This window comes from Streptomyces sp. NBC_01260 (assembly GCF_036226405.1).
Taxonomy (GTDB): Bacteria; Actinomycetota; Actinomycetes; order Streptomycetales; family Streptomycetaceae; genus Streptomyces; species Streptomyces laculatispora.
The window spans coordinates 2,296,080-2,411,422 of the sequence record NZ_CP108464.1; the positions used below are offsets into that span (position 1 = coordinate 2,296,080).

Sequence of the window (115,343 nt, forward strand, 5' to 3'; positions counted from 1 at the left end):
GCCCGACTCCGCGCCCGGACGAAGGCTCCGAAGTCCACCGGGCGCGCCCCACCGGACGTCCGCCGGAGCGGGCGCGCGCCCGGTCTCACGCCACGACCTCGGTACGCTCCAGGGCGCGGGTGGCGGCGGGCAGCGCGCCGACGAACCGGCTGAACTCCCTGGTGGTGGTGGAGGCGTCGTCGAAGACGGCGTCGAACCCGGCGGAGATCAGCTCGCCGATCGCCGCGTCGCTCTGCTGCCCGGCGACGCCGAGTTTGCCGCCGATGACCACCGGGGTCGAGGTCAGTTCACCGCACGCGCGCAGCGCGTCGATGACGCGCAGGCCGTCCTGGTGGCCGTGCCCGTTGACACTGCTGATCACCACCAGGTCGGGCGCGGTCTCCCGGCAGGCGTCGACGAGGACCTGGTCAGGGACGCACGGTCCCAGGTTGATCACCTGGTAGCCCAGCTCCTCGATGAGCAGCTGGAGGAAGACGAGGTTCCAGGTGTGCGAGTCGGAGGCCACGGTCGTGACGACCACGGTGCCGCGCCGGTCACCCGCCGCGCTCACGGCGCTCGTGGCGCCGTGCGTGAGACCGGCGCTCATGCGGTCCCTCCCGCACCGGTGTCGGCGGACGGTCCGTCCACGGCCAGGTAGGAGCGGCTGTGCTCGATCCGGGAGACGGAGAGCACCGTGTCACCCCGCACGACCACCTCGGTGGGGGCCGGGCGGCCCAGGAACATCAGCAGGCTGGCGGTCGGCCCGTACGCCCCGGCGTTGGGGATCGTCACCAGGTCGCCGGGGGCGAGCGCGGGCAGGCCGATCTCGCGGCCGAGGATGTCGCCGGGCGTGCACAGCGGTCCCACCAGGCTGGCGGATTCGACGCACTCCCCGGATTCGGTCCCGACGGCGACGGGCAGCAGCCGGCCCAGACCGGACATGCCGCCGAAGGTGTTGATGCCCGCGTCGAGGATGACGAACTTGCGGCCTCGGCTGACCTTGACGTTGCTGACCGAGGCGACCAGCGTGCCGCTCGCGCCGACGAGGTAGCGGCCCGACTCGCAGGCGATCTCGGGGCCCTCGGTCCGCCACCGCGGGAAGTGGGTGTCCAGCGCGGCCGCGAGTTCGCCGCGCAGCTTGGGGTAGCTGCCCCGGCTGCCGGGCACGGCGTACGGCACGGTGAAGCCGCCGCCGATGTCGAGGAAGCGCAGGGGGAGGTCCAGTTCGTGCTGGAGGCGGGCGGCCAGTTCGATGGTGTGCAGGAACTCGCCGACGAGGCTCTCCTCGTCCTTGGCGTTGCTCAGCGGGAAGAAGTGCATCCCGGTGATGCGGACGCCCGCGACCGTGCGCAGGTCGGGAACGACGTCGGCCAGGGTCTCGCTGTCGAAGCCGAACTGCGAGGGGGTGCCGGTCATCCGGATGCTGCTGGTGGCGCTGGCGGTCGCGCTGTTGACGCGCAGCAGGCAGTCGGCGGTCACTCCGTTCGCCAGGGCTGCGGCGGCCACGTGGCGGACGTCGGAGACCGAGTCGGTGGAGAAGACGCGGACACCCAGGCGGATCGCCTCGTCCAGCTCGCCCGCGGTCTTGCCGGGGCCGGTGTAGAGGCAGTCCTCGCCGCGGAATCCGGCGGCGAGGGCGGACTCCAGCTCGCCGGTGGAGCTGATCTCGGGCCGGCAGTGGCGGCCCTCGCCCTCGCGCAGGGCCCGGACCAGACCCGGGTGGGGGTTGGCCTTGAGGGCGTAGAAGAGGGTGAACTCCTGCGGCAGCGCGTCGGACAGCTGCTGCCGGGCCGCCTCGATCTCGTCGAGGTCGTACACGTACAGCGGTGTGCCGAAGCGTTCGGCCAGTGCCTGGTAGCGGCTCATCGCACCTCCCCGTCGATCATCTCGGTCAGCACCTGACGGGCGTTCTTCCCGTGCAGGCTCAGCGGCAGTTCGTCCAGGACCCGGCACAGGGCGGGCACCTTGGCCGGTTCCAGCCGCTCGGCCAGCTCCTTGAGCACGGTGTGCGGGGGCAGTTCGGTCTCGGCGAAGAGGACCAGGTCCCGGGTGTCGGTGGGAGGCAGCGCCGTCGCGGTGCGCACCCCGGGGATGTCCATGGCGGCGGCCTCGATCTCCACCGTGCTCATCCGGATGCCCTTGCGCTTGAACATGTCGTCGCGGCGGCCCTCGAAGTAGAGGTAGCCGTCCTCGTCGAGCCGGCCGTAGTCGCCGGTGTGGAGCCGCAGCGCCCCGGTGTCGGGGTCGCGGCGGAAGGTGCGCGCCGAGAGTTCGGGGCGGCGCCAGTAGCCGGGCATGACGTGCGGTCCCACGGCGACGATCTCGCCGGTCTCGCCGGCCGGGAGGGACCGGCCCTCGGCGTCGAGGATCAGGACGGTGGTGCCGGGCAGGGGCAGGCCGACCGACTGGGGGCGCTCGTTCTCCTGGTCCGGCGGCATGATGGAGACGCGCTTGCACTCGGTCTGCCCGAACTGGCGGACCACCTGTACGCCGGGGAACGCCTCGCGCAGGGCGGTGACCGCGTGGGCGGGCAGCGCGGCGCCGGTGTTGGTGAACATCCGCACCGGGGGCGGGTCCTGGGTGTCGCGCCGGGCGAGGGTGCCGATCATCGTGGCCAGCGAGGGAACGATGGGCACCACGGTCGCGCCGGTCTCCCGCATCCGGCGCAGCAGTACGAGGTCGGACTCGCCGCCGTCCAGGACCAGTTGGGAGCGTCCCAGGCAGGCGAGCAGCACCTTGTACAGGCCGTAGTCCCAGGAGATCGGGAAACGGCAGAAGACGACGTCGTCCGGCCGGTAGCCCAGCACTTCCTGGATGGCGCGGGAGGCGAAGGTGACCTGCGCGTGGGGGCACACGACCGCCTTGGGCGCGGCGGTGGAGCCGGAGGTGTAGACGAGGAACGCGGTGTCGTCGGCGCTGATGCCGAGGGGCGGGGGCGCCGGGCGCCCGGCAGCCTCCTCGACGTGGGGCCAGACCGTCGCGAGGTCGTGCACGGGGAGGCCGGCGGCCCGGCCGAGGACCTCGGTGGTGGGGCCGTCGCCGATGATCAGGGAGGGTTCGGCGTCCTCGATGACGGAGCGGAGGTGGTACTCCTTCATCGCGGGGTTGAGCGGCACCAGGATCACACCGAGGCGCGAGGCCCCGTAGACCATGGCCACCAGCTCCCGGCGGCTGGGCAGCTGGACGAGCAGCCGGTCGCCGCGGGCCGCGCCCCGTGCGGTGAGCCAGTCGGCGAAGCCGTGGCTGAGTTCGGCCATCCGCCGATACGTCACCTCGCCGGCGGAGTCGTGCAGACACCGCCCGTCGGGGGTGTCGGCGGTCGCGTCGTCGAGCAGGGAATGGACCGTCCCGCCGTTCCCGTGCGCCGTCGGCGCGTAAGTGGTGTTCGGATTCTCCACGGTTCCAACGTCGCTTTCGGGTGTGGGTGGCGAGCGGGCCGACGTCGTCGCGCGACGGGGGCCGGGCTCTTCGGGGGTGGGGAGGCCCGGCGCGGCCGGGGCACGAACCTGATGAGAGGGGTGGGTTACGTGCCCCGGCGTCCGGGGGGGGGCAGGGCCCGTCCTCAGTCGGCGATGCTCAGCGCCGCGACCGGGCAGACGTTGACGGACTCCAGGACTTCCTCGCGGAGCCTGTCGTCGGGCGTCTCGATCAGCAGGACGACTTTGCCGTCCTCTTCGTCCTGGTCGAAGACCGCGGGCGAGGTGATCACACAGGAACCGGCAGCGACACAGCGCTCTTTGTCGACGATCACACGCATGGGAATCTCCTTTACCAGGTCACCGGCAGCTCGTGGACGCCGTCGATGAGGGCGTTGGCCTTGAAGGGCAGTTCGTCCAGGGCCGCGTCGAGACGCAGTCCGGGGATGCGCCGCAGCAGGGTCGTGAAGACGACCTCCAGCTGCATGCGGACGAGCATCTGGCCCGCGCACTGGTGGCGTCCGAAGCCGAACGCGACGTTGTGGCGTGCCTCACGGCGGGTCAGGTCCAGGGTGTTGGGGTCCTTGAAGACCGCCGGGTCGTGGTTGGAGGCGGAGAGCGAGCAGATGACGCCCTCGCCCTTGCGGATCAGCTGGCCGCCGATCTCGGCGTCCTCCAGCGCGACCCGGACGGTGCCGTGGTCGGAGATGCTGGAGTAGCGCGACAGCTCGTCGATGGCCTGGCCCGAGAGCTCGGGGTGCTCGCGGAGCCAGTCGGCCTGCTCGGGGTGCTGGAGGAGGACGAGGGCGCCGATGGAGATCCCGTTGACGGTGCTCTCGTGACCGGCCGCGATCATGGCCCTGACCAGGGCGCTGATGTCGGACGGTTCCAGCTCGTTCTTCTCCCCGTTGCGCTGGAGGAGGCTGCTGATCAGGTCGTCGCCGGGGTTCTTCTGCCGCTCGGCGATGAGCTCGTAGAGCAGCACCTCGACCTCGGCGTTGGCCGAGGCGTGCTCCTCGGCGCTGCCCTGGGTGACGAGGAGGGTGACCCAGCGGTGGAACAGGTCGCGCGACTCGTGCGGAACACCGGTCAGCTCGCACATGCCGATGGACGGCACGGGCATCGACAGCATGGAGACCAGGTCCACCGGGCCGCCCCGCTCCAGCATCGCGTCGATGCACTCGTCGACGATCTCCTGGGTGCGCGGCCGCATCGCCTCGACGCGCTTCACACTGAGCTCCGGCATCAGCATCATGCGGTGCGCGGTGTGCTCCGGCGGGTCCATGTGCAGCAGGGCGGGCTTGACCTTGCCGAGCAGTTCCATGGGGAAGGCGAACTGGAGCGGGTAGCCGGGGTCGGCCATGTTGGCGCTGAACCGGGGGTCGACCAGCATCTGCCGGACGTCCTCGTACCGGGTGAGGAGCCATGCCTCACGGCCGTTGAACCTGAGCTTGACCCGGGAGACCGGCTCGGTCTCCCGCAGGACCGCGTACTCCGGTGCGGGGTCCAGGGGGCAGCCGGTGCGCTCCAGGGGGAAGGCACGGGGCTGGGCGTGCGGGCATGCGTCGACGAGATCGGACATGGTTCCTTCTCCAGAGGTCTCTGCGCTCGGTGGGTACGGGGCGGCGATGGCCGGCTCAGCCACGGGCCTTCTCGAGGGAGGCGCGCACGGCGGCGGCGGTGCGGGCGATGTTCTCGCTGAGCGGCAGGGCGCGCAGGTCGGCGGAGAGGACCTCCACCGACGGGGTGAGGTCGACGCCCTTGGCGTCCAGCGTGTGCAGCAGCCCGGTGATGTCGTAGTCGCCCTCGCCCGGCAGCAGACGGCCGCTGAGGACTTCGTTCATGACGTCGGGGGACGGGGTGCTCGGGGCATCGGCGAACTCCACGGCCGCGATCTGCGCGCCCGTGAGCTGGTCGATCGAGCCGACGCCCGTCGGGTCGCGGAAGAGGTGCCACATGTCGACGAGCAGGCCGGCGTTGGGCCGGTCGGCGGCGACGATGATGTCGGAGGCGACCTGGTAGGTGAAGCCGGGCATCACGGCCATGGCTTCGAGGGAGATGTTCAGTCCGCGCGCGGCGGCCCGGTCGCACATCGCGCCGAAGCGCTCGGTGAGGACCTCGGTGGGGGGCATCTCCACACCGGGCGGGTAGACGGCACAGGACTTGACGGAGGGAATGCCGGCCAGCTCGGCCAGCTCGAAGAGGCGGGTCTCCGTCTCCAGGGCGGGCCCGCTCTCCTCCGGTCCGGCGCTCCAGCCGAAGTGGACCTCCAGCTCGTGCAGCCGGACCCCGTACTCGGAGAGCAGTCCGCGCAGCTTGTCCGCCGAGTGGTCGGACAGGAACGTCTCCAGCTCCTCGACGCTCATGCCCATCGAGACGCAGTTGTTCTCGGCCAGCGCCGCCAGCCGCTCCTCCAGCGTGTACCGCACCGGCTCCTGCCAGACCGACCCGGTCAGCTGCAGATAGGCGAATCCCAGGTCGGTCCTGGTCAGAAGGGTCATGGTGTACCTCTCGCTCGGAAGTCCGCGGCCGGTCCTGGTTCCGGTGGCAGGGACGCGGCGCCGGCCTGGGCGCGTCCCACCGGAGGTGCGTTGGGTCCGGGGCGGTCGGGCCGCGCTCAGGCGGCGAGGCTCCGGCGGACGGGCCGGAGCGCCGTCCTGGGGTCCACGGCGACGACGTCGAAGTTCCTGGTGGTGACGGGAACCCTGCCGAAGAGGCTGTCCGGGCCGGCGACGTAGAGCCTGCCGACGCCGTGGCGGCGCAGGGCGTCGACGACGACGGGCCAGCGGACCGGGCGGACGAAGCCGTCCAGCAGCATGGTGCGGACCTGGTCGCCGGTGGTCAGCAGGGTGCCGTCCTGGTCGGCGACGACCGGAATCCGCGGATCGTGGAAGGTCAGCGGGGCGAACAGTTCCTTCTCGGCCCGCTCGCGCAGCGGGGCGAAGACGCTCGCGTGCATGGGCGGACGCATCGTGTACAGCGGCAGACCGCCGACCGAACGCAGCCGCTTGCCCAGCCAGTCGAGGACGGGCGCGCGCAGCGACACCATGTGGAAGTCCTCGTCGACCTGGCAGGAGATCTCGTACCACTCGCCGCGCTCGTCGAGTTCGGCGAGCACCCGGTCCAGTTCCGGGCGCGGGACGCGGGTGAAGGAGTGGGTGACGACATCCTGGTGGTTCTCGGCGAACCAGGACTCCAGGAGCCTGGCCCAGCCGGCGGTCAGCCGGACCGCGTCGGCGAAGTCCAGGACGCCGGTGTGGGCCGCCGCGGTCTTGCCGCCGAAGCTGGGTCCGACGCAGAGCTCGGGTTCCGGGTCGAACCGGTCGTGCGCCCACGCGGCGAGGGCCAGGCAGTTGACGAGGAACGCGACCTGCGCGTATTCGCTGTAGTCGCCCTCGGCCTCGCGGTAGCGGTCGACGAGCGAGTAGCCGAGCGCGTCGTCGGCATCGGCGACCAGCCGGCGGGCCACCGGGTTGATCAGCATGAACTTGGCCGAGTCCTGGAAGCGCGTGGGGCTCATGCCGGGGAAGACCAGCGCAGCACCGGCGCGGAAGTCGTCTCTCATGGTGTTCCTGCCCTTCAGCACGTCGTCCCGGAGCGATCAGCCCGTCGGGCGCTTCGATTCCGAACCGGTCGGGACCCAGGCTGAGGTCTGCCCGCCGCCGCCAAAACCCCTAAGGTTGCGGGTCCCAATTCCGTTGACGCGCCGCGCTCGCACAGGCGCGGCGCCGTGCGGACCGGGCGGCGTAAAGGGACTTCGCTTCCACCCGGCGCTCCCCCGTAGAGCCCCTAAGGGTCGGGGGCCCGGCCGCGGGTGGGACGAGGCCTCGCGGACAGCCCTTAAGGGGGGTGCCGGACAACTTAGGGGAGGGCACGCGGCCGCGCCGGGTCTTCAATGAGGGACGGTTATCCGGATTCCGGCGCCGGTGGAGGAACCCGCCGCGCACCGTCGAGCCATGGATGGGTGGGACCATGACAGTGATTCAGGACGCCCCGTCGAACAGCGTGGGCGACAACTCCGCGGCGCCCCGGCCGGATCTGCGCTCGCTGGTGGACCAGGCGGCCGGGCTGAAGAGCGCGGCGCACGAGGGAATGGGTCCGCGCTCCACCGAACAGCAGCACGCCCGGGGCAAGCTGACGGCTCCGGAGCGACTGGAACTGCTCTTCGACGCGGGCACGTTCCAGGAGGTGGAGCCGCTGCGGCGGCACCGGTCCACGGGGTTCGGCCTGGAGCACCGGCGGCCGAGCGGGGACGGGGTGATCACCGGGTGGGGCCAGGTGCACGGCCGTACGGTGTTCGCGTACGCGCATGACTTCAGGGTCTTCGGCGGCTCGCTGGGCGAGGCGCACGCGCAGAAGATCCACAAGGTGATGGATCTGGCGCTCTCCACCGGCGCACCGCTGGTGGGGCTGAGCGACGGTGCCGGGGCACGCATCCAGGAGGGTGTGACGGCGCTCGCCGGGTACGGCGGGATCTTCCGCCGCAATGTGCGGGCGTCCGGGGTGATTCCCCAGATCAGTGTGATTCTCGGGCCGTGCGCGGGCGGTGCCACCTACTCGCCGGCGCTCACCGATTTCGTCTTCATGGTGCGGGACATCTCGCAGATGTACATCACCGGGCCCGACGTGGTCCAGGCCGTGACCAACGAGCGGGTGACGCACGAGCAGCTCGGTGGGGCCGAGGTGCACGCGACGGTCTCCGGCGCGGCCGGCTTCGTGTACGACGACGAGGCGGAGTGTCTGGAGGAGGTCAGGCACCTGCTCTCCCTGCTGCCCGCGAACAACCGCGAACTACCGCCCGAGGCACCGACCGACGACCCGGCGGACCGGCGGTGCGAGAGCCTGCTGAGCCTGGTGCCGCACCACGCCAACCAGTCGTACGACATGCGCGCGGTGATCCGGGAGATCGTCGACGACGAGGACTTCTTCGAGGTCCACGCGCAGTGGGCCACCAACATCATCTGCGCGCTGGCCCGGCTGGACGGCCACACGGTCGGCATCGTGGCGAACCAGCCCGCCTCGCAGGCCGGGGTGCTGGACATCCACGCCTCGGAGAAGGCGGCGCGGTTCGTCCAGACCTGCGACGCGTTCAGCATCCCCCTGGTCACGCTGGTCGACGTGCCGGGCTTCCTGCCCGGCACCGACCAGGAGCACCGGGGCATCATCCGGCACGGGGCGAAGCTGCTCTACGCCTACTGCGACGCGACCGTGCCCCGCGTCCAGGTCATCCTGCGCAAGGCGTACGGCGGTGCGTACATCGTGATGGACTCGCGGTCCATCGGCGCCGACCTGTCCTTCGCGTGGCCGACCAACGAGATCGCCGTGATGGGCGCGGAGGGCGCGGCGAACATCGTCTTCCGCCGGGAGATCGCTGCCGCGGCTGATCCCGCGGCGGCCCGTGAGCAGCGGATCAAGGAGTACCAGCAGGAGCTGATGCACCCCTACTACGCGGCGGAGCGGGGCCTGGTCGACGATGTGATCGATCCGGCCGAGACCCGTGCGGTGCTGGCGAGTTCCCTCGCGATGCTGCGGACCAAGGACGCACCGGTCCCGGCCCGGAAGCACGGCAACCCCCCGACCTGAGACCTGTGAGGAGTGACCCGTATGACCGCTCTCCGCCACGCCCCGACAGCCCGGCCCACCGGCCCGGACCGCACCGGACCTGCGCTGCGTTTCCTCGGCGGCGCACCGTCCACCGAGGAGATCGCCGCGGTGACCGCCGCGCTGCTGAGCCTGCGCCGCGCCCCGGCGACCGGTCCGGACGCCCCTCCCGACGCCGCACCCCGGTGGAGCGCACCGCTGCACTACCGGCCGCCCGGCAGCTGGGCGGCACGATGAGAAAGGACGTGGAGCACTGATGACGGACGACTCCCGGGAGACCGGACCCTGGATCCGGCGTTTCCATCCGGCACCCGAGGCGCGCGCCCGCCTGGTCTGCTTCCCGCACGCGGGCGGATCGGCCACCTACTACTTCCCGGTGTCGCGTGCGCTGTCCCCGGCGGTCGACGTGCTCGCGATCCAGTACCCGGGGCGCCAGGACCGCAGGAACGAGCCCTGCGTCGAGGACATCGAGGAGCTGGCCGGCCTCGTCGTCGAGGAGCTGCGCCCCTGGGGGGACGTGCCCCTGACCCTGTTCGGTCACAGCATGGGGGCCACGCTCGCGTTCGAGGTGGCCCGCAGGCTGGAGGCCGCGGGGACACCGCCGGACACGCTCTTCGCCTCCGGCCGCCGGGCGCCCTCCCGGGTGCGCGAGGAGACCGTGCACCTGGCGGACGACGACCGTCTCATCGCCGACATCAGCCAGCTGAGCGGGACCGATTCCGCGGTGCTGGCCGATCCCGAGATCCTGCGGATGATCCTCCCGGCGGTCCGCAGCGACTACAAGGCCGCGGAGACCTACCGCTACCGGCCGGGACCGCCGCTCGGCCTGGACGTCGTGGCGCTCGCCGGTGACGACGATCCGCAGGTGACCGTCGACGAGGCGGCGTCGTGGCGCGAGCACACCACGGCGTCGTTCGAGCTGAAGGTGTTCCCCGGTGGGCACTTCTTCCTGGACTCCCACGTGGCTCCGGTCCTCGATCTGATCCGCGCGCGCATGAGGGGGCCGGCGGTGGGATCGTGAGCCGCCGGGGGCGACGGGCTGCCCGGCCCGCGCGCCCGGTCGCCCGCGTGTGAGTGCCGTACGGGGACGCCCGGACCGGCGTCCGCCTCGGGAAACCCCCTGCCGCATGCCCCGGAGCCACCTCCGGGGCATGTGTGTTTCATGCCCCGTCCAATGCAATCCGGACAGAGTTGCGCTTCCCTCACCAGAATCTAGACGACCGTACTAGACTAACGTCTATCGCGGCATCGGGCAGTCTGCCCTCAAGAGCCGATGTGCGAGGCAGTCCCGGTCGGCGCCCGTGAGCGCACCGGCCTGACAGACATCCCATCCCGCCCCGCGTACACGGTCACGCCTCCTTCCCATGGTTGGCCGTCACCGACCGGCTATCGACTACGGAGGCCAGAGTGCCGGTACGACCAGAGCACGGCGTCACCTCACGCGTCACCGAGGACGGGTGCCTCGAATTCCTCACCGCTACGGACGGCGCCAGTTACCGGTGCAGCCCCGTCGCCGCGGCCATGTGGATCGCGCTGCGCCAGCACAACGGCCAACTCGGCCCGGCGGCCGAGATGCTGGCCGAGCTGTGGTGCACGGACCCGGAGAACACCCGTACCGACATGGACATCTGGGTGAGCGAGCTGCGCGACGCCGGCCTGGTCCGCGACGAGCCCTGAGGGGCGGAGGCGCGGCGCCCGCCCTTCTTCCGGGCGCCCGATCGCCCCCTCGAACCCCTCTCGCGTCCCGTTCGAGCAGCCTCGGCCACGCCTCTTTCAGGCGACCGGGCCCGAGCCGGCGGCGGCACCCTGGTGCAGCACCAGAATGGCCCGCATCGCCTCGGCCAGATCACGCCCGGAGGGCGCGGTCTCCGGCGAGAACAGCCACAGCGACATCACCCCGTTGAGCAGCGCGGCGTAGAACCGGCCGAGGGTGTCCGCCATCTGCTCGTCGACCTCGCTCTCGTCCACGCCGTGAAAGAGCGCCACCAGCGCCGACCAGCCGAACGGCTGTGCCCTGGAGAGCCCTTCGCGCATCTGGGGCAGGTTCTCCGCGTGCACGGCGACCTCCACGCTCAGCGCCCACAGGGGTTTGCGCTCCGGGAAGATCTCGACGATGCGGTTCCAGACCATCTCGAATCGCTCGATCGTCGAGGAGGCGGATTCGAGGTCGGCCCCGATCGCGGTGCCCGGCCCGAACTCGTCCGCCCACTCCTGCATCGCCTGGACATACGCCTGCACCAGCAGGGCGTCCTTGGACCCGTAGTGGTAGCCGATGGACGCCAGAGCGGTTCCGGATGCCGCCACGATGTCGCGCGCACTCGTACGGGCGAACCCCTTCTCCAGCAGACAGCGCTTCGCACCTTCCAGAAGATCTTCACGGTGACCCACAGCACCACCCTTGCCTCGAAGTCGTCGGGGCATCTTAGACCGACCGAACTCCCCCAGAACCGACAAGCGTTGGACCGTGACCGCCGAACGCTCCACCGCCTCCCGAGCGTGCAGCTTGTGGCCACTAGAGGATGCGTCGAGCGTGCGCCACACTCTTAGGCGTGTGGCGTACGCACACGCGTTCCATATACGCCACACGCGTTCCAATGAGGCATTTTCCCAATGCCGGGACAAGTCAATCTGCTGCGTGGCGTTCGGGGGACAGAGTGGAATTTGCCGAAAGAGAGCCGGAAGTCCAGGCGTTGCGCACCGCACTCGATGAGTGCCGGAACGGCGCGGCACGCATCGTCCTCATCGAGGGAGCCGCCGGATGCGGCAAGAGTGAGCTCATCGACACCCTCGCCGACTGGACCGAAACCGGCGACGAGCTGACGCTGCGGGCGTTCTGCTCACCGACCGAACGGGAGCTGCCGCTCGGCCTGATGCGACAGCTGACCGAGGACGCACCGGCCGGCGCGCTCCCCGAGGTCTCCACCGCACCGGACGGCCAGCCGCAGGTCAGCGCGATGCGGAAGTTCCAGACAGCGCTGGAGCGGCTGAGCGCCACCACCGTGCTGATCATCACCGTCGATGACGTGCACCACGCGGACAGCGCGTCCCTGCGGTATCTCCAGCACATCGTCCGGCACTGCCGCTCCACCAGGATGCTGCTGGCGCTCACGACCCCCCTCCACCAGGACGGCCAGGACGCCGCCTTCGGTACGGAGCTGCTGCGCAGCCGCAACGTGCGACGCATCCGGCTGCGGCGGCTGAGCCCCGAGGGATGCCGACGCGTCGCGGCCGGCTCCCACGGCACCACCCCGCGCGAGGCGCTCTCCGGCGAGCTGCACGCGATCAGCGGGGGCAACCCGCTGCTGCTGCGCGCGCTCCTGGAGGAGTACCGCTCCGCCCCGACCGGCACCGACGCCTTCCGCCCCGAGCAGGGCGGGCTGTTCGGGCAGGCCGTCCTGACCTGTCTGCGGCACAGCGGGCCGCACATGCTGGACCTCGGCGCGGCGCTCGCCGTGCTGGGCGACGCCTACACACCGGAACGGGCCGGCAGGCTCCTGGGCGTCCCGGCCTTCGCCGCCGCGCAGTCGGTCGCCTCGCTGTCCGCCTCCGGGATTCTCAACGGCCACCGCTTCCCGCACCCGCACACCGAGACGGCGATCCTGGATCAGGTGCCGGCCGGTGTGCTGGCCGGCCTGCAGCTGCGTACCGCCGAACTCCTGCACCTGGAGGGCGAATCCGTCACCCGGGTCGCCGGGCACCTGCTCGCCGCCACCCGGCTGGGCGGATCGCTCACCGCCGTACCCTGGGCCGTTGACGTGCTGCGGGAGGCCACCGAGGACCTGCTGGCCCGCGGCGACTCCGTCCGTGCCACGAAGGCGCTCGAACTCGCCCACGAACTGAGCCGCGACGAACAGCAGCGGGCCGACATCAAGACCCGGCTCGCGGCCGTCACCTGGCGGGTCAACCCGGGCCGGGCGGAGAAGCACCTGTCCGCCCCGCTCGCCGTGCTCCGGTCCGGCCGGCTGGCCGCCGAGCGCCTGGCACCGCTGGCCGAACTCCTCACCTCCCAGGGCCGGATCGCCGAGGCGGCCGAGGTGATGTCCATGATCCTCAGCGATACCGCGGCGAGCGGCGCCGGGGACCACGCGGGGACCGGATACGGACCCCGCCCGGCCGAGACGGCGGGCACTTCCGGTGTCCGGGCCGAGACTCCGCGAGAACCCGGCGGGGGAAGACCCGCGGCCGATGCCGAGAACAGTGCCGAGACCACGGCCGCCGAACGCTTCCTGCGCACGACCGTCCTCACCGACGAGACGCTGGAACCGGTCATGCGCGCCCTGCGGTCCCTCTCCTACTTCGGTCAGCCCGAACGGGCCGCCGCCTGCTGCCGCGAGCTGATCGCCGAGGCCGAGCGGCAGAAGGCCCCCGCCTGGCAGGCCCTGTTCTCCTCGGCGCTCGCGGCGGTACTGCTGCGCCTGAGCGATCTGCACGCCGCCGAGGAGTACGCGCGCCGGGCGCTGGACTGCCTGCCCGAGCAGAGCAGCAGCGCGTTCATCGGCAGCCCGACGGCCACCCTGATCCGGGCCCGCACCCTCATGGGGGACCACGCGGCGGTCGCCCGGCAGCTCCACCAGCCCGTCGCGGACACGCTGTTCAAGAGCACCCACGGTCTCGCCTACTTGCGCGCCCGCGGCCTCTATCTGATGGCGACGCATCAACTCCACGCCGCACTGGGCGACTTCCTGGAAGCGGGGCGGCTCGCCAAGAGCTGGGGCGTGGACCGGCCGGCCATCCTGCCCTGGCGCACGGACGCGGCCGACGCGCTGTTCCGGCTCGGTGAGACGCAGCGGGCCAAGGCGCTCGTGGAGCAGCAGTTCGCCGACCCGGACGCGCGCAGGCCGTGGGTACGCGGTATCAGCCTGCGTCTACGCGCGGTGACCTCGGATCCTCGCCAGCAACTCGCCCTGCTGAACCAGTCGGTCGACGAGCTGAGCCGCTCCGGCGACCGGGTGGAGCTGGCCCGTTCACTCGCCGCGCTGGGCCGTTCGCTGCGGGCGGTCTCCGAGCCCGCACGGGCGGACGCGGTGATCCGCAGGGCCTGGAACCTGGCCCGGGAGTGCGGTGCTGAGTCGCTGCGCGAGGAGATCTGCCCGGAACTCGGCCCGGAGGACGGGATGCACCGGCGTGGCGCCCCGGAGGAGTACCGTTCCGATGCCGACACGAAGCTGAGCGACTCCGAGCGCCGGGTGGCCACCCTCGCGGCGAGCGGCTACACCAACCGCGAGATCTCCCTGAAGCTGCACATCACCGTCAGCACCGTCGAGCAGCACCTCACCCGCGTCTACCGCAAGCTCAACATCACGCGCCGGCAGGACCTGCCGGTGGACCTGCACCTCGCGGTCTCCACGGCCGAAGCCGTCTGATCGGGGCTTCCGGGCCCGGTGTGGACCGCGACCCGGCACGGACTGGAAGGACTGGCCTCGGTGACCCAAGGAAGGCTGCTCGCACTCAGCGACCAGCACGTCGCCCATGAGGAGAACCGGCGCATCACGGAGTCGCTCCGGCCGGATTCCGACGACGACTGGCTGCTCGTCGCCGGGGATGTCGGCGAAAAGTTCGAGGACATCGCCTGGGCGCTGAAACTCCTCGCGGAGCGCTTCGCCCAGGTCGTCTGGGCCCCTGGCAACCACGAGTTGTGGACCCACCCCGCCGACCCCGTCACGCTGCGCGGCGCCGCCCGCTACGAGGCCCTGGTCGAGCTGTGCCGAGGCCTGGGCGTACTGACCCCCGAGGACCCGTACCCGGTCTGGCACGGCGGGGAGGCACCCGTCACGATCGCCCCCCTGTTCGTCCTGTACGACTACTCCTTCCTCGCCCCCGGGACCCGCACCAAGGAGGAATCCCTGCGCGTGGCCCACGAATCGGGGGTGGTGTGCACCGACGAGTTCCTGCTTCACCCCGATCCGTACCCGTCGCGGGACGCCTGGTGCCGGGCCCGGGTCGCCCTCACGCAGGAGCGGCTCGCGGCCGTCGACCCCGGGCACGGCACGGTCCTGGTCAACCACTATCCGCTGGTTCGGGACCCGACGCGGGTCCTGCGCCACCCCGAGTTCGCCCAGTGGTGCGGCACCGAGCTGACCGCCGACTGGCACCGGCGCTTCCGCGCGGTCGCCGCCGTCTACGGCCACCTCCACATCCCCCGGGTCACCTGGTACGACGGGGTCCGCTTCGAGGAGGTGTCGATCGGATACCCGAGGGAGTGGCGTTCCCGGCCGGCCCGCTCCCCGCTGCGCCAGATCCTGCCTCGGCCCACATCGGAGCACGCGGCATGATCGAGGCCATACTTCCCCCGGAGGTGGCCGCCGTGGGCGTGTTCGGCGATCTGTCGCCCCGGGAGGACTGCGGGCTCTTCCCGGCGGAGACGGCAGTGATCGCCCGGTCGGTGGCGCGCCGCCGCGCCGAGTTCACCACCGTACGGCTGTGCGCGCGGCGCGCGATGGACGAACTCGGTCTGCCGCCGGCGCCCCTGCTGCCCGGGAAGCGGGGCGCGGTCAGCTGGCCGGACGGCGTGACCGGCAGCATGACCCACTGCGCCGGCTACCGCGCGGCGGCGGTCGCCCGCACCGGGGCCGTCGCGTCACTGGGCATCGACGCGGAACCGAATCGGCCACTGCCCGACGGCGTGCTGGAGGTCGTCTCCCTGCCGGGCGAGCGAGCCGGGCTCGCCGCACTCGCCCGGCGACGCCCGGAGGTGTGCGGGGACCGGCTGCTGTTCAGCGCCAAGGAGTCGGTGTTCAAGACCTGGTATCCGCTGACCCGGCGCGAACTCGACTTCACGGAGGCGGAACTCGACTTCGACCCGGCGGGCACCTTCTCGGCGCGGCTGCTGGTGCCGGGCCCCGAGGTGGCCGGGCGACGTCACGACACGTTCTGCGGGCGCTGGTCGGTGGGGCGCGGCTTCGTCGTGACCGCGATCGCCCTGTCCGCGTGAAGTGAACGGCCGGTCCGCGCACTGCCGCGTTCCGTCCGCACTTCCGCGGCGCGCGGCTGGCCGCACGGTGGAAACAGGGAAAACCTTCAACTAACCGCTTCCCTGCATACGGCAAACCCAAACGGTGTCACGACCCGAACGCAAGTAAAGGGACGGTAAATGAAATGCATTAATTGAGTAAATAATGTTCGATGCGCAACCCCCTCGGTTACGCTCATGATCGACCCAGCCCGCCCCGATTGCCCTTACAGGCAATTCGACATGAGGGGAATTTTTCCTGACTCGGCACCGCCGAGGCAACTCCCCGAACACTGCTGTTTCAATTCCCAACAAGCTTTCCGAAATTTTCCGCACCGCCCCTCTCCACCGCACAGCCTTACCCTCGGATCACTCGTGAGCGAATTCACGCTCCATTTCTCTTCACGAAATCCAGATACCCTAGAGTCGAAGCCCACCGACCTGCGGGCACAAGGGGGGAGCAGCGAATGCCGGCAGCCAGAGGCTCCCACTCGCTTGGGGAATTCACACCACAGGACCGCGGCGCATCGACGCATCGGTTCAGCGGGGACGAGACCCGGTTCGAGCGCGAGGCCGTCGCCGAGGGTCTGAGCCTGAGTCCCGAGCAGTCGATCGGCGCGGAGCGGGTGCTGCGGCTCCTGGGCCTGATCCGGTCGGCTGCCGCCGCGGGCGAACTCATCGCCCCGGTGGACGCGGAGGAGGCGGGGGCGTTGCTGGCACGGGCGCTCGGAGCTCAGCTGCGCGAACGTGAGCTGCGCGAACGTCACACGGACGGCGAAACCGGTGACCTCGCGGAGAACGGGCCGGACCGGGCGGGTCCGCCCTCCGCCGCTCCTCCCCCGGCGTGCGATCCCGCCGACGCCGCGGCCTTTCACACGCTGATCAACGAGATGAGCACCCACTGCCGGGAGGAACTCCTCCTCGTCCTGCCCAGTGGCGCCCGCCCCTGCCAGGCCTTTCCGACCGCCCGGACCATCGCCCTGGATCTGCTCGCCCGCGGGGTGCGGGCCCGGCTGATCTACCAGCACGCCATCCGCGGCGACCTGGTCACCCGGGCCCTGGTGCGGGAGCTCACCCAGCACGGGGCCGAGGTCAGGACCAGCGCGGAACTGATCGATCCGCTCGTCGCCTTCGACCGCGAAGCGCTCGTTCTCCCCCACTCCACGGACTCCTCCCGGGGGGCCGGCGTGACATCGGCGGCCGCGGTGCGGGACCCGGCCGTGGTCGCGTTCGCCTGCGCCGCTTTCGAGAACCTGTGGAACACCGCGAGCCCACTCATTCCCGACGCGAAGAACACCACGCACACAATCGATGACCTCAAGAAGTCAATAGTGCGTCTTCTCGCAATGGGCCACAAGGACGAAATGGTGGCCCGCCGGCTCGGCATATCGGTCCGGACGTGCCGTCGCCATATCGCTGAAATCATGGATGAACAGGGAGCTCTCAGCCGCTTTCAGGCCGGTGTTCATCTGACCCGGGCAGGCCTGGTCGACGATCCCTTTCCACCGCCGGGAGAGCCGTGACAGAAAAAGAGCCCGACCTGTCGGACAATCCCCGGGCCGCGGAAGGGCCCCCGCACTCGGCATACGTGCCCGGAACATCACCCGCATAACGAACCGGACCGTTACGCACGTACCGAATACGTGCCGAAATACCGCCCCGTGCCGCTCCGCTCCGCCTGTGACAACGGCGGCCCCCGGGACCACAGTGTGGTCCCGGGGGCCGCCGTCAGTCACGGATCAGGGCTACTTGGTCCACTCCGACCAGTCCATGTTCCAGCCGTTGAGGCCGTTGTCCGGCTGGATCGTCTTGTCGTGGGAGTTCTTCACGACCACGACGTCGCCGATGAGCGAGTTGTTGAAGAACCAGGCCGCCGGGGTGCCCGGGTCGCCGCCGCCGCGGGCGTCCATCATGCCGACGCAGCCGTGGCTGGTGTTGCTGGAGCCGAAGACGCCCGAACCGCCCCAGTAGTTGCCGTGGATGAAGGTGCCCGACGTGGACAGGCGCATCGCGTGCGGCACGTCCTTGATGTCGTACTCACCACCGAAGCCGACGGTGTCACCGTTCATCCGGGTCACCCGGAGCTTCTCGCTGATGACCATCCGGCCGTTGTACGTGGTGGTGGCCGGGGCGCCCGCGGAGATCGCGATGTCCTTGACCTGCTTGCCGTCGCGGACGACCTTCATCCGGTGCGAGCTCGCGTCCACGGTGCTGATCTGCCGGCGGCCGATGGTGAACGACACCGTCTTGACCTGCTTGCCGTAGACCCCCGGGCGTCCCTCGACGCCGTCGAGGTTGAGCTTCACGGTCACCTTGGTGCCCGCGGCCCAGTAGTCCTGCGGCCGGAAGTCCAGGCGGTCGTTGCCGAACCAGTGGCCCTCGACCTCGACGGCCGGCTCGGCCGTCACCTTGATGGCCTTCTCGACGGACTCCGGGTCGGTGATGCCGCGGGTGAAGTGGATCGAGACGGGCATGCCGACGCCGACCGTGGCACCGTCCTCCGGGGTGTACTGCCCGATGAAGGTGTTCTGCGGGACCAGCGTGGTGAAGGCGGTGTCCTTCGCCGACTCACGGCCCTTCTCGTCCTTGGCCACGGCGTGGACCTTGTACTTGGTCGCCGAGGCCAGATGCTGGTCCGGCTCCCAGCTGGCGCCGTCCGCCGCGATCTTGCCCTCGACCTCGGCACCCTTGGCGTCGGAGACCTTGACCGTGGAGAGCTTCCCCTGTTCGGCCGAGATCTTCAGCGCCCCGCTGGTGGCGACGGAGTCGGCACCGTCCTTCGGGGCGACCTTCACCACCGCCTGCGAGGCACTGGTGTCGCCGGTCTTCGCACCGCCCGCCCCGCCCTTGCTCCCGCCCTCGGTGTCTTCCCCGCCGCATGCCGTCACCAGCAGCAACAGCGCGCCCAGCACCAGAGCCAGCAGTCCGGTGGCTCCACGTCCACGCCGCCCGCTGTTCGCCCCGGCCAATGTCCCCGATATCGGCTGCCCGTTCAATGTGGTCGTCTCCCCTCGCACGGCCTGGCCCCGCCAAGGCCCTGGGAGCTCACAGGCTCCCGCCCCCGCGCGCTGCATATGCGCGCTCAGCGAAAGATAATCACACCGACTGCGGGCAGATCTCCCCCGGAATGTCACCGTTCCGTCCCAACTCGTTCAGGACTTCGCCTGGTCGCGGGCGGTACCGGCGCCGGGGGGCTGTACCGGCAGGGGGCAAACGCGGCGGACGGCGCGGCCGCACCGGCCGCGCCGTCCGTACGGCTGCGGGAGTGACGGCTCCGGGAGACCCCGGGTGTCCATGCGGGGGCCGAGGCGTGTCAGCGCACGGCGGAACCCGCCTTCCACTGGGTCCAGTTCAGATTCCAGCCGCCCAGCCCGTTGTCCGGGGCGACCATCTTGTCCTTGGAGTTGACGACCTCGACGACATCCCCGACGAGCGTCCGGTCGAAGAACCAGCCGGCCGGGGTGGACCCGCTGCCGCCCTGCTCGTCGCGGAGCCCGATGCAGCCGTGGCTGACGTTGGTCGAGCCGAAGACGTCGTCGTCGGACCAGTAGTTGCCGTGCAGGAAGGTGCCGGACTCGGTGAGCCGGATGGCGTGCGGGACGTCCTTGATGTCGTACTCGCCACCGAAGCCGACGGTCCGCCCGTCCATCCGGGTCACCTCGTGCATCTCGCTGACCACCATCTTGCCGTTGTACGTGGTCGTCGTCGGCGAACCCGCCGTGATCGGGACCGTGGAGACGAGCCGCCCGTCTCGGCGCACCTCCATGGTGTGCGCGGCCGAGTCCACCAGGGACGTCTGCTCCCGGCCCACCGTGAACCTGATGGTCTTGTGCTGGGTGCCGTACACCTGCGGCGCCCCCTCCACATCGCGCAGCCCCACCTCGACGGTGACCTTCGTGCCGGGCTCCCAGTAGGCGGCCGGGCGGAAGTCCAGCCGGTCCGCGCCGAACCAGTGCCCGGCCACCTCGACCGGCGGATCACTGGTCACCCGGATGGCCCGCTGCACCGCCGCGCGGTGGGTGATCGGACGGTTGAACTCGAAGGAGACGATCATGCCGGTGCCGACCGTGGACCGGTTCTCCGGCTTGAAGTGGCCGTTGAAGCGGTGTTCGGGTACCACCGTGGTGAAGGTGGTGTGGCGGGCCGAGCGGTGCCCCGCGCCGTCCAGGGCCACCGCGTCGACGCTGTACTTGGCGGCGAGCCCGAGCCGGCCCGCCGCTCCCTGCGGAGTCCAGGAGAGGCCGTCCTTCGCGATCAGGCCCCTCACCTCCTGCCTCTGCGCGTCCTCGATCCGGGTCACCTTGACGCTCTCCAGCCGCCCGTCCGGGACCTTCACCTCGACCTTGCTGTCCGGTCCTACGTCCTCGGCCCTGTCCTGCGGGGTGATCCGGATCGCCTCCTGCGGCGACCGGGCCTTCCCGCCGATGACCGGGCCCCCGCCCGAGCAGCCGGTCAGAACAGCCAGTACGGCCAGTACGGCGAGCAGTCCCGACCGTGTCAGCACGGTGACCGGGCTCGCGTCTGCCTTCTTCGCTACGTGGTTCACGTCCCCCCCAACGACCGGGGCCCGTCGGGGGAAACGTGAGTGCGGGTCCACTCGTGGGCAGAACAGAGGGGACGACCACACTCGGGGAGCCGCGGCCGGGACGCCGCGTGCTCCCTTTCGGTGCCGGTCCCCCACGAGCCGCGGGAGGCGAGCAGGTGTCGAGCGCAGCCGAGCAGGAGGCAGTGCCGAAGACGTTTCCGGGACCGGCCGGACAACCGGTGGAACGGCCGGCCACCGCGCCGGCCGGCCCCGTACAGATGCCCGCCGTCGGGCACGGGCGGCGGCCGCCCACCGTGTGGCCCGGTACGCCGATGCCGCTCGGAGCCCGCTTCCGGGTGGGGCCCGACGGGATGGCGGGCACCAATTTCGCGCTCTGGGCAGGCGGTGCGGAGGCCGTGGAGCTCTGTCTCTTCGAGGAGGACGGCACCGAGACCCGGCTGCCGCTGACCGAGCTGACCCACGAGATCTGGCACGGCTTCGTGCCCGGCGTACGGGCCGGGCAGCGCTACGGCTACCGGGTGCACGGCCGCTGGGACCCGTGGACGGGCGCCCGCTGGAACGCGGCGAAGCTGCTCCTCGATCCGTACGCACGTGCGGTGGACGGTTCCTTCACCCTTCCGGCCGAGGTGTACGGCCATGTGAGGGACTGGCCCCAGCAGCAGGTCGCCGACACCGTGCGCGACGAACGGGACTCCGCCCCGTACGTCCCCAAGGGGGTGGTCGTCCACGATGACGACGACTGGGCCGAGGACCGGCGGCCCAAGACCCCCTGGGCCGACACCGTCATCTACGAACTGCACGTCCGCGGCTTCACCAAGCTCCACCCGGGCATCCCCGAGGAGCTGCGGGGCACCTACGCCGGACTCGCGCACCCCGCGGCCATCGGCCATCTGAAGCGCCTCGGGGTGACGGCCGTGGAGCTGCTGCCGGTGCATCAGTTCGCCCACGAGGACCATCTGCTCCGGCGCGGGCTGCACAACTACTGGGGCTACAACTCGATCGGCTACTTCGCCCCGCACGCCGGCTACTGCGCGAGCGGCACCGCGGGCCAACAGGTCGGCGAGTTCAAGCGGATGGTCCGCGCCCTGCACGACGCCGGGATCGAGGTGATCCTCGACGTGGTCTACAACCACACGGCGGAGGCGGGCGAGCTCGGCCCGATGCTGTCGCTGCGCGGCATCGACAACCGCGGCTACTACCGGCTCCAGTCCGACGCCCGCAGATACGCGGACTACACCGGGTGCGGCAACACCCTGCACGTGGTGCAGCCGAACGTCCTGCGGCTGATCACCGACTCCCTGCGGTACTGGGTCACCGAGATGGGCGTCGACGGCTTCCGCTTCGACCTGGCGGCGGCGCTCGCCCGCTCGATGCACGACGTCGACATGCTCTCCCCGTTCCTCGCGGTGATCGCCCAGGACCCGGTGCTGCGCCGGGTGAAACTGATCGCGGAGCCCTGGGACGTCGGCAACGGCGGCTACCAGGTCGGTGCCTTCCCGCCGCTGTGGACCGAGTGGAACGACCGCTACCGGGACGCCGTACGGGACTTCTGGCGCGGCGCGCTGCCCGACGTACGCGATCTCGGCTACCGGCTGACCGGATCGAGCGATCTGTACGCGTGGGGCGGCCGCCGCCCGTACGCCTCGGTCAACTTCGTCACCGCGCACGACGGCTTCACCCTGCGCGACCTGGTGAGCTACGAGCAGAAGCACAACGAGGCCAACGGCGAGGGCAACCGCGACGGCACCTCGGACAACCGGTCCTGGAACTGCGGCGCCGAGGGCGAGAGTGACGACGCCCAGGTCAACGCGCTGCGCCGCCGTCAGCTGCGCAACCTGCTCACCACCCTGCTGCTGTCGACCGGGGTGCCGATGCTGGTCGCGGGCGACGAGATGGGCCGCACCCAGGGCGGCAACAACAACGCGTACTGCCAGGACAACGAGGTCGGCTGGCTGGACTGGTCGCTGCTGGAGCAGCCGCAGTGGCGGGAGCTGACCGAGCTGACGGCCCGGGTGCTGACGCTGCGCCACACCCATCCGGTGCTGCGCCGACGGGCGTTCTTCTCCGGCCGGGCGCAGGCCCCGGACGGGCTGCGGGACCTGGCGTGGTTCACCCGGCAGGGGGCCGAGATGACGGAGGAGGACTGGTACGCACCCGCCGCGACGATCGGGCTCTATCTCTCCGGACGCGATATCCCGGGCCGGGACGCCCGGGGCGAGCCGGTGACCGACGACAGCTTCCTGGCCGTGCTGCACGCCGGTGACCGCCCGGCGGACTTCCGGCTGCCGGGGCCGCCGTGGGCACAGTCGTACGAGCTGGTCCTGGACACCGCACGGGAGGACCAGTCCACCGCGCCGGGCACGGTCCACCGGGGCGACACCGGCCTCACCGTGCCCGCGAGATCGGTGCTGCTGCTGCGGGTACGGGAGTGAGCCGCCCGGTCCGAGTTCGTCCGGCAGCCGCTCAGCCCAGGATGCCGCGGTCGTACGCCACGGCGACGGCGGCCGCGCGGTCCTTGGCGCCCAGCTTGACGAAGACATGGGTGAGATGGGTCTTCACCGTGGCCTCACTGATGAACAGCACGGCGGCGATCTCCCGGTTCGACGTCCCCTTGGCGACGAGTTCGAGCACTTCGCGCTCCCGCGCGGAGAGCGTCTCGCTGCCGGACGGGACGGGTGCGCGCACCCGCGAGATGAGCCGGGAGGCGATGGCGGGCGACAGGACGGTACGGCCGTCGGCGGCGGCGCGCACCGCGGTGAACAGTTCCTCGCGCGGCGCGTCCTTGAGCAGGTACCCGGTCGCACCGGCCTCGATCGCGGGCAGGGTGTCGGAGTCGGTGTCGTACGTGGTGAGGACCAGGACCCTGGAGCGGGCGCCGAGCCGGGTCAGTTCCGTGATCGCCGCCACCCCGCCGCCGCCGGGCATCCGGAGGTCCATCAGAACGACGTCGGGATCGAGCCGGACGGCCATCTCGACACCCTCGACACCGTCCGCCGCCTCGCCGAGCACCCGGAACTCCGCCGCCGAATCGAACATGCCCCGCAGCCCGTTCCGTACGACGGGGTGGTCGTCGACGACGATGAGCGTGATGACGCGTGCGGGTTCCTCAGCCATAGCGGCCCACCGTACTGTGCCCGCGGCGGTGCCGTCTCAGTCGTCGCGGACCAGCGGGACCCGGGCGCAGACCGCGGTGCCGAGGCCGGGTCCGGTCTCCACCTCGACCGTGCCCGCGATGCGTTCGGCGCGCGCCCGCATACCGCCGAGCCCGAATCCGCCGGCGCCCCGGTACGACGGCAGCGCGGCCGGGTCGAAGCCGCGGCCGTCGTCCCGCACGTCGAGGGTGATCTCGTCGCCCATGTAGGACAGCGTGACGCCGGCCCGGGAGGCGGCGGCATGGCGGCCGGCGTTGGCGAGTGCCTCCTCGGCGATCCGGAGCAGGGTGGCGCCGACCTCGTCGTGCAGCGGCTCGGCCGTGCCGGTGACGGTGAACCCGGCTCGGACGCCGGTCCGTTGCGACCAGATGGCGACCGTCTTCTTGAGGGCGCCCGGAAGGTCGTCGTGCTCCAGCGCGGCCGGCAGCAGGTTGTGCACCGAGCGGCGTGCCTCGCCCAGGCTGTGCCGGGCGAGGTCGGTGGCCCGCACGAGGTGTTCCCCGGCCAGCTCCGGATCGGTGACGGCGGCGGCGGTGACGGCCTGGAGCTGGGCGATGATGCCGGTCAGCCCCTGGGCGATGGTGTCGTGGATCTCGGCGGCCATCCGCCGCCGCTCGTCGGCCACCCCGGCCTCGCGGGCCTGGAGCAGGAGTTGGGCGTGCAGTCCGGCGTTCTCCGCCATGGCCTGTTCGAGGCGCGCGTTGGCGGTCTCCAGCTCGGTGATGGTGTCGGACTGGGTACGGGCCTGCTCGGCCTCCCGGTTGCCGATCTGCGCGAAGACCATGGTGAGGGTCCCGTGCAGGGCGAAGAGGATGACGAAGGCGATCCAGTTCATGAGGCTGACGGGCGGCAGGCCACTGCCGGACTGCGAGCCCGCCATGATGACGGCGGTGGCCAGCAGCCCGGCCCGGGTGGCCCGTTGGGGAAGCAGCCGGGCGGCGTCGAAGTAGCCGAGCGTCGCGAAGATGGCGAAGAAGGGGTTGCACCAGGTCAGCCCGAAGGCGAGGAGCGTGCGGACGACGAAGTAGAACTGCGGCGTCCGGCCGGACGCGGTCCGTACCCGTCCCCACCAGAGCTGGAGCACGAGCGCCACCGAGACGAGAACCACGATCGCGTACACGTCCCGGCGCGACATGATCAGGTCGCCGGTGGTGGCCGAGATCGCGGTGGCCAGGGCGAGCAGTCCGTACGGTCCGTACCGGAAGAACCGCTCCCACCACTGCTCGGCCGTCGCCACCCGGATCACGGCTTCCCTCTCCCCCGCGCTCATGGCCGCAGTCTCCCCCGGATCGGTCGAGGTCGTCACTCCCACCGGAACCTGCGGACCGCGACCCCCGCCGCCAGTACGGTCCACAGCGCCACCGCGCCGAGGTACGCCCAGCTCGGCCAGCCACCGGACGCGGCCCGGTCCAGCGCCTGGGAGGCGGCGCCGAACGGGGTGACCTCGACGATGCGGCGCAGGGTGTCGGGCATGGTCTGCACCGGCACCCAGACACCCGCGGTGAACATCGTCACGAAGAAGACGACCGAGCCGATGGCGGCCGAGATCTTGATGGTGCGGGAGATCGCGCAGACCAGCGCGCCCAGGGCCAGCACGCAGGCGACGGCGAGCAGCAGCGCCAGCAGATAGCCGAAGGGCTGTCCGGGCAGCCGCACCTGGAAGGCGATCCGGCCGACCGCCAGCACCAGCAGGGCGGAGCCGAGTGCCGCGGCGCCGTGCAGGACGATCTGCGCACCGAGCAGGGCGGCGGGCCGTACGGGGGTGGTGGACATGCGGCGCAGGATGCCGCGTTCGCGGTAGCCGGTCAGTACGGGCGGCATCGCCTGCAGACCGGCCATGATCATGGCGAGCAGCACGGCCACGGGGACGTACAGGTCGATGACGCGCCGGCCGCCGAGTGCGTCGTCGTGCTCCCGGAAGGACGGGATCAGTCCCAGGATCGTCATCAGTACGGTCGGGAAGACGAGGATCCAGAACAGGCTGCCGGGTTCGCGCAGGAAGAGCCTGGTCTCGGACCTGAGGACCGCGAGGGAAGCGCCCGCCGGGGCGGTGCGGGGCCCGTGGCCGGTGACGGAGTTCGCTGTGGCCATCTCAGACTGCCCGTTCTGTGAGTGCGTCCCGCTCGGCGGGGCCGGGGTGCTCGGTGAGGTCGAGGAAGGCGTCGTCCAGGCTGGCTTCGGCGACGCGCAGCTGGTGCGCGGTGATGCGGAGCCGGGCCAGCAGCGAGATCACGGCGTTGACGGTCTCGTCGTTGCCGTTGATGACGATGCGGCCGTTGCGGCTCTCGCACGAGGCCGCGCCGGGCAGCCGCGCCAGTTCGGTGTCGTCGAGCGGCTGCGAGGGCGTGAAGGAGATGACCGTGGAGCTGCCCGCCCTGGCGATCAGCCCGGACGGGGTGTCGAGGGCGACGACCCTGCCCTTGTCGATCACGGCGATCCGGTCGCAGAGCCGCTGGGCCTCCTCCATGAAGTGCGTGACGAGCAGGACCGTGACACCGCTCTCCCGTACCTCCTCGATCAGCTGCCAGGTGTCGCGCCGGGCGCGCGGATCGAGCCCGGTGGTCAGCTCGTCGAGGACCACGACCCGGGGGTTGCCGACGAGTGCGAGTGCGATGGACAGCCGCTGCTTCTGACCGCCGGAGAGTTGGCCGAACCGGGTGGTGAGCTTGGTGTGCAGGCCGAGCCGCTCGGCCTGCGACCGCCAGTCGGCGGGGTTCGGGTAGAACGCGCTGTACAGCTCAAGAGCCTCGCCCACCGTGATCTTGGGCTGGAGTTCGCTCTCCTGGAGCTGGGCGCCGAGCAGCAGCGTCACCCGGTCATGGTCGGCGACGGGGTCGAGCCCGGCGACCCGGACCGTGCCGGAGTCGGGGACCCGCAGTCCCTCGACGCATTCGACGGTGGTGGTCTTGCCCGCACCGTTGGGGCCGAGGATCCCGAAGATCTCCCCCTCGTCGACGGCGAAGCTCACCCCGTCCACCGCGGGGCGTCCGGCGTACGCCTTGTGCACCCCGTCCACTTCGATGATTGCCATGTCCACGAGCATCCCGGCGCCGGCCCGCGCGCGGCATCCGCCATCGCGCTCGAATCGGCATCAGCCGATCGGTTGATGCCGCGTTACGACGTCCGGCGGTCCGGCCCCGGCCGCACAAGAAAAGCAGATGAGCGATGTCAGTGGTGAACCGTAGGCTCGCCCCTGATGCCCGAAGAACATGCAGAGCCCAATGACCGGTCCGCCGCACGTTCCCTGATGCGGCTGTGGCCGTATGTGAAGCCGGTGCGGGCCCGGCTGTCCGGCGCGATCCTGATAGCGGTCGTCGCCTCGTGCCTCGGCCTGGTGATCCCGCTCGTGCTGAAGTGGATGGTCGACGGCCCGGTCGCCGACGGGGACCCCGGCGGCGTCTGGCTGGGGGCGCTGTATCTGCTGCTGCTCGGGATCGCGGAGGCGTTCCTGTTCGGTCTCCGGCGCTGGGTGGTGGCGCGTCCGCTGGCCGGTGTCGAGGCGTCGATGCGGGCCGGCCTCTACCGCCATCTGCAACGCCTGCCGGTCGCCTTCCACGACCGCTGGCCGTCGGGCCAGCTGCTGTCGCGCGGGACCACCGACCTGATGCTGGTGCGGATGTTCCTGGCCTTCCCTCTGACCTATCTGGTGGTCAACTCCACCACGATCGTGGTCGGTTTCGTGATTCTGCTCGGCCAGGAATGGACGCTCGGCCTGGTGCTGCTCGTCCCTGTCGTGCCGCTGATGATCGTCTGCTCGGTCTTCGAGGCGAAGTACTCGCTGGTGGCGCGCAGGGCCCAGGACCAGGTCGGCGATCTGACGACGGTGGTCGAGGAGAGTGTGCTCGGCATCCGTATCGTCAAGGGCTTCGGCCGGCACCGCAGCCAGGCCCTCGCGTTCCGCGCCCTCGCGCAGCGGCTGCGGGCCACGGAGCTGGACAAGGCGCGGCTGCTCGCGGGCATCTGGGCCCTCATCACCACGATCCCCGAACTCGCCATCGGGGCGGCGCTGGTGCTCGGCACGATCGAGGTCGCGGACGGCGGACTGTCGGCGGGCACACTGGTCGCCTTCCTCTCCACGGCGCTGGCGCTGCGCTGGCCGGTCGAGTCGATCGGCTTCCTGCTGGCGATCAGCCAGGAGTCGGCGTCGGCGACCGAGCGGTTCTTCGAGGTGATGGACGTGGCCGAGGAGGAGGAGACCGCGACGCACCGCCCGGCGGCCGGGAGCCCGTCCGGTGGCCCGGCCGCGGACGCCTCGGGGGACGGCGGCATGGTCTTCGAGGGGGTCCGGTTCCGCTACCCGGACGCGGCGGAGGGTTCCGCTCCCGTGCTGGCCCGGATCGATCTGCGGATCCGTCCCGGCGAGACGATGGCCCTGGTCGGGGCCACGGGCTGCGGCAAGACCACGCTCACCGCGCTCGTGCCCCGGCTGCACGACGCCACTTCGGGGCGGATCACCCTGGACGGCGAGGACATCACCGCGATGCCGCGCGAGCGGCTGCGGGAGCTGGTGTCGGTGGCGTTCGAGGAGCCGACGCTCTTCTCGGCGAGTGTCGGCGAGAACGTCCTGATGGGCGCCGAGGGCGCCGGCGAGGACGAGCTGCGGCGGGCGCTCTCGGTCGCGCAGGCCGATTTCGTCCACGACCTGCCGCACGGGATCGACACCCAGGTCGGCGAGCAGGGGCTGAGCCTCTCCGGCGGTCAGCGTCAACGTCTCGCGCTGGCCCGTGCCGTCGTCGGCCGGCCGCGCTTCCTGGTGCTCGACGACCCGCTCTCCGCGCTGGACGTGCACACGGAGACGCTGGTCGAGGCCGCGCTGCGCAGCGTGCTGCGGGAGACCACGGCGGTGGTGGTGGCCCACCGGCCGTCCACCGTGATGCTCGCGGACCGGGTGGCGCTCCTGTCGGAGGGCCGGATCAGCGCGGTCGGCACCCACCAGGAACTGCTGCGCGGCAACGCCGAGTACGCCTGGCTGATGTCCGGCGCGGACCTCCCGGACGGCGAGGACGCGTACCCCGAGGGGCCGGGCCCGACCGACGACATCCTGGGCGCGAGCGCCCCTGCCGAGGAGGGCAGCAGCCGATGACCAGCACCACGACGGGACGGCCCACGGAACCCGGCGGCGACGGCGGGGACGAGGAGAAGGCCGCGCCGGGCACTGGGCCCCGTGGTCCCGCGCGCCCGCCGACGCCCAGGGACTCCTTCGACCGCGACGACCTGCCCACGCCCCGTGGCGCGACGCGCGAGCTGCTCCTGTCGCTGCTGCGTCCGCACCGCGGCCGGGTCGTGGTGGCCGCGCTGTTCCTGCTGGTCCAGCAGATCGCGGTGCAGGCCGGTCCGCTGCTCGTCGCGTACGCCATCGACAGCGGGGTGCCCGCGTTCCGGGACAAGGACTACGGGCCGCTGATCGTCGTGGGCATCGGCTACGCCCTCTGCTCCGTCGGCGCGGGAGCCATGCAGTACGCCTTCATCCAGGCCTCCGCGGGGGTCAACCAGGACGCCCTGCTCGATCTGCGCGGCCGGATCTTCCGTCATGCCCAGGCCCTGAGCGTGGACTTCCACGAGCGGTACACCTCGGGCCGGCTGATCTCCCGCTCCACCACCGATGTGGAGTCGCTGCGGGAGCTGCTCAGCGAGGGGCTGCAGGAACTGATCGGGGTCGTCCTCTCGTTCGTCTCCATCTCCCTGATGCTGCTCTGGCTGGACTTCGCGACGGGCGCCGTCGCCGTGCTCTCCTTCGCCCCGCTGTATCTGCTGGTGCGGCTCTACCAGCGCCGGGCCGGAGTGATCTTCGCGGCCCGGTCGACGGCGATCGCCGCGGTCATCGTGAAGTTCGCGGAGACGATGAACGGCATCCGCCCCGTCCAGGCCTTCCGCCGGGAGCCGGTCAACGACGCGACCTTCCGGGAGCTGAACCACGAGCACCGGCGCACGAACGGCGACGCGATGATCGAGAACGCGCGTTACGTCGTCGGGTCCCGGCTGATCGCCAACACGGCGGTGGCCGGAATCGTGCTGTGGGGTGCCTACCGCGTCGCCTCCGGCACCCTCGCCCTCGGCGTGCTGGCCGCCGTGGTGCTGTATCTGCGGCGGCTCTACGACCCGATCGACCGGCTCAGCATGTTCCTCAACTCCTATCAGTCGGCGGCGGCCTCGCTGGAGAAGATCGCGGGTCTGCTGGCCCAGACCCCGACGGTTCCGGAGGCCCTGGATCCTCGGGAGCTGCCGCCGCTCACGGGCGAGCTCCCGGGCCGCGAGGTGGCCTTCGACTCGGTGAGCTTCGCCTACCGCACCGGTGGTGAGGTGCTGCCCCGTTTCGATCTGACCGTTCCCGCCGGGCAGACGGTGGCCGTGGTCGGGTCGACGGGCGCCGGCAAGTCGACGCTCGCCAAGCTGCTGGCCCGCTTCTACGACCCGACCGACGGCCGGGTGCTGCTGGACGGCACCGATCTGCGGGATCTCGCCGTCCCCGAACTGCGGCGCGGGGTGGTGATGGTGACCCAGGAGGCCTTCCTGTTCTCGGGGACCGTCGCCGACAACATCGCGATCGGCAGCCCGGACGCGAGCCGCGAGGAGATCGAGCAGGCCGCGAAGGCGATCGGCGCCCACGATTTCATCAGCGGTCTGCCCGACGGCTACGACACCGACGTACGCAAGAGGGGCGGCCGGATCTCGGCCGGCCAGCGCCAACTGGTCGCCTTCGCCCGCGCCCTGCTGGCGAACCCGGCGGTGCTGATCCTCGACGAGGCGACCAGCTCCCTCGACATCCCGGGCGAGCGGGCGGTGCAGCGGGCGATGGACACCGTGCTGCACGGCCGCACCGCGGTGGTGATCGCCCACCGGCTGTCGACCGTGGAGATCGCGGACCGGGTCCTGGTGATGGAGCACGGCCGCATCGTGGAGGACGGTGCCCCGTCCGAACTCATCGGCGGCACGGGCCGGTTCGCCGGCCTGCACCGCGTCTGGCGGGAGAGCCTGGTCTGAGCGGCTGCGGTGCGGGTTCCGCTCCATGGGAGTCGCCCGGAGCCGCCGGGTCCCGCTCGCACGGCTCACCGCCCGTGCCGCCGGGCAGCTCGTCGCTCTCGACGTGGCGGGATTTGTGCACGAGCGCCTCCCTGACCGACTGCCGCGTGTCATCGGCCTTCTGCGTCCGCGTGCCGAAGCGCTCCTCCCGCCGGCTCCGCGCCGAGCCGGTCCTCCGCATCGGCCGGCGCCGATTCACCGGCACGCCGCAGCACCACGACAGAGATCAGCGCGGCCACCGCCATGGCTGCGGCCGCACCCGCCGCAGCCGTGTTCAGGCCGTGGGTGAAGGCCTTGGACGCGGCGGAGAGCAAGTCGTCCTGGCCGCGCGGCGGGAGCTGCCGGGCCACGGCCACCGCGCCGCCCAGGGTCTCCCGGGCCGCGTCGGGGGCGCCGGGTGCGGCGTCGGTCATGTCGCGCCCGTAGACGACCGCGCCGAGCGAGCCGAGCAGCGCCATGCCCAGCGCGCCGCCGAGCTCCTGGCCCGATTCCAGGACGGCCGCGGCGGAGCCCGCGCGCTCGGGCGGCGCGGCGCCCAGGGCGAGTTCGTTGGCCAGGGTCATCGCCGCGACCAGGCCGCCCGCGTAGACGGCGGAGCCTGCCAGCGTCACCCAGAGCGGGGAGCCGGTCCGTGTCCCGGTGAGCCAGAGGAAGCCCGCCGCCGAGACGAGGAACCCGCCGCCCATGACGTATCCGCGGTCCAGGCGTTCGGCGAGCGCTCCGGCGGCCGGTGCGGCGACGACGACGCCGAGGGACGGCACCAGGCTCCACATCGCGGCCTCGAACGGGCTCTTGCCGAGGACGGACTGCACGTACTGCGAGAAGAAGGCGGCGAAGCCGATCGTGGCGGCCATCGCCAGGACGTTGACGAGGACCGACCCCCCGTAGGCGCGGCGGCGCAGGAGGGCCAGGTCGACCATCGGGTGGGTGAGCCGGCTCTGCCGGTGGACGAAGACTAGTCCGAGGACGAGGCCGACGGCGATGCCGAGGGCGGGCAGCGGCCGGTAGCCGTGCTTGGCGATCTCCTTGATGCCCTGGATCACCGGCAGCAGCGCGGCGAGCGAGAGCACGGCGCTCGGGACGTCGAACCGCGCCTTCACCGGGCTCCGGGACTCCGGCAGCAGCGCCGGCGCGGCCACCAGCAGGAGCGCCATCGCGGGCAGGTTGATCAGGAAGACCGCGCCCCACCGGAAGTGTTCGAGGAGGATTCCGCTGACGACCGGGCCCAGCGAGATCCCGGTGGCCATCACCGTCGTCCACAGCGCGACGGCGCGGGAGCGCTGTTCCCGGTCGTGGAACAGGTTGCGGACGAGCGCGAGCGTGGACGGCATCAGGCAGGCGCCACCCACCCCGAGCAGCGCTCGGGCCGCGATCAGGGCCTCCGGGGACTGCGCGAGGGCGGCGGCGAGGGATGCCGCGGCGAAGACGACCGTGCCGCCCATCAGCACCTTCCGGCGGCCGATCCGGTCACCGAGCGCCCCCATGGTGACGAGCAGCCCGGCCAGCACGAACCCGTACATGTCGAGGATCCACAGCTGCTGGGTGGAGCCCGGTTCCAGATCGGCGCCGATGGCGGGCAGTGCGTAGAACAGGATGGAGACGTCCATCGAGACGAAGAGCAGCGGCAGCATCAGCACGCCGAGTGCGGTCCATTCACGGCGGCCCGCGAGGGCGGCCGGCGGTGAGGAAGTCATGCCGGGAGCACAGCAGTGAGCCCGCGTACACCACAAACAGTGCCGTAGTGCATGGCCCGGAATCGATCCGGTCCCTGGCCGGTAAGGGCAGTTCGGAGCGGTGTACGACGTCCTTGGTGCACTAGTACAGTCCGCTGGGTGCCGACCGAACCGCCCTACCTCAGGATCGCCGCCGAGCTGCGCCGGCGGATCGCCTCCGGCGAACTCGCCCCGGGCGCACGGGTGCCGTCCACCCGCGCGGTCGTCAGGGAGTGGGGCGTCGCCATGGCGACGGCCACGAAGGCGCTGGCCGTGCTGCGCACGGAGGGGCTGGTGCGGGCCGTGCCGGGAGTCGGCACCGTGGTCGCGGATCGCGCTTCGCCCCTCGCCGCCGGGGACGGGCCGGCGCTGAACCGGGCCCGGATCGTCCGCACCGCCGTCGAACTGGCCGACGCCGAGGGCCTGCCGTCCGTGTCGATGCGCCGGGTCGCGACGATCCTGGCCACGTCCACCATGGCGCTGTACCGCCACGTCCCGGGCAAGGCCGAACTGGTGCGGCTGATGTCGGAGGAGGCGCTCGGAGAACGCCCGCTGGGGCCCGTGCCGCAGCACTGGCGGACCGGGCTGGAGCTCGCCGCCCGCTGGCTGCGGGCGGTGTACGGGCGTCATCCGTGGATGGCCCGGGCGATGGCCTCCTTCACCCGGCCCACGGCGTCCCCGCACGCGATGCGGTACACGGAGTGGGTGCTGCGCGCGCTGAAGGGCACCGGGCTCCCCCCGCACGCCATGCTCCACACCCACCTCACCCTCTTCGCGTATGTGCAGGGACTGGCCCAGGCCGCCGATCTGGAGGCGCAGGCGCGCCAGGACACCGGGCTGTCCGACGAGGAGTGGATGGCGCGGAACGAGCCACAGTTCGAAGCCGTCTCGACAGGAGGGCACTTCCAGGTTCTCCACACTCTTTTCGAACACGACGACTTCGAGCTCGACCTCGACGTCCTCTTCGAATTCGGGCTCGGGAGGACGCTGGACGGCATCGCGGTGATGATCGGCGAAACGTCCGCTTAACGAACATGACCATTACGGCAACGGACGAATTCCGGCCATCTTGTTGACGCGGTCCTGACAGGAACACCCTTCTGCTGACACTGTTCACCCCGTTCTGCGCACTGCCTGCTCTGCCCGGACGGCTCACCCTGCCGCCGGTACCCCCCTTGCAGAAGGAGTCCGCGTGAGATCCACGCCCAGCCGTCGTGCCACCGCGACCGGCGCTCTGATAGCCGCAGCAGCCCTTCTGGCCGCCGGAGTCCAGACCGGCACAGCCACAGCAACACCGGCCGGCGCGACCAGCGCCGCCGCCATCACCGCCGCGGCATCCGCAGGCGCCGATCACGGTGCGCTGCCCAGGCAGCTCTCCCCCTCCCAGCGTGCGGAGCTGATCCGCGACGCGAACGCGAGCAAGGCGGCCACCGCCAAGGACCTCGGTCTCGGCTCGCAGGAGAAGCTCGTCGTCCGGGACGTCATCCAGGACAACGACGGCACCACGCACACCCGTTACGAGCGCACCTTCAGCGGGCTCCCGGTCCTCGGCGGCGACCTGGTCGTCCAGGAGTCGAAGGCCGGCACGACCAAGAGCGTCACCAAGGCGTCCAAGGCCACCACCGCGCAGCTGAAGGCCGTGGACACGGCCGCGGAGGTCGCCCCGGCGGTGGCCGAGAAGCAGGCACTCGGTGCGGCCAAGGCCGACGGCTCGGACAAGACGGTGGCCGAGAAGGCGCCGCGCAAGGTCGTCTGGATGGCGAGCGGCAAGCCGCAGCTCGCCTACGAGACCGTGGTCGGCGGGCTCCAGGAGGACGGCACCCCGAACGCGCTCCACGTCGTCACGGACGCGACCACCGGCGCGAAGCTCTACGAGTGGCAGGCCATCGAGAACGGCGTCGGCAACACGGAGTACAGCGGTCAGGTCACCCTCGGGACCGCTCCGTCGTACACGCTGACCGACACCACGCGCGGCAACCACAAGACGTACAACCTGAACCACGGTACGTCCGGCACGGGCACCCTCTTCTCCGGCAGCGACGACGTCTGGGGCGACGGCACCGCCTCGAACGCGGAGACCGCGGCGGCGGACGCCCACTACGGTGCGGCCGAGACCTGGGACTACTACAAGAACGTCCATGGCCGGACCGGTATCAAGGGCAACGGCGTCGGCGCGTACTCCCGCGTCCACTACGGCAACAGCTACGTCAACGCCTTCTGGGACGACAGCTGCTTCTGCATGACGTACGGCGACGGCAGCGGCAACGCTTCGCCGCTGACCGCACTGGACGTCGCGGCGCACGAGATGACGCACGGCGTCACCTCCAACACCGCCGGCCTGGTCTACAGCGGTGAGTCCGGTGGCCTCAACGAGGCGACCAGCGACATCTTCGCCACCGCCGTCGAGTTCTACGCCAACAACGCCACCGACAAGGGCGACTACCTCATCGGCGAGAAGATCGACATCAACGGCGACGGCACGCCGCTGCGCTACCAGGACAAGCCGAGCAAGGACGGCGCGTCCAAGGACGCCTGGTACTCGGGCATCGGAAACGTCGACGTCCACTACTCGTCGGGCCCGGCCAACCACTTCTTCTACCTTCTCTCGGAAGGCAGCGGCGCCAAGACCATCAACGGCGTCTCGTACGACTCCCCGACCTCCGACGGCCTGCCGGTGACCGGCATCGGCCGCGACAAGGCCGCGCTGATCTGGTTCAAGGCGCTCACCACCAAGTTCACCTCCACGACGAACTACGCGGCCGCCCGCACCGGCACGCTCGCCGCGGCCGGTGAGCTGTACGGCACGACCAGCGCCGAGTACAAGTCCGTGGCCGACGCCTGGGCCGGCATCAACGTCGGCGCGCGTCCCGGCGGCGGCACCGACCCCGGTGGCACGGTCTTCGAGAACACCACCGTCACGGCCATCCCGGACCACGGCGCGGCCGTCACCAGCTCGGTCAACGTCACCGGCCGTACCGGCAACGCCCCCAGCGCCCTCAAGGTCGGCGTGGACATCACCCACACCTACCGCGGTGACCTGGTCATCGACCTCGTCGCCCCGGACGGCACGGCCTACCGCCTGAAGAACTCGTCCTCCAGCGACTCGGCGGACAACGTCCAGACCACGTACACGGTCAACGCCTCCTCGGAGGTGGCGAACGGGACCTGGAAGCTGAAGGTCCAGGACGTCTACTCGGGCGACACCGGAAAGATCAACAGCTTCAAGCTGACCTTCTGAACCCAGCCGCACCGCATGTCCCGCGGCTGACGCGGTATCCCGCCCGGGAGGAGTACCCACTCCTCCCGGGCGGTCGTGTGCTCAGCCGGGGTTGTCCGCGTGGGTCAGCGTCTCCCAGGCGACGAACAGGTTGTCGGTCCCGGCGGGCCTGCGCTGCTGGGTGAGGGTCTGGGTGTCGGTCATCGCGATGCCCATCCGGTTGTGCAGCGCGTTGAACCCGACCTCGGTGACCGGGCCGAGGCCGTCCTTGAGCGATCCGCCGCACAGCGACGACGGAACGGCCTCCCCCAGCTGGTACTTGGCGTGCAGGCCCAGCGCGTGGCGCAGCCGGTCGGCGATCTGTGGGTGAGGTCGCGGCAGGTCTCCTGCGTGAGCCCGTCCATGAGGGTCGACTGGCCCTGCCAGTACTTGACGATCTTGTCGCGGGTGTCCAATCCGCTGCCGGGCGCCGCCTTCGGCAGCGCACCGTCCGAGGTCAGACAGATGTACGCGGGAACACGTCCGCGGAACTTGGTGACCGCCTTGTCGTACGAGGTGCGGTCCTCCAGGAAGACCGAGATGCCGATGGCGGCCTCGGTCATGCTAGTTCCCAGTTCCCGTTGCTGTTCGAACCGTTGATGACCTTGGGCAGGTAGACGTCGCGCATCAGGAGACGAAGGGCCCGGCACCGGTGGAAGGGTGCCGGGCCCACGTGGCGGCGGGAGAACGGGACGTCAGCGCATCAGCAGGCCCGCCCCCTCACCCGCTCCCCCCGTCGGCTGCGCCACCAGGCCGAGTTCGGCTCCGCCGACCAGCAGCGGATGGGCGGGCAGCACCCGCACGGTGTACCCGTAGGGGCCCGTGCGGTCGAGGGCGAGCGGCCCCTCGTACAGCCAGCGGCCCTCCAGGTCCTGGCCCCCGGCCGGCTTCAGCGGGAAGACCTGGGCGTCCGTGATGGCGTCGGCCGCGTCCACCCGGCCGGCCACCGCCTGCACCTCCACATCGTCCGGCTCCAGTGCCCCGAGGGTGATCCGGACCCGCAGCGCCAGCGTCGAGCCCAGCTCCGCCGAGCCGCCCGCCTCGGTGGGCGTCACCGCCTCGACATGGTCGACCGCCACCCGCGGCCAGGCCGCCCGGACCCTGGCCTTCCAGTCGGCCAGCTCCCTCGCGGTGGTGGCGTCCAGGGAGCGCTGGGCGAGGGCCGCGGGGGCGTACAGCCGCTCCACGTACTCACGGACCATGCGCCCCGCGAGGACCTTGGGGCCGAGGGTGCCCAGGGTGCGGCGGACCATCTCGATCCAGCGCTCCGGGAGCCCCTCATCCCCGTGGTCGTAGAAGCGGGGCGCGACCCGGTCCTCGATCAGCTCGTAGAGCGCGTTGGCCTCCAGGTCGTCACGCCGGTCCTCGTCCATGGCGGAGCCGTCGGCCGTCGGGATCGCCCAGCCGAAGTCCGGCTCGAACCACTCGTCCCACCACCCGTCGAGAACCGACAGGTTGAGGCAGCCGTTGAGGGCGGCCTTCATCCCGCTCGTACCGCACGCCTCCAGCGGGCGCAGCGGGTTGTTCAGCCAGACATCGCAGCCCGGGTAGAGCTTCTGGGCCATCGCCATCCCGTAGTCGGGCAGGAAGACGATGCGATGGCGCACCCGGGGGTCGTCGGCGAACCGGACCAGCTCCTGGACCAGCCGTTTCCCGCTGTCGTCGGCCGGATGCGCCTTGCCCGCCACGACGATCTGGATCGGGCGCTCCGGGTGGAGGAGGAGCCCCCGCAGCCGGTCGCGGTCGCGCAGCATCAGCGTCAGCCGCTTGTACGAGGGCACGCGGCGGGCGAAGCCGATCGTCAGCACGTCGGGGTCCAGGACGCCGTCGATCCAGCCGAGTTCGGCGGCCTCCGCGCCGCGGGTGCGCCAGGAGGCGTACAGCCGCTGCCGCACCTCGGTCACCAGCTGCTCGCGCAGCGTCCGCCGCAGGTCCCAGAGCTGCCGGTCGGGGATGGCGGCCGCGGAGTCCCACCGCCCCGGGGTGCCCCCGGACTCGGTGCGCAGCCGGTAGATCTCGGGTGCGACCCAGGTGGGTGCGTGGACCCCGTTGGTCACGGAGGTGATCGGCACCTCCGGGGCGTCGAAGCCCGGCCAGAGCCCGGCGAACATCCCGCGGCTGACCGCCCCGTGCAGGGTGGAGACCCCGTTGGCCCGCTGGGCGAGCCGCAGGCCCATCACGGCCATGTTGAAGACGCCGGGATCGCCGCCGTCGTACGTCTCCGTGCCCAGGTGCAGGATGCGTTCGGCGGAGACACCCGGCAGCTCTCCGTCGTCTCCGAAGTGACGGGCGACGAGTTCGCGGTCGAAGCGGTCGATCCCGGCCGGCACCGGAGTGTGGGTGGTGAAGACGGTGCCCGCCCGTACGGACTCCACCGCGGAGCCGAAGTCCAGGCCGTTGCCGGAGAGCTCCCGGATGCGTTCCAGGCCCAGGAATCCGGCATGGCCCTCGTTGGTGTGGAACACCTCGGGCGCCGGGTGGCCGGTGAGCCGGCAGTAGGCCCGCACGGCGCGCACGCCGCCGATGCCCAGCAGTATCTCCTGGAGCAGCCGGTGTTCGCTGCCGCCGCCGTACAGCCGGTCGGTGACCTCGCGTTCACCCGGGGCGTTGCCCTCCACGTCGGAGTCGAGCATGAGGAGCGGCACCCGGCCCACCCGGGCCTGCCAGATGTGGGCGTGCAGCGAGCGGCCGCCGGGGAGCGCCAGGACCACCTCGCTCGGCGACCCGTCGGCTTCACGCAACAGGGTGAGCGGCAGTTCGTTGGGGTCGAGGACGGGATAGTGCTCCTGCTGCCAGCCGTCCCGGGACAGGCTCTGGCGGAAGTAGCCGTGGCGGTAGAGCAGGCCGACGCCGACCAGGGGCACGCCCAGGTCGCTGGCGGCCTTGAGATGGTCCCCGGCGAGGATGCCCAGCCCGCCGGAGTACTGGGGCAGCGCCGCGGTCACCCCGAACTCGGGCGAGAAGTAGGCGATGGCGGCGGGCAGCTCGACGCCCTGCACCAGTTGTTCCTGGTACCACCTGGGGCCCTGAAGGTAGTCCTGGAGACCGGCGGACGCCTCGGTCAGCCGGTGCAGGAACGCTTCGTCCCGGGCCAGCTCGGCGAGCCGCCCGGCGGACACGGCACCGAGCAGGCGCACGGGGTCGCCGTCCGCCGTCCGGCCGGCCACCGGGTCGACGGCCTGGAAGAGCTCACGGGTCTCGGGGTGCCAGGACCAGCGCAGGTTGCGGGCGAGGTCGCTGAGCGGTTGAAGGGGATCGGGGAGGACGGGACGCACGGTGAATCGACGAATGGCCTTCACGTATTCCACCTTTACAGGGGACGTCCTGATCCGAGGGGACGCACCACGGTGTGCGCCGCTCCGTCACCCTCGACGTTAGCTGCGCACGGCACTCGGCAACCACGGCGCACGGCCGTCCGGCGGCGTGCGACCCCGGGCGGGCCGACCGCCCCTTCCGCTCCGCACACCCGAGCACCGCCAGGCACTGGACGCAGATCCAGGCACATCCGTCACAGGCGTTATGGCCGATTCCCTCACCTCGTACGGCCTTGTGGGCCTTCGCCCCACGGGGAAGGCTTCCCAGTGGCGCCCGCCGTCCCCGCGTGCACCGGCTTTCCGCAACCCCGCGCATGCGCGGCGGAGCCCGGCGCATTCAGACCGTCACAGATACGCCCGAGAAGTTAACAAACCACCGGATTGGCCTACCGGCATCAGTGGGAAGGCTTCTCCGGTACCCGGAACGAATGCATTCGGATGACATTTCAAGGCGATCCATCTCGGACCCGCGGCCGGTTCATCCGCCGTTCGGCGGCTGTCCGCCCGCGATTCGTATGCAATCGGTACGGCCCGTGCGCATTCGGTCCACACCCGTGCACCACACCCGCGCCCCATCCATTCGAGTGCCATTCGAGTGAACGCGGACAGGAGCGGCCATGCCCACACCCCACCAGTCGTCAACGGAGCAGCTAGAAAGGACGGAACCCCACCATCGCGGCGCGCGCGTTCAGCCCTCCGCAGCCGCAACGCGCCCTGTTGAGTCCGAGCTCCAGTCCCCAGGTGATTTCATGATCGGTCGCATTCCCGTCCTCGACGTCCGCCCCCTCGTCGATTGCGGAAGAAGGCCCGCCAAGGCGGTTTCCGGTGAGACCTTCCAGGTCACCGCGACCGTCTTCCGCGAAGGCCATGACGCGGTCGCGGCCAACGTCGTCCTGCTCGACCCGAGCGGGCGGCCCGGCCCCTGGACACCGATGCGCGAGCTCGCTCCGGGCACCGACCGCTGGGGCGCCGATGTGACCCCGGACGCCGAGGGCCGCTGGACGTACACGGTCGAGGCCTGGAGCGATCCGGTGGCCACCTGGCGGCACACCGCCCGGATCAAGATCCCGGCGGGGATCGACACCGTGCTCGTCCTGGCGGAGGGCGCCGAGCTGTACGAGCGGGCCGCCGGGGGCGTGCCCAAGCGGGACGGCCGCGAGGCGGTGCTCCGCGCGGTCGACGCCCTGCGCGACACGTCACGCCCGGCCGCCGCCCGGCTGGCCGCCGCGCTCACCCCCGAGGCGGCACAGGCGCTGACCGGCCACCCCCTGCGTGAGCTGGTCACCGCCTCGCGGCCGCTCCCGCTCGTCGTCGAGCGCCGGCGTGCCCTGTTCGGCTCCTGGTACGAGCTGTTCCCCCGTTCCGAGGGGGCCAGGACCGAACCGGCCGTACCGGCGAAGCCGGTGGCGAAGGGCCGCGCGGCCAAGGCGCGACCCGCCGCGGCGCAGCCTCCCCGGATCGTCAGCGGCACCTTCCGCACGGCGGCCGAGCGGCTGCCGGCGGTTGCCGCGATGGGGTTCGACGTGGTCTACCTCCCCCCGGTCCACCCCATCGGGACGACCCATCGCAAGGGCCCGAACAACTCCCTCTCCCCCGCCGCGCACGATGTGGGGGTGCCCTGGGCGATCGGCTCGGCCGAGGGCGGGCACGACGCCGTCCATCCCGATCTCGGCACCCTCGACGACTTCGACCATTTCGTCGAGGCCGCCCGGAACCTGCGCATGGAGATCGCGCTGGATTTCGCCCTCCAGTGCTCCCCCGATCACCCGTGGGTCACGGAACACCCCGAGTGGTTCCATCACCGCGCGGACGGCAGTATCGCCTACGCGGAGAATCCGCCCAAGAAATACCAGGACATCTATCCGATCGCGTTCGACAAGGATCTGCGCGGGCTCGTCGCGGAGACCGTGCGCATCCTGCGGTTCTGGATGGATCACGGAGTACGGATCTTCCGCGTCGACAATCCGCACACCAAGCCGATGATCTTCTGGGAGAAGGTCATCGCCGACATCAACCGCACCGATCCCGATGTGATCTTCCTGGCCGAGGCATTCACCCGTCCCGCGATGATGCACGCACTCGCCACCATCGGATTCCAGCAGTCGTACACCTACTTCACCTGGCGCAACAGCCGCCAGGAAATCACCGATTACGTGACCGAGCTGTCCGGTGAGACGGCCTCCTGCATGAGGCCCAATTTCTTCGTGAACACCCCCGACATCCTCCCCGGATATCTCCAGGACGGCGGCAGGCCCGCCTTCGAGGCACGGGCGGTGCTCGCGGCGACGCTCTCCCCCACCTGGGGGGTGTACGCGGGGTACGAGCTCTGCGAGAACACCCCGCTCCGCGGCGGCAGTGAGGAGTACCTCGACTCGGAGAAGTACGAGATCCGGCCCAGGGACTGGGAAGCCGCCGAGCGTGAGGGCCGGTCGCTGGCCCCGCTCATCACCACGCTCAACCGGATCAGGCGCCGCCACCCGGCGCTGCAGCAGCTGCGTGACGTGCACTTCCACTCGTCCGACAACGACGCACTGATCGTCTACAGCAAGCGCTCCGGTTCGAACATCGTTCTGATGGTCGTCAACCTCGACCCGCACCACACCCAGGAGGCGACCGTCTCGTTGGACATGCCGCGACTCGGCCTCGACAGGCACGAGAGCGTGCCGGTGCGCGACGAGCTCACCGGCACTTCCTATCACTGGGGCAGGACCTTCTACGTGCGTCTGGAACCGGGCGTGACGCCCGCGCACATCGCCGTCCTGCGACCGTCCCCGCCGACCGGAGGGTCACCCACACCATGATCGTCAATGAGCCCGTCCACGACACGTTCGAGGACACCCCGGCCAAGGACCGCGATCCCGACTGGTTCAAGCGTGCCGTCTTCTACGAGGTCCTCGTCCGTTCCTTCCAGGACTCCAACGGTGACGGCATCGGAGATCTGAAGGGGATCACCTCCAAACTGGACTACCTCCAGTGGCTTGGCGTCGACTGCCTCTGGCTGCCGCCGTTCTTCAAGTCGCCGCTGCGCGACGGTGGTTACGACGTCTCCGACTACACCGCCGTGCTTCCGGAGTTCGGCGACCTCGCCGACTTCGTCGAGTTCGTCGACGCCGCGCACCAGCGCGGGATGCGCGTGATCATCGACTTCGTCATGAATCACACCAGCGACCAGCACGACTGGTTCCAGCAGTCCCGCACCGACCCCGAGGGTCCGTACGGCGACTACTACGTCTGGGCCGACGACGACAAGCAGTTCCAGGACGCCCGGATCATCTTCGTCGACACCGAGACGTCCAACTGGACCTTCGACCCGGTGCGCAAGCAGTACTACTGGCACCGGTTCTTCTCGCACCAGCCCGACCTCAACTACGAGAACCCGGCGGTGCAGGAGGAGATCATCTCCGCCCTGCGCTTCTGGCTGGACCTCGGCATCGACGGCTTCCGGGTCGACGCCGTGCCGTACCTCTACCAGCGCGAGGGCACCAACTGCGAGAACCTCCCGGAGACCCACGGCTTCCTCAAGCGGGTCCGCAAGGAGATCGACGCCAACTACCCGGACACCGTGCTGCTCGCCGAGGCCAACCAGTGGCCCGAGGACGTCGTCGACTACTTCGGCGACTACCAGGCCGGCGGCGACGAGTGCCACATGGCGTTCCACTTCCCCGTCATGCCGCGGATCTTCATGGCCGTACGACGGGAGAGCCGCTACCCGGTCTCCGAAATCCTGGCCAAGACACCGGCGATCCCGTCCGGCTGCCAGTGGGGCATCTTCCTGCGCAACCATGACGAGCTGACGCTCGAAATGGTCACGGACGAAGAGCGCGACTACATGTACGCGGAGTACGCCAAGGATCCGCGGATGCGGGCCAACATCGGTATCAGGCGGCGCCTGGCATCCCTGCTGGACAACGACCGCAACCAGATCGAGCTGTTCACCGCCCTGCTGCTGTCCCTGCCCGGATCACCGATCCTCTACTACGGGGACGAGATCGGGATGGGCGACAACATCTGGCTGGGCGACCGGGACGCCGTCCGCACCCCGATGCAGTGGACGCCCGACCGGAACGCGGGATTCTCCTCCAGCGATCCGGGACGGCTCTTCCTCCCCACGATCATGGACCCGGTCTACGGCTACCAGGTCACCAACGTCGAGGCGGCGATGGCCTCCCCGTCGTCGCTGCTGCACTGGACGCGCCGGATGATCGAGATCCGCAAGCAGAACCCGGCGTTCGGCCTCGGCGCGTACACCGAACTGCCCTCCTCCAACCCCGCGGTGCTCGCCTTCACCCGTGAGCATGGGGACGACCTCGTGCTGTGCGTGCACAACTTCTCGCGGTTCGCGCAGCCGACGGAGCTCGATCTGCGGTCCTTCAACGGGCGTCATCCGGTGGAGCTGATCGGCGGGGTGCGCTTCCCCGCCATCGGTCAGTGGCCCTACCTGCTGACTCTCGCGGGACACGGCTTCTACTGGTTCCGCCTCCGCAAGGACGCACCCGCGAGCTGACCGGCCGGCCGGCGCGCAGGCTCTGTGCGGGGCGGTTTCCGCCGCTCCGCACGGGGCACTCTCCACCCATATCGAACGCTTCAGGACCCTTCCTGAATCCTCCTGGCGATTCGTTCCGTTCGAGTCGAGTCCGTACGGACCATCCTGACCCGACACGTCCCGCACAGCCGGACAGCCAAAGCCGCAATCCGGGACACTCTTCGCATCCTGTGGTGTGCCCGGGGAAAGGACGCGATGCCATGTCGGAGGCTGCATCCGCTCAGGTCACCCTGGCGAACAGCACAGCCCTGCTCCCGTCTCTCGGACCGCTGCTCCATGAATGGCTGCCCCGGCAGCGGTGGTTCGCGGGCAAGGGACGGCCGATCACGGCCTTCTCGCTCGTGTCGGCGACCGAGATACTGCCGGTGGAGAAGGCCGGCATCGCCGCTGCCGGCCCCGGGCTGCTGCATCTGCTGGTCCGGGTCCATCAGCCCACCATGCCCGCCCAGCCGCCCATCGACTGCTACCAGTTACTGCTCGGCGTACGGTCCACCCTGCCGACCCGGCTGGCGCCCGCCCTCATCGGGCATGTGACGGACGGCCCGCTGGCCGGGCTGACCGTCTACGACGGGCTGCACGATCCGCGCCTGGCCGCCCTGCTGCTGGAGCGGCTGCGCACCCCCGGCGGACTCGGCGCCCTCCGGTTCGGCCGGGGCGCTGCCCCGGTCTCCGCCGGCCTCGCGCCCCGGGTGCTGGACACCGAGCAGTCCAACTCCTCGCTCGTCTACGGCAACGCCTACATCCTCAAGATCTTCCGCCGGGTGTTCCCGGGCACCAACCCCGATCTGGAGCTGCCCCTCGCGCTCTCCCGCGAGGGGTGCGGGCGCGTCCCGGCCCCCGTCGCCTGGTTCGAGTCCACCGAACCGGAGCACCTCACGCTCGGCGTGCTGCAGCCGTTCCTGCGCGGTGCGCAGGACGGCTGGCAGCTCGCCCTGCGCGCACTCGCGACGGGTCTCGACTTCGGACCCGAGGCCCGCGCGCTGGGACAGGCCACCGCCGAGGTGCACACCGCGCTCGCCGCGGCGCTGCCCACCCCCGCGCTGCGCCGCGGCGAGACCGACGAGCAGGCCGCCGGCATGGTGCGGCGGCTGGAGGCGGCCGCCCACGCGGTGCCGGAGCTGGTGCCCTACGTCCCCGGGCTGCGCGCCGCGTTCGACGCCGTGACGGCGCTGGGCCACCAAGGGCGGAGCTGGGCGGCCCAGCGGGTGCACGGCGATCTCCACCTCGGCCAGACCCTGCGCGGGGCCGACGGCTTCTGGTCGCTGATCGACTTCGAGGGCGAGCCGGCCCGCCCGCTCCCGGAGCGCCGCAGCCCGCAGCCACCGGTGCGCGACATCGCCGGGATGCTCCGCTCCTTCGACTACGCGGCCCGCTCGCACCGGCCCTGGAACGCCGACTGGGCGGCGCGCTGCCGGTCCGCCTACTGCGACGGCTACGCGGAGGCCGCGGGCCTCGACCCCCGCGCCGAACCGGAGCTGCTGCGGGCCCACGAGACCGACAAGGCGGTGTACGAGGTGCTGTACGAGGCACGGCACCGGCCCGACTGGCTTCCGGTCCCGATGGCCGCCATCCACCGCCTGGCCGCCGCCACCGACTGACACCCGCCGCCGCGCACCCCCGCACCCGCACGCGGCGCCCCACCCCTCCCGCCCCATCCATACCCCCCGAGGAGGCTGTCCCTGTGACCGCCCGCAAGCCGTCCCGCAAAGCGCCCGATCCCGCTCCGACCACCTCCGAAGCCGCTCTCTCCGCGGCACCCGCCGAACATCCGGACGCCACCGCCGCAGGCCCGGCCGCCGGGACCCTCGCACCGGTGGAAGCGAGCGCCCCGCCCCCCGATCCGGTCACCGCGAACGCGCCCGCCAAGCGGGCGAACCGGGCGGCGGCCCCGCCGCATCCCCGCCGCGCCGGCGGCGGTCAGGGGGTCCGCCCGGCCCGCACCCTGGACGACGGGGACCGGGCCCGGCTCCTGGCGGGTGAGCACCACGCCCCGCACGACCTGCTCGGCGCGCACCAGATCCGCGGCGGGGTGACGTTCCGGGTGCTGCGGCCCTTCGCGCGGTCCGTAACCGTGCTGGCCAAGGGGCTCCGGGCCGAACTGCACGAGGACGGCGACGGCTTCTTCTCCGGGCTCCTGCCGATGCCGTCGGTCCCCGAGTACCAGCTCCTGGTCTCCTACCAGGACAACGAGATCGAGGTCCAGGACCCGTACCGCTTCCTGCCCGCGCTCGGCGATCTCGATCTGCATCTGATCGGCGAGGGCCGGCACGAGGAGCTGTGGACCGCGCTGGGGGCCCAGCCGATGGAGCACCAGGGCGTCACCGGGACCCGGTTCACCGTCTGGGCCCCCAACGCCCGGGGGGTTCGCGTCGCGGGTGACTTCAACTACTGGGACGGCACCGGCTTCCCGATGCGTTCGCTCGGCTCCACCGGGGTGTGGGAGCTGTTCCTGCCCGCGATCGGGGAGGGGGCGCTCTACAAGTTCGACATCTGCCGCCCGGACGGCTCGCACACACTGCGCGCCGACCCGATGGCCCGCCAGGCCGAGGTCCCGCCCGCCAACGCCTCGGTCGTGACGGCCGCGCACCACGTCTGGCGGGACCAGGAGTGGATGGCCCGTCGCGGGGACGTCCCGGTGCACGAGGCGCCGCTGTCCGTCTACGAGGTGCACCTGCCGTCCTGGCGCCCCGGTCTCACCTATCGCCAGCTCTCCGAGCAACTCCCCGCGTACGTACGTGATCTGGGGTTCACGCATGTGGAGCTGATGCCGGTCTCCGAGCACCCCTTCGGCGGCTCCTGGGGCTATCAGGTCACCGGTTTCTACGCCCCGACCTCCCGGATGGGCACACCGGACGACTTCCGCTTCCTGGTCGACGCGCTGCACCGGGCCGGGATCGGCGTCATCGTCGACTGGGTGCCCGCGCACTTCCCGCGCGACGAGTGGGCGCTCGCCGAGTTCGACGGCCGGCCGCTGTACGAGCACTCGGACCCGCAGCGGGCCGCACACCCGGACTGGGGCACCCTCGAATTCGACTTCGGCCGTACCGAGGTGCGCAACTTCCTCGTCTCCAACGCCACTTACTGGTGCGAGGAGTTCCATATCGACGGGCTGCGGGTCGACGCCGTCGCCTCGATGCTCTACCTCGACTACTCGCGCGAGGAGGGCGAGTGGTCTCCGAACGAGCACGGCGGCCGGGAGAACCTGGACGCCGTCGCCTTCCTCCAGGAGATGAACGCCACGGTCTACCGGCGCAGTCCCGGCGTCGTCACCATCGCGGAGGAGTCCACCGCCTGGGACGGTGTCACCCGCGCCACGCACCACGTCGGTCCCGGTGGTTTCGGCGGGCTCGGGTTCGGGCTGAAGTGGAACATGGGCTGGATGCACGACTCGCTGGAGTACGTGTCCAAGGAGCCGGTGCACCGCAAGTACCACCACAACGAGATGACGTTCTCGATGGTGTACGCGTACAGCGAGAACTACGTGCTGCCGATCTCGCACGACGAGGTCGTGCACGGCAAGCGGTCGCTGGTCAGCAAGATGCCCGGCGACTGGTGGCAGCAGCGCGCCAACCACCGCGCCTACCTCGGCTTCATGTGGTCCCACCCGGGCAAGCAACTCCTCTTCATGGGCCAGGAGTTCGCCCAGGGGGCGGAGTGGTCGGAGGGCCACGGCCCGGACTGGTGGCTGCTCGATCCGTCGTACGCGGCGGAGAGCGACCACCGGGGCGTCCGGACCCTGGTCAGCGATCTGAACACGGTGTACGGGGCGACCGGGGCGCTCTGGCAGCTCGACACCGTTCCGGAGGGGTTCGCCTGGGTGGCGGGGGACGCCGCCGAGGACAACGTCTTCGCCTTCCTGCGCTTCGACGCGGACGGCTCACCGCTGCTGTCCGTCTGCAACTTCTCGCCGGTGGTCCGCCACGACTACCGGATCGGGGTGCCGGACGGCCCGGAGGCGTGGACGGAGGTCCTGAACACGGACGCGGGGCGGTACGGCGGCAGCGACGTACGCAACGACGAACCGCTGAAGCCGGAGGCCGTACCGTTCCACGGCAGGGCGACGAGCGTGGCACTGACGCTGCCGCCGCTGGCGACGGTGTGGTTCAAGCCGGCGTGAGCGACGGGCGGGCCCCGCAGGCGTGATCACGCCTGCGGGGCCCGCCCGTTCACACCGCCTCGAACACGTCCTCCAGCTCCTGGAGCAGCCGGCGCTTCGGCCGGGCGCCGACCATCGACTTCACCGGCTCACCCGACCGGAACACCATCAGGGTCGGCATCGACAGCACCGCGTACCGGGAGGTGATCCCGGGGTTCCGGTCGACATCGATCTGGACGATCTTGATGCGCTCGCTCTCCTCGGCCGCGATCGCTCCCAGCACGGGGGCGAGCTGGCGGCACGGTCCGCACCAGTCGGCGGTGAATTCGACGAGGACGGGGAGTCCGGCCCCCAGCACCTCCCCGTCGAAGCTCTCGTCGGTGACCTCGGCAACGCCCTGCACCTGGATCATCTGTCATCCTCCCAGTTCGCATCGTGGTTCGGGGCCGCCGGGCAGGTCGGACGACGCCTCCAGTTCGGCGCGGGCCAGCTGGGCGCCCACCTCCGTACGGACCGTCCGCAGCTGCTCGATGAGCGAGTCGAGCTCGCCGAGCTTGCGCCGGTAGACGGCGAGGGAGGCGGGGCAGGCGTCACCGGCCGGATGGCCGGCCCGCAGACACTCGACGAAGGGCCGGGTCTCCTCCAGGTCGAACCCGAAGTCCTGCAGGGTCCGGATCTGCTGGATCAGCCGCAGATCGCCCTCGTCGTAGGTGCGGTAGCCGTTCTCCGCCCGCCGCGTGGGCAGCAGCCCGCGCGACTCGTAGTAGCGCAGAGTCCGCGTCGTCGTTCCGGCCCGCTCGGCCAGCTCCCCGATTCGCATACCTCGACGGTAATCCTTGACGTCGACGTCAAGGCAAGCGCCGGATCGGGCAGGGGCCGGCGCGAGCGCGGACACACGCCGGGCCGGTACGGGGTTCCCGTACCGGCCCGGCGTGCATGGGGTGCTGAGGGGCTTCAGTCCTCCCGTGCCCGGGGTGCTCAGGCCTTCGTCATCGAGACCTCGCGCTCGCCCTCGCGCGGCTCGGGGACGTCCGGCCCGCCGCCGTGCACGTCGTCCACGCCGAGCATCGACTCGTCCCAGGGGAGCGCGCCGGCCAGGACCTGGTCCACACGTTCCTTGTCGATCTCCTTGGTCCAGGTGCCGACCAGGACCGTGGCGACCGCGTTGCCGGCGAAGTTCGTCAGGGCGCGGGCCTCGCTCATGAACCGGTCGATGCCGACGATCAGGCCGACGCCGTCGACCAGATCGGGGCGGTGCGACTGGAGGCCGCCCGCGAGAGTGGCGAGACCGGCGCCGGTGACGCCCGCCGCACCCTTCGAGGCGATGACCATGAAGGCAAGCAGCGAGATCTGCTCGCCGATGCTCAGCGGGTCACCCGTCGCATTGGCGATGAAGAGCGAGGACATCGTCAGATAGATCGCGGTGCCGTCGAGGTTGAAGGAGTATCCGGTCGGCACGGTGATGCCCACGACCGGCTTGCTGACACCCATGTGCTCCATCTTCGCGATCAGCCGGGGCAGGGCCGACTCGGACGAGGAGGTGGAGAGGATGAGCAGGAACTCCCGGCCCAGGTACTTCAGCAGGGAGAAGATGTTCACCCCGGCCACCAGGCGCAGGAGCGTGCCCAGGATCAGGAACACGAAGAGCGCGCAGGTGATGTAGAAGCCGATCATGATGACCGCGAGGGACTTCAGCGCGTCCACGCCGGTCTCGCCGACCACGGCCGCCATCGCGCCGAACGCGCCGACCGGGGCCAGCCACATGATCATGGCGAGGATGCGGAAGACCAGGCGCTGGAGGTGGCCGATGCCGCGCAGGACCGGCTCGCCGGCCGAGCCCAGGGCCTGCAGCGCGAAGCCCGCGAGCAGGGCGATGAGCAGGGTCTGCAGGACCTCGCCCTCGGTGAAGGCCGACACCATGGTGGTGGGGATGATGCCGAGCAGGAAGTCCGCGGTGGACTCACTGGGCCCCGAGACCTGCTTCTCACCCGCGGCCCGGACCGCCTCGGTGATGTGGAGGCTGGAGCCGGGCTCCAGGAGGTTGCCGACGACCAGACCGATTGCCAGAGCGACGGTCGACATCACCAGGAAGTAGCCGAGGGCCAGACCGCCGACCGCGCCGACCTTGGCTGCCTTGCGGACCGAGCCGACCCCCAGCACGATCGTGCAGAAGATGATCGGCGAGATCATCATCTTGATGAGATTGACGAAGCCGGTTCCGACCGGCTTGAGCTCGACGGCGGCATCCGGGGCCACGAGGCCCACCAGGATCCCCAGTCCCACCGCCACGATCACGGCGAGATACAGATACTTCGTACGGTCCCGCTTGGCGGCGGCCACTCCCACGGGGGTCTCCTCGGCTCGTCCTTGTTCCTCCCCCGTCCCTGGGGGGTTCCTCCCCCGTCCCTGGGGGCCCCGGCGACTATTCCGTCCCCTGTGACCCCGGTCACCGTTACGTGCATTTCGTTCATATGTTTTCGGCCAGGGCCTGTCCGGCGGATCAGGGGCGACCCCGGTCATGATCCGCCGGACAGGCCCTGGGCAAACTGTGGCCATGCGCTTTCCCCGTCCCCGTCCGCGCAGCCTGGCCGGACAGCTCTTCGCCATGCAGGTGGTGCTGGTGGCGGCCGTCGTGGCGGGGTGCGCGTTCTTCGCGTACGCCTCCGGCAGCGCGCAGGCCCGGGAGACCGCGGCCCGGCAGGTCAGGGCGGCGGCCCTGTCGGTGGCCGATTCACCGTCGGTCCGGGAGGCGATCCGCACCCCGGACCCGTCGGCCGTCCTCCAGCCGTACGCGGAGCAGGTCCGCAGGGACACCGGGATCGCCTTCGTGACGATCATGGACCCGCACCGGGTCCGCTGGACGCACCCCGATGCCGACCGGATCGGCGAGACCTTCCTCGGGCACACGGCGCGGGCCATGCGCGGCGAGACGTTCTCGGAGACGTACACCGGCACGCTCGGCCCCTCCATCCGGGTCGTCACGCCCGTCCGGGACGGCGGCCGGATCGTCGGCCTGGTCAGTGCGGGCATCACGGTCGAGCGGGTCTCCACACAGGTGCGGGCGCAGCTGGGCGCGCTGGGGCTGGCGGCGGGTGGGGCGCTGGCGCTCGGCGGCATCGGCACCTATGTGATCAACGCCCGGCTGCGCCGGCACACCCACGGGATGAACGCCGCCGAGCTGAGCCGGCTGCACGACTACCACGAGGCCACCCTGCACGCGGTACGCGAGGGGCTCCTGATGCTCGACGGGCAGCGCAGGATCGCCCTGATCAACGATGCGGGCCGGGAACTGCTGGGTCTGGCGCCGGGTACGGTCGGACGCCGGGTCGCCGAACTCGATCTGCCGGCGCCACTGACCGGGGCGCTGCTCGCCTCCGAGGAGCGGGTCGACGAGGTGCATCTGACGGCGGACCGGGTGATCGTGGTCAACACCCGTCCGGTGGTGGGCGGCGAGCGGCGCGGCACCGTCGTCACGTTGCGCGATCACACGGAACTTCAGGCGTTGTCGGGCGAGTTGGACTCGGAGCGGGGCTTCACGCAGGCGCTGCGCTCGCAGGCCCACGAGGCGGCGAACCGGCTGCACACGGTGGTGTCGCTGATCGAGCTGGACCGGGCCGAGGAGGCGGTCGGCTTCGCCACGGCGGAGCTCGAACTGGCCCAGGCCCTGACCGACCGCGTCGTCGGCGCGGTCGCCGAACCGGTGCTGGCGGCCCTGCTGCTGGGCAAGGCGGCGCAGGCGAACGAGCGGGGGGTGGAGCTGGTGCTGGCGGACGACAGCCTGATCGACGACGGGGTCCTGCCCGCGTCGCTGCCGCAGCGCGATCTGGTGACCGTCCTGGGCAATCTGATCGACAACGCGGTGGACGCGGCGTCGGAGGCGGTGACGGGCCCGTCCGCCGCCGGCTCCGGCAGCGGCGCGGTCCCCGCCCGGCGCGCCCCGTCGGCGCACCGCCCCGCCCGCGCCCGGGTCACCGTCACGGCACTCGCCGGTGACGGCGAACTCCTGCTGCGGGTCGCCGACAACGGGACGGGCGTCGACCCGGCCGATGCCGCGGAGGTGTTCCGGCGCGGCTGGTCGACCCACGGCGCCGGCCGCGGGATCGGTCTGGCGCTGGTGCGGCAGGCCGCGCACCGCAACGGCGGCGCGGTCACACTGGAGCGGGGGCCGGACGGCGGCGCGGAGTTCACCGTACGGCTGCCGCTCCCCGAGGGCAGCGGCGCGCGAAGGGAAAGGGCCACATGAACCCAGTGATCAGGGTGCTGGTCGTCGAGGACGATCCGGTCGCCGCCGACGCCCATCGGCTGTACGTGGACCGCGTCCCGGGATTCGCGGTGGCCGCGGTCGCGCACTCGCGGGCCGAGGCGGTGCGGGCGCTGGAGCGCACTCCGGTCGATCTGCTGCTCCTGGACCTGTATCTGCCGGACGGGCACGGTCTGCACCTGCTGCGCTCGCTGCGGGCCGCCGGGCACGCCGCCGATGTGATCGCCGTGACCTCGGCCCGCGAACTGGCCGTGGTCCGGGAGGGGGTGTCGCTCGGCGTCGTCCAGCACGTGCTGAAGCCGTTCACCTTCGCCACCCTGCGCGACCGGCTCGTCCGCTACGCCGAGTTCCGGGCGGCGGCCGGTGAGGCGAGCGGCCAGGACGAGGTCGACCGCGCGCTCGCCTCCCTGCGCGCCCCGCAGCCCGCCCGGCTGCCCAAGGGCCTGAGCGGTCCGACGCTGGAGGCGGTGACCCGGGTGCTGCGCTCGGCCCCGGACGGGATGACGGCGGCCGCCGCGGGCGTGGAGCTGGGGATCTCCCGCATCACCGCGCGCCGCTACCTGGAACATCTGGTGACCGCCGGCCGCGCTGCCCGCAGTCCGCACTACGGACAGATCGGACGCCCGGAACTGCACTACCGGTGGGTGCCCGAGGCCCGCTGAGCGGGTCCCCGGGCCGTCCCGGCACCCCGCACGGGGCGCTCCCGCGCCCGGGTTTTCCCCCTAGGAGTTTCCTACGAGCCGTTGCCTCGGTGGAACACACCGTAGTCAGACCGCCTCCGACCTCTTACGGTAGGGCCGTGCACCCCACCCCGCCTTTCAACGCCCCCGCCGCGCGCAGACTGCGCGAGGCCCTGGGAATGGCTCCCGGTCATGTCGCCTACGGCCTCGGCGCCCAGTACGGACTCCGGATCACCGCCGAGACCGTAGCCGCTTGGGAGCGTGGACTCGCCTTGCCGAGCGAGTACGAACTCACGGCGCTCGCGGGGGTGTTGTGGTGCGCCCCCGGTGAACTCCTCACCGCCGCCCGGACCCTGCGCGAACACCGGGTCGCCCGGGAGCTGGCTCCGGACGAGCTGGCGGGGCTGCTGGGGATGGCCACGTCCGCCTATCTGCGCATGGAGGAGTCCGGGCGGTGGCGGGGCAACGAGCGCCAGTCCGCGGCGCTCACCGAGGCGCTGGGGCTGACGGCCGCCGACTTCGTGACGGCGACCGGACGGGACGAGGAGCTGGCCGAGCTGCTGCGGAGCGCCGTGACGACGCGCTGGCAGGCGTACGTACGGCCGGTCGCGAAGCTGGTGCCGGTGGACCGGCGGCTGCTCCAGGGCGTACTGGAGCACATGCACTCCGAGTACCAGGCGCTGATGGTGTCCACGCTGAGCTGGAGCAGTACCGGCACCGAGCGGGAGGGTGGGTCGGGCGACGCCGGCCGGGCGTTCCTGGCGCGGATCGTGGACCGGTTCTGGCAGACGGCCGAGGCCTGACGCTCCGGGTCCGGCAGCACGAAGACGACCGGGCCGTGACCGTCCTGTGTGGACGGTCACGGCCCGGTCGTGCTGCTCGGCGGGCTCGGTCAGAAGACCGACTCGGCCTCGTCCATCCGGTCCAGGGGGACCCTCTTCAGCTGGGTCACCGCGTCGGCGAGCGGCACCATCTCGATGTCGTTGCCGCGCAGCGCCGTCATCCGGCCGAAGTCACCCCGGTGCGCCGCCTCCACCGCGTGCCAGCCGAAGCGGGTGGCGAGCACCCGGTCGTAGGCGGTCGGCGTGCCGCCGCGCTGCACGTGGCCGAGAATGACCGGCCGGGCCTCCTTGCCGAGCCGGGTCTCCAGCTCGACGGCCAGGCGGTTGCCGATGCCCTGGAAGCGCTCGTGGCCGAACTGGTCGATCGCGCCCTTGGCGTACGGCATCGAGCCCTCGGCCGGGTGCGCACCCTCGGCGACGCAGATGACCGCGAACTTCTTGCCGCGTGCGAAGCGTTCCTCGACCATCTTGACCAGGTCCTCGACCTGGAACTTCCGCTCGGGCAGGCAGATGCCGTGGGCCCCGCCGGCCATTCCGGACTCCAGCGCGATCCAGCCCGCGTGGCGGCCCATCACCTCGACGACCATGACGCGCTGGTGGGACTCGGCGGTGGTCTTCAGCCGGTCTATGGCCTCGGTGGCGACGCCGACCGCGGTGTCGAAGCCGAAGGTGCGGTCGGTGGCCGAGATGTCGTTGTCGATGGTCTTCGGTACGCCGACGACGGGCATCCCGGCGTCCGAGAGCATCCGGGCGGCCGTGAGGGTGCCCTCGCCGCCGATCGGGATCAGCGCGTCCATGCCGTAACGGCGGCTCAGCTCGGCGCAGTTCTCGGCGGCCTCGCGCAGCCGGTCGCGCTCCAGCCGGGCGGAGCCGAGGATGGTGCCGCCGCGGGCGAGGATGCCGCTGACCGCGTTGAGGTCGAGGGGGCGGAAGTGGCCGTCGAGGAGGCCCTTGAACCCGTCCTCGAATCCGATGACCTCGTCACCGTGACCCACCACGGCACGGTGCACGACCGAGCGGATCACTGCGTTCAGGCCTGGGCAGTCGCCGCCTGCGGTGAGAACTCCGATGCGCATCGTGCTATATCTCCTGCTCGCTAGGGCCTGTCCGGCAATAACTACACAATCCCCCGTACCGTGAGCCACGGTGATTGTCCCATGCCAGGTACGTACCTCGCGCTCTCGGCCGCTCCGGGGGCCGCCGGCCGCTCGCGGCGGGCGGCGCCGACGGCCGCGGAGAGGGGCTTTCGCCCGGCGGGCGGCCCCTCGGCCCCCGCAGGTATCGTCAAACAGGCGATACCACCCAAACCTGCCAGGCAAGGACGGGAGAGCACGCGTGACGCGCAGCGTGTACGTGACCGGGATCGACCGGGGAGACGGCCGCCAGGTCGTCGATCTGGGAGTCATGGAGCTCCTGACGCGTCAGGTGGACCGGGTCGGAGTGTTCCGCCCGCTGGTCCACGACGATCCCGACCGGCTGTTCGAGCTGCTGCGGGCCCGCTACCGGCTCTCCCAGGACCCGGGCACGGTCTACGGTCTCGACTACCACGAGGCCTCCGCGATCCAGGCGGAGCAGGGTACCGACGAACTCGTCTCCCGGCTCGTCGACCGCTTCCACCGGGTGGCACAGAAGTACGAGGTGGTCCTCGTGCTCGGCACCGACTTCGCGGCCACCCAGCTCCCCGACGAGCTGGCCCTCAACGCCCGGCTCGCCAACGAGTTCGGCGCCTCGGTGATCGCGGTGGTCGGCGGCCAGGACCAGAACGCGGAGTCCGTGCGGGCCGAGACGCGCAATGCCTACCGCGCGTACGCCGGTCTGGGCTGCGACGTCGTCGCAATGGTGGTGAACCGGGTGGCCTCCGCGGACCGCGAGGTCATCGCGGACCGGCTCGGGGCCACGCTGCCCGTCCCCTGTTCGGTGCTGCCCGACGATCCGGCCCTCTCCGCGCCGACGGTCGCCCAGATCACCGCGACGCTGGACGGGACGGTGCTGCTCGGCGACGACGCGGGGCTGGCCAGGGACGCGCTGGACTTCGTGTTCGGCGGCGCGATGCTGCCGAACCTGCTGAACGCGCTGACGCCGGGCTGCCTGGTGGTGACGCCCGGGGACCGGTCCGATCTGGTGGTCGGCTCGCTGGCCGCGCACAGCGCCGGGACGCCGCCCATCGCGGGCCTGCTGCTGACGCTGAACGAACGGCCCGGCGAGGAGATACTCAAGCTGGCCGCACGGCTCGCACCGGGTACCCCGGTCGTCGCGGTGGCCGACGGTTCCTTCCCCACCGCCCAGAAGCTCTTCGCCCTGGAGGGCAAGCTGAACGCGGCGACGCCGCGCAAGGCCGAGACAGCGCTGGGACTCTTCGAGCGCCATGTCGACACCGGGGCGCTCCTCGACCGGATATCGGTCGCCCGCAGCGGCCGGGTCACGCCGATGATGTTCGAGCACGAACTGCTGGAGCAGGCCCGCGCGCACCGGCGCCGGGTGGTCCTGCCCGAGGGCACCGAGGAACGGGTGCTGCGCGCCGCCGACGTACTGCTGCGGCGTGACGTCTGCGATCTCACGCTGCTCGGCGACCCCGACGTCATCCGCAAGAAGGCCGCCGACCTCGGCATCGATCTGGCCGGCACCCAGCTCGTCGACCCGCAGACCTCCGAGCTGCGCCAGGCCTTCGCGGAGCGGTACGCGCAGCTGCGCGCCCACCGCGGGGTCACGGTCGAGCTCGCGTACGACGTCGTCTCGGACGTCAACTACTTCGGCACCCTGATGGTCCAGGAGGGGCTCGCGGACGGCATGGTCTCGGGGGCCGCGCACTCCACGGCGGCGACCATCCGGCCTGCCTTCGAGATCATCAAGACGAAGCAGGGGGGCACCTCCCAGGGCGAAGCCTCTGGGGGAGCCTCGATCGTCTCCTCGGTCTTCTTCATGTGCCTCGCCGACAAGGTCCTGGTGTACGGGGACTGCGCGGTCAACCCGGACCCGGACGCGGAGCAGCTCGCGGACATCGCCGTCCAGTCCGCGGTCACCGCCGCCCGCTTCGGCGTGGAGCCCAGGATCGCGATGCTCTCGTACTCGACGGGGACCTCGGGCACGGGAGCGGACGTCGACAAGGTCCGCGAGGCGACGGATCGGGTGCGCGCGAGCCGCCCGGACCTGATGATCGAGGGCCCGATCCAGTACGACGCGGCGGTGGAGCCGAGCGTCGCCGCGACGAAGCTGCCCGGCTCCGAGGTGGCGGGCCAGGCGACCGTCCTGATCTTCCCGGACCTGAACACCGGAAACAACACCTACAAGGCCGTGCAGCGCTCGGCGGGAGCGGTGGCCGTCGGGCCGGTCCTCCAGGGGCTGCGCAAACCCGTCAACGACCTGTCCCGGGGCGCACTGGTGCAGGACATCGTCAACACCGTGGCGATCACGGCGATCCAGGCACAGGGCGAGGAGCGACCCGCATGACCATCCCGAACACCGAGGACGCCACCCCCGCGGCCGGCCGGGTGCTCGTCCTCAACTCCGGCTCCTCCTCCCTGAAGTACCAGCTCCTGGACATGCGCGACCAGTCCCGGCTCGCGTCCGGGCTGGTCGAACGGATCGGCGAGGAGACCTCCCGGCTCGTCCACACCCCGCTGGCCGGCGGCGGTGGCGAGAGCAGGGAGCGCACCGGCCCGATCCCCGACCACGACGCGGCGCTCAGGGCGGCCGCCGAGGAGCTGGCCGCCGACGGGCTCGGCCTGGACTCCCCCGAACTCGCGGCGATCGGCCACCGGGTGGTGCACGGCGGGCTGCGGTTCACCGAGCCGACCGTGATCACCGACGAGGTGCTCACCGAGATCGAGCGCCTGGTCCCGGTGGCGCCGCTGCACAACCCGGCGAACATCACCGGCATCCGCACCGCCCGGGCGCTGCGCCCCGACCTGCCGCAGGTGGCGGTCTTCGACACCGCGTTCCACACCACGATGCCGGAGTACGCGGCCCGGTACGCGATCGACGTGGAGACGGCCGACGCGCACCGGATCAGGCGCTACGGATTCCACGGCACCTCGCACGCGTACGTCTCGCGCAAGACGGCCGCGCTGCTGGGCCACGCGCCCGAGGACGTCAACGTCATCGTGCTCCACCTGGGCAACGGCGCCTCGGCCTCCGCGGTGGCGGGCGGCCGGTGCGTGGAGACTTCGATGGGACTGACCCCCTTGGAGGGGCTGGTCATGGGTACGCGATCGGGAGACATCGATCCGGCCGTCACCTTCCACCTCAAGCGGGTGGCGGGAATGTCGGCGGACGAGATCGACGTCCTGCTCAACAAGAAGAGCGGTCTGGTCGGCCTCTGCGGCGACAACGACATGCGGGAGATCCGGCGCCGGATCGACGAGGGCGACGCACGTGCCGCGCTCGCCTTCGACATCTACGTCCACCGGCTGAAGAAGTACATCGGCGCCTATTCGGCGGTCCTCGGCCGGGTGGACGCCGTGGTGTTCACGGCGGGGGTCGGCGAGAACTCGGCACCGGTACGGGAGGCTGCGATCGCCGGTCTGGAGGAGCTCGGCCTGGTGGTGGACGCGGATCTCAACGCCGTACGGTCCAGCTCACCGCGGCTGATCTCGCCGGATTACGCACGGGTCGCGGTCGCCGTGGTGCCGACGGACGAGGAGCTGGAGATCGCCGGCCAGACCTTCGCACTGGTCGACAACTGAGCGCACCCGCGCCCCTTTGTATCTTCCACCAGCCGGAATATTCCGCAGCGAAACAAACCGATAGGATCCGCCTCATGCGCCGTTCCAAAATCGTCTGCACCCTCGGTCCCGCCGTCGACTCCCATGAGCAGCTCGTCGCTCTGATCGAGGCCGGCATGAGCGTGGCCCGATTCAACTTCAGTCACGGTTCCCACGCGGAGCACCAGGGTCGTTACGACCGGGTCCGCAAGGCCGCCGCCGAGACCGGCCGGGCGGTCGGCGTACTCGCCGACCTCCAGGGCCCGAAGATCCGCCTGGCGAAGTTCGCCGAGGGCCCTGTCGAACTGGTCCGCGGGGACGAGTTCGTCATCACCGCCGAGGACGTCCCCGGGGACAAGTCGATCTGCGGCACCACCTACAAGGGCCTGCCCGGCGACGTCGCCAAGGGCGACCCGATCCTGATCAACGACGGCAACGTCGAGCTGAAGGTCGTCTCCGTCGACGGCCCCCGGGTCCGCACCATCGTCATCGAGGGCGGGGTGATCTCCGACCACAAGGGGATCAACCTGCCGGGCGCCGCGGTCAACGTCCCGGCCCTGTCCGAGAAGGACATCGACGACCTCCGCTTCGCCCTGAAGATGGGCTGCGACCTGGTCGCGCTCTCCTTCGTCCGGGACGCCGGTGACGTCAAGGACGTCCACAAGATCATGGACGAGGAGGGCCGCCGGGTCCCCGTCATCGCCAAGGTCGAGAAGCCGCAGGCCGTCGAGAACATGGAGGGCGTCGTCGCGGCGTTCGACGGTGTGATGGTCGCCCGTGGCGACCTCGCCGTCGAGTACCCGCTGGAGAAGGTCCCGATGGTGCAGAAGCGCCTGGTGGAACTCTGCCGCCGGAACGCCAAGCCGGTGATCGTCGCGACCCAGATGATGGAGTCGATGATCACCAACTCCCGTCCGACCCGCGCCGAGGCGTCCGACGTCGCGAACGCGATCCTGGACGGAGCGGACGCGGTCATGCTCTCCGCGGAGTCCTCCGTGGGCGCGTACCCGATCGAGACGGTCAAGACGATGTCGAAGATCGTCGTCGCCGCCGAGGAGGAGCTGCTCTCCAAGGGCCTCCAGCCGCTGGTGCCGGGCAAGAAGCCCCGCACCCAGGGCGGTTCGGTGGCCCGTGCGGCCTGCGAGATCGCGGACTTCCTGAACGGTGCGGCCCTGGTCGCCTTCACCCAGTCCGGCGACACCGCCCGCCGCCTCTCCCGCTACCGCGCGGCCCAGCCCATTCTGGCCTTCACCACCGACGAGTCCACCCGCAACCAGCTGGCCCTCAGCTGGGGCGTCGAGGCCCATGTGGTCCCGCACGTGGACAACACGGACGCGATGGTGGAGCTGGTCGACGCGGAGCTGCTGAAGCTGAACCGCTACAACGCCGGCGACACGATGGTCATCACGGCCGGCTCGCCCCCCGGCGTCCCGGGCACGACCAACATGGTGCGCGTGCACCACGTGGGCGGCCAGGGCCGCGACTGACCGCACAGCGGTCCCGTACACGAGGCGAGGGCGGTGCCCCGGTTCCCAGGAACCGGGGCACCGCCCTCGCCTCGTGCATCACAGGACTAGCCGTTGCCGCCCGTGAAGTAGTTCTGGAGTCCCGGCACCGTCAGCGTGCCGCCGAACTGGCCGGCCTGCGTCACCTTCACGTGGGTGAAGAAGGCGAACGGCACGTTCAGCGGGGGCGGGGTCTCGGGGCTGAACGTGATCGGGATGAGGCCGAAGAGGTTGCCCTTCAGCTCCTCCGTGTACATCGTCACCGTGCCGTCGCGGATGGTGGAGGTGGACCCCTTCCGCGCCTTCACATGACCGGTGACGCCCGACTGCGGGCCGACCGTCAGCTGGTGGAGGTCCTTGATGTCGACCGAGGAGGCGGTGAACTTCAGCACCTTCTTCGTGCTGCCGTCACCCTTCTCCACCTCCACGATGCCCTTGTAGTCGAGTCCGCTCAGGGTGAGCAGCGAACTCTCCAGGATCCACGGGTCGTTCGGGAGCCGGGGGATGCCCTGCTCCAGATCGGCCGCGGCCAGTGCCTTCGGGTCGGCGGTCGGGCACGGGAAGGAGGGCTTGGCGCCGTCCGGGATGTCCTCGTCCTTCTTGGGGTCGAGTCCCTTGACGTCCTTGTCCAGCTCCTCGACCGGCTTGCCGGCCTTGCCCGCCGCCTCGCGGATGGCGTCGGTGGTCTTGTCGACCGTGTCCTTCGCGGCGTCCGTGGCCTTCTCGACGGGCTTGTCGGCCTTGTCCGTCTTCGCCTTGCCGGTGGCGCTCGCGGACGGCTTCGGGGACGCGGTGGTGGCGCTCGGGGACGGACTGGCCGTCTCCTTGTCCGGTCCGTCGAAGAGGTCCTTGAGGGCGTCGCCCAGCCCCAGCGGGTCGAGCGGGTTCTTCGACTTGGTGGGCGAAGGGGTCGCGCTCGGCTTCGCGACCTCGGCGTCGGTGCTCTTCTTCGCCGAACCGGTCGCCTTGTCGGTTCCCTTGTCGCCCGAGGTGCTCGCCGACGGGCTGGACGAGGGCTTCGGGGTGGCCCCGTCGCTCTTGTCCGGCGTGGCCTTGTCGCTCGCGGTGGCGGACGGGGAGGGCGACTTCGTCGCGGACGCGGAGGGCGACGGCGACTCGCTCGGCTCGTCGGAGCGGGTCACGCAGGGGCCCGGCGCGAAGGGGATGTCCGCGTTGTCGTCGGCCATCGCCAGCTTCGGAGTGAGCCCCATGCCGACGAACACCGCGGTCGGCATCGCGGCGAGCGCGAACGCCTTCTTGCCCGCGGGCATGTGGAGCTTCGTCAGCAGTGACCTCTTGGGGGCGGCGTGGCGGGGCCCTCTTCGCTCCTGGAGCCCGCTCGCGCCCACGGTGTCCGCCTGATTGTCGTCACCCCGCACGATGGCTCCCGCCGTCGACCTCGACTGTCGTGTCGTACTTCGCCTGCTCCTGCTGGGGAACGGCGCTCCCGTAGAGCTCGCCCCCGGAGTGTTCGGCGGTCTGCTCGTCCTTCGTGAACGAGAGGCCCTCCGGTGCCGCTTCGGCGGGAACTCCCGCCGCGGGCGCGGCCTCGTCCGTCCCCGGCTCACCAGGAGCCCAGGAGAGGGAGAGCGCGCCGCCGAGCAGGGCGAAGAGGAAGCCGATCAGGAAGCCGCCGATGTTGGCGACGGGGATCGAGATCAGCGCGAGGAGGATCGCCGCGACGCCCGCGAACACTCGGACGATGCTGTGGAACCACATCGTCAGGCCCAGCGTGATGAGCAGGACTCCGATGATGAGCGACCCGGCGCCCGCGGTGGTGGACATGGCCAGCGTCACGTTGCCGAGGTGCATGTTCGCGTACGGGAAGTACGCGATGGGTACTCCGCCCAGCATGGTGAACAGACCCGCCCAGAACGGCCGGTTACCCCGCCAGGTGCGGAACGTCCGCCGGAAGACGCTGAGGTAGTGCTCGTTCTGCCCTTGGGATTCGGGGCTCATGGAAAACAGCTCCCTGGAACCGGTACTGCCGTGAGAAAGAGAAGGGTGGGTGGCCGGAAGGCAGTGCGTCCCCCGGCCACCCTGGCGGGTGCCTAGTGGTAGCACTCCGTGTCTGTGCCCTTGTGCAGGCGCAGCTTCAGACCGCTGAGGTTGAAGGTGCCGGCCGTCGTGGCCCACGCCTTCTGCTTGACGCCGGTCAGCACGGCCTCCTCGGCGCGCTGGGAGAACCCGTTGGGGTTGGCCTGGGTGCCGGGCTGGATGCCCGTGCCCTTGTCCGTGCGCGGCAGCGAACCCGCGGCCACACCGATGTCGATGTTCTTGAACTTGGCGTCGGCGTCGAGCTGCGACACATCGAGGTAGAGGCCCTCGGCGTAGACAGGATCGTGGCCCTTGCCACCCGCCTCCAGCCTCATGGTGACGGTGCCGAGGCCAAACGGCAGGTTGGGTGTGGCGACCGACTGGCACATGTTCGTGATGGTGGCCTTGCTGAAGCCCGACACCGCCACGGCGTGCCCCCCGCCCGGGAGCTTGGGGTCGGAGCCGCGTTCGGCGGCCACGTTGCCGTACTGCACGAAGTCGTAGCCGTGGAGCTCATCGGCCGTGACCTTGAAGTCCTGCCCGGACACGCTGAACGACGCGGCGAGCGCGCCCTGTGCCAGACCCACACCCACCGCGGCGGTGGCTATGACGCTCGGCACCATGACGACAGCGAAACGCTTCCATCTCGTGCCACCGCGAACCTGGGAACTCATACTTTTCCTCCTTCTCGGACGTACATCTCCGGTCTGGCATCCTGCCCGACCTGGGATGGGAGAAGTGCTACGTCCTCGGAAAGGAGAGCGCCCGCGAACGGGACGTGAACCGCGCCCGAATCACCGGCGATCACCCCCGAGCGACAACCACTGGCCACGCGTTCGCGCAACCTCTTCGGACAGGCCCTGCGAGTCAGCAGGAACCCCCCTGTCCGGAGCCGGCACCACTGCCGCCGGCCCACCCGGTGGGGACCCAACGGAGCCGCCGGCACCGACTGGCAGCCGGACTGGCGGTATTGGACCGAGCGTGGCCGATCGTGGTCCATTCGCGGCCGTGACACAAGGGGGCTCGTTACTCACTGGTAACGGCGCGATAACCCGCCCACGACCGGGCGGTACCGACCGGCCACACACGGTTGCCCCGGACCCGCAGACGAATCACGGCATTGACGAGCGAAATCGGACAGATCCCAGTGTGCGATTTACTCGGAGTAACAGCCCGTGCTTTTATCAAGATTTGGTAAAGCGAGGGCCTCTCTTATCGCCCCGACGCGAAAACGGCCGCGACTCCGGGGAGGAGTCGCGGCCGTGTTGTCAGATCAGAACAAGACGCGTGCGAGGGCGGTGCGTGCGGCGCCGACTCGGGGATCATCGGGGCCGATCACCTCGAAGAGCTCCAGCAGCCGCACCCGTACCCGGTCGCGGTCGTCACCGAAAGTCCGGCGGACCGTCTCGACGAGACGCCCGAACGCGTCCTCGACATGACCGCCCACCAGATCCAGGTCGGCCGCGGCGAGCTGGGCCGGCACATCGGCCGGGTTCTCGGCGGCGTCCTTGCGGACCTGCTGCGGGTCCGTCTTCTGGACCCGGGCCAGGAGCTCCGCCTGGGCGAGGCCGAGCTTGGCCTCGCTGTTGGCCGGTTCGTCGGAGAGGACGTTCTTGTACGCCTGGACGGCGCCCGCGAAGTCATTGGCGTCCAGCGCCTGCGCGGCCGCCTCCAGCAGGGCGTCGTACGGGCCGACGGGTACCGGGGCGGGCTCCTGCGCGGCCGCGTCGGGAGCCGCCGCGTCCTGGTCGACGACGATGCCGGTGAGTCCGAACCGCTCCTCGCCGACCTGGATCAGCTGGTCCAGGGTCTGCCGGATCTGGGACTCGGGGGCCGCGCCCTGGAAGAGCGGCAACGCCTGACCGGCCACGACCGCGAAGACCGCCGGGATGCCCTGGATCCCGAACTGCTGCATCAGCATCTGGTTGGCGTCGACATCGACCTTGGCCAGCACGAAGCGGCCGTTGTACTCCTGGGCCAGCCGCTCCAGGAGCGGCCCCAACTGCTTGCACGGCTCGCACCACTCGGCCCAGAAGTCGATGACGACGGGGACTTCGGCGGAGCGTTGCAGGACGTCGTTCTCGAAGCCCGCCTCGTCGACGTCGAACACGAGGGAGGAAGCGGGTACGGCTGCGGGGCCACCCTGCCGGGCGGACTCGGCACGGGCCTGCTCCGCCTTCACCTTGGCCTCACCGGCCGCCTTCACCGCGGCGAGGTCGACGACGCCGCTCATGGACATGTTCCTAGGCTGCATACGTACATCCTCCCCCCTTGGCGCACCGATCCGGAAAGCGATACGTGAACCGCGCCCATCCGTGACCCCCGCCGGTGTGCGAGGTGTACGGACAGACACGGTCCGAGGGCCCCTGAAAGACCCGGTTCGGCACCCGGTCCCCACCCGGCGCCTGTGGCTGTCGTTCGTCCGTGGCGCCACAACGGCCGGGCCGTTGTTCTTACGCTACGACCCGTAGCGTAACTGGCCGCCACCCCCGCTGCACAGGAGTGCCCGGTGATCTGTCTCACGGCGAACGGGGCCGGTCGGCACTAGCTACTGGCGGGTATGGTCGCGTCATGCTGAGCCACAGCCACCCCAAACCCGCACGAACGGGACGTCCGCGCAATGCCGCGGCCGATGAGGCGATCCTGGAGGCGACCAGAGCCTCGCTGGTCGACCTGGGCTGGTCGAAGCTGACGATGGGCGACGTGGCGACGCGGGCCGGGGTCGCCAAGACGACGCTCTACCGGCGCTGGGCGGGCAAGAACGAGCTGGTCGTGGACGCGGTCGCGGTCCTCTTCGACGAGCTGGAGCTGCCGGATCTGGGCAGCCTGTCCGCCGATGTGCAGGCGGTGGTGCTCCAGTTCGCCGCGCTGCTGGAGCGGCCGGAGACCCGGACCGCGCTGATGGCGGTGGTCGCGGAGTCGACCCGGGACGAGGCGCTGCGGAGCCGGATCCGCGACTCGATCGTGGACCGGCAGAAGCGGCTGGTGCTCCAGGGCCGCCAACGGGCTCAGGACCGGGGCGAGTTGCCGGTGGAGCAGGACGAGGTCACGGCGGCGCTGACGGCGGATCTGATCTTCGACGTGATCGCCGGCGCGGTGGTGCACCGGGCGCTGGTGAGCGCCGAGCCCGTCGATGCCGACTGGGCCCGGCGCTTCACCCTGCTGCTCCTGACGGGGCTGGGCGCCGCCGCCGCCGGATAGCGCCGCGGGCTACTTCTGCCAGGCGCAGCTGCCCAGCGTGGCCTTGTCCGCGGAGACCAGACGGTCCGCCCGCTTCGGCGTCATCAGCTTGGTGCGGTCGTTGTGGCAGACGACGGTGCGGTCGCCCTGTCCGGCCAGGTCCACCAGGATCTGGTCCCAGTGGCGGTACTGGACGTCATGGCCGGAGTCGGCGTACGTACGGACCACCGGGGTGACCGGCAGCGCCTTGCGCCAGGTGGCGAGGCTGGCCGGCGGGACGGTGGTGTCCTTGTCGCCGCCGTACAGGTAGACGGGTGCCTTCAGCTTCGACAGGTCGGGGCCGGGGCGCTCGCAGTAGAGCTTCTGCTCGTGCACCTGCGGGGCCGGATCGGACTTCTGGCCGCGCTGGTTGTACGTGCGGGCGCCCTCCTCGTACGCGGTGTCGGCGAATCCCGGGATGGACTTGACGGCACTGTCGTCGGGGAACGCCCACCAGGAGCGCGGGTCGGCGATCGAGTCCTTGACCGCGTCGGCGAGCGCGTCGTCGCTCAGACCGCAGTACGCGGCCTTCTCGCCGTACGGCGGGAGCGCGGCGGCCAGATGGAGGGCCTTGATCCGGCCGGGGGCGCGGGCGGCGAGCTCGGCGGCGTACGGTCCGCCGCCGGAGATCGCGATCACCGAGACCTTCTTGACGCCGATCCGGTCCAGGACCTCCAGGGCGTCCTTCGCGAAGTCGGCCTTGCCGAGGGACGGGTCGTACTCCGTGTCGCCGAAGCCGTTGCGCTCCACGGAGATCAGCCGGATGCCGAACGACTCCCGGGTGGACCGGAAGAAGTCCGTCATGTGCGCGGCGCGCGCGCTGGTGCCGGTGCCGCCGATGTAGAGGACCGGGGTACCGCCCCGGCGCCCCTCGTCGATGTAGTGCGCGGTCCGGCCGCCGGAGAGCTTCGCGGCCTTCACATCCGGGCCGAGCGAGTCGAAGGCGTCCTGCACCCTCGGCTTCGGTGCCGGTGCGGCGCTGACCGCCGTCGAACCGCTGACCAGCAGCGTTCCGAGTACGGCGAGTGCGGCGCCCGCGGCCGCTGTCATTCTCCCGGACAGTCTCACTGTGTTCCTCCAGAGGGATACGAGTATCGCGGCTGCGCCTACCCGGGCCCCTGGAGGTGACACCTGTAACTACCAACTACCTGTCAGAAGCCGGGCGGCTCCGTGTAGGTGCCCCATTCCTCTCGCAGCACCCCGCAGATCTCACCGAGGGTCGCCTCGGCCCGTACGGCGTCGAGCATCGGGGCGATCATGTTGGAGCCGTCGCGGGCGGCGGCCAGCATCGCGTCCAGCGCGGCACCCACCCGGGCGTCGTCGCGGCCGCCCTTGCGGCCGGCGAGCTCGCTGACCTGGTCGCGCTCGACCTCGTGGCTGACCCGCAGGATCTCCAGGTCCCCGGTCACCGAACCGTGATGGACGTTGACGCCGACGACCCGCTTGTCGCCCTTCTCCAGCGACTGCTGGTAGCGGAAGGCGGATTCGGCGATCTCGCCGGTGAACCAGCCGTCCTCGATGCCGCGCAGGATGCCGGAGGTCATCGGCCCGATCGGGTGCTGCCCGTCCGGGTGGGCCCGGGTGCCGCGCTCCCTGATCTGCTCGAAGATCTTCTCGGCGTCCGCCTCGATCCGGTCGGTGAGCTGCTCCACGTACCAGGAACCGCCCAGCGGGTCGGCCACGTTGGCGACGCCGGTCTCCTCCATCAGCACCTGCTGGGTGCGCAGGGCGATCTCTGCGGCCTGCTCGGAGGGGAGCGCGAGGGTCTCGTCGAGGGCGTTGGTGTGCAGGGAGTTGGTGCCGCCGAGGACGGCGGAGAGCGCCTCGACCGCGGTCCGTACGACGTTGTTGTACGGCTGCTGGGCGGTGAGCGAGACCCCGGCGGTCTGGGTGTGGAAGCGGAGCCACTGCGCCTTGTCGGTCTTCGCGCCGTACGTCTCCTTCATCCAGCGGGCCCAGATCCGGCGGGCCGCGCGGAACTTGGCGATCTCCTCGAAGAAGTCCAGGTGCGCGTCGAAGAAGAAGGAGAGGCCGGGTGCGAAGGTGTCGACGTCCATCCCGCGGGAGAGACCGAGCTCCACGTAGCCGAAGCCGTCGGCGAGGGTGTACGCCAGCTCCTGCGCGGCCGTGGCTCCGGCCTCGCGGATGTGGTAGCCGGAGACGGAGAGCGGCTTGTAGGCGGGGATGTCGCGGGCGCAGTGCTCCATCAGGTCGCCGATGAGGCGCAGATGGGGCTCGGGCTGGAAGAGCCACTCCTTCTGCGCGATGTACTCCTTGAAGATGTCCGTCTGGAGCGTGCCGTTGAGCACGGCCGGGTCGACGCCCTGGCGCTCGGCGGCGACCAGGTACATGCAGAAGACGGGCACGGCCGGGCCGCTGATCGTCATCGACGTCGTGACGTCACCGAGCGGGATGTCCTTGAAGAGGACCTCCATGTCGGCGGCGGAGTCGATGGCCACACCGCAGTGGCCGACCTCGCCGAGCGCGCGGGGGTCGTCCGAGTCGCGCCCCATCAGCGTCGGCATGTCGAAGGCGACGCTCAGCCCGCCGCCGCCCGCGGCCAGGATCATCTTGTAGCGCTCGTTGGTCTGCTCGGCGTTGCCGAAGCCGGCGAACTGGCGGATCGTCCAGGTGCGGCCGCGGTAGCCGGTCGGGTGGAGCCCGCGGGTGAACGGGTACTCACCGGGCCAGCCGATCCGCTCGAACCCCTCGTACGCGTCCCCGGGCCGGGGGCCGTACGCGGGCTCGACCTGGTCCCCGGAGAGCGTGGTGAAGTCCGCGTCACGCTTGCGGGCCTTGTCGTAACGGGCCTGCCAGCGTTGGCGGCCTTCCTCGATCGCGTCAGCGTCCATGGTACGAATTTACTAGGACGTCCTAGTAAATGTCGATGGCAAACCGCCCAGCGCTTTGCGCGGGGCGGTTCGAAACGCGTACGGAAGGTGCGCCTCAGGCCTTCGCGGGGACCGGGGCGGCGTCCGCGAGCAGCGGCTCGACCTCACGGACGACCTTGCGCTCGACGAAGAACGCGGCCGTCGGGATCGTGCCGGCGATCAGCACCCAGAGCAGCTTGCCCATCGGCCACTTCGCCTTGGAGCCGAGGTCGAAGGCGAAGACCAGGTAGATGATGTAGAGCACGCCGTGGAGCTGCGAGACGACGAGCGTCAGGCCCTCACCGGTGTCGAAGCCGTACTTGAAGATCATGCAGGTGCAGAGCACCAGCAACATGACGGCGGTGACGTAGGCCATCACCCGGTACCGGGTCAGCACGCTGCGTTTCATGCCATCGAGCCTAACCGGCCGCCCGGGGCGATCTTGCAGCGGGCCGGGGCCCGGAATCCCGTCTCTCAGATCTCCTCGAAGTCCTGGGCCGCGATCCGCAGCGGCCGCAGCAGGGCGAAGATCTCGCCGCACTCCTCGGCGTCGTAGGCCCCGAGCCCGAACTCCATCGCGACCAGGTCCTCGGTGGCGGCCTCGACGACCTCGCGGCCCTTGTCCGTGATGGAGGCGAGCGTGCCGCGGCCGTCGTTCGGGTTGGGGCGCTTGTCGACCAGTCCGGAGCGCACCAGCCGGTCCACGGTGTTCGTGACGGACGTGGGGTGGACCATCAGCCGCTCGCCGATCTTGGACATCGGCAGCTCACCGGCCTTGGAGAAGGTGAGCAGGACCAGCGCCTCGTACCGTGCGAAGGTCAGCCCGTACGGTTTGACCACCGCGTCGACCTCCGCGAGCAGGATCTGCTGCGCACGCATGATCGAGGTGATCGCCCCCATGGAGGGGACCGGACCCCAGCGCTGCTGCCAGAGTTCGTCGGCGCGGGCGATGGGATCGAAGGGGAGACTGAGCGGCTTCGGCACGGCATCGACCTTACCCACTGGCCATATGCTGGTCCTCCCCATCTCGAACTTCGGTACGAATATGGTGGGTGGGTGCGGTTCTGCGGACCTCCGCCACGAGCAGCAGCAGGCACAGGGTGCCCAGGACTCCGGCCCCGGCGACCACCTGGTGCACCGGGAAGAACTCGGCGGCCAGCCCCGCGAGGGCCATGCCCGCGCCCTGGAGCGTCATCAGTCCGGCGGTGAGCAAGGTCATGGCCCGGCCGCGCAGCTCGTCCGGTACGGCCTCGACGAACCACTGGTCGAGCCCGATGATGTACGCCGACCCCGCACCGGCCAGCACCAGCGCGACGGCGATCGGCACGATGCCGGGACTGACCCCGTACAGCAGGAAGGGCAGCAGCCCCACCGCCGCGACCGGCAGCACGATCAGGGAGCGGACGCGCGGGCTCAGCACCGCGCCCACGTACAGCTCGGCGGCGATCTGGCCGACCGGCATCGCGCACATCAGCAGCCCGAGCGCGACGGTGCCCGCGCCGATCTCGTCGGCGTAGGGGGCGGCCAGCGCCTCCGGGGCGACGACGAACGCCGGGGGCAGCCAGAAGAGCAGCAGCAGAGCGCGGATCCGGCGGTTGCCGAGGACGAGGCGGGCCCCGGAGAGCGACTCCCTGAGCAGGGTGCCGCCCTGACCGCCGCCGGCCCGGGCGGGCCGGTTCCGGGTGCCGAGGCGGAGGAGGGCGGCCGAGCCGAGGAAGGTGGCGACGGTGATCGTGATCGCGCCGCGCGGCGCGACCACCGCCAGCAGCAGCCCGCCCACGCCGAAGCCGGCGAGCAGCGCGCTCTGCGAGACGATCCGCAGCAGCGAGCGGCCCAGTACGTACAGGTCGTCCTCGCCGAGGATGTCGGCGAGCGCGGCCATCCTCGTGCCGGTGAAGACGGGCGACACCGCGGCCACCAGGCAGCGCAGCACCAGCAGTGCGGCGACGGGGGTGCCCGGCAGCACCATCACGGCGACGCAGCCCGCGCAGATCAGGTCGCACGTGACCAGGACCCGGCGGGCGGGGTAGCGGTCGGCGATCCCGCTGAACAGGGTGCCGCCGACGAGGTAGGGCAACATGCCGAGCGCGAAGGTGAGGGCGCTGAGCAGCGGCGATGCGGTGAGTTCGTACACGAGGACGGTGAGCGCCAGCTCACTGACCACGACGCCGAGCAGCGAGAGCAGGTGCGCGGCGAAGACGGCCCGGAACTCGCGGACGGCGAAGACGGCACGGTAGCCGCGCGGCGCTCCCCCGGCGGGCGGGGAAGTGAGCGGGGCGGTGGCCCGGAGCGCGGCCGGTTCGCTCGGGTCGGGGGGACCGGCGCGCTCCGGGTGCGGTGCCGGGAGAGGGGCCGCTCCGGTGCGGATGGTGCTCGCGGGGCGCAGGGCGGGCGGCCCGGCCCGGTGCGGGTCCGGCCGTTCGCGGGGTGTGTCCGGCGCGTCGCGGGGGCCGCCCGCCAGGGGGTCGGTGTCTCTCGGCATGGACGCAGCCTGCGGGAGCGGGGCAGCCGCTCCGTAGACTTTCGGTCCACACCGAATCTTCCGAGGCCCGCGTATGCCGTTCCATCTGCATTTCGACGAGAGCGATCTGCTCCGCTGCCGGTTCGCGCTCTCCCCGCTCGGGGAGACGCAGGCCGCCGTGCGGGTGCTGGCCACGCCGGAGCGTCAGGGCTACCAGCTGCCGTGGCTGCGCCGGATCCGGCACGCGGCCGCCGGGCTCGACCTCGGGCCGCTGTGGCTCCTGATGAACGAGAGCGGTCACAGCCCGGACTTCTTCTGCCCGCCTCCGCTGGGGCCCCTGGCCTCGTTCGAGGAGGAGATCGCGGGGGTGCGGGCGGTCGACCCTCAGCTGGCCCGGGAGGACATGGCCTGGGCGCTGTCCGACCGGCCCGGAGCGCTGGACTCCCCCGCCGGGCAGGCGCTGCTGGCCGATCCCGCGCGGACGGTGCGGGAGCTGGCCGATCTGCTGGAGCAGGCCTGGCGGGTACTGATCGAACCGCACTGGCCGCGGCTGCGGGCCCTGCTGGAGGCGGATGTGGCGTATCACTCGCGACGGCTCGCCGCGGTCGGCTTCGAGCGGCTGCTGGGTGAACTGAGCCCGCAGCTGAGCTGGTCGGAGTCGACGCTCACCATCGCCCGCACGGCCGGCCGGCACTCCCGGGTGCTCGGCGGGCAGGGCCTCGTGCTGATGCCCAGCGTCTTCGCCTGGCCGAATGTGGTCGGCGGGTTCGAGGCGCCCTGGCTGCCCGCGGTCATCTATCCGGCCCGCGGCATCGGCGGACTGTGGACGGAGCCTGGCGACCGCACCCCGGGCGTGCTCGCCCGGCTGCTCGGCCGGGCCCGCGCCGACGTGCTGTGCGCGCTCGACGAACCGGCCGGCACCAGCGCGCTCGCCCACCGGCTCGGCCTCGCGCCGTCCACCGTGTCGGAGCATCTGTCGGTGCTGCGGTCCGCGGGACTGCTGACGTCGCGCAGGTACGGCCACCAGGTGCTGTACGAGCGGACGCCGCTCGGGATCGCCCTGGCGGTACCGCAGCACGGGGCGCGGGAATGACGTGAGCCCCCGGCCGGCTGCGGCGGGGGGCTCACGGGGTACAGGGCGGGGGCGTCAGCCGGCGAGGTACCGCTCGACCGTCTCGACCTTGGAGGTCAGACCGTCGGTCACACCGGGGCGGATGTCGGCCTTCAGGACGAGGGAGACCCGTCCGGCCCGCGCCTCGACGGCCTCGACGGCGCGCTTGACGACGTCCATGACCTCGTCCCACTCCCCCTCGATGGAGGTGAACATGGCGTCCGTCCGGTTGGGCAGCCCGGACTCGCGGACGACGCGGACGGCGTCGGCGACGTAATCACCGACGTCCTCGCCGACACCCAGCGGGCTGACGGAAAAGGCGACGATCATGCGCTGACCGTGCCTTCCCGGCGGGCGCGGGCGGCGATGACGCCGTCGGCCTCGTAGCGCTTCAGCGCCTTGTCGCCGTACAGCCCGCCGAACGGCAGCAGCGCGAGCAGGAAGAAGAACGCGACGCGCTTGAGCGGCCACTTGGTCTTGGACCAGACGTCCAGCAGCAGGACGGCGTAGATCACGAAGAGCACGCCGTGCAGGATGCCGAGCGGCATCATCAGGAAGTCGATGTCCGAGACCCGGCTCAGGATCGATCCGAAGATGATCAGCGCCGGGAAGGAGAGCGCCTCGGGAATCGAGATGAGGCGCAGCCGGTGCAGGGCGGTAGCGGTCTTGATGTCCACGGGGGCACCTTCGGTGGGAGGACGGTGACAGCTTGTGAACGCAGGCACAAGCGCGACCATTGTGGCACCGGCACCGGCCCGGCGGTGCCGCGGGGGCCGTTTCGCGCACTTCGGGGACTTCTTGTACCCAATCGCCGGACGAGTTCGATTTCCGGCGGCTACCGTCGCACCGTGGCAATGTTCCGACTCCAAGGCAGCAAGACGCTCGCCGTCGACCTGACCGGCGACGCCGTCAAGGCGAAGAACGGTTCGATGGTCGCGTACGACGGCCGGATGGCGTTCAAGAAGATGACCGGCGGCGGTGAGGGCCTGCGCGGCATGGTGACCCGCCGGCTGACCGGCGAGCAGATGGCCGTGATGGAGGTGACCGGGCAGGGCACCTGCTACTTCGCCGACCGTGCGAGCGAGATCAATCTCGTCTCGCTGCGCGGCGAGAAGCTGTACGTCGAGGCGAGCAATCTCCTGTGCACCGACGCAGGGCTGCGTACCGGCACGACTTTCACCGGACTGCGCGGCGGTGCGACGGGCAACGGCCTGTTCACCACCACCGTCGAGGGAACCGGCCAGGCGGCGATCATGTCGGACGGCTCGGCCGTGGTCCTGCGGGTCTCCGCCCAGTACCCGCTCTTCGTCGACCCGGGCGCCTACATCGCCCACCAGGGCAGCCTCCAGCAGCACTTCCAGTCCGGGGTGAACTTCCGGACGCTGATGGGCGAGGGATCGGGCGAGTCCTTCCAGATCCGCTTCGAGGGCGAGGGGCTCGTCTACGTCCAGCCCAGCGAGCGGAACACGATCGGGGGCGATGTCTGATGCCGTTCCGCGAGATCAACTCGAAGATGGTCGAGGCGACGGTGCTCCCCGGCCAGAAGATGTTCAGCCAGCGCGGCGCGATGCTGGCCTACCGCGGCGAGGTGTCGTTCACCCCGAACATCCAGGGCGGTCAGGGCGGGGTGATGTCGATGATCGGCCGCCGGATGGCGAACGAGGCGACCCCGCTGATGACGGTCGAGGGGAGCGGCACGGTGATGTTCGGTCACGGCGGCCATCACATCCAGGTGATCAACCTGGCCGGGGACACCCTCTACGTGGAGGCCGACCGGCTGCTCGCCTTCGACGGCACGCTCCAGCAGGGCACGATGTTCATGGGCTCGCAGGGCGGCGTGATGGGCATGGTGCGCGGCCAGGTGAGCGGGCAGGGCCTGTTCACCACGACGCTCAAGGGGCACGGCGCGGTGGCGGTGATGGCGCACGGCGGGGTGATCGAGCTGCCGATCGCGCCGGGCCGCGAGGTGCATGTGGATCCGCAGGCGTACGTCGCCCACCACGGCGACGTGCGCAACAAGCTCTCCACCGCGCTCGGCTGGCGCGACATGGTGGGGCGCGGCTCCGGCGAGGCGTTCCAGCTGGAGCTCAGCGGCAGTGGTGCGGTGTACGTCCAGGCGTCGGAGGAGAAGCTGTGAGCACGCCCGTGGTCTTCGATCCGATGACGCTGCCGTCGGACGACAACGTCAACTCGTACACCTTCTGCGTGGAGCTCAAGGGGAGCCAGTGGTTCCTGCAGAAGGGGAAGATGATCGCCTACTACGGGCGGATCGAGTTCAACGGCATCGGGCACGGCCGCTTCGAGCGGCTGATCCGTACGAGCTTCCACTCGCCGCTGCACGCGAGCGACTGGGTGGTGGCGGAGGGCAGCGGGAAGATGCTGCTCGCGGACCGGGCCTTCGATGTGAACTCCTACGACCTGGAGGACGGGAACCTGACGATCCGCTCCGGCAATCTGCTGGCCTACCAGCCGACTCTGGCGCTGAAGCAGTCGATCGTGCCGGGGTTCCTGACGCTGATCGGCACCGGGAAGTTCGTCGCGGCGTCCAACGGCCCGGTGGTGTTCATGGAGCCGCCGCTGCGGGTCGACCCGCAGGCGCTGGTGGGCTGGGCGGACTGCCCCTCGCCGTGCCACCACTACGACCACGGCTACATGGCCGGGGTGATGGGCGGACTGCGCGCCATGACCGGGATCGGCGGCGCCTCGGGCGAGGAGCACCAGTTCGAGTTCGTGGGCGCGGGTACGGTGCTGCTCCAGTCCACCGAGGTGCTGATGCCCGAGCAGTCGACGGGGGCGGTGCCGCAGCAGCCGGGGGTTCCGGGCGGCGGCGGTCAACCTGGGTCCACCCCCCGCGCCCCCGGCCAGCTGGGGGACCTCCAACGGCGCTTCGGGTTGTGAGCGGTACTCTGCGCAGTGTGACGCCGGACGTCCGTACAGCGCCCGCGGAACCCCGGCCGGCCCGTGCCGTGTGTCACAGCGAATGATTTCGTCCGGATTTCAACTTCTTAGGTAGAATCCATATATGGAGACCGAGACGGCCACCCGCTGGCTGAGCAACGCGGAGCAGTGCGCCTGGCGCACCCACCTGGATGTCAGCAGGCTGCTGATGCACCAGCTGGAGAAGGACCTCCAGCCGTTCGGCCTGACCAATAACGACTACGAGATTCTCGTCAACCTCTCGGAGTCCGACGACCAGCGCCTGCGGATGAGTGACCTCGCCACCGCCACCCTGCAGTCCAAGAGCAGGCTCTCGCACCAGATCACCCGTATGGAGAGCGCGGGCCTGGTCCGCCGGGAGAACTGCGAGTCCGACCGGCGGGGACTGTACGCGGTCCTCACCGAGGCCGGTGCGGAGACGATGCGCAAGGTGGCACCGCACCACGTGGCATCGGTGCGCAAGCACTTCATGGACCTGCTGACGCCGGAGGCGCTGGAGCAGCTGCACGCGGCCCTCGCCCCGGTCGCCGACCATCTGCGCGCGCGCCGCGTCTGAGGCAAGATCCGGAACACCGGGGGCGGCGCTCAGCGGGGGCCCGGCAGCCGCAGCTCGAACCGGGCGCCGCGCTCCCCCGCACCGGCCGCGGTCAGCCGGCCCCCGTGCCGGATGGCCACATCGCGGGCGATGGCGAGGCCCAGACCGGCCCCGCCGTCGTCGCGGGCGCGGGCGTCGTCGAGGCGCACGAAGCGTTCGAAGATCCGCTCGCGCTCCGCCTCCGGCACCCCGGCCCCGTCGTCCGAGACCTCGACGACCACACCACCACGTTCCACCCGCACCGCGACGGCCACCGAACTCTCCGCGTGCCGCTCGGCGTTGTCCAGCAGATTGCCGATCACCCGGGCCAACTGCCCGCGTGAACCGGTCACTTCCAGCCCGCCCGGCTCCGGCACGGACACCGTCACCGCGATCCGGTCGCCGATGCGCTGCGATACCTCCTCACGGACCAGTGCGCCGAGGTCCAGCCGCGCCTTCCCGGGCCGCTCCCCCGCGTCCAGCCGGGCCAGCAGCAGCAGATCGGCGGCGAGCACCTGGAGCCGTACGGTGTCGGCGACCGCACCCGCCACGTCCAGCAGCTCCGGGTGCGCGGCACCCACCTCCAGCTGGGTGCGGAGCGAGGCGATCGGGGAGCGCAGTTCGTGCGAGGCGTCCGCGACGAAGCGCCGCTGACGGTCGACGGAGGCCTCCAGGGCGGTGAGCGTCTCGTTGGTGGTACGGGCCAGCCGGGCGATCTCGTCGCGCGAACCGGGCTCCGGCACCCGCCTGCTCAGATCCTCGGACGCGGTGATCGCCGCCATCTCGCGCCGGATGCCCTCGACCGGGCGGAGCGCCCGCCGGGTCACCAGCCAGGTCACCCCGGCGACGACGAGCAGCACGACGGGCAGCCCGGCCAGCATCGCGCCGCGCACACTCGCGACGGCCCGCTGCTCCGCGGCGAGCGGGGCACCCGCGTGGACGGTCAGGGTCAGCCCGGCGGAGTTCGTCGCCTCCACGGAGGCGAACCGGTAGTCGGCGGTGTCGCCGTCGACGGTGGCGGCGCCGTTGCGGAAGTCCGGTTCGTCGGTGGAGACCTCACCGCGGCCGGGGTCGGCGCTCACGCCGTCGTCATCGTCGTCGTCGCGGCCACCGTGACCACCGTGGTCATCGCCCTTCTCCGGGACGGCGGACGCGGGCTGCGGGGTGACCCGGTCGGTGCCGGTGCCGGAGATCGCGTCCAGGTCCTCGGAGACGGCGACCACCCGGCCGTCCTCGTCGGTCACCTGGACCGGATGGTCCTCCTCGTCGCCCATGTCCAGCTTGTCGTACGGCACGTCGAGGGCCAGCTGCCCGGCGGTCTCGCGGGCCGCCACCTCGGCCTGGAGGCCCGCCTGGTCGGTGAGGTTGGCGCGCAGGACCAGCAGCACGCCGAGCCCGGCGGCGACGACCGCGAGGGCGACGACCACCGTCGCACCGAGCGCCGCCCTGGCCCGTACCGATCTCACAGCGCCTCCAGCCGGTAGCCGGCGCCGCGCACCGTACGGATGGCGGCCGCGCCGAGCTTGCGGCGCAGGGTGCTCACGTACACCTCGACGATGTTCGGGTCGCCGTCGTAGGCGAAGTCCCAGACGTGTTCCAGGATCTCCGCCTTGCTCACCACCTGCCCGGCCCGCAGCGCGAGCTGTTCGAGCACGGCGAACTCCTTGGCCGTGAGCACGACCTCGTCCTCGCCGAGACGGACCCGGCGGGCGGCGGTGTCCATCCGCAGGGAGCCGACGGTGACCACCGGCGAGGCGGAACCACCGCGCCGGCGCAGCAGCGCGCGGACCCGGGCCACCAGCACCACGTAACTGAACGGCTTGGTCAGATAGTCGTCGGCACCGGTGTCGAGCCCCTCCGCCTCGTCGTACTCCCCGTCCTTCGCCGTCAGCATCAGGATGGGCACCTCGTGGCCGGCGGCGCGCAGCGCGGCGCACACCCGGTAGCCGTTCATCCCCGGCAGCATGATGTCGAGGACGACGAGGTCGTACGCGCCCTCGGAGGCCCGGTGCAGCCCTTCGAGCCCGTCGTGCACGACATCCACGGCGAATCCCTCGGCGGTGAGCCCCCGGGCCAGGGAGATCGCCAGCCGCTTCTCGTCCTCCACGATCAACAGGCGCATGTGCACAGCCTCGCAAACGAAAGCTGAAGAGGGCTTCAGGTGGCTTCAGGCTGCGTTCAGCATCACCCCGGCAGTGTGGACCTCGTCGCAACGGACCCATCCGATCGGGGAGGACCCCTCATGAAGCGAAAGATCGTCATCGCCGCCGTCACCGCGGCCGTACTCGTCGGCGGCGGAGCTGCCACGGCCGTCGCCCTCGCGGGCGGCGACAGCAACGGCGGCGACGCCCGTACCTCCGCCGGGAGCAGCACGGCGAGCGGTGACGCCGCCCGCGTCGCGGTCGGTGACGCGGCCGAGGCCGCCGTCCGGGCCGTCCCGGGCACGGTGACCGAGGCCGAGCTCGACGACGAGGACGGCCGCCTCGTCTGGGAGCTCGATGTGTACGGCTCCGACAAGGCCTGGCACGACGTGACGGTGGACCCGGGCAACGGCAGGGTGCTCGGCAAGCACGTCGACAACGACGACGACGGCGACCGGCACGCGCCCCGCAAGACCTCCGTCACGCTCGACCGGGCGGTCGGCGCCGCGCTCGGGACGGCCCCGGGCACGGTGACCTCGATCGAGCTGGAGGATCACGACGGCCGCAGCGGCGGGGCGGTGCACTGGGAGGTCGACGTCCGGGGCAAGGACGGCGGCGAACACGAGCTGAACGTCGACGCGAAGACGGCGAAGGTCACGGTGGACCGGTCGCACGACGGCCACGGGGACCATGACGGGGACGACCGGGACGACGACTGAGGAAAGCACCGCCGCGGTGCCGGCCGAGAGACCCTAGGGGACGTAACCGGAGACGACCGTGCCGTCGTCGAAGGTGAGGAACACGACGTCACCGACGGCCAGCAGCTGCGGCGGGCCCTCGGGCGGGTAGGGGACGCCGGTGTACCCGGTGGTGTTCGTCGGCTCCCCGTCCGTCCGCCGGTACGTGCCCACCCCCGAGCCCCTGGCCGCGAGGATCCGGTCTCCCGCCACCGACGGAATGCCGCCCCGGTAGACCGGGTTCCCCGACCACTTCGGACGGCCGTCGGCCACGTCGAAGGCGTGCAGGCGATCGTCGCTGTCGACCACCACGGTCCCGTCGTCGGTCAGCGCCACCGGGTATCGGACCGCGATCCCCTCGGCGATGATCCGGTGTGCCCGGGGCCGGGTCACGTCGTTCATGACGGCGACTCCCCTCCCCACCGCCCGGCAGACCAGCAGGCGGCCCTTGAGCGCCGGGTCCCGGCAGGGGAAGTCGTTCGCGGAGAGCTGCTCCTGCACGGTGCCCGTCGGCCCGTCGAGGATCCGGGTGTCTCCCGCGACCACGACCAGCCGCCCGTCGTCGGCGACCAGGGTGGGCCGGGTCCCGGCGTAGGGCTTGTTCCACAGTTCGCCCCGGTCGCCCGTGAGCCGGCGGGCGGCCAGCCTGCCGGTGGCCGGGGTGCCGCCGCGGGTGGCGTAGTAGAGGGTGGTGCCGTCCTGGACGGCGGCCGAGCCGGTGTGCCCGGCGGGCAGTTTCGCGCGCCACTGCTCCCGGCCGTCCGTGATCCGGTAGCCGACCAGGGCGTGGCCGACGAACGCGTACACGGTCCCCTTGGTGAAGCCGGCGACGACGGCCGCCGTGGCGCCCTGTGCCCCCTCCGGGGTCCGCCAGCGCTGTTCGCCGTCGGCCGCGTCGAGCGCGGTGACCCCCTTCGATCCTCCGCACAGCAGCGCCGACTCGGCAAGGCTGCAGCCGCCCGCGGCGCCCTCGACCGTGGCCTGCCACGCCTTCCAGCCCGCGGGCCGGACGGACTGGTCGGTTGCGGCCTTGCCGAAGTCCCCGGTCCGGCCGCTGTCGGCCCGGGGAAGCGCGCGAACGCCGACGGCCCCGGCGGCGTGGGACGGACCGGCGCCGGGACCCGTGGACCGGGCGCCGCCCCCCGGGTCACCGCCCCGGGGGGCGGGGTCCGGCCAGAGCGCATGGCCCAGCAGCAGGCAGACCGTGACCGCCAGGGCCACCAGCACCACCTGAAGCGTCCGGCGGCGGCCCGCCGGCGCGTCCGTCCCGGCCCCGGGCGCGGTGGCGGCGGCGAGCGGCGGGCGGGGCGGCAGTGGCGGCACGGCGGGCTCGGGCGCGGGCTCGGCCGGTGCCGAGTCGGCGCACTCCCTGGCCGCCCGCTCGTGTTCGGCCTGCTGGGCCCGTACCCCCGGTGTCCAGGGGAACGGGACGGACGGCTGCTCCGGGAGCAGCAGAGCGGCCAGCTCCCGCGGGGCGGGGCGCTCCTCGGGCCGCGTATCGAGGCACCGGGTGATCACCTCGCGCAACGGAGAGGGCACACCGGAGAGTTCGGCCTCCCCACGGGCGATCCGGAAGATCACCGCCGCCATGTCGGAGTCGTCGAACGGGCCGCGGCCCGCGGCCGCGAACGCCAGCACCGCGCCCAGACAGAACACGTCGGAGGCGGGCACCAGCGCCGACGAGCCGTTGACGTGCTCGGGCGAGATGTATCCGGGGCTGCCGACCACGACCCCGGTACGGGTCAGCTGCGTGGCGTCGAAGGCCTGGGCGATGCCGAAGTCGATCACCTTGGGCCCGTCGGGGCCCAGGAGCACGTTGCCCGGTTTGAGGTCGCGGTGCAGCACCCGTACGGCGTGCATGTCGGCGAGCGCCAGGGCCAGGCCGGTGCCCATGGCCCGCACCACCTGCTCGGGCAGCGGCCCGCCCCGGGCCACCGCCTCGGCAAGCGAGGGGCCAGGGACGTACTCGGTGGCGAGCCAGGGAATCCGGCCCGTCGAGTCACCCCCGACGAACGCGGCGGTGCGGGGGCTGCGCACGGCGGCCGCCGCCTCGGTCTCCCGCCGGAACCGGACACGGAACCCGTCGTCCAGGTCGAGTTCGGCCCGTACGGTCTTCAGCGCGACAAGTCCTCCGGCGGGCTCCCCGGCCGGCCGGGCCAGGTACACCTCGCCCATGCCGCCCGCGCCGAGCAGGCCGAGAATCCGGTAGGGGCCGATCCGTGTCCGGGTGCCGGGGGCCAGGCGTTCGATCACGAGGCGGACGCGCCGGGCAGCGGGACGGAGAACACCCTGCCGCCGTGGTGAATGACGTACACGGCTCCGCCGACCGGCAGGACCTCCGGCGGCAGCACCTCGTCGGACATGAGGAGCCCCCACTGGAGCGTGTCGTAGTCCTTGCGCAGTTCGGGCCCCGGCGCCCCCTTGAGCACGGTGGTGCGCAGCGGACCGGGCTTGGACCCGTTGTGCAGGGCGACGCTGTACAGACTGGTGCTGTCCGCCCACACCAGGGTGTCCGCGACGATCATCGGGGACGAGACTGCGTTGATGCGGCTGCTGAACGATCTCCGGTCCAGCGGATAGCGGGCGAGGGCCGCGCCGTCGTCCCGCCGGGCCAGGACGATCTCCGGGTCGATGTCGTCCTCCTCCCAGGGGCGGGCGCCCCGGACCAGGACGACCACGTGGTCGTCCACGGCGACGAGCCCGGCCCCGTCGGTGAGTTCGTCCGGCAGCGGGATCTCACCGGCGGATTCGAGCGAGGGGGTGCCGAGCCGCTGGACGGCCATGTGCTCGCCCTCGGTGGAGTACGTGTACGCGGCGCAGTAGACGTGCGGGGCGCGGACGAGCGCGTCGTGGCACTGGGAGGTCTGCTCGCCCGTCGCGCGGCCGAGCTCCGCGCCGTCCTCGGTGCGCAGGGCGCGCAGCCCGCCTTGGCCGAGCAGGTAGAGCATCTTGTCCCTGGTGGCCAGCGGCCAGAAGTCGTACCCCTCGGCCTTCGCGAGGTCCTCGCCCACCAGCGGTCTGCGCCACTTCTCCTTGCCGGTGGCGAGGTCGAACCCTGCGATCCGGGCACCTTGCGGGGTGGGGCCGACAGCCGCGAAGACCAATCCGTCGGCCACCAGCGGTGCGCTCTCGAAGCCGTGGGCGGAACCTGCGCGGACCTCCCAACGGACCTTCCCGGTACGGGAGTCCAGCGAGACGAGCCGGTCTCCGGAGGCGAGCAGGACCTGATCGCCGTAGACCGCGGGCCGGGTCGATCCGGACGGCATGAAGACCTGCCCCGTGGGGCTGATGCGGGCGCCGGCCTCATCGGCGTCCAGTCGGGCCGAGTAGTCCCACAGCTTCTTTCCGTCGGACGGCGAGAGCGCCTCGTACGAGCCGGCCGTGTTGCGGCAGACCAGCACGTCCCGGCCCGCCGCGCAGCCGAACGGATGCCCGGTCACCCTGCTCCGCCAGGGGTGCCACCCGGCCGGGCGGACGTCACGGCCGTACGGGACGGTGCCGGAGCCCTCCCGGCCGCCCTGGGCGTCGATGCCGGCGAGCACCGCGGCCGGCTTCTCCGGATCGCCGTCGCCGCCCTCGTCGCCGCCACGCAGCGCCAGCAGGCCGCCGGTCGCGGCTCCGAGCAGGGCGAGCGCGACGAGGGCCGCCACGAGGTTGCGGCGCCGCCGGGAGCGCGGAGGCTCGCCCAGCCCCGGTCCCTGGGTGGGCGCCACATGCAGACCCGGCGCGAAATCCGTCCCCCGCGTGGGCAGTTGATGGGGCGCCGCCCGGCTCCCCGTGGCCGCCTCGGTGGGTGTGTAGCCCGGCAGCAGCGGCCCGTCCAGCGCGCTGACCCGGGCCAGCTCCCGTCCGTACTCCGCGATCTGCCCGCCCACCGGGGCGGGCCACTCGGCGGCGGCGCCCGGGGTGAGCCGGCCGGCCAGTTCGGCGGCCGTGGGGCGGGCGGCGGGGTCGGCGCTCAGGCAGTCCTCCAGGACCGCGCGCAGCCCCTCGGGCACCTCCTCCAGGTCGGCCTCGACGTACTTGACCCGGTAGAGGACCGCGGCGACGGGCCCGTCCCCGAACGGATCGCGGCCGGTGGCGGCGAAGCAGAGCACGGAGGCGAGGCAGAAGACGTCGGAGGCCGCGACGACGCGTCCGCTGCCCGCCACGTGCTCCGGCGACATGAAGGCGGGGCTGCCGACCATCCGGCTGGTGGTGGTGAGCGGGGTGCTGCCGGCGTCCCGGGCGATCCCGAAGTCGATGAGGCGCGGACCGTCGGCGGCGAGCATCACGTTGCCGGGCTTGACATCGCGGTGGACGATGCCCGCCGCGTGGACGGCCGCCAGGGCGCGGGCGAGTCCGGCGCCCAGCATCCGCACCTCGGCCTCGTCCATCGCGCCCGCCCCCCGGACGGCGGCGGACAGGGTGGGTCCGGCGACGTACTCGGTGGCGAGCCAGGGCACTTCGGCGTCGGCGTCCCCGTCGAGCAGCGAAGCGAGACGGGGCCCGGTGACGGACCGGGCGACGGTGATCTCGCGGCGGAAGCGGTCGCGGAAGCCGGGGTCCCCCGCCACGTCGCGGCGGACGGTCTTGACGGCGGCCGGGCCGGACCCGTCACCCCGGTCGCCGAGGAAGACCTCCCCCATGCCGCCCGCGCCGAGCCGGGCCCGTATCGCGTACGGGCCGATCCGTCTGGGCGAGTCCTCCCGCAGCGGACCCAGCATGTGTCGCTCCCCCCCTGGCACGCATGACACGTGACCGGCGGCAATCGTGTCACGGACGGGGCGGGTGCGGCAGGGCGGGAAGACGTGAACGGCGCACTCCCGCCCCACGGCTGACGTGTTGTCAGCCATGGGGCGGGAGTGCGCCGCTTCCGGGTCCGGCCGGGCCCGTTCCCGGTGCGGCCCGCACGCCGCACCGGGAACGGGGGCGGAACCGCTCAGGCCTCCCCGGTCAGCCCCGCCACCAGTTCGTCCGCCGCCGTGTACGGGTCGAGCCGGCCCGCCACGATGCGCTCCGCGAGAGCGCCGAGGCGGCGGTCGCCGTGCAGGTCGCCGATGCGTTCGCGGAGCCGGGTGACCGCGATCGTCTCGACCTCGTGGGCGGCGCGGGACGCGCGCCGCTCGGCGAGCACTCCGTGCTCCTCCATCCACGCCCGGTGCTTCTCCAGCGCCTCGACGACCTCGTCGATGCCCTCGCCCCGGGCGGCGACCGTCTTCACGATCGGCGGCCGCCAGTCGCCGGGGCCCCGGGACGCCCCGAGGCCCAGCATGTGGTTGAGCTCGCGGGCGGTGGCGTCCGCACCGTCCCGGTCGGCCTTGTTGACCACGTACACATCGCCGATCTCCAGGATTCCGGCCTTGGCCGCCTGGATGCCGTCGCCCATACCGGGGGCGAGCAGGACGACGGAGGTGTCGGCCTGGGAGGCGATCTCCACCTCCGACTGGCCGACGCCCACGGTCTCCACCAGGATCACGTCGCAGCCGGCCGCGTCCAGCACCCGGATCGCCTGCGGTGCCGACCAGGCGAGGCCGCCCAGATGTCCGCGGGTGGCCATGGAGCGGATGTAGACGCCCGGATCGGAGGCGTGGTCCGACATCCGGACCCGGTCGCCGAGCAGGGCGCCGCCGGAGAAGGGCGACGACGGGTCGACGGCGAGCACGGCGACCCGCTTGCCCTGCCGCCGGTACGCGGAGACGAGCGCCGACGTGGATGTCGACTTGCCGACACCGGGCGATCCGGTCAGGCCGACCACATAGGCGTTGCCCGCCAGCGGCGCCAGGGCCGCCATCACCTCGCGCAGCTGCGGCGATGCCCCCTCCACCAGGGAGATGAGCCGGGCCACGGCCCGCGGCCTGCCCTCGCGGGCCTGCTCCACCAGGGTGGGGACGTCCACCATCACCGCTCCGTCTCCTCGCTCGCTGCGTGTTTCTGCGTACTACGTGCTACTTGCCCGGAACGCGGAGGATCAGCGCATCGCCCTGACCGCCGCCGCCGCACAGCGCCGCCGCTCCGGTGCCGCCGCCGCGCCGCTTCAGCTCCAGCGCCAGGTGCAGCACCACGCGGGCGCCGGACATCCCGATCGGGTGACCGAGCGCGATGGCGCCGCCGTTGACGTTGACCTTGTCGGAGGTCACGCCGAGGTCCTTCATGGACTGGACGGCGACGGCCGCGAACGCCTCGTTGATCTCGATGAGGTCGAGGTCCTCGACGCCGATGCCCTCCTTCTTGAGGGCGTGCCGGATCGCGTTGGACGGCTGGGACTGGAGCGAGTTGTCCGGGCCCGCCACATTGCCGTGGGCGCCGATCTCGGCGATCCAGTCCAGGCCCAGCGCCTCGGCCCTGGCCTTGCTCATGACGACGACCGCGGCGGCGCCGTCGGAGATCTGCGAGGAGGTGCCCGCGGTGATCGTGCCGTCCTTGGCGAAGGCGGGGCGCAGCTTGCCGAGGGACTCCGCGGTCGTCTCGGCCCGGATGCCCTCGTCCTTGGAGAAGAGGACCGGGTCGCCCTTGCGCTGCGGGATCTCGACCGGGGTGATCTCGGCCTCGAAGAGGCCGTTCTTCTGGGCGGCGGCGGCCCGCTGGTGGGACTGGGCGCCGATCTCGTCCTGGGCCGCGCGGTCCAGCCCGAGGCGGGTGTTGTGCTTCTCGGTGGACTCACCCATCGGGATGTTCTCGTAGGCGTCGGTCAGGCCGTCGTGCGCCATGGAGTCGAGCATCTCGATCGCGCCGTACTTGTGGCCCTCGCGCGACTTCGGGAGCAGGTGCGGGGCGTTCGTCATGGACTCCTGGCCGCCGGCCACGACGATGTCGAACTCACCGGCGCGGATCAGCTGGTCGGCCAGCGCGATGGCGTCGAGCCCGGAGAGGCACACCTTGTTGACGGTGAGCGCCGGAACGTTCATCGGGATGCCCGCCTTGACCGCGGCCTGCCGTGCCGGCATCTGCCCCGCCCCGGCCTGCAGCACCTGGCCCATGATCACGTACTCGACCTGGTCGCCGCCGATGCCGGCCCGCTCCAGCGCCGCCTTGATGGCGAAGGCTCCGAGGTCGGCCCCGGAGAAGCTCTTCAGCGAGCCGAGGAGCCGGCCCATGGGCGTACGGGCGCCCGCGACGATCACAGAGGTGGTACCGGTCGTTCCTGACATGAGGCGCAGCCCCTTGGATTGGTTGTGAACGAGGGTTTACTTGAATGTACTGAGCGGTACCGCCTCCGTCATCCGGCAGCGGGTGTGATCGCGCGCACGTTGCGTAACCATCCGCGGAGCGCTGCACTGGTCCCATGCTGACGCGAATCGACCACATCGGGATCGCCTGTTTCGACCTCGACGCCACTGTCGAGTTCTACCGCTCGACCTACGGGTTCGAGGTCTTCCACTCCGAGATCAACGAGGAGCAGGGCGTACGCGAGGCCATGCTCAAGATCAACGAGACGTCGGACGGCGGCGCCTCCTACCTCCAGCTGCTGGAACCGACCCGCGAGGACTCGGCCGTCGGCAAATGGCTGGCCAAGAACGGTGAGGGCGTGCACCACATCGCCTTCGGTACGGCCGACGTGGACGCGGACGCCGCGGACATCCGGGAGAAGGGTGTCAGGGTGCTGTACGACGAGCCCAGGACGGGTTCGATGGGGTCCCGGATCACCTTCCTGCACCCCAAGGACTGCCATGGCGTCCTCACCGAACTGGTCACGTCCCGGACGGAGCACTGACCGGGGGGATACCCGGCCCGGTAGAGTGGGCTGTTCCGGGCCGGGGCCGGGTCGGGGCCGCGCCGCGTCCTCAGCCGTTGATCTGTCACCATTCCCCGGGGGACCGTTCGCCGGCGAACGGTACTCGTTTGGAGTGTGTGACCAGGGTTGGGGTCTCCCCCTGCTCAGTGGGGTATCCCCTGCTCGAACGAAGTTGAGAGCTTGGGGAAGAAGTTGAGAGCTCGGGGAAGGATGGGACCGCGCAGTGCGGGGCTACGAACGCCAGGAGAGCCACCGAGCTGAAGACGACCATCTCTCGCGGTTCGAAGCCGAGATGGACCGGCTGAAGACCGACCGGGAGAAGGCCGTCCAGCACGCCGAGGACCTCGGTTACCAGGTCGAGGTCTTGCGCGCCAAGCTGCACGAGGCCCGCCGCAGTCTGGCGACCCGTCCCGCGTACGACAGCGCGGACATCGGCTACCAGGCGGAGCAGTTGCTCCGTAACGCCCAGGTCCAGGCCGACCAGCTGCGCAACGACGCCGAGCGCGAGCTGCGCGACGCCCGTGCGCAGACGCAGCGGATCCTGCAGGAGCACGCGGAGCACCAGGCCCGGCTCCAGGCGGAGCTGCACACCGAGGCCGTGCAGCGTCGCCAGCGGCTCGACCAGGAGCTGGCGGAGCGCCGCCAGACCGTCGAGTCCCACGTCAACGAGAACGTCGCGTGGGCCGAGCAGCTGCGGGCCAGGACCGAGTCCCAGGCCCGCCGGCTGCTGGAGGAGTCACGGGCCGAGGCCGAGCAGGCGCTGAGCGCCGCACGCGCCGAGGCGGGCCGGCTGGCGGACGAGACGCGGCAGCGGCTCGGTTCCGAGGCGGAGTCCGCCCGCTCCGAGGCCGAGTCGATCCTGCTGCGGGCCCGCAGGGACGCCGAGCGGATGCTGAACGCCGCCTCCAGCCAGGCGCAGGAGGCCACCGCTCACGCCGAGCAGCTGCGTACCTCGACGACGGCCGAGACCGAGCAGACCAGGCAGCAGACCGCCGAGCTGAACCGGACCGCCGAGCAGCGCATGCAGGAGGCCGAGACGCAGCTGCGCGAGGCCCGGGTGGAGGCCGAGAAGGTCCTGTCCGAGGCGAAGGAGGCCGCGGTCAAGCGGCTGGCCGGCGCCGAGTCGCAGAACGAGCAGCGCACCCGCACCGCCAAATCGGAGATCGCCCGGCTGGTCGGCGAGGCCACCAAGGACGCCGAATCGCTGAAGGCGGAGGCCGAGCAGTCGCTCGCCGACGCCCGTGCCGAGGCCGACCGGCTCCGTTCCGAGGCGGCCGACGCCGCGCGCACCGCCGCCGCGGAGGACGCCGCGGCCCAGCTCGCCAAGGCGGCCCGTGCCGCCGAGGAGGTGCTGACCAAGGCGTCGGACGACGCGAAGTCGACCACCCGGGCGGCGGGCGAGGAGGCGGACCGGATCCGCCGCGAGGCCGAGGCCGAGGCGGACCGGCTGCGCGGCGAGGCCGCCGAGCAGGCCGACCAGCTCAAGGGCGCGGCCAAGGACGACACCAAGGAGTACCGGGCCAAGACGGTCGAGCTCCAGGAGGAGGCGCGCAGGCTGCGCGGCGAGGCCGAGCAGCTGCGTTCCGAGGCGGTCGCCGAGGGCGAGCGGATCCGCGGTGAGGCCCGCCGGGAGGCCGTCCAGCAGATCGAGGAGGGCGCGCGGACCGCCGAGGAGCTGCTGGCCAAGGCGAAGGCCGACGCGGAGGAGCTGCGCGGCGCCGCGGGCACCGAGAGCGAACGGGTCCGGACCGAGGCCACCGAGCGGGCCGGCACGCTGCGCAAGCAGGCCGAGGAGGCCCTGGAGCGGGCCCGCGCCGAGGCCGAGACCCTGCGCACCGAGTCCGAGGAGCAGGCCGCCTCGACGACGTCCGCGGCCGAGCAGGCGGCGGCGGAGCTCCGCGAGGAGACCGAGCGCGCGGTCGCGGCGAGGCAGGCCGAGGCGGCCGACGAGCTGGCCCGGCTGCACACCGAGGCCGAGACCAGGGTCACCACGGCCGAGCAGACGCTGGGCGAGGCGCGCACCGACGCGGAGCGCGTCCGGCGCGAGACGAACGAGGAGTCCGAGCGGCTGCGCACCGAGGCCGCCGAGCGGCTGCGCACCCTCCAGGAGCAGGCCGAGGCCGAGGCCCAGCGGCTGCGCGACGAGGCCGCGGCCGATGCCTCGCAGTCCCGCGCGGAGGGCGAGAACGTCGCCGTACGGCTGCGCAGCGAGGCGGCCGCCGAGGCGGAGCGGCTGAAGACCGAGGCGCAGGAGAGCGCCGACCGGGTGCGGTCGGAGGCCGCGGCCGCGGCCGAGCGGGTGGGCACGGAGGCCGCCGAGGCGCTGGCCGCTGCCCAGGAGGAGGCGAACCGGCGCCGCCGCGAGGCGCAGGAGACCCTCGACGCGGCGCGTGGCGAGGCGAACCAGGAGCGTGAGCGGGCCCGCGAGCAGAGCGAGGAGCTCCTCGCCTCCGCCCGCAAGCGGGTCGAGGAGGCGCAGGCCGAGGCCCAGCGTCTGGTCGAGGAGGCGGACAGCCGGGCGACCGAGATGGTCACCGCGGCCGAGCAGACCGCCCAGCAGGTACGGGATTCGGTCAGCGGGCTCCAGGAGCAGGCCGAGGCGGAGATCGCCGGGCTGCGCTCCACCGCCGAGCATGTCGCGGAGCGGACGAAGTCCGAGGCGCAGGAGGAGGCGGACCGGGTCCGCGCCGACGCCTACGCCGAGCGGGAGCGGGCCGGCGAGGACGCGGCCCGGATCCGCTCCGTCGCCAAGGAGGAGACCGAGGCCGCGAAGGCGATGGCCGAGCGGACGGTCTCCGACGCGATCACGGAGTCGGAGAAGCTGCGGGCCGACACCGCGGAGTACAGCCAGCGGATGCGTACCGAGGCGTCCGACGCCCTGGCCTCCGCCGAGCAGGATGCCTCGCGCAGCCGTGCCGAGGCCCGTGAGGACGCCAACCGGATGCGGTCGGAGGCGGCGGTCCAGGCCGACCGTCTGATGTCCGAGGCGACCGGTGAGAGCGAGCGCGTCCGTACCGAGGCGGCGCAGCAGGCGGCCAGGATCGGCGACGAGGCGGCGAGCGAGGCGGAGCGGCTGCGGGCGGAGGCGGCGGCGACCGTCGGTTCCGCGCAGGAGCACGCGGTCCGGACCCGCGAGGAGTCGGAGCGGCTGCGCGACGACGCCGAGGCCGCGGCCGAACAGATGCGTGCCGAGGCCCGCCAGGAGGCGGACCGGCTGCTCGACGAGGCGCGCGAATCGGCCTCGAAGCGCCGGGCCGACGCCGCGGAGCAGGCCGACCAGCTGATCAACAAGGCCCAGGAGGAGGCGCTGCGGGCCGCCACCGAGGCCGAGGAACAGGCCGACACGATGGTCGGGGCGGCCCGGAACGAGGCTGTCCGGATCACTTCCGACGCGACCGTCGAGGGCAACTCCCTGGTCGAGCGGGCCCGGACGGACGCGGACGAGCTGCTGGTCGGCGCCCGCCGGGACGCCACCGCCATCCGGGAGCGGGCCGAGGAGCTCAGGACCCGCATTGAGGGCGAGATCGAGGAGCTGCACGACCGTGCCCGGCGGGAGACCTCCGAGCAGATGAAGACGGCCGGCGAGCGCGTCGACAACCTGATGAGGGCGGCGACCGAGCAGCGCGAGGAAGCCGCTGCGAAGGCCAAGGAACTCCTGTCGGACGCCAGTTCGGAGGCGAGCAAGGTCCGGATCGCCGCCGTGAAGCGGGCCGAGTCGCTGCTGAAGGAGGCCGAGCAGAAGAAGGCCAGCCTGGTGCGCGAGGCCGAGAAGCTGCGGTCCGACGCCGAGTCCGAGGCCAAACGGACGGTGGACGAGGGCCGGCGCGAACTCGATGTCCTGGTGCGTCGGCGCGCGGACATCAACACGGAGATCTCCCGTGTCCAGGACGTACTGGAGGCGTTGGAGTCATTCGAGACCCCCACGGCAGGCGGTAAGGGCGCCGACGCCGTCAAGGCCGGCGCCACCGCGGGCAATCGTTCGAGTGGCAAGCCGTCCGATGGGTAGGACCTGTCCGGCGGGCTCCCGCGGTCCGGCAAGGACATTCAGCCCTCCGAGTGGCAAGGCTTGCGCGGGTTAGCCACTCAAAAGGGGTGTCATTCTCCAGATCAAACAGGCATCTGCTCGATGACACGCCGTCCGGGCCCCTAGGATTCCCCCTATCACCTCACCGGTCTTACTTCGACAGGAACCCCATGAGTGACCCTTCCTCCCCCTTCGGCTTCGAGCTCGTGCGGCGTGGTTACGACCGCGGTCAGGTGGATGACCGCATTACCAAGCTCGTCGCCGACCGTGATAGTGCTCTCGCCCGCATCACGTCTCTGGAAAAGCGCATCGAGGAACTGCACCTCGAAACGCAGAACGCCCAGGCCCAGGTGAGCGACGCGGAGCCGTCGTACGCCGGTCTCGGCGCGCGCGTGGAGAAGATTCTCCGCCTTGCCGAGGAGGAGGCGAAGGACCTGCGAGAAGAGGCCCGTCGCGCCGCCGAGCAGCACCGTGAGCTCGCCGAGTCCGCCGCCCAGCAGGTGCGCAACGACGCCGAGGCCTTCGCCGCCGAGCGCAAGTCCAAGGCCGAGGACGACGGCGTCCGCATCGTCGAGAAGGCCAAGGGCGAGGCCACCACGCTTCGTTCGGACGCCCAGAAGGACGCCGCCCAGAAGCGCGAGGAGGCCGACGCGCTCTTCGAGGAGACCCGCGCCAAGGCCGCCCAGGCCGCCGCGGACTTCGAGACCAACCTGGCCAAGCGCCGCGACCAGTCGGAGCGCGACCTCGCGTCCCGCCAGGCCAAGGCCGAGAAGCGTCTGGCCGAGATCGAGCACCGCGCCGAGCAGCTCCGCCTGGAGGCCGAGAAGCTCCGCACGGACGCCGAGCGCCGGGCCCGTCAGACGGTGGAGACCGCGCAGCGCCAGTCCGAGGACATCGTGGCCGACGCCAACGCGAAGGCCGACCGGATCCGCAGCGAGTCGGAGCGCGAGCTGGCGGCACTCACCAACCGCCGCGACTCGATCAACGCGCAGCTGACCAACGTCCGCGAGATGCTGGCGACGCTGACCGGCGCCGCGGTGGCCGCCGCCGGCACCCCCGCCGACGAGGAGCCCGCCTCCCGCGGCGTCCCGGCCCAGCAGACCCGCTGACGCCAGGGACAACGCGGTAACGACCGGTCGTCCCCCGACGCACCGGCCGGTCCGACTCCGACGCGCCCGGTTCCGCCCTTGTGGTGGCGCCGGGCGCGCGGCCGTTCTAGCGTGATCGCATGATCGAGCTTGACGGTCTCACCAAGCGTTTCGGCAGCAAGCTTGCCGTCGACCAGTTGTCGTGCCGGATCAAGCCGGGGATGGTGACGGGTTTTCTGGGGCCCAACGGGGCGGGCAAGTCCACCACGATGCGGATGATGCTCGATCTGGACAACCCCACCAGCGGATCGGTGCGCATCGACGGCAAGCACTACCGCGAGCTGGAAGAACCGCTGAAGTACATCGGTGCGCTGCTCGACGCCAAGTCGATGCACGGCGGTCGCAGCGCGTACAACAACCTGCTCTGTCTCGCGCAGAGCAACCGGATCCCGCAGAGCCGGGTGGCGGAGGTCCTGGACACCGTCGGTCTGACCGCGGTGGCGAGGAAGAAGTCCAAGGGCTTCTCGCTCGGCATGGGGCAGCGGCTGGGAATCGCCTCGGCACTGCTCGGCGATCCCGAGATCCTGATGTTCGACGAACCCGTCAACGGTCTGGACCCCGAGGGAATTCACTGGATCCGGAATCTGATGAAGGCGCTGGCCTCGGAAGGCCGGACGATCTTCGTCTCCTCGCACCTGATGAGCGAAATGGCGCTGACCGCGGATCACTTGATCGTGATCGGCCAGGGAAGGCTGCTGGCCGACACCTCGATGGCCGACTTCATCCACCAGAACTCCCGCAGCTACGTACGGCTGCGCTCGCCGCAGCAGGAGCGGCTGCGCGACGTACTGCACGCGGAGGGCATCATCGCGGTCGAGTCGGGCAACGGCACGCTGGAGGTCGACAGCGCCACCACCGAGGACCTGGGCGAGCTCGCGGCCCGGCACACCATCGTGCTGCATGAGCTGAGTTCCCAGCGGGCCTCGCTGGAGGAGGCCTTCATGCAGATGACGGCGGACTCCGTGGAGTACCACGCGCGCTCGGAACGAGGAGCCGCGCCGCCGCCGGCGGGACCGCACTGGGGCGACCAGTGGGGGCAGCCGCCCGGCGCCGCCCCCGGTCCGCCCGACAGCACTCCCGGGGCCCCCGGCGGGTCCGGCACCGGCAAGGGGGCATGACGATGGCTTCGGTACCCGCGGTCCTGACCTCCGAATGGACCAAGATCCGTACGGTCTCCTCGACCACCTGGACGCTGATCTCCGCGTTCCTGGTCACCGTCGCGATGGGCGCCGCGCTGAGCGCCCTGATGAACTCCCAGTTCAACGACCTCTCCGACGCGGAGCGGGCCACCTTCGACCCCACCTACATCAGCTTCTCCGGGATGATCCTCGGCCAGCTGGCGATGGTGGTCTTCGGTGTCCTGGTGGTCGGCACGGAGTACAGCTCCGGCATGATCCGCACCTCGCTGGCGGCCGTGCCGCAGCGTGCCACGTTCCTCTTCAGCAAGATGCTGGTGGCCGGCGTGCTGGCCCTGGTGGTCGGCCTGGCGACCAGCTTCGTCTCCTTCTTCCTCGGCCAGGCCCTGCTCGGCGATCACGGCACCGACATCAGTGCGGACAACGTGCTGCGGGCGGTCTTCGGCGGCGGCATCTACATGGGGCTGATCGCGATCTTCTCCATGGCGGTGGCGACGATGCTGCGCAGCTCCATGCTGTCGCTCGGCATTCTGATGCCGTTCTTCTTCCTGGTCTCCCGGATCCTGTCGGCCGTACCGGGCGCCAAGAGCGTCGCCCAGTACTTCCCCGACCAGGCCGGGTCCAAGATCATGCAGGTGGTGCCCGACGCGATGAACAGCAATCCGGCTCCCTACGGGCCGTGGGCCGGACTGCTGATCATGGTCGCCTGGGTGGCGGCCGCGGTGATCGGCGGCTTCCTCGTACTCAAGAGGCGGGACGCCTGACCCGGGGGTCCGCCCCAGGGCCGTGGACCCCGGGCCGCGGCCTTCGCCGGGGACGCGCCGCCGCAACGACTTGGCCGGAACCGTAAAGGCTTGGTTATCCTCCTAACTCTTACGGGGGCGTGCGGCCGGACGGCCTGGGCCCCGACGACAGATAAGTCGATGGGGCTGGAGCATGATCGAGGCAGTCGGCCTGACCAAGCGCTATGGCGCGAAGACGGCCGTGTACAACCTTTCCTTCCAGGTGCGGCCGGGCACCGTCACCGGATTCCTCGGTCCCAACGGGTCGGGCAAGTCGACGACCATGCGCATGATGCTCGGCCTGGACCGGCCGACCGCCGGCCATGTGACGATCGACGGCCATGCCTACCGCAGCCTGCCGAACGCGCCGCGCAAGGTGGGCGCGCTGCTGGACGCCAAGGCGGTGCACGGCGGCCGCAGCGCCCGCAACCACCTGCTCTCGCTGGCCCAGCTCGCCGGTATCCCCGCCGCCCGGGTCGACGAGGTGCTCGGTGTCGTCGGCCTGCAGGACGTCGCGCGGAAGCGGTCCAAGGGCTTCTCGCTCGGCATGGGCCAGCGGCTCGGCATCGCGGCCGCGCTGCTGGGCGACCCGCAGGTGCTGCTCTTCGACGAGCCGGTCAACGGCCTCGACCCGGAGGGCATCCTCTGGGTCCGCAATCTGATGCGGATGCTGGCGTCCGAGGGCCGCACGGTCTTCGTCTCCAGCCACCTGATGAGCGAGATGGCGCTCACCGCCGACCATCTGATCGTGATCGGCCGCGGCCAGCTGATGGCCGATATGAAGATCACGGACTTCATCTCGGCCAACTCGGCCGACTTCGCCCGGGTCCGGGTCCAGGACAACGGGTCCGAGCAGCGGGAGAAGCTGACCGCCACCCTCACCGAGGCGGGCGGCCAGGTCATGTCCGAGCCGGACGGCGCTCTGCGGATCACCGGGCTGAAGCTGCCCCGGATCAGCGATCTGGCCCATGACTCCGACGTACGGCTGTGGGAGCTCTCGCCGCACCAGGCCTCGCTGGAGGAGGCGTACATGCGGATGACGCAAGGCGCCGTGGACTACCGCTCGACAGCGGACCAGAAGGAAGGGCTCCAGCAGCCCTTCCCGGACGGCGGATACGGGCAGCAGCACCCCGGGTACGGGCCGCCGCAGCCCGCCGTCCAGGAGGTGCCGCAGCAGGGCTGGTACGCCCCGCCGCCGCCCGGGGACAACCCGTACGCGACAGCCCCCGGCGGACCGTCGGCCGCGGCCCCGGTGGCGCCCGCAGCCCCCGCCGCTCCTGCCCCGGCCCCGGCAGTGCCTGCCGCGGCTCCCGCAGACCTGACCGCGCGCGACACCAGCGAGGACCCCCGATGACAACGCCGTCCACGCCGTACCAGCAGCCGGCGTACCAGCAGCCCCCCGCACCGCAGCAGAACGCGCAGGGCGCGCAGGGCGGCTTCTACACCTCGCCGATCCCGGTGCGCCCGGCCACCCTCGGCGACGCGATCGCCTCCGAGTGGACGAAGATCCGTTCGGTGCGCTCCACGATGTGGACGCTCGGCGTCCTGGTCGTGCTGCTGCTCGTGATCGGCCTGCTGTCGGCGATCGCAGTCGACATGTCCGACACCGATCTGGGCTCCACCCCGGTGCTCAGCCTCGGCTTCTTCGGCGTTCTGCTCGGCTCGATCTGTGTGATCACGCTCGGCGTGATGACGATCTCCTCGGAGTACGGCACCGGGATGATCCGTACGACGATGACGGCCTGCCCCAGTCCCGGCCGGGTGCTCGGCGCGAAGGCCATCGTCTTCTTCCTGCTCACCTTCGTCCTGACGACCGTGATGACCTCGGTCGTCGCGGTGCTCCAGACGAGCATCCTGGACGCCGACACACCCAGCGGCGCGGACTGGCTGCGCAGCACGGTCGGCGTCGGCCTCTACATCGCGACGCTCGGGCTGCTCTCGCTGGCGATCGGCGCGCTGGTCCGGCACTCGGCAGGTGCGATCACCGTCATGATCGGCGTGGTCCTGCTGCCGCTCGTGCTGGCGATCTTCATGTTCGCCCAGTCGCTCGCGAAGCTCCAGAAGTGGCTCCTGGAGTACTCGATCCCCAACCAGCTCAGCAATTTCTACGACACCTCGGTCACCGGGTCGGGGCCGTCCGGCTGGGAACCGCTGTGGATCATGCTCGGGGTGACCGCCGTGGCCATGGGCGGCGCCTATCTCTCGATGAGCCGCCGCGACGTCTGACCGGCCGCCACCCCGGTGCCGTCCACCGGGGGGGAGCGTTCAGTACCGAGGCGCGTTCCTGGACCGCTGCACCCGCGTGGTGCGGCGGTCCTTCGCGTTCCAGCACGCCTTGTGCCAGTGCCTGCGGTCATCGATCCCGCCGTACTCGGGCCAGGCCACCAGATGCGGGACGCCGGACGGGATCTCCTGGTCGCAGCCGGGGCACCGGTAGCGCTTGCCCGCCGCGCTCGCCCCGCTCACGGGGCGGACGGACCAGTCCTGGCCCTGCCACTCCTCCGCGCGCCCGCCACCCCCGTACCGGTCCCCCAGCGCGCCGGAGCTCTCGGTGGGACTCTCGCCGCCTCGGGGGCGGTTGCGGCGCGGGGACACGTGACACCTCACGGGGCAGGCTGGGCAGTTCCCGTCCAGCGTAGGGCCATTCAGCCGGGGCAGACGTCCCACACCGCGCCCCACCGGGCCCGGGACGGGACGGGTTACCGGAAAATCGCAACAACTTCCCGCCCGACCGTGCCTTTGGCACGTGTCAGACGTTGTTGCCAACAGGGGAGAGCCGCGTCGGCCGCAAGGAGGCAATAGGCGATGCGCGTCGGAACGTTTGTACTGGCAGCCCAGTTTCCGGGGCAGGGGCCGGGCGAAGCGCTGTATCGCGCGATCCGGTCCGCCGAGGTCGCGGAGGAATCCGGACTCGACTCGGTCTGGCTGGCAGAACATCATTTCGTGCCGTACGGGGTCTGCCCGTCCGCCGTGACACTGGCCGCGCTGTTGCTCGGCCGCACCCGCAGAATCCGGGTGGGCACGGCGGTGAGTGTGCTGCCGACGCAGCATCCGGTCGCGCTCGGCGAGCAGGCCGCGCTGCTCCACCTCACCAGCGGCGGCCGATTCATCCTCGGCGTCGGCCGGGGCGGCCCCTGGATCGACCTGGAGGTGTTCGGCGGCGGCCTGGAGGCGTACGAGAAGGGCTTCCCGGAGTCCCTGGGGCTGTTGCTCGACTGGCTGCGCGAACCGCGTGTGGCGGGTCGCGGGGAGCGTTACGGCTTCCCCGAGGTCGCGGTGGTGCCCCGCGCCGACGAGCTGTTCGACGGGGAGGGCGGCGAGAACCCCGGCGGTCCCGAGGTGGTCGTCGCGTGCACCTCGCCCAAGAGCGTGCGGCTCGCGGCCGGGAACGGCCTGCCGATACTGCTCGGCATGCACTGCGGGGACGAGGAGAAGGCCGAGATGGTCGGCCTCTGGCGGACCGCCGCGCTGGCCGCGGGCCGGTCGCCGGAGAGCGTGCGGCAGGCCGGGCACGTGTCGGCGGGGGTGGCCCAGATCGCGGACCGCACCGAGGACGCCACCGAGACGCTGGTGAAGGCGATGCCCGGCTGGCTGCGGCAGGGGCTGGACGCCCATGTGACGGTCGACGGCCGGCACCGGGTGATGCGCGACCCGGTCGGCTATACGGAGATGCTGTGCGGGATTCACCCGGTGGGCCCGCCCCGGCTCGCGGCGGACCGGCTCGCGGCCACGGCGGAGCGCACGGGCATCACCCGCTTCGCGCTCCTGGTCGAGGGTTCGGGAGATCTCGTGGCCACGGAGGAGAACGTAGCGCGACTGGGCACCGAGGTGCTGCCGCTCCTGAAATGATCCGCCGGATCCGCTGTTCCGGCGTACGAACGGGAGCTGCCGCCCCGGACCAGTGGCACCTCCCGCGGCCCGGAGCGGCAGCAAAGTCGTTCAGCAGTCCCGTAGTTCGGGCGACTGGTTGAGCAACTGGCCCCTCACCGAGGTGAATCGGGCCAGCCGGTCGTCGACCGAGGCGTCCAGCGGGAACACCGCGACGCGGTGGCAGTTCTGGAATGCCAGACGCACCCCGAAGTGCCGCTGCAGCGCGCCGCGGATTGCATCACTCGCGAGCGCACGCAGCAGCTGGCCACGTGCCTGCTCGTCCGGCGGCGGCGTCTGGTTGTCGGCGAACTCGCCGCCGTCGACCTTCAGCTGAGCCACCAGCGAGCTGATCATCTCCCATGCGAAGGGCAGGGAGGTCCGGACGCAGTCGACGAAGTCGGCTTCGTCGACCTCGCCTCGCTCGGCCTGTTCCAACAGCGCCGGTGAGACGTCGAGCGACATGGGTTCTCCTCTCGCGACCCCGACGGAGGGCCGGGGCCTTACGGGCAGGGAAGGAGGACGGCGACGCAGCGTGCACAGACGGCGACCTCCTGCATCCACGGTAAGGGTGCAGTCCGGGCCGCACCAGGAGATTGGGAACACAACCGGCCAATAACGAAGGGGTTCAAAGACGGACAAGCCAGAATCGGTCAGGTCGGGGCGGGGATGGAGTGACGGGTGGGTGAATCGCGCCGACCGCCCGTCGTCGAGTAGCGTTGCCGACCATGCGTCTCGTCATCGCCCGCTGCTCCGTGGACTACGCGGGCCGGCTCACGGCCCACCTGCCCTCCGCTCCCCGTCTGATCCTGGTGAAGGCGGACGGGAGCGTGTCGATTCACGCCGACGACAGGGCGTACAAACCGCTCAACTGGATGTCACCGCCCTGCACCCTGAAGGAGGGCGCCGACGACACCGAGGGCGTCTGGACCGTGGTGAACAAGGCGGGCGAAAAACTGATCATCACTATGGAGGAAATCCTCCACGACTCGTCCCATGAACTGGGTGTCGATCCAGGCCTGATCAAGGACGGCGTGGAGGCGCACCTCCAGGAACTGCTCGCTGACCGGATCGAGACCCTCGGCGAGGGCTACACCCTGATCCGCCGCGAGTACTTCACCGCCATCGGCCCGGTCGACATCCTGTGCCGCGACGCCGACGGCGGGACCGTGGCCGTGGAGCTCAAGCGGCGTGGCGACATCGACGGCGTGGAGCAGCTGACCCGCTACCTGGAACTGCTCAACCGCGATCCGCATCTCGCCCCGGTGAAGGGCATCTTCGCCGCCCAGGAGATCAAGCCCCAGGCCCGCGTGCTGGCAACGGACCGCGGCATCGGCTGTGTGGTCCTCGACTACAACGCGATGCGCGGCATCGAGGACGACAAGCTCAGGCTGTTCTGACCCAGGGGCCGCGCGCCCGGCATTTCAAGCCCGTCCGGCATTTCAAGCCCGTCCGGCGATTGAGGACAAGGCGCCCGGCGGGGGCGCCCGCACCCGCGCCCCCGCCCCCGGTCAGAGCACCGACGCGCTCTCCGACGGCGTCCCCGAATCGTCCGCACTCGCACTCATCGCCCCCGACGGCCCACTCGCCGAGTCCGACGAACCGGGCAGACTCGGCTCGTCCGTCGCGGTGTCCGTGGGCGACGGAGTCTGGCTCGCCGGCGGAGAGCTCGGCGACTCACTCGTCGGCGGCGGAGTCGACTTCGTCGGCCTGGGCGACTTGGATGTCTCGTCCGACGGGCTCGGCCCGTCGCTCGACGGCTTCCCTGAGGGGGACGGGCTGTCCTGCGGGGCGCTCGTCCCCGGGGACGAGCTCCCGCTCCCGGTCGGCGCGGCCTCGCTCCCGGTCGGCCCGGGCGTCGGCGATGTCGAGCTCAGCGCCGGAGCGGACGGAACCGTATCGTCCGTGGGCTCGTCGGCCGGGAGCTCGTTCTCGCTGTCGTCGCCCTCGCCCGCCGGCTGCTCGGTCGAGACGGCGGGGTCATCCTGCGGATCGCTGTTCGACGTCAGCCCGAGCGTCACCACCGTGCCGAGCACGCCCGCCAGCAGCACACCCGCACTCGCGGCGACCAGGTTGCGCCGCGCCCCGCCCAGGACCGCGAAGCGGCCGGACGGTCCACTCCCGGCACCCTTCGGAGCGGTCTGCCGGGGCAGGACGGCGGTCTCGTCCGCGTACGAGCTCGGCATCGTGACCGGTATGCCGACCGTCGGACCACTGGGCGAAGACGTCTCGAAGCGGTTCGCCGGTATCTCCTCGTTCAGGGGCACACCGCCCGCCGCCACCGCGCCGGAGAGGTCCTCGACCAGGGCGAGCGCCCGGCGCCCGGCCACCGCACCCGGCTTGTCGGCGAGCGCTCCGCGCATGCTGATGGAGGTCTCCAGCTCGGCCCTGGCCCGGTCCGGATTGCCGCTACAGAGCGCGAGTACGCCCAACTCGTGGTGGAAGTAAGCCTCTTCGGCGACCTCGCCGGCGATCCGGGCCGCCTCCTGGCCGATCCGCAGGGACTTCTCCCAGGCGCTCCACTGCAGCCCGGCCGCGAAGGCGGGCGAGGCGCTGCGGGCCAGCAGCACGGCGACGCTGGTCTGTCCGGCACCGTCCCCCGGAACCAGCTGAGCCATGGCCGCGACGATCGCATCGGCCTCGGCGACCGCCCGGGCGGGGGTGACCGAGGGGTGGCCGGTCCACCAGGCGTAGTGCTGGGCCGCCGTACGGGCCCGGCCCGTGGCGTCGTCCCCGTATCCGGCGGCCTCCAGCTGGGCGACCACACCGGCGGCCAGCCGGTAGCGGGACCCGGCCGGGGAGAGCAGCCCGCAGCCCGCCAGTTCGCCGAGCGCGGCATCGGCGTGGGTGTCCCCCACGAGCGCCGGCAGATGCGCCTGGTGCGGCACCTCGCCGCCCAGCGCGACCGCGAAGCGCAGGGTGTCGCGCGCGGCCCCGCTCAGCCGTGAGGCGAGCAGTGCGGCGGGCGCGGCGCCCTCGCCGAGGCTGGGCAACGGCAGGTCGAGGGCCTCGGCCGGCAGCGGCGCCTCGGCGGGCCGGCTGTCGAGGTAGCCGTACTCGTCGTAAGCGGTGGGGTCGGCGCACAGCAGATCGCGCTGGCGCAGCAGGGCGCCCGCCTGGACGAAGCGCAGCGGAAGGCCCTCGGACTCGAACCAGAGGTCGCCCGCCCAGTTGGCCTCCTCCTCGGTGAGCGGCCGTTCGACCACCCGCTCCATCAGGACGACCGAGGCGGCGCGGTCCAGCCCGGCGAGGAAGACCTCTTCGAGGTGGGACTCGGCGTCCGGTGCGGCGACGTCGGGCGCCGCCGCGAGCAGGAAGGCGCATTCGGGCGTCGCGTCGAGCAGTTCGTCCAGCGCGGCGCCGCCGAACTCCAGGTCGTCCAGGACGACGACGGCGCCGGTGGTGCGCAGCTTCGCCAGCAGCAGCGCCCGGTCCGGGCGGTGCAGCGGGGCGTCGTGGACGGCGTCGAAGAGCCCGTACAGCAGGTCGGTGACGGTCCGCTTGTGGCCGTTGAGCCGTACGACTCCGTCCGGTGCCAGTTGTGCGCAGTCCGCGGCGACGGCGTCGAGGAGCGCGGTTCGGCCGGATCCGGCCGGTCCGGTGAGCCGTACCGAGCGTCCGCGGGCCAGCAGGCGCAGCAGCCGCTCGCGTTCGCCCTCGCGCTCCAGGAGGGGCAGCTGGAGGACGGGCGGGCCGGGCGGCACGGGGGGTGCGGCGGCCCGTTCGCGGTCGGCGCGCTCCGCGGGGGTGCGCCGGACCGGTTCGGCGGGCTGCTCGCCCGGCCGGCACGGTTCGACCTCGCTGCCGTCGACCGGGTTGACCGTGAGCAGGAGGTCGCCCGATATGAGCGGGACGATACGTGCCTGTTGCGGTGTTTGCTGACCGAAATCAGGAGTCAGCGGATCGCGGGAGGGGCGCCGTCGGCCGGCGTCCTGCGCGGAGCCGTTCCTGTCGTGGCCGTACTCTTCCGGCCCCCGGTGTGTCGGGTCCATCGCCAAAGCCCCCAAGACGCGTCGAGCACGGTTGCCCCTCCCGGCCTCGCACGTCCAGCTGTCGCTTCCGGTCCGGTGTCAGCCAGGTGGGTCCGTCAATCGGCAGACGGCCGAACCCTAAACCTTCGCACAGTATCTACGAACATCCGGGGTGCCGTGCCGCCCGACAGATCACGGTCTCGTGAGGATTGTGCGGCTTCGGCCGCGGGGTACGGACGGGCGTCCGCCGCCGCCGGGAACCTCAGACGCGCGGCAGGGACTCCGCCGCGATTCCACCCTCGATGGCCAGGATGCGGTGCAGTCTGGTGGCCACCAGGAGGCGTTGCATCTGCGGCGGCACACCGCGGAGCACCAGCCGCCGGCCGGCCCGTCCGGCCCGTCTGTGCGCGCCCATGATGACACCGAGTCCGGTGGCATCCCATGAATCCAGCTCGGTCAGGTCCAGCACCAGATCGCCGACTCCGTCGTCGAGGGCCGAGTGCAGGGCCGTACGGGCGTCCGCCGCGCTTCGGACGTCGAGGCGGCCCCCGACGACCAGCTCGGCGTGGTCGCCCCTGATGTGCATATGCGCTCCCCTGGAATGCTCCGTAGCAAGGTCCGTCTGTCTGAAACTGCCTCTGCCCCAACTGACTGCGACAGCGACAGGGAAGTTGCCGTCTGTAAGCGAACCGATACCGAATTCACTCCGTGGAGTGACGTGGGCCCGCCGTGGATCCGCTGCGGATCCGATGGTCCCGAGAGGCGACCCCCGGGCCCCCGGGCCTGATTTGACGGCAGATCAGGCAACCGGGGACCAAAAGCGATCAGTAGGTGTAAAAGCCCTGCCCGCTCTTGCGGCCGATGTCACCTGCATCGACCATCCGGCGCATCAGCTCCGGGGCGGCGAACTTCTCGTCCTGGGACTCGGTGTAGATGTTGCCGGTGGCGTGCAGCAGGATGTCGACGCCGGTCAGGTCCGCGGTCGCGAGCGGACCCATGGCGTGGCCGAATCCCAGCTTGCAGGCGATATCGATGTCCTCGGCCGAGGCGACGCCCGATTCGTACAGCTTGGCGGCCTCGACGACCAGCGCCGAGATCAGCCGGGTGGTGACGAAGCCGGCCACGTCCCGGTTGACCACGATGCAGGTCTTACCGACCGACTCGGCGAACTCCCGTGCGGTGGCGAGGGTTTCGTCGCTCGTCTTGTAGCCGCGGACGAGCTCGCAGAGCTGCATCATCGGGACCGGCGAGAAGAAGTGCACACCGACGACGCGTTCCGGGCGCTCCGTCACGGCCGCGATCTTGGTGATCGGGATGGCGGAGGTGTTGGAGGCGAGCACGGCGTCGTCCCGGACGATCTTGTCGAGGGCCCGGAAGATCTCGTGCTTCACCTCCAGCTTCTCGAAGACCGCCTCGACGACGACATCCGCGTCGGCGACCGCGTCGAGATCGGTGGTCGTGGTGATGCGGGCGAGCGCGGACTCGGCGTCGGACGCCGCGAGCTTGCCCTTGGAGACGAACCTGTCGTAGGAGGCCTTGATGCCGTCACGGCCGCGGGTCAGGGCCGCGTCGGTCACATCACGCAGCACCACGTCCCAGCCCGCCTGGGCGGAGACCTGCGCGATGCCGGACCCCATGAGTCCGGCTCCGATGACGGCGAGCTTCCTGGCCACGTTGGCACCCCTGCTTTCCATACGGTTCTCGTCCATGCTCTCCGGCGGAGGTTAGTACCCGTGAGGGGCGCTGGGGCTGCGAAGAGATGCGCGTCACGTCTCAAATGACGGACATCACACCGGGATGCGTCATTCGGCGGCGCGCCGGGCGTAGTTGAGCACCTTTTCGCCCAGCAGGTCCTCGATGTCGTCGAGCAGGACGAGGGCGTCCCGGGACACCTCGGCGGCCCTGCGGCCCGCGACCATCTCGCGTCCGATGTACCCCATGAGCGTGCCGTGCACCCAGGAGAGCTGACCGGCCACCAGGACCGGGGCCGAGTCCCCGGGCTCCGCGCCGGACTCCTCCAGGAGCGTCGCCTCCAGATGCTGGAGGGCCTCCTGCTGCACGTGCCAGAGGCGGGCCTTGAGGCCGTCGGCGCCCTCGATGACCCGCATGAAGCGTTCGTACCCCTCCATCAGGCCGACGGCGGGCGACACGCCCTCCACCTGGATGCGCAGTTCACGAAGGACGGCGTCGGCGGCGGACTCCCCCTTGTCCCGGCCCCGGACGTACCGCGAGAGGCGGTCGACGATGCCGCGGCTGCGGTCCAGGAAGAGGTCCTCCTTGGTCGGGAAGTAGTTGTAGACCGTGTTCACCGAGACGTCGGCGGCGCGGGCGACCTCCGCGATCGTGACCGCGTCGAAGCCCCGCTCCAGGAAGAGCCCGGTGGCCACGTCCGAGAGGTGCTGCCTGGTCTGGCGCTTCTTGCGCTCCCTGAGTCCCTCAGCCATGACCCCACCCTAGAGCCCCCTGGAGTCCATGAATCTTTGGTGTCATTGCAATTTTTCACTGACTCTGTTTTTGTGGTCGCTATGCCAATCATCAGCACGGCCGGGCTCGCCCGGACCTTCGACACCAAGGCCGGCCCGGTGGAGGCCGTACGCTCCGTCGATCTGACGGTCGCGGCCGGCGAGATCGTCGGACTGCTCGGGCCCAACGGAGCGGGCAAGACCACCACGCTGCGGATGCTCACCACGCTGCTCGCCCCCACCGGCGGCGCCGCCACCGTCGCCGGTCACGACCTGATCGCCGACCCGGCGGGCGTGCGGGAGAACTGCGGGTACGTCGCCCAGTCCGGCGGGGTGGACCCGCACATCACCGTGCGGGAGGAACTGGTCACCCAGGGCCGGATGTACCGGCTCGGCAAGGCCGAGGCCGTCGCCCGCACCGGAGAGCTGGCCGGGGAGCTGGGCCTGTCGGACCTGCTCGACCGGAAGACGGCCTCGCTCTCGGGGGGCCAGCGCCGGCGGCTCGACATCGCCATGGGACTCACCCACCGCCCGCCGCTGCTCTTCCTCGACGAGCCGACCACCGGTCTCGACCCGGGCAGCCGCGCCGACCTGTGGGACCTGGTGCGGCGGCTGCGCGACGAATCCGGCACGACCGTCGTGCTCACCACGCACTACCTCGACGAGGCGGACGCGCTCGCGGACCGGCTGGTCGTGGTCGACGGCGGCCTGGTGGTGGCGGAGGGCACCCCGGCCGCCCTGAAGACCCGGTACGCGGGCTCGCCCGCCGCCTCGCTCCAGGAGGCCTTCCTCGCGATCACCGGCCGCGCTCCCGCCGCCGATGCCGCTCCCGTCGCCGTCTAGGAATCGGACCCGATGCTTCTCCATGACACCGCGCTCGTCTTCGGGCGGTACGCCCGGCAGACCCTGCGCTCGAAGTTCCAGATCCTCTTCGGCATCCTCATGCCCCTGCTGTACCTGCTCTTCTTCGGTCCGCTGCTCACCGGACTGCCGCTCGGCCGGTCCGGTGACTCCTGGCAGATCCTGGTACCCGGCCTGCTGCTCCAGCTCGGCCTGTTCGGCGCCTCGTTCAGCGGGTTCGCCCTCATCATCGACAAGTCGACCGGTGTGATGGAACGGATGCGGGTGACCCCGGTCAGCCGGCTGGCTCTGCTGCTGGGACGGGTGCTGCGGGACACGCTGCTGTTCATGTTCCAGGCGGTGCTGCTGGTCTCGGCCGCCCTGGTCATGGGCTTGCGCGCACCGCTCCCCGGAGTCCTGATCGGCTTCGCGTTCGTCGGCCTGCTGACGGTCTCGCTGGCCTCGCTCTCGTACGCGCTGGCGATGAAGGTCAGCACACCGCAGGAGTTCGGCCCGGTGATCAACTCGCTCACCATGCCGGCCATGCTGCTCTCCGGCCTGATGCTGCCGATGACCCTGGGCCCGAAGTGGCTGGACGTGCTCTCCCACCTCACGCCGCTGCGCTACCTCGTGGACGCGGTACGGGACGCGTACATCGGCTCGTACGCCACCACGCACATGCTCTGCGGCGTGCTGGTCGCCCTCGGATTCGCGACGCTCGCCGTGACAGTGGGCACACGCGTCTTCCTGAGGGCCGGGGCCTCACTACGCTGACGCCATGGTCAATCTGACACGTATCTACACCCGTACCGGCGACCAGGGCACCACCGCCCTCGGCGACATGAGCCGGACAGCCAAGACCGATCTGCGGATCTCCGCCTACGCCGACACCAACGAGGCCAACGCGGTCATCGGCACGGCGATCGCGCTCGGGCAGCTGACCGACGACGTCGTGAAGGTGCTCGTCCGCGTACAGAACGACCTGTTCGACGTGGGCGCGGACCTGTCGACCCCGGTCGTCGAGGAACCGAAGTACCCGCCGCTGCGGGTCGAGCAGTTCTACGTCGACAAGCTGGAGGCGGACTGCGACCACTTCCTGGAGCAGGTGGAGAAGCTCCGCAGCTTCATCCTGCCCGGCGGCACCCCGGGCGCGGCGCTGCTGCACCAGGCCTGCACGGTGGTGCGGCGCGCGGAGCGGTCCACCTGGGCGGCGTTCGAAGTCCACGGCGAGGTGATGAACCCGCTGACGGCGACTTACCTCAACCGGCTCTCCGACCTGCTGTTCATCCTCGCCCGGGTGGCGAACAAGGAGGTCGGCGACGTCCTGTGGGTGCCGGGCGGCGAACGGTGACCGGCGTCCTCGATCGCCGGAACCCCGGGTTCAGCCCGTCCGGCGATCGAGGACGACGCGTCAGCCGGGCGGGTCCGGCACCCGCTTCGCCTCCCGCCGGGGGTCCCGCTTCGGGAACACCGTGTAGCTCGCCGCGATCACCAGGTTGATCCCGATCACGAACAGCATCGTCTGCTGCCAGGACCGCAGCGACGCCACGTCGCCGTCGCCCCCCACGTACCAGACCGCCCCCTGGAGCAGCGCCAGCGCGGTCACCGCGGCCAGCGCCCACCGCCCGGCCACCCGCCACTCGTGCACCGCCCGCGCCATCCCGTACTTCGGCGGCCTCACCGGCGGCGGGCCCCCCGCGAAGCGGTGGGCGACCCGGGCGTCGACCCACCGGATCGTGGAGTGCCCGAGGCCCACCGTGAAGCCGATGTACACCGCGGCGAGGCCGTGCTTCCAGTCCGGAGCGGCACCGTTCTTCAGGTCGACGGCCGTCACCACCAGCAGGATCACCTCCAGCAGCGGCTCGCACAGCAGCACCGCGCCACCGAGCCGCGGCTTCTTCGCCACGTACCGCAGCGCGAGTCCCCCGGCCAGCAGCACCCAGAAGGCGATCTCGCAGAGAACGATCAGCGTGACGATCACGGTCCTGTCTCCTTTCGCTCCCCTCCAGCGTCTCCGCCGCGGCGCGCCCGATCGTCGCCCGGAGTGACGAACCGCCACTGCATCCTTCGATGTAGTCGCGCCTCACTCCCCGTACGGACGACCCGGGACCGCCCGCCGTGTTGGATGGGAGGGTGCCCTCCCCTCCCCGCCCCCACCGCGACGACGTCCTCATCGCGGTCAGCGGTCTGCTCGGCGGAGTGGTCCTGTGGCTGCTCGGTCTGCACATGCAGACCGGCCGGCCCCTCGACGCCCCCGGGATCGAACTGGTCCCGCTCGCCGTGATGTCGGCGCTGGCGCTGCTGCGCAGGAGCGCGCCGCAGACCGCCCTGGTCATCGGCACGCTCGCGCTGATCATGGACCAGTTCACGGCCGGGAACCTGGCGACCGTGCTGCTGTACACCGACGTCATGTACGCGGCCGTGCTCTACGGCACCCCGGCGGCCGCCCGGCGGATCCCGGTGACCACCTTCCTGATCACGGTCACGGTCACGATCGGCTTCCTGGCCTGGTTCCGCAGTGCCGAGGCGCTGCTCATCGGCATCGTCACGGGGCTGGTCTCGTTCGTGCCCGCCCTCACCGGGGTCAGTGTGCGCAACCATCGCGATGCCGCCGAGACCGAGCGGCTGCGCGCCGATCAGACGGCTCTGCTGGCCGAGATGGACCGGGCGCAGGCGGTGACCGCCGAACGGGCCCGGATGGCGCGCGAACTGCACGACATGGTCGCCAACCACCTCTCCGCGATCGCCATCCACTCCACCGCCGCGCTCTCCATCGACGACCCGGAGACGTCCCGGAACGCCCTGGGGGTCATCCGGGAGAACAGCGTCGACGGTCTGGCCGAAATGCGCCGTCTGATCGGGCTGCTGCGTACCGGCGGGGCCGATCCTGAGCCCAGTATCTCGCCGACGCTCGGCTCGCTGGACGCCCTGGTCGAGCAGCACCGTACCAACGCCGCGTCCAGCGGGCTGACGTGCGTGCTGGAGGACTCACGTACCGAGACGGGTCCGCTGCCGGCGCCGGTCGAGCTGGCCGCGTACCGGATCGTCCAGGAGTCCCTCACGAACGCGCTCAAACATGCCGGGCCCGGCACGGTCACGGTCCGGCTGGGGCAGGCGGGGCAGCGGCTGACGGTGCAGGTCACCAGCGTCCTCGGGGACCGGCCGGGGCCGCGCGCGCCCGGTTCGGGGGCCGGACTGGTCGGGATGCAGGAGCGGGTGGCGCTGCTCGGCGGGGAGATCGAGGCGGGGCCGGTGTCCACCGGGAGCGGGACGAAGATCTGGTGTGTACGGGCTGAACTGCCCGTCGGGGAAGGGAGCGTGCGGGCATGACCATCCGGGTTCTGGTGGCCGAGGACCAGTCGGCGGTGCGTGCGGGGCTGGTGCTCATCCTGGGCAGCGCGCCGGACATCGAGGTCGTCGGGGAGGCCGGTGACGGGGAGGCGGCGGTGCGGCTGGCCCGTGAACTGCGCCCCGATCTGGTGCTGATGGACATCCAGATGCCCAGGCTGGACGGGGTGTCGGCGACGAAGCAGGTGGTCGCGGAGCGGCTGGCGGATGTGCTGGTGCTGACGACCTTCGATCTGGACGAGTACGTCTTCGGCGCGCTGCGGGCCGGGGCGTCGGGCTTTCTGCTGAAGGACACCGAGGCGCACGGCCTGCTCGAAGCGGTACGCACGGTGGCGCGCGGCGAGGGCCTGATCGCCCCGGCGGTGACGCGCCGGCTGATCGCGGAGTTCGCCGGTACCACCACCGCGCCGCCGCCGGAGGCTCCGGACCTGGCGGTGCTGGACTCCCTCACCCGGCGCGAGCGCGAAGTGCTCGGCTGCCTCGGCGAAGGCCTGTCGAACGCCGAGGTCGCGGTGCGCCTCTCCATGGCGGAGGCGACGGTGAAGACGCACGTCAGCAGGCTGCTGGGAAAGCTGGAGCTCCGCAGCCGGGTCCAGGCGGCGGTGCTGGCCCAGGAGTTGGGCATCTGAGGTTTAGCCGCACCCGACTCCGATCTTTGGTCCAGACCTCTTGACGATTGGTCCAGACCTTCCTAATCTCACCGAGCACACTGCGGTGAGCACGCCATGACAAAGCGCGCTCAGGGCGGCGCAGGGTTTGCAGTCGACGGACCACCCCCGTTTGTCCGGACCTCACCCCAGGAGCACCGTTGAGCACTGAGACCCCCCGCCGGACCCGATTCAGACTCGGGGCCGGAAAAGCCACCAGATCCAGAGCCGTCGCGGGCCTCACCGCACTGCTCCTTCCGCTCGCCGCGATGGTCGGCATGGCCTCCCCGGCCCAAGCCGCCACCTCGGCGACCGCCACGTACCTCAAGAAGTCCGACTGGGGCAGCGGGTTCGAGGGCCAGTGGACGGTGAAGAACACCGGCACCACCGCCCTCAGTTCCTGGACCATCGAGTGGGACTTCCCCTCCGGCACCGGCGTCGGTTCCGCCTGGGACGCCACCGTCACCAGTTCCGGGAATCACTGGACCGCCAAGAACCTCAGCTGGAACGGCTCGGTCGCGCCGGGCGCCAGCGTCTCCTTCGGCTTCAACGGCACCGGCTCCGGCTCCGGTTCCGCCACCGGCTGCAAACTGAACGGCGCCTCCTGCGACGGCGGCAGCGTCCCCGGTGACAACGCCCCCTCCGCGCCCGGAACCCCCACCGCGAGCTCCATCACCGACACCTCGGCGAAGCTGAGCTGGAGCGCGGCCACCGACGACCACGGCATCAAGAACTACGACGTCCTGCGGGACGGCGCGGTCGTCGCCACGGTCACCGGCACCACGTACACCAACACCGGCCTCACCGCCGGCACGGACTACTCCTACACCGTGCAGGCCCGCGACACCGCCGACCAGACCGGTCCGGCCAGCGGCGCGGTCAAGGTGCACACCACCGGCGGCGGGGGCACCGACCCCGGTCCGGGCACCGGCGACAAGGTGAACCTCGGCTACTTCACCGACTGGGGCGTCTACGGCCGGAACTACCACGTGAAGAACATGGACACCTCCGGCTCGGCCGCCAAGATCACGCACATCAACTACGCCTTCGGCAACGTCCAGGGCGGCAAGTGCACCATCGGTGACTCCTACGCCGACTACGACATGGCGTACACCGCCGACAAGTCCGTGGACGGCGTCGCCGACACCTGGGACCAGCCCCTGCGCGGCAGCTTCAACCAGCTGCGCAAGCTCAAGGCGAAGTACCCGCACATCAAGGTCCTCTGGTCGTTCGGCGGGTGGACCTGGTCCGGCGGCTTCGGCCAGGCGGCGCAGAACCCGGCCGCGTTCGCCGACTCCTGCTACAAGCTGGTGGAGGACCCCCGCTGGGCCGATGTCTTCGACGGCATCGACATCGACTGGGAGTACCCCAACGCCTGTGGCCTGACCTGTGACACCAGCGGCCCGGCCGCGCTGAAGTCCATCACGTCCGCACTGCGCACCAAGTTCGGCAGCAACAACCTGGTGACCGCCGCCATCACGGCCGACGGCTCCGCGGGCGGCAAGATCGACGTCGCCGACTACGCGGGCGCCGCGCAGTCGCTGAACTGGTACAACGTGATGACGTACGACTTCTTCGGCGCCTGGGACGCCAAGGGCCCGACGGCTCCGCACTCCCCGCTCACCCCGTACACCGGCATCCCGAAGGCCGGCTTCAGCTCCTCCGAGGCCATCGCCAAGCTGAAGGCCCAGGGCGTCCCCGCCTCGAAGCTGCTGCTCGGCATCGGCTTCTACGGCCGCGGCTGGACCGGCGTCACCCAGGACGCGCCCGGCGGCACCGCCACCGGCGCCGCCCCGGGTACGTACGAGGCGGGCATCGAGGACTACAAGGTCCTCAAGAACAGCTGCCCCACCACCGGCACCATCGCCGGCACCGCCTACGCGCACTGCGGCACCAACTGGTGGAGCTACGACACCCCGGCCACCATCGGCACCAAGATGGCCTGGGCGAAGAACCAGGGCCTGGGAGGCGCGTTCTTCTGGGAGTTCAGCGGGGACACCAGCAACGGTGAACTCGTGAGCGCGATGAACAACGGCCTCAAGTAGTCACCGCCGCACCGCATTGCGCGTAACCCCGAAAAAGCACCGGGGAGACAGGTCCGCCCCCTGTCTCCCCGGTTTTCGTCTGTGTGGCGCGTGGCCGGCCTCAGGCCACGTTCACCCGCTGGCCGGGCGGTGCCGCCTCCAGCCAGGCGAGGAATCCGGTCAGGGCGTCCTCGCTCATCGCCAGCTCCAGGCGGGTCTCCCGGTGGAGACAGCCGAGCACGATGGCGTCGGAGAGCAGCGCGAGCTCCTCCTCGCCCTCGGGCAGCCGACGGGCGACCACCTCGATCGAGGACCGCTCAAGGACCCGGCGCGGGCGCGGGGAGTAGCTGAAGACCCGGAACCAGTCGACCTTGTCGCCGTGGTACCGGGCGACCCCGTACACCCAGCCCTTGCCCGAGAGATCGGGCTCCACCGGCACATTCCAGCGCAGGCTGCAGTCGAAGGTCCCGCCGGAGCGCTGAATCAGCCGCCGACGCAGACCGAAGACGAAGAGACCAACCGCGACCAGTGCGACGACCAGCCCGCTCACCCACAGCGCGAGGAACATCTCCACCGACCTCCTCGCGTCGTCGAGTAAACGAATACCGCCCGGACTTCACCTGCACCTGCATCGCCTCAGCCGCGACACGGTCTGGAGAGGTCTCCAGCTCGGGCCGCGGCTGAGGGTAAAGACTTGTCGCGGGGTGGCTAGTGCACCGCCACCGCGCGCAGTCGCACATCGGCGCGACGCTCGGCGGCGCCGTCCGTGTCCGACTTCGCACGTTCCAGCGCACGCTCGGCGCGCTGGACATCGATCTCGTCCGCCAGCTCGGCAATCTCCGCCAGCAGCGAGAGCTTGTCGTCGGCGAACGAGATGAAACCGCCGTGCACCGCGGCGATGACAGTGGAGCCATCGCTCGTACGGATCGTCACCGGGCCCGATTCCAGCACACCCAGAAGCGGCTGGTGACCGGGCATGACGCCGATGTCGCCGGACGTGGTGCGCGCGACGACCAGGGTGGCCTCGCCGGACCAGACACTACGGTCCGCCGCGACCAGCTCGACGTGCAGCTCAGCAGCCAAGGGTGGCTCCTCGGGTCACCACCCGGCGGTCATGCCGGGTGTTGGGTCAATTCTACGGGGCGTGGTGAGGGGGACGGGACGCACCCGCCCCCCTCGGTGAGCCGGAGGCTCAGGAGACGCCGAGCTCCTTGGCGTTGGCCTTGAGGTCCTCGATGCCACCGCACATGAAGAACGCCTGCTCGGGGAAGTGGTCGTACTCACCGTCGGCGATCGCGTTGAACGCGGCGATCGACTCGTCGAGCGGAACGTCCGAACCGTCCACGCCGGTGAACTGCTTGGCGACGTGGGTGTTCTGCGACAGGAAGCGCTCGATGCGACGGGCGCGGAAGACGGTGAGCTTGTCCTCCTCGCCGAGCTCGTCCATTCCGAGAATGGCGATGATGTCCTGGAGGTCCTTGTACTTCTGAAGGATTCCCTTGACCCGCATGGCGGTGTCGTAGTGGTCCTTCGCGATGTAACGCGGGTCCAGGATCCGGGACGTGGAGTCCAGCGGGTCCACGGCCGGGTAGATGCCCTTCTCGGAGATCGGACGGGAAAGGACCGTCGTCGCGTCGAGGTGGGCGAAGGTGGTGGCCGGAGCCGGGTCGGTCAGGTCGTCCGCGGGGACGTAGATCGCCTGCATCGAGGTGATCGAGTGACCACGGGTCGACGTGATGCGCTCCTGGAGGAGACCCATCTCGTCGGCCAGGTTCGGCTGGTAACCCACCGCGGACGGCATACGGCCGAGCAGGGTGGACACCTCGGAGCCGGCCTGGGTGTACCGGAAGATGTTGTCGATGAAGAAGAGCACGTCCTGCTTCATCACATCGCGGAAGTACTCCGCCATGGTCAGACCGGCAAGCGCGACCCGCAGACGGGTGCCCGGGGGCTCGTCCATCTGACCGAAGACAAGCGCCGTCTTGTCGATGACGCCGGACTCGGCCATCTCCTCGATGAGGTCGTTGCCCTCACGGGTACGCTCACCGACACCCGCGAACACCGACACACCGTCGTGGTTGTTGGCGACGCGGTAGATCATTTCCTGGATCAGAACGGTCTTGCCGACACCGGCACCACCGAACAGACCGATCTTTCCACCCTTGACGTACGGGGTGAGAAGGTCGATGACCTTGACGCCGGTCTCGAACATCTCGGTCTTGGACTCGAGCTGGTCGAAGGCGGGCGCCTTGCGGTGGATCGGCCAGCGCTCGGTGACCTCGGCCTCGGCCTCGGGCTTGTTCAGGATCTCACCAAGGGTGTTGAACACCTTGCCCTTGGTCATCTCGCCGACCGGCACCGTGATGCCGGAGCCCGTGTTGGTCACCGGGGCCTGGCGGACCAGACCGTCGGTGGGCTGCATCGAGATGGCGCGGATCACGCCGTCGCCGAGGTGCTGGGCAACCTCGAGCGTCAGCTTCTTGATCTTGCCGTCCTCGGCCGGGTCGGCCACCTCGACGGTCAGCGCGTTGTAGATCTCCGGCATCGCGTCGACGGGGAACTCCACGTCGACGACCGGGCCGATGACCCGGGCGACGCGGCCCGTGGCAACGGCCGTCTCAACTGTGGTCGTCATTACTTGTCACTCCCCGCGGTCGCGTCGGCCAGCGCACTGGCACCACCGACGATCTCGCTGATTTCCTGGGTGATTTCGGCCTGGCGGGCCGCGTTGGCAAGCCGGGAGAGGCTCTTGACGAGCTCCCCGGCGTTGTCGGTGGCCGACTTCATCGCGCGGCGGCGGGCAGCGTGCTCGGAAGCAGCGGCCTGCAGCAGCGCGTTGTAGATCCGGCTCTCGACGTACCGCGGGAGCAGGGCGTCCAGGACGTCCTCCGCCGACGGCTCGAAGTCGAACAGCGGCAGGATCTCTCCCTGGCTGTCCTCGTCCTTCGTGGTGTCGAGGCTGAGCGGCAGCATCCGGTTGTCCACCGGGTTCTGCGTCATCATCGAGACGAACTCGGTGAAGACGATGTGCAGCTCGTCCACGCCGCCCTCGGCGGTCTCCTTGGTGACCGCCTCGATCATCGGGGCGGCCGCCCGCTTCGCATCCGCGTACGTCGGGCTGTCGGTGAAGCCGGTCCACGACTCCGCGATCTTGCGCTCGCGGAAGTTGTAGTAGGCGACACCCTTGCGGCCGATCACATACGTGTCGACCTCCTTGCCCTCACCGCGCAGCCGCTCGGTCAGCTGCTCCGCCGCCTTGATGGCGTTGGAGGAGTAACCGCCGGCCAGACCGCGGTCGCTCGTGACGAGCAGGATCGCGGCCCGTGCCGGAGTCTCGGCCTCGGTGGTCAGCGGGTGCTTGGTGGTGGAACCGGTCGCCACCGCGGTGACAGCACGGTTCAGCTCGGTGGCATACGGCATCGAGGCCGCCACCTTGCGCTGCGCCTTGACGATGCGCGAGGCGGCGATCATCTCCATCGCCTTGGTGATCTTCTTCGTGGCGGTGACGGAGCGGATGCGGCGCTTGTAAACGCGAAGCTGAGCGCCCATCGATCAGCCCTCGCCCAGAAGCTTGCCGTCCGAGGTCTCGAACTGCTGCTTGAAGGCGGCGACCGCGTCGGCTACCGACTGCAGCGTGTCGTCGGACATCTTGGCGCCCTCGGCGATGCTGGTCAGGAGGTCCTTGCGCTCGCGGCGCAGGTACTCCAGCAGCTCGCTCTCGAAGCGGCGGATGTCCTCGACCGGGACGTCGTCCATCTTGCCCGTGGTGCCGGCCCAGACCGAGACGACCTGCTCCTCGACCGGGAGCGGGGAGTACTGCGGCTGCTTCAGCAGCTCGACCATGCGCTTACCGCGCTCCAGCGAAGCCTTCGAGGCCGCGTCCAGGTCGGAGCCGAAGGCGGCGAACGCCTCCAGCTCACGGTACTGGGCGAGGTCCACGCGGAGTCGGCCGGAGACCTGACGCATGGCCTTGTGCTGGGCGGAGCCACCGACTCGCGAGACCGAGATACCGACGTTCAGAGCCGGACGCTGGCCGGCGTTGAACAGGTCGGACTCCAGGAAGCACTGGCCGTCGGTGATGGAGATGACGTTGGTCGGGATGAACGCCGACACGTCGTTCGCCTTGGTCTCGACGATCGGGAGGCCGGTCATCGAACCGGCACCCATCTCGTCGGAGAGCTTGGCGCAGCGCTCCAGCAGACGCGAGTGGAGGTAGAAGACGTCGCCCGGGTAGGCCTCACGGCCCGGCGGACGGCGCAGCAGAAGCGATACGGCGCGGTACGCGTCGGCCTGCTTCGAAAGGTCATCGAAGATGATCAGGACGTGCTTGCCCTGGTACATCCAGTGCTGGCCGATGGCCGAACCGGTGTACGGCGCCAGGTACTTGAAGCCGGCCGGGTCGGACGCCGGGGCGGCGACGATGGTCGTGTACTCAAGCGCGCCGGCCTCTTCGAGGGCACCGCGCACGGAGGCGATGGTGGAGCCCTTCTGACCGATGGCGACGTAGATGCAGCGAACCTGCTTCTTCACGTCGCCCGAGCGCCAGTTGTCGCGCTGGTTGATGATCGTGTCGACAGCCAGAGCGGTCTTACCCGTCTGACGGTCACCGATGATCAGCTGACGCTGGCCGCGGCCGATCGGCACCATGGCGTCGACGGCCTTGTAGCCGGTCTGCATCGGCTCGTGCACCGACTTACGGACCATGACGCCAGGGGCCTGCAGCTCGAGGGCGCGCCGACTGTCGGTCGCGATCTCGCCGAGACCGTCGATCGGGTTGCCGAGCGGGTCGACGACGCGGCCGAGGTAACCCTCGCCGACGCCGACGGAGAGCACCTCACCGGTGCGCTGCACCGGCTGGCCCTCCTCGATTCCGCTGAACTCGCCGAGGACGATCGCACCGATCTCGCGCTCCTCGAGGTTGAGGGCGAGACCGAGGGTGCCGTCCTCGAACTTCAGCAGCTCGTTCGCCATGGCGGAGGGCAGGCCCTCCACCTTCGCGATGCCGTCGCCGGCAACGCTGACCGTACCGACCTCCTCGCGCGAGGCCGCGTCCGGCTTGTACGACTGGACAAAGTTCTCCAGCGCATCCCGGATCTCCTCCGGCCGGATCGTGAGCTCCGCCATCTGGGTTCCCTGCTCTCCTTGTTGGGCCCGAAGTTTCTTAAGGGGGTCTGGGGGCCGACCCCCAGGAATCTTCTGCAATTTCTGCACGGCCCAACCGGGCCGCTGGTCTTGCTCTGTCTCTGTTACTGCGCCGGGCTGGGTCAGCCGGCCATCCGCCGGGTCGCCTCGTCGAGACGCTCCGCGATGGTGCCGTTGACGACCTCGTCACCGACCCGCACCGTGACTCCGCCGAGGACCTCGGGGTCCACGTCGAGATTCAGGTGCATCTGGCGGCCGTAGATCTTCGCCAGGGCGGCGCCGAGGCGCTGCTTCTGCCGATCGCTCAGCGGCACTGCCGAGGTGACGATCGCGACCATGCGGTCACGGCGCTCCGCGGCGAGCTTGGAGAGGGAGTCGAGTCCCTCTTCCAGGCTACGTCCCCGGGGCTGGGTGACAAGCCGCACGATGACGCGCTCGGTGGTGGGCCGCGCCTTTCCGCCGAGCAGGCTGCGCAGCAGCTCGCCCTTGGCGGCGGGGGTCGCGGTCCGGCTGGTGAGCGCGGCGCGCAGCTCCGGGTCCGAGGCGACGATCCGGCCGAACCGGAACATCTCGTCCTCG

At 71.0% G+C, this 115,343-nt stretch carries 96 protein-coding genes and 1 pseudogene (2 of these 97 cut by a window edge); 45 read left to right on the forward strand and 52 right to left on the reverse strand.

Going from position 1 to position 115,343, the window contains the following annotated elements:
• The 8 genes from OG322_RS09765 to OG322_RS09800 all read right to left on the reverse strand — a co-directional run.
• Window positions 1–89: the 5' portion of a methylaspartate mutase gene (locus tag OG322_RS09765; RefSeq protein WP_329306304.1), read on the reverse strand. 1,282 nt of this gene lie to the left of the window's left edge; only the first 89 of its 1,371 coding nucleotides appear in the window; the start codon lies at window positions 87–89; its stop codon lies off the left edge, out of view.
• The gene (locus tag OG322_RS09770; RefSeq protein WP_266410904.1) at window positions 86–586 is read right to left on the reverse strand and encodes a cobalamin B12-binding domain-containing protein; all 501 of its coding nucleotides are present in this window, start codon (window positions 584–586) and stop codon (window positions 86–88) included. The genes OG322_RS09765 and OG322_RS09770 overlap by 4 nt, the downstream gene beginning before the upstream one ends.
• Entirely contained in the window at window positions 583–1,845 is a 1,263-nt protein-coding gene (locus OG322_RS09775) for a type III PLP-dependent enzyme (RefSeq protein WP_123461759.1), read from the reverse strand. The genes OG322_RS09770 and OG322_RS09775 overlap by 4 nt, the downstream gene beginning before the upstream one ends.
• Entirely contained in the window at window positions 1,842–3,377 is a 1,536-nt protein-coding gene (locus OG322_RS09780) for an AMP-binding protein (protein WP_124285077.1), read from the reverse strand. The genes OG322_RS09775 and OG322_RS09780 overlap by 4 nt, the downstream gene beginning before the upstream one ends.
• Window positions 3,378–3,541: 164 nt before the next feature.
• Window positions 3,542–3,736: a ferredoxin gene (locus OG322_RS09785; protein WP_123461757.1), complete on the reverse strand. Its 195-nt coding sequence runs from the start codon at window positions 3,734–3,736 to the stop codon at window positions 3,542–3,544.
• An 11-nt stretch (window positions 3,737–3,747) separates the two neighbouring features.
• Window positions 3,748–4,977, reverse strand: coding sequence for a cytochrome P450 (locus OG322_RS09790; RefSeq protein WP_123461756.1), 1,230 nt, complete (start codon window positions 4,975–4,977; stop codon window positions 3,748–3,750).
• A 55-nt stretch (window positions 4,978–5,032) separates the two neighbouring features.
• On the reverse strand, window positions 5,033–5,896 hold the full coding sequence (locus tag OG322_RS09795; RefSeq protein ID WP_123461755.1) for a sugar phosphate isomerase/epimerase family protein: 864 nt from the start codon (window positions 5,894–5,896) through the stop codon (window positions 5,033–5,035).
• A gap of 116 nt (window positions 5,897–6,012) precedes the next feature.
• On the reverse strand, window positions 6,013–6,879 hold the full coding sequence (locus OG322_RS09800; RefSeq protein WP_123462505.1) for an ACP S-malonyltransferase: 867 nt from the start codon (window positions 6,877–6,879) through the stop codon (window positions 6,013–6,015).
• Window positions 6,880–7,487: 608 nt separating this feature from the next.
• On the opposite strand from OG322_RS09800, the gene OG322_RS09805 reads away from it, so the two are divergent.
• The 4 genes from OG322_RS09805 to OG322_RS09820 all read left to right on the forward strand — a co-directional run bounded on the left by OG322_RS09805 (window position 7,488) and on the right by OG322_RS09820 (window position 10,673).
• Window positions 7,488–8,978, forward strand: a complete 1,491-nt coding sequence (locus tag OG322_RS09805; protein WP_443066591.1) for an acyl-CoA carboxylase subunit beta — start codon at window positions 7,488–7,490, stop codon at window positions 8,976–8,978.
• Window positions 8,979–8,999: 21 nt separating this feature from the next.
• On the forward strand, window positions 9,000–9,233 hold the full coding sequence (locus OG322_RS09810; RefSeq protein WP_266410906.1) for an acyl-CoA carboxylase epsilon subunit: 234 nt from the start codon (window positions 9,000–9,002) through the stop codon (window positions 9,231–9,233).
• A gap of 19 nt (window positions 9,234–9,252) precedes the next feature.
• Window positions 9,253–10,017 (forward strand): thioesterase II family protein, encoded by a 765-nt coding sequence (locus OG322_RS09815; protein ID WP_266410907.1) that lies wholly within the window; start codon window positions 9,253–9,255, stop codon window positions 10,015–10,017.
• Window positions 10,018–10,403: 386 nt separating this feature from the next.
• Complete coding sequence (locus tag OG322_RS09820) at window positions 10,404–10,673, forward strand: PqqD family protein (RefSeq protein WP_123461751.1); 270 nt, start codon at window positions 10,404–10,406, stop codon at window positions 10,671–10,673.
• Between the two features lie 96 nt (window positions 10,674–10,769).
• On the opposite strand, the gene OG322_RS09825 is transcribed toward OG322_RS09820, so the two are convergent.
• Entirely contained in the window at window positions 10,770–11,384 is a 615-nt protein-coding gene (locus OG322_RS09825; RefSeq protein ID WP_123461750.1) for a TetR/AcrR family transcriptional regulator, read from the reverse strand.
• 266 nt (window positions 11,385–11,650) lie between these two features.
• Here OG322_RS09825 and OG322_RS09830 point away from each other — a divergent pair, with 266 nt between their 5' ends.
• From OG322_RS09830 to OG322_RS09845, 4 genes are all read left to right on the forward strand, one after another.
• Entirely contained in the window at window positions 11,651–14,359 is a 2,709-nt protein-coding gene (locus tag OG322_RS09830) for a helix-turn-helix transcriptional regulator (RefSeq protein ID WP_329306306.1), read from the forward strand.
• A gap of 60 nt (window positions 14,360–14,419) precedes the next feature.
• Window positions 14,420–15,268, forward strand: coding sequence for a metallophosphoesterase family protein (locus OG322_RS09835; RefSeq protein WP_124285073.1), 849 nt, complete (start codon window positions 14,420–14,422; stop codon window positions 15,266–15,268).
• The gene (locus tag OG322_RS09840) at window positions 15,265–15,927 is read left to right on the forward strand and encodes a 4'-phosphopantetheinyl transferase family protein (protein ID WP_266410908.1); all 663 of its coding nucleotides are present in this window, start codon (window positions 15,265–15,267) and stop codon (window positions 15,925–15,927) included. Before OG322_RS09835 ends, OG322_RS09840 begins: the two co-directional genes overlap by 4 nt.
• Before the next feature lie 485 nt (window positions 15,928–16,412).
• Window positions 16,413–17,468 carry a helix-turn-helix transcriptional regulator gene (locus tag OG322_RS09845; protein WP_260146813.1) on the forward strand — a complete coding sequence of 352 codons (1,056 nt, stop codon included), beginning with the start codon at window positions 16,413–16,415 and terminating at the stop codon, window positions 17,466–17,468.
• A 222-nt stretch (window positions 17,469–17,690) separates the two neighbouring features.
• Here OG322_RS09845 and OG322_RS09850 read toward each other — a convergent pair whose 3' ends face one another.
• Entirely contained in the window at window positions 17,691–18,941 is a 1,251-nt protein-coding gene (locus tag OG322_RS09850) for a L,D-transpeptidase (protein WP_164494404.1), read from the reverse strand.
• Window positions 18,942–19,258: 317 nt separating this feature from the next.
• Window positions 19,259–20,491, reverse strand: a complete 1,233-nt coding sequence (locus OG322_RS09855; RefSeq protein ID WP_123461746.1) for a L,D-transpeptidase — start codon at window positions 20,489–20,491, stop codon at window positions 19,259–19,261.
• 155 nt (window positions 20,492–20,646) lie between these two features.
• On the opposite strand from OG322_RS09855, the gene glgX reads away from it, so the two are divergent.
• Window positions 20,647–22,923 (forward strand): glycogen debranching protein GlgX, encoded by a 2,277-nt coding sequence (gene glgX / locus OG322_RS09860; RefSeq protein ID WP_443066538.1) that lies wholly within the window; start codon window positions 20,647–20,649, stop codon window positions 22,921–22,923.
• Window positions 22,924–22,954: 31 nt separating this feature from the next.
• On the opposite strand, the gene OG322_RS09865 is transcribed toward glgX, so the two are convergent.
• The 4 genes from OG322_RS09865 to OG322_RS09880 are packed head-to-tail and all read right to left on the reverse strand — an operon-like array spanning window position 22,955 to window position 26,674.
• On the reverse strand, window positions 22,955–23,605 hold the full coding sequence (locus tag OG322_RS09865) for a response regulator (RefSeq protein ID WP_266410910.1): 651 nt from the start codon (window positions 23,603–23,605) through the stop codon (window positions 22,955–22,957).
• Between the two features lie 36 nt (window positions 23,606–23,641).
• A complete protein-coding gene (locus OG322_RS09870; RefSeq protein WP_123461743.1) occupies window positions 23,642–24,913 on the reverse strand; it encodes a sensor histidine kinase in 1,272 nt (423 codons plus the stop codon).
• A gap of 32 nt (window positions 24,914–24,945) precedes the next feature.
• A complete protein-coding gene (locus tag OG322_RS09875; RefSeq protein ID WP_124285070.1) occupies window positions 24,946–25,734 on the reverse strand; it encodes an ABC transporter permease in 789 nt (262 codons plus the stop codon).
• A 1-nt stretch (window position 25,735) separates the two neighbouring features.
• On the reverse strand, window positions 25,736–26,674 hold the full coding sequence (locus tag OG322_RS09880) for an ABC transporter ATP-binding protein (protein WP_124285069.1): 939 nt from the start codon (window positions 26,672–26,674) through the stop codon (window positions 25,736–25,738).
• A gap of 165 nt (window positions 26,675–26,839) precedes the next feature.
• On the opposite strand from OG322_RS09880, the gene OG322_RS09885 reads away from it, so the two are divergent.
• Both OG322_RS09885 and OG322_RS09890 read left to right on the forward strand, forming a co-directional pair.
• A complete protein-coding gene (locus tag OG322_RS09885) occupies window positions 26,840–28,726 on the forward strand; it encodes an ABC transporter ATP-binding protein (protein WP_329306307.1) in 1,887 nt (628 codons plus the stop codon).
• On the forward strand, window positions 28,723–30,624 hold the full coding sequence (locus OG322_RS09890; protein WP_266410913.1) for an ABC transporter ATP-binding protein: 1,902 nt from the start codon (window positions 28,723–28,725) through the stop codon (window positions 30,622–30,624). The genes OG322_RS09885 and OG322_RS09890 overlap by 4 nt, the downstream gene beginning before the upstream one ends.
• A 149-nt stretch (window positions 30,625–30,773) precedes the next feature.
• On the opposite strand, the gene OG322_RS09895 is transcribed toward OG322_RS09890, so the two are convergent.
• Window positions 30,774–32,357, reverse strand: coding sequence for an MFS transporter (locus tag OG322_RS09895; protein WP_123461739.1), 1,584 nt, complete (start codon window positions 32,355–32,357; stop codon window positions 30,774–30,776).
• A gap of 138 nt (window positions 32,358–32,495) precedes the next feature.
• On the opposite strand from OG322_RS09895, the gene OG322_RS09900 reads away from it, so the two are divergent.
• Window positions 32,496–33,404, forward strand: a complete 909-nt coding sequence (locus OG322_RS09900) for a TetR/AcrR family transcriptional regulator C-terminal domain-containing protein (protein ID WP_329306308.1) — start codon at window positions 32,496–32,498, stop codon at window positions 33,402–33,404.
• A 163-nt stretch (window positions 33,405–33,567) separates the two neighbouring features.
• A complete protein-coding gene (locus tag OG322_RS09905; RefSeq protein ID WP_123461737.1) occupies window positions 33,568–35,613 on the forward strand; it encodes a M4 family metallopeptidase in 2,046 nt (681 codons plus the stop codon).
• Between the two features lie 81 nt (window positions 35,614–35,694).
• Here OG322_RS09905 and OG322_RS09910 read toward each other — a convergent pair.
• Window positions 35,695–36,262: pseudogene (locus tag OG322_RS09910) on the reverse strand (alginate lyase family protein); the annotation flags it as partial.
• 64 nt (window positions 36,263–36,326) lie between these two features.
• Window positions 36,327–38,930, reverse strand: coding sequence for an alpha-glucan family phosphorylase (gene glgP, locus OG322_RS09915; RefSeq protein ID WP_329306309.1), 2,604 nt, complete (start codon window positions 38,928–38,930; stop codon window positions 36,327–36,329).
• Window positions 38,931–39,694: 764 nt separating this feature from the next.
• Here glgP and OG322_RS09920 point away from each other — a divergent pair.
• The 4 genes from OG322_RS09920 (at window position 39,695) to glgB (ending at window position 47,605) form a co-directional block, all read left to right on the forward strand.
• Window positions 39,695–41,746 (forward strand): alpha-1,4-glucan--maltose-1-phosphate maltosyltransferase, encoded by a 2,052-nt coding sequence (locus OG322_RS09920; protein ID WP_329306310.1) that lies wholly within the window; start codon window positions 39,695–39,697, stop codon window positions 41,744–41,746.
• Entirely contained in the window at window positions 41,743–43,449 is a 1,707-nt protein-coding gene (treS, locus tag OG322_RS09925) for a maltose alpha-D-glucosyltransferase (RefSeq protein WP_123461735.1), read from the forward strand. Before OG322_RS09920 ends, treS begins: the two co-directional genes overlap by 4 nt.
• A gap of 239 nt (window positions 43,450–43,688) precedes the next feature.
• Window positions 43,689–45,086, forward strand: a complete 1,398-nt coding sequence (locus OG322_RS09930) for a maltokinase N-terminal cap-like domain-containing protein (RefSeq protein ID WP_123461734.1) — start codon at window positions 43,689–43,691, stop codon at window positions 45,084–45,086.
• Between the two features lie 83 nt (window positions 45,087–45,169).
• Window positions 45,170–47,605 carry a 1,4-alpha-glucan branching enzyme gene (glgB, locus tag OG322_RS09935; protein ID WP_123461733.1) on the forward strand — a complete coding sequence of 812 codons (2,436 nt, stop codon included), beginning with the start codon at window positions 45,170–45,172 and terminating at the stop codon, window positions 47,603–47,605.
• A gap of 49 nt (window positions 47,606–47,654) precedes the next feature.
• Here glgB and trxA read toward each other — a convergent pair whose 3' ends face one another.
• From trxA to OG322_RS09950, 3 genes are all read right to left on the reverse strand, one after another.
• Window positions 47,655–47,996, reverse strand: coding sequence for a thioredoxin (gene trxA, locus OG322_RS09940; protein ID WP_123461732.1), 342 nt, complete (start codon window positions 47,994–47,996; stop codon window positions 47,655–47,657).
• Between the two features lie 3 nt (window positions 47,997–47,999).
• The gene (locus OG322_RS09945) at window positions 48,000–48,404 is read right to left on the reverse strand and encodes a MerR family transcriptional regulator (protein WP_124285066.1); all 405 of its coding nucleotides are present in this window, start codon (window positions 48,402–48,404) and stop codon (window positions 48,000–48,002) included.
• Window positions 48,405–48,562: 158 nt separating this feature from the next.
• Complete coding sequence (locus OG322_RS09950) at window positions 48,563–49,930, reverse strand: cation:dicarboxylate symporter family transporter (protein ID WP_329306311.1); 1,368 nt, start codon at window positions 49,928–49,930, stop codon at window positions 48,563–48,565.
• 208 nt (window positions 49,931–50,138) lie between these two features.
• Between OG322_RS09950 and OG322_RS09955 the strand changes: the two genes are divergently transcribed.
• From OG322_RS09955 to OG322_RS09965, 3 genes are all read left to right on the forward strand, one after another.
• A complete protein-coding gene (locus tag OG322_RS09955) occupies window positions 50,139–51,827 on the forward strand; it encodes a sensor histidine kinase (RefSeq protein WP_329306312.1) in 1,689 nt (562 codons plus the stop codon).
• Between the two features lie 5 nt (window positions 51,828–51,832).
• Window positions 51,833–52,507: a response regulator gene (locus OG322_RS09960; protein WP_123461728.1), complete on the forward strand. Its 675-nt coding sequence runs from the start codon at window positions 51,833–51,835 to the stop codon at window positions 52,505–52,507.
• 197 nt (window positions 52,508–52,704) lie between these two features.
• Window positions 52,705–53,328, forward strand: a complete 624-nt coding sequence (locus tag OG322_RS09965; protein ID WP_123461727.1) for a helix-turn-helix domain-containing protein — start codon at window positions 52,705–52,707, stop codon at window positions 53,326–53,328.
• Between the two features lie 89 nt (window positions 53,329–53,417).
• On the opposite strand, the gene OG322_RS09970 is transcribed toward OG322_RS09965, so the two are convergent.
• Window positions 53,418–54,443 (reverse strand): ATP-dependent 6-phosphofructokinase, encoded by a 1,026-nt coding sequence (locus OG322_RS09970; RefSeq protein ID WP_123461726.1) that lies wholly within the window; start codon window positions 54,441–54,443, stop codon window positions 53,418–53,420.
• Window positions 54,444–54,702: 259 nt separating this feature from the next.
• Here OG322_RS09970 and pta point away from each other — a divergent pair, with 259 nt between their 5' ends.
• The 3 genes from pta to pyk all read left to right on the forward strand — a co-directional run bounded on the left by pta (window position 54,703) and on the right by pyk (window position 59,554).
• The gene (pta, locus tag OG322_RS09975) at window positions 54,703–56,814 is read left to right on the forward strand and encodes a phosphate acetyltransferase (RefSeq protein WP_123461725.1); all 2,112 of its coding nucleotides are present in this window, start codon (window positions 54,703–54,705) and stop codon (window positions 56,812–56,814) included.
• A complete protein-coding gene (locus tag OG322_RS09980; RefSeq protein WP_329306313.1) occupies window positions 56,811–58,049 on the forward strand; it encodes an acetate kinase in 1,239 nt (412 codons plus the stop codon). The genes pta and OG322_RS09980 overlap by 4 nt, the downstream gene beginning before the upstream one ends.
• 74 nt (window positions 58,050–58,123) lie before the next feature.
• A complete protein-coding gene (gene pyk, locus OG322_RS09985) occupies window positions 58,124–59,554 on the forward strand; it encodes a pyruvate kinase (protein ID WP_124285065.1) in 1,431 nt (476 codons plus the stop codon).
• A gap of 86 nt (window positions 59,555–59,640) precedes the next feature.
• Here the strand turns inward: pyk and OG322_RS09990 are convergent, their stop codons facing one another.
• From OG322_RS09990 to OG322_RS10005, 4 genes are all read right to left on the reverse strand, one after another.
• Entirely contained in the window at window positions 59,641–60,951 is a 1,311-nt protein-coding gene (locus OG322_RS09990) for a hypothetical protein (protein ID WP_266410916.1), read from the reverse strand.
• The gene (locus OG322_RS09995; RefSeq protein ID WP_123461721.1) at window positions 60,941–61,531 is read right to left on the reverse strand and encodes a DUF6114 domain-containing protein; all 591 of its coding nucleotides are present in this window, start codon (window positions 61,529–61,531) and stop codon (window positions 60,941–60,943) included. The genes OG322_RS09990 and OG322_RS09995 overlap by 11 nt, the downstream gene beginning before the upstream one ends.
• A 92-nt stretch (window positions 61,532–61,623) precedes the next feature.
• On the reverse strand, window positions 61,624–62,283 hold the full coding sequence (locus tag OG322_RS10000; protein ID WP_123461720.1) for a DUF6230 family protein: 660 nt from the start codon (window positions 62,281–62,283) through the stop codon (window positions 61,624–61,626).
• Between the two features lie 599 nt (window positions 62,284–62,882).
• Entirely contained in the window at window positions 62,883–63,863 is a 981-nt protein-coding gene (locus tag OG322_RS10005) for a tetratricopeptide repeat protein (RefSeq protein WP_329306314.1), read from the reverse strand.
• Window positions 63,864–64,180: 317 nt separating this feature from the next.
• On the opposite strand from OG322_RS10005, the gene OG322_RS10010 reads away from it, so the two are divergent.
• Window positions 64,181–64,810: a TetR/AcrR family transcriptional regulator gene (locus tag OG322_RS10010; protein WP_123461718.1), complete on the forward strand. Its 630-nt coding sequence runs from the start codon at window positions 64,181–64,183 to the stop codon at window positions 64,808–64,810.
• Between the two features lie 9 nt (window positions 64,811–64,819).
• Here the strand turns inward: OG322_RS10010 and OG322_RS10015 are convergent, their stop codons facing one another.
• The 5 genes from OG322_RS10015 to OG322_RS10035 form a co-directional block, all read right to left on the reverse strand.
• On the reverse strand, window positions 64,820–65,878 hold the full coding sequence (locus tag OG322_RS10015) for an alpha/beta fold hydrolase (RefSeq protein ID WP_329306315.1): 1,059 nt from the start codon (window positions 65,876–65,878) through the stop codon (window positions 64,820–64,822).
• 101 nt (window positions 65,879–65,979) lie between these two features.
• Window positions 65,980–67,680, reverse strand: a complete 1,701-nt coding sequence (locus OG322_RS10020; RefSeq protein WP_123461716.1) for an acyl-CoA mutase large subunit family protein — start codon at window positions 67,678–67,680, stop codon at window positions 65,980–65,982.
• Window positions 67,681–67,774: 94 nt separating this feature from the next.
• Window positions 67,775–68,107, reverse strand: a complete 333-nt coding sequence (locus OG322_RS10025) for a DUF3817 domain-containing protein (protein WP_124285057.1) — start codon at window positions 68,105–68,107, stop codon at window positions 67,775–67,777.
• A gap of 65 nt (window positions 68,108–68,172) precedes the next feature.
• Window positions 68,173–68,682: a MarR family winged helix-turn-helix transcriptional regulator gene (locus OG322_RS10030; protein WP_123462495.1), complete on the reverse strand. Its 510-nt coding sequence runs from the start codon at window positions 68,680–68,682 to the stop codon at window positions 68,173–68,175.
• Between the two features lie 10 nt (window positions 68,683–68,692).
• Window positions 68,693–70,180 carry an MFS transporter gene (locus OG322_RS10035; RefSeq protein WP_185095400.1) on the reverse strand — a complete coding sequence of 496 codons (1,488 nt, stop codon included), beginning with the start codon at window positions 70,178–70,180 and terminating at the stop codon, window positions 68,693–68,695.
• Window positions 70,181–70,253: 73 nt separating this feature from the next.
• Between OG322_RS10035 and OG322_RS10040 the strand changes: the two genes are divergently transcribed.
• The gene (locus OG322_RS10040) at window positions 70,254–71,252 is read left to right on the forward strand and encodes an ArsR/SmtB family transcription factor (protein ID WP_123461714.1); all 999 of its coding nucleotides are present in this window, start codon (window positions 70,254–70,256) and stop codon (window positions 71,250–71,252) included.
• A 54-nt stretch (window positions 71,253–71,306) separates the two neighbouring features.
• Here OG322_RS10040 and OG322_RS10045 read toward each other — a convergent pair whose 3' ends face one another.
• Window positions 71,307–71,600, reverse strand: coding sequence for an MTH1187 family thiamine-binding protein (locus OG322_RS10045; protein WP_123461713.1), 294 nt, complete (start codon window positions 71,598–71,600; stop codon window positions 71,307–71,309).
• A complete protein-coding gene (locus OG322_RS10050; RefSeq protein ID WP_123461712.1) occupies window positions 71,597–71,947 on the reverse strand; it encodes a DUF3817 domain-containing protein in 351 nt (116 codons plus the stop codon). Before OG322_RS10050 ends, OG322_RS10045 begins: the two co-directional genes overlap by 4 nt.
• A 177-nt stretch (window positions 71,948–72,124) precedes the next feature.
• Here OG322_RS10050 and OG322_RS10055 point away from each other — a divergent pair, with 177 nt between their 5' ends.
• The 4 genes from OG322_RS10055 to OG322_RS10070 all read left to right on the forward strand — a co-directional run bounded on the left by OG322_RS10055 (window position 72,125) and on the right by OG322_RS10070 (window position 74,763).
• The gene (locus OG322_RS10055; protein WP_123461711.1) at window positions 72,125–72,757 is read left to right on the forward strand and encodes an AIM24 family protein; all 633 of its coding nucleotides are present in this window, start codon (window positions 72,125–72,127) and stop codon (window positions 72,755–72,757) included.
• Complete coding sequence (locus OG322_RS10060; protein ID WP_124285056.1) at window positions 72,757–73,407, forward strand: AIM24 family protein; 651 nt, start codon at window positions 72,757–72,759, stop codon at window positions 73,405–73,407. Before OG322_RS10055 ends, OG322_RS10060 begins: the two co-directional genes overlap by 1 nt.
• Window positions 73,404–74,168: an AIM24 family protein gene (locus tag OG322_RS10065; RefSeq protein WP_123461709.1), complete on the forward strand. Its 765-nt coding sequence runs from the start codon at window positions 73,404–73,406 to the stop codon at window positions 74,166–74,168. The genes OG322_RS10060 and OG322_RS10065 overlap by 4 nt, the downstream gene beginning before the upstream one ends.
• Window positions 74,169–74,292: 124 nt before the next feature.
• Complete coding sequence (locus OG322_RS10070) at window positions 74,293–74,763, forward strand: MarR family winged helix-turn-helix transcriptional regulator (RefSeq protein ID WP_123461708.1); 471 nt, start codon at window positions 74,293–74,295, stop codon at window positions 74,761–74,763.
• A 29-nt stretch (window positions 74,764–74,792) separates the two neighbouring features.
• Here the strand turns inward: OG322_RS10070 and OG322_RS10075 are convergent, their stop codons facing one another.
• Window positions 74,793–76,247 (reverse strand): sensor histidine kinase, encoded by a 1,455-nt coding sequence (locus OG322_RS10075; RefSeq protein WP_329306316.1) that lies wholly within the window; start codon window positions 76,245–76,247, stop codon window positions 74,793–74,795.
• Window positions 76,244–76,903, reverse strand: a complete 660-nt coding sequence (locus OG322_RS10080; protein WP_123461706.1) for a response regulator transcription factor — start codon at window positions 76,901–76,903, stop codon at window positions 76,244–76,246. The genes OG322_RS10075 and OG322_RS10080 overlap by 4 nt, the downstream gene beginning before the upstream one ends.
• A gap of 120 nt (window positions 76,904–77,023) precedes the next feature.
• Between OG322_RS10080 and OG322_RS10085 the strand changes: the two genes are divergently transcribed.
• The gene (locus OG322_RS10085) at window positions 77,024–77,641 is read left to right on the forward strand and encodes a PepSY domain-containing protein (RefSeq protein WP_123461705.1); all 618 of its coding nucleotides are present in this window, start codon (window positions 77,024–77,026) and stop codon (window positions 77,639–77,641) included.
• Between the two features lie 33 nt (window positions 77,642–77,674).
• Here OG322_RS10085 and OG322_RS10090 read toward each other — a convergent pair whose 3' ends face one another.
• From OG322_RS10090 to OG322_RS10105, 4 genes are all read right to left on the reverse strand, one after another.
• Window positions 77,675–79,912 carry a protein kinase domain-containing protein gene (locus tag OG322_RS10090; RefSeq protein WP_329306317.1) on the reverse strand — a complete coding sequence of 746 codons (2,238 nt, stop codon included), beginning with the start codon at window positions 79,910–79,912 and terminating at the stop codon, window positions 77,675–77,677.
• Window positions 79,909–82,365 (reverse strand): serine/threonine-protein kinase, encoded by a 2,457-nt coding sequence (locus OG322_RS10095; protein WP_329306318.1) that lies wholly within the window; start codon window positions 82,363–82,365, stop codon window positions 79,909–79,911. The genes OG322_RS10090 and OG322_RS10095 overlap by 4 nt, the downstream gene beginning before the upstream one ends.
• A 215-nt stretch (window positions 82,366–82,580) precedes the next feature.
• Window positions 82,581–83,540 (reverse strand): methylmalonyl Co-A mutase-associated GTPase MeaB, encoded by a 960-nt coding sequence (gene meaB / locus OG322_RS10100; protein WP_123461703.1) that lies wholly within the window; start codon window positions 83,538–83,540, stop codon window positions 82,581–82,583.
• Window positions 83,541–83,586: 46 nt separating this feature from the next.
• Complete coding sequence (locus OG322_RS10105) at window positions 83,587–84,789, reverse strand: acetyl-CoA C-acetyltransferase (protein WP_124285052.1); 1,203 nt, start codon at window positions 84,787–84,789, stop codon at window positions 83,587–83,589.
• Window positions 84,790–84,923: 134 nt separating this feature from the next.
• On the opposite strand from OG322_RS10105, the gene mce reads away from it, so the two are divergent.
• From mce to OG322_RS10140, 7 genes are all read left to right on the forward strand, one after another.
• The gene (gene mce, locus OG322_RS10110; RefSeq protein ID WP_123461701.1) at window positions 84,924–85,352 is read left to right on the forward strand and encodes a methylmalonyl-CoA epimerase; all 429 of its coding nucleotides are present in this window, start codon (window positions 84,924–84,926) and stop codon (window positions 85,350–85,352) included.
• Window positions 85,353–85,596: 244 nt separating this feature from the next.
• Window positions 85,597–89,379 (forward strand): polarized growth protein Scy, encoded by a 3,783-nt coding sequence (gene scy, locus OG322_RS10115; protein ID WP_123461700.1) that lies wholly within the window; start codon window positions 85,597–85,599, stop codon window positions 89,377–89,379.
• A gap of 188 nt (window positions 89,380–89,567) precedes the next feature.
• A complete protein-coding gene (locus OG322_RS10120; protein WP_123461699.1) occupies window positions 89,568–90,506 on the forward strand; it encodes a cellulose-binding protein in 939 nt (312 codons plus the stop codon).
• A 119-nt stretch (window positions 90,507–90,625) separates the two neighbouring features.
• A complete protein-coding gene (locus tag OG322_RS10125; protein WP_329306319.1) occupies window positions 90,626–91,663 on the forward strand; it encodes an ATP-binding cassette domain-containing protein in 1,038 nt (345 codons plus the stop codon).
• 2 nt (window positions 91,664–91,665) lie between these two features.
• Window positions 91,666–92,445 (forward strand): ABC transporter permease subunit, encoded by a 780-nt coding sequence (locus OG322_RS10130; RefSeq protein WP_123461697.1) that lies wholly within the window; start codon window positions 91,666–91,668, stop codon window positions 92,443–92,445.
• A 172-nt stretch (window positions 92,446–92,617) separates the two neighbouring features.
• Window positions 92,618–93,817, forward strand: coding sequence for an ATP-binding cassette domain-containing protein (locus OG322_RS10135; RefSeq protein WP_329306320.1), 1,200 nt, complete (start codon window positions 92,618–92,620; stop codon window positions 93,815–93,817).
• Window positions 93,814–94,689, forward strand: a complete 876-nt coding sequence (locus OG322_RS10140) for an ABC transporter permease (RefSeq protein ID WP_123461695.1) — start codon at window positions 93,814–93,816, stop codon at window positions 94,687–94,689. Before OG322_RS10135 ends, OG322_RS10140 begins: the two co-directional genes overlap by 4 nt.
• 39 nt (window positions 94,690–94,728) lie before the next feature.
• Here OG322_RS10140 and OG322_RS10145 read toward each other — a convergent pair whose 3' ends face one another.
• Window positions 94,729–95,058, reverse strand: a complete 330-nt coding sequence (locus OG322_RS10145) for an ATP/GTP-binding protein (protein ID WP_329306321.1) — start codon at window positions 95,056–95,058, stop codon at window positions 94,729–94,731.
• Window positions 95,059–95,268: 210 nt separating this feature from the next.
• On the opposite strand from OG322_RS10145, the gene OG322_RS10150 reads away from it, so the two are divergent.
• Window positions 95,269–96,312: an LLM class flavin-dependent oxidoreductase gene (locus OG322_RS10150; RefSeq protein WP_266410926.1), complete on the forward strand. Its 1,044-nt coding sequence runs from the start codon at window positions 95,269–95,271 to the stop codon at window positions 96,310–96,312.
• Window positions 96,313–96,402: 90 nt separating this feature from the next.
• Here OG322_RS10150 and OG322_RS10155 read toward each other — a convergent pair whose 3' ends face one another.
• Window positions 96,403–96,795, reverse strand: coding sequence for an SCO5389 family protein (locus tag OG322_RS10155; protein ID WP_123461692.1), 393 nt, complete (start codon window positions 96,793–96,795; stop codon window positions 96,403–96,405).
• Window positions 96,796–97,058: 263 nt separating this feature from the next.
• Here OG322_RS10155 and nucS point away from each other — a divergent pair, with 263 nt between their 5' ends.
• Window positions 97,059–97,730: an endonuclease NucS gene (gene nucS / locus OG322_RS10160; protein WP_123461691.1), complete on the forward strand. Its 672-nt coding sequence runs from the start codon at window positions 97,059–97,061 to the stop codon at window positions 97,728–97,730.
• 111 nt (window positions 97,731–97,841) lie between these two features.
• Here the strand turns inward: nucS and OG322_RS10165 are convergent, their stop codons facing one another.
• From OG322_RS10165 to OG322_RS10180, 4 genes are all read right to left on the reverse strand, one after another.
• On the reverse strand, window positions 97,842–100,322 hold the full coding sequence (locus OG322_RS10165; RefSeq protein ID WP_329306322.1) for an ATP-binding protein: 2,481 nt from the start codon (window positions 100,320–100,322) through the stop codon (window positions 97,842–97,844).
• A 241-nt stretch (window positions 100,323–100,563) separates the two neighbouring features.
• Window positions 100,564–100,887, reverse strand: coding sequence for an STAS domain-containing protein (locus OG322_RS10170; protein WP_123461690.1), 324 nt, complete (start codon window positions 100,885–100,887; stop codon window positions 100,564–100,566).
• Between the two features lie 238 nt (window positions 100,888–101,125).
• Window positions 101,126–101,974: a 3-hydroxyacyl-CoA dehydrogenase family protein gene (locus OG322_RS10175; protein WP_123462489.1), complete on the reverse strand. Its 849-nt coding sequence runs from the start codon at window positions 101,972–101,974 to the stop codon at window positions 101,126–101,128.
• A gap of 129 nt (window positions 101,975–102,103) precedes the next feature.
• Window positions 102,104–102,745, reverse strand: coding sequence for a TetR/AcrR family transcriptional regulator (locus OG322_RS10180; protein ID WP_123461689.1), 642 nt, complete (start codon window positions 102,743–102,745; stop codon window positions 102,104–102,106).
• 81 nt (window positions 102,746–102,826) lie between these two features.
• Here OG322_RS10180 and OG322_RS10185 point away from each other — a divergent pair, with 81 nt between their 5' ends.
• Genes OG322_RS10185 through OG322_RS10195 form a run of 3 tightly spaced genes read left to right on the forward strand, consistent with a single transcriptional unit; the run spans window position 102,827 to window position 104,954 of the window.
• Window positions 102,827–103,606 carry an ABC transporter ATP-binding protein gene (locus tag OG322_RS10185; RefSeq protein WP_123461688.1) on the forward strand — a complete coding sequence of 260 codons (780 nt, stop codon included), beginning with the start codon at window positions 102,827–102,829 and terminating at the stop codon, window positions 103,604–103,606.
• Between the two features lie 12 nt (window positions 103,607–103,618).
• Complete coding sequence (locus OG322_RS10190) at window positions 103,619–104,377, forward strand: ABC transporter permease (RefSeq protein ID WP_123461687.1); 759 nt, start codon at window positions 103,619–103,621, stop codon at window positions 104,375–104,377.
• Between the two features lie 4 nt (window positions 104,378–104,381).
• The gene (locus OG322_RS10195) at window positions 104,382–104,954 is read left to right on the forward strand and encodes a cob(I)yrinic acid a,c-diamide adenosyltransferase (protein ID WP_123461686.1); all 573 of its coding nucleotides are present in this window, start codon (window positions 104,382–104,384) and stop codon (window positions 104,952–104,954) included.
• A 60-nt stretch (window positions 104,955–105,014) separates the two neighbouring features.
• On the opposite strand, the gene OG322_RS10200 is transcribed toward OG322_RS10195, so the two are convergent.
• Window positions 105,015–105,584 carry a hypothetical protein gene (locus OG322_RS10200; protein WP_124285047.1) on the reverse strand — a complete coding sequence of 190 codons (570 nt, stop codon included), beginning with the start codon at window positions 105,582–105,584 and terminating at the stop codon, window positions 105,015–105,017.
• Between the two features lie 152 nt (window positions 105,585–105,736).
• Here OG322_RS10200 and OG322_RS10205 point away from each other — a divergent pair, with 152 nt between their 5' ends.
• The 3 genes from OG322_RS10205 (at window position 105,737) to OG322_RS10215 (ending at window position 109,643) form a co-directional block, all read left to right on the forward strand.
• Window positions 105,737–106,933 carry a sensor histidine kinase gene (locus OG322_RS10205; RefSeq protein ID WP_329306323.1) on the forward strand — a complete coding sequence of 399 codons (1,197 nt, stop codon included), beginning with the start codon at window positions 105,737–105,739 and terminating at the stop codon, window positions 106,931–106,933.
• A complete protein-coding gene (locus tag OG322_RS10210) occupies window positions 106,930–107,580 on the forward strand; it encodes a response regulator (RefSeq protein WP_123461683.1) in 651 nt (216 codons plus the stop codon). The genes OG322_RS10205 and OG322_RS10210 overlap by 4 nt, the downstream gene beginning before the upstream one ends.
• 179 nt (window positions 107,581–107,759) lie before the next feature.
• Complete coding sequence (locus OG322_RS10215) at window positions 107,760–109,643, forward strand: glycoside hydrolase family 18 chitinase (protein WP_306086968.1); 1,884 nt, start codon at window positions 107,760–107,762, stop codon at window positions 109,641–109,643.
• Between the two features lie 100 nt (window positions 109,644–109,743).
• On the opposite strand, the gene OG322_RS10220 is transcribed toward OG322_RS10215, so the two are convergent.
• From OG322_RS10220 to OG322_RS10245, 6 genes are all read right to left on the reverse strand, one after another.
• Window positions 109,744–110,190: a DUF2550 domain-containing protein gene (locus tag OG322_RS10220; protein WP_123461681.1), complete on the reverse strand. Its 447-nt coding sequence runs from the start codon at window positions 110,188–110,190 to the stop codon at window positions 109,744–109,746.
• A 140-nt stretch (window positions 110,191–110,330) separates the two neighbouring features.
• Window positions 110,331–110,705 carry a F0F1 ATP synthase subunit epsilon gene (locus OG322_RS10225; RefSeq protein ID WP_123461680.1) on the reverse strand — a complete coding sequence of 125 codons (375 nt, stop codon included), beginning with the start codon at window positions 110,703–110,705 and terminating at the stop codon, window positions 110,331–110,333.
• A gap of 109 nt (window positions 110,706–110,814) precedes the next feature.
• Window positions 110,815–112,257: a F0F1 ATP synthase subunit beta gene (gene atpD, locus OG322_RS10230; protein WP_123461679.1), complete on the reverse strand. Its 1,443-nt coding sequence runs from the start codon at window positions 112,255–112,257 to the stop codon at window positions 110,815–110,817.
• Window positions 112,257–113,171 carry a F0F1 ATP synthase subunit gamma gene (locus OG322_RS10235; protein WP_123461678.1) on the reverse strand — a complete coding sequence of 305 codons (915 nt, stop codon included), beginning with the start codon at window positions 113,169–113,171 and terminating at the stop codon, window positions 112,257–112,259. The genes atpD and OG322_RS10235 overlap by 1 nt, the downstream gene beginning before the upstream one ends.
• 3 nt (window positions 113,172–113,174) lie before the next feature.
• Window positions 113,175–114,746, reverse strand: a complete 1,572-nt coding sequence (gene atpA / locus OG322_RS10240) for a F0F1 ATP synthase subunit alpha (protein WP_123461677.1) — start codon at window positions 114,744–114,746, stop codon at window positions 113,175–113,177.
• Between the two features lie 140 nt (window positions 114,747–114,886).
• Window positions 114,887–115,343: the 3' portion of a F0F1 ATP synthase subunit delta gene (locus tag OG322_RS10245; RefSeq protein WP_329306324.1), read on the reverse strand. 359 nt of this gene lie beyond the right edge of the window; only the last 457 of its 816 coding nucleotides appear in the window; the start codon falls outside the window, past its right edge; the stop codon is at window positions 114,887–114,889.

What these genes read in the sequence shown, in the direction of transcription:
- OG322_RS09770 (WP_266410904.1), bottom strand. Translation starts at nt 586, where the DNA reads ATGAGCGCCGGTCTCACGCACGGCGCCACGAGCGCCGTGAGCGCGGCG.
- OG322_RS09775 (WP_123461759.1), bottom strand. Translation starts at nt 1,845, where the DNA reads ATGAGCCGCTACCAGGCACTGGCCGAACGCTTCGGCACACCGCTGTAC.
- OG322_RS09785 (WP_123461757.1), bottom strand. Translation starts at nt 3,736, where the DNA reads ATGCGTGTGATCGTCGACAAAGAGCGCTGTGTCGCTGCCGGTTCCTGT.
- OG322_RS09790 (WP_123461756.1), bottom strand. Translation starts at nt 4,977, where the DNA reads ATGTCCGATCTCGTCGACGCATGCCCGCACGCCCAGCCCCGTGCCTTC.
- OG322_RS09795 (WP_123461755.1), bottom strand. Translation starts at nt 5,896, where the DNA reads ATGACCCTTCTGACCAGGACCGACCTGGGATTCGCCTATCTGCAGCTG.
- OG322_RS09800 (WP_123462505.1), bottom strand. Translation starts at nt 6,879, where the DNA reads ATGCTGATCAACCCGGTGGCCCGCCGGCTGGTCGCCGATGCCGACGAC.
- OG322_RS09805 (WP_443066591.1), top strand. Translation starts at nt 7,488, where the DNA reads ATGGGTCCGCGCTCCACCGAACAGCAGCACGCCCGGGGCAAGCTGACG.
- OG322_RS09810 (WP_266410906.1), top strand. Translation starts at nt 9,000, where the DNA reads ATGACCGCTCTCCGCCACGCCCCGACAGCCCGGCCCACCGGCCCGGAC.
- OG322_RS09815 (WP_266410907.1), top strand. Translation starts at nt 9,253, where the DNA reads ATGACGGACGACTCCCGGGAGACCGGACCCTGGATCCGGCGTTTCCAT.
- OG322_RS09840 (WP_266410908.1), top strand. Translation starts at nt 15,265, where the DNA reads ATGATCGAGGCCATACTTCCCCCGGAGGTGGCCGCCGTGGGCGTGTTC.
- OG322_RS09845 (WP_260146813.1), top strand. Translation starts at nt 16,413, where the DNA reads ATGCCGGCAGCCAGAGGCTCCCACTCGCTTGGGGAATTCACACCACAG.
- OG322_RS09865 (WP_266410910.1), bottom strand. Translation starts at nt 23,605, where the DNA reads ATGGCTGAGGAACCCGCACGCGTCATCACGCTCATCGTCGTCGACGAC.
- OG322_RS09870 (WP_123461743.1), bottom strand. Translation starts at nt 24,913, where the DNA reads ATGAGCGCGGGGGAGAGGGAAGCCGTGATCCGGGTGGCGACGGCCGAG.
- OG322_RS09875 (WP_124285070.1), bottom strand. Translation starts at nt 25,734, where the DNA reads ATGGCCACAGCGAACTCCGTCACCGGCCACGGGCCCCGCACCGCCCCG.
- OG322_RS09880 (WP_124285069.1), bottom strand. Translation starts at nt 26,674, where the DNA reads ATGGCAATCATCGAAGTGGACGGGGTGCACAAGGCGTACGCCGGACGC.
- OG322_RS09885 (WP_329306307.1), top strand. Translation starts at nt 26,840, where the DNA reads ATGCCCGAAGAACATGCAGAGCCCAATGACCGGTCCGCCGCACGTTCC.
- OG322_RS09890 (WP_266410913.1), top strand. Translation starts at nt 28,723, where the DNA reads ATGACCAGCACCACGACGGGACGGCCCACGGAACCCGGCGGCGACGGC.
- OG322_RS09895 (WP_123461739.1), bottom strand. Translation starts at nt 32,357, where the DNA reads ATGACTTCCTCACCGCCGGCCGCCCTCGCGGGCCGCCGTGAATGGACC.
- OG322_RS09920 (WP_329306310.1), top strand. Translation starts at nt 39,695, where the DNA reads ATGATCGGTCGCATTCCCGTCCTCGACGTCCGCCCCCTCGTCGATTGC.
- treS (WP_123461735.1), top strand. Translation starts at nt 41,743, where the DNA reads ATGATCGTCAATGAGCCCGTCCACGACACGTTCGAGGACACCCCGGCC.
- OG322_RS09930 (WP_123461734.1), top strand. Translation starts at nt 43,689, where the DNA reads ATGTCGGAGGCTGCATCCGCTCAGGTCACCCTGGCGAACAGCACAGCC.
- trxA (WP_123461732.1), bottom strand. Translation starts at nt 47,996, where the DNA reads ATGATCCAGGTGCAGGGCGTTGCCGAGGTCACCGACGAGAGCTTCGAC.
- OG322_RS09945 (WP_124285066.1), bottom strand. Translation starts at nt 48,404, where the DNA reads ATGCGAATCGGGGAGCTGGCCGAGCGGGCCGGAACGACGACGCGGACT.
- OG322_RS09955 (WP_329306312.1), top strand. Translation starts at nt 50,139, where the DNA reads ATGCGCTTTCCCCGTCCCCGTCCGCGCAGCCTGGCCGGACAGCTCTTC.
- OG322_RS09965 (WP_123461727.1), top strand. Translation starts at nt 52,705, where the DNA reads ATGGCTCCCGGTCATGTCGCCTACGGCCTCGGCGCCCAGTACGGACTC.
- OG322_RS09970 (WP_123461726.1), bottom strand. Translation starts at nt 54,443, where the DNA reads ATGCGCATCGGAGTTCTCACCGCAGGCGGCGACTGCCCAGGCCTGAAC.
- OG322_RS09980 (WP_329306313.1), top strand. Translation starts at nt 56,811, where the DNA reads ATGACCATCCCGAACACCGAGGACGCCACCCCCGCGGCCGGCCGGGTG.
- pyk (WP_124285065.1), top strand. Translation starts at nt 58,124, where the DNA reads ATGCGCCGTTCCAAAATCGTCTGCACCCTCGGTCCCGCCGTCGACTCC.
- OG322_RS09995 (WP_123461721.1), bottom strand. Translation starts at nt 61,531, where the DNA reads ATGAGCCCCGAATCCCAAGGGCAGAACGAGCACTACCTCAGCGTCTTC.
- OG322_RS10000 (WP_123461720.1), bottom strand. Translation starts at nt 62,283, where the DNA reads ATGAGTTCCCAGGTTCGCGGTGGCACGAGATGGAAGCGTTTCGCTGTC.
- OG322_RS10005 (WP_329306314.1), bottom strand. Translation starts at nt 63,863, where the DNA reads ATGCAGCCTAGGAACATGTCCATGAGCGGCGTCGTCGACCTCGCCGCG.
- OG322_RS10010 (WP_123461718.1), top strand. Translation starts at nt 64,181, where the DNA reads ATGCTGAGCCACAGCCACCCCAAACCCGCACGAACGGGACGTCCGCGC.
- OG322_RS10015 (WP_329306315.1), bottom strand. Translation starts at nt 65,878, where the DNA reads ATGACAGCGGCCGCGGGCGCCGCACTCGCCGTACTCGGAACGCTGCTG.
- OG322_RS10020 (WP_123461716.1), bottom strand. Translation starts at nt 67,680, where the DNA reads ATGGACGCTGACGCGATCGAGGAAGGCCGCCAACGCTGGCAGGCCCGT.
- OG322_RS10025 (WP_124285057.1), bottom strand. Translation starts at nt 68,107, where the DNA reads ATGAAACGCAGCGTGCTGACCCGGTACCGGGTGATGGCCTACGTCACC.
- OG322_RS10035 (WP_185095400.1), bottom strand. Translation starts at nt 70,180, where the DNA reads ATGCCGAGAGACACCGACCCCCTGGCGGGCGGCCCCCGCGACGCGCCG.
- OG322_RS10040 (WP_123461714.1), top strand. Translation starts at nt 70,254, where the DNA reads ATGCCGTTCCATCTGCATTTCGACGAGAGCGATCTGCTCCGCTGCCGG.
- OG322_RS10045 (WP_123461713.1), bottom strand. Translation starts at nt 71,600, where the DNA reads ATGATCGTCGCCTTTTCCGTCAGCCCGCTGGGTGTCGGCGAGGACGTC.
- OG322_RS10055 (WP_123461711.1), top strand. Translation starts at nt 72,125, where the DNA reads ATGTTCCGACTCCAAGGCAGCAAGACGCTCGCCGTCGACCTGACCGGC.
- OG322_RS10060 (WP_124285056.1), top strand. Translation starts at nt 72,757, where the DNA reads ATGCCGTTCCGCGAGATCAACTCGAAGATGGTCGAGGCGACGGTGCTC.
- OG322_RS10070 (WP_123461708.1), top strand. Translation starts at nt 74,293, where the DNA reads ATGGAGACCGAGACGGCCACCCGCTGGCTGAGCAACGCGGAGCAGTGC.
- OG322_RS10080 (WP_123461706.1), bottom strand. Translation starts at nt 76,903, where the DNA reads ATGCGCCTGTTGATCGTGGAGGACGAGAAGCGGCTGGCGATCTCCCTG.
- OG322_RS10085 (WP_123461705.1), top strand. Translation starts at nt 77,024, where the DNA reads ATGAAGCGAAAGATCGTCATCGCCGCCGTCACCGCGGCCGTACTCGTC.
- OG322_RS10095 (WP_329306318.1), bottom strand. Translation starts at nt 82,365, where the DNA reads ATGCTGGGTCCGCTGCGGGAGGACTCGCCCAGACGGATCGGCCCGTAC.
- meaB (WP_123461703.1), bottom strand. Translation starts at nt 83,540, where the DNA reads ATGGTGGACGTCCCCACCCTGGTGGAGCAGGCCCGCGAGGGCAGGCCG.
- OG322_RS10105 (WP_124285052.1), bottom strand. Translation starts at nt 84,789, where the DNA reads ATGTCAGGAACGACCGGTACCACCTCTGTGATCGTCGCGGGCGCCCGT.
- mce (WP_123461701.1), top strand. Translation starts at nt 84,924, where the DNA reads ATGCTGACGCGAATCGACCACATCGGGATCGCCTGTTTCGACCTCGAC.
- OG322_RS10120 (WP_123461699.1), top strand. Translation starts at nt 89,568, where the DNA reads ATGAGTGACCCTTCCTCCCCCTTCGGCTTCGAGCTCGTGCGGCGTGGT.
- OG322_RS10125 (WP_329306319.1), top strand. Translation starts at nt 90,626, where the DNA reads ATGATCGAGCTTGACGGTCTCACCAAGCGTTTCGGCAGCAAGCTTGCC.
- OG322_RS10130 (WP_123461697.1), top strand. Translation starts at nt 91,666, where the DNA reads ATGGCTTCGGTACCCGCGGTCCTGACCTCCGAATGGACCAAGATCCGT.
- OG322_RS10135 (WP_329306320.1), top strand. Translation starts at nt 92,618, where the DNA reads ATGATCGAGGCAGTCGGCCTGACCAAGCGCTATGGCGCGAAGACGGCC.
- OG322_RS10140 (WP_123461695.1), top strand. Translation starts at nt 93,814, where the DNA reads ATGACAACGCCGTCCACGCCGTACCAGCAGCCGGCGTACCAGCAGCCC.
- OG322_RS10150 (WP_266410926.1), top strand. Translation starts at nt 95,269, where the DNA reads ATGCGCGTCGGAACGTTTGTACTGGCAGCCCAGTTTCCGGGGCAGGGG.
- OG322_RS10155 (WP_123461692.1), bottom strand. Translation starts at nt 96,795, where the DNA reads ATGTCGCTCGACGTCTCACCGGCGCTGTTGGAACAGGCCGAGCGAGGC.
- nucS (WP_123461691.1), top strand. Translation starts at nt 97,059, where the DNA reads ATGCGTCTCGTCATCGCCCGCTGCTCCGTGGACTACGCGGGCCGGCTC.
- OG322_RS10165 (WP_329306322.1), bottom strand. Translation starts at nt 100,322, where the DNA reads ATGGACCCGACACACCGGGGGCCGGAAGAGTACGGCCACGACAGGAAC.
- OG322_RS10170 (WP_123461690.1), bottom strand. Translation starts at nt 100,887, where the DNA reads ATGCACATCAGGGGCGACCACGCCGAGCTGGTCGTCGGGGGCCGCCTC.
- OG322_RS10180 (WP_123461689.1), bottom strand. Translation starts at nt 102,745, where the DNA reads ATGGCTGAGGGACTCAGGGAGCGCAAGAAGCGCCAGACCAGGCAGCAC.
- OG322_RS10185 (WP_123461688.1), top strand. Translation starts at nt 102,827, where the DNA reads ATGCCAATCATCAGCACGGCCGGGCTCGCCCGGACCTTCGACACCAAG.
- OG322_RS10190 (WP_123461687.1), top strand. Translation starts at nt 103,619, where the DNA reads ATGCTTCTCCATGACACCGCGCTCGTCTTCGGGCGGTACGCCCGGCAG.
- OG322_RS10195 (WP_123461686.1), top strand. Translation starts at nt 104,382, where the DNA reads ATGGTCAATCTGACACGTATCTACACCCGTACCGGCGACCAGGGCACC.
- OG322_RS10210 (WP_123461683.1), top strand. Translation starts at nt 106,930, where the DNA reads ATGACCATCCGGGTTCTGGTGGCCGAGGACCAGTCGGCGGTGCGTGCG.
- OG322_RS10220 (WP_123461681.1), bottom strand. Translation starts at nt 110,190, where the DNA reads ATGTTCCTCGCGCTGTGGGTGAGCGGGCTGGTCGTCGCACTGGTCGCG.
- atpD (WP_123461679.1), bottom strand. Translation starts at nt 112,257, where the DNA reads ATGACGACCACAGTTGAGACGGCCGTTGCCACGGGCCGCGTCGCCCGG.
- OG322_RS10235 (WP_123461678.1), bottom strand. Translation starts at nt 113,171, where the DNA reads ATGGGCGCTCAGCTTCGCGTTTACAAGCGCCGCATCCGCTCCGTCACC.
- atpA (WP_123461677.1), bottom strand. Translation starts at nt 114,746, where the DNA reads ATGGCGGAGCTCACGATCCGGCCGGAGGAGATCCGGGATGCGCTGGAG.